A 115,343-nucleotide genomic window follows, 5' to 3' on the forward strand; every position below is an offset into this window, starting at 1 on the left:
TCAAAAGGGGAAAAAGCTAAAATGTATCGACAGTGGGAAAGCTCATAGCTGACACTAAAAACGCAAAACCTGTTTTAATAAGGTTTTGCGTTTTAAAGCGTTGATTTCCACTCCAGGCGTGCGCTTTCCGCGGGCACAGCGTAAGCCGCAACCCTCGCTAGCGCGCGGCTTGTTGCGTCTTACGTATTGTGCGTTCCCGCAGGAGTCGCCCGCCTTCCGCTCCAATCAACTGAGCAAGCATAGTGACAGAGAAATTTTATGTTACAACCTTCAAAAGGGGAAAAAGCTAAAATGTATCGACAGTGGGAAAGCTCATAGCTGACACTAAAAACGCAAAACCTGTTTTAATAAGGTTTTGCGTTTTAGAGCGTTGATTTCCGCTCCAGGCGTGCGCTTTCCGCGGGCACAGCGTAAGCCGCAACCCTCGCTGTCGCGCGGCTTGTTGCGTCTTACGTATTGTGCGTTCCCGCAGGAGTCTACGTGAATTTTTACTTAGCAAAATTCAGAATAGTGTGTGTGCCTGGCACTCCAAGTGGTGCTTAAAATTCTTTATCCATTTGTGGTGAGGTACGATAAAAACGGAAGTTCCCTGTTTCTATTCGTGTCACCGTATTTTCTTTAATACGATCGTGACATGTATCGCACATATACGTATGAATTGGGCGATTTCGTAGTTTTTTTGCTAACGGTAAATCATCATCTAACTGGTTAATAGTATCGCAAATGACACATTTTACGCGCATCGCATTCCCTCCCTATTCCGCACGAACGGCTAATACATTTTTGATAGGGTTGTCTACATTCGAGCCGTCTCCAAATAATATATGGACAGGGCCATCTTCAGCTAAAGGTTTGCCATCTTGGCTGTATTTAAAAATTAATGTCTGTGCTTCTTCGATTGAAAATGCATGTTCTTCACCGTCTTTGCATTCAATGACGATTTTTGTCGCCTCTGGTTTAAGTTCAGCATTTTTCAGGAAATGACTTAATTCGATACCGAAAGTACCTGTTTCCATCCCTTTACGATCGAATTTACGTTCTGATTTTAAAGTTGGTGGGAAAGTAGCACCTTCCATAATTTCACGTGACCAGTGAGCACCGACTTCACGCATATATTTTGTATCCGCATCTTCCTCTACTTCTCTTGCTTGGAAGTACGTATTTAAGTCTAGTTTACGATCGTCAAAAATCCAAACAGTTGGATCTAATGTAAGCTGATACGAAACTGCACCCTTGATAGGAATAATTGTTTCCATAATAGAAATCCTCCTCAAATCTTGTATATCCATGAATTAGTATAACGCTAATACAAGGAGATAATAAAGAAATATAATTTGGATTCTTTATTTTCCAACGAAGACACTTGCATTTTTATCGACTAAAAGATAAACTTTATTAAGATAGAATCGAAGAAATATCAGATAATGGGGGCGTCCTCATGGATACGAAATCACAAACTTCCTTTCAAGAGAAGGCTTTGGAGCTTTTAGTAGCTGATGCAGATAAAATTGCTCGCCTCATTCGAGTACAAATGGATCATTTAACGATGCCACAATGCCCTTTATATGAAGAAGTATTAGATACACAAATGTTCGGCCTTTCACGTGAAATTGACTTTGCTGTGAAGCTTGGACTTATTGAACGCGATAAAGGCAAAGCAATTCTCGATTCACTCGAGAAAGAACTTTCTGTACTACATGACGCGTATACAGACAAATAAAAAGAAAAAACTCAAACGCTGCTGCGATTTGAGTTTTTTTACTAGAACGAGGTTTTCCAATGAAACAATACTTAAAACGATATGCTCAAAATTTTGATTATCCACTATTTTTTACTGTCTTGTTGTTAAGTTTATTTGGATTAGTGATGATATATAGTTCAAGTATGATGGTAGCAATTGTCCAAAAAGAACAAGCGCCTGATTATTTTTATCAAAAACAATTAATTAACTTAGCTGTCGCGTCTTTAGGATTTTTGGTAGCAGCATTTTTCCCTTATAAGCATTATGCAAATAAGAATATTATGTTGTTACTGACGATTGTATTAATTGTTCTCTTTACATGGGTAAAAGTAGCAGGTAATGGCGCAGAGGAAGTAGGCTCTCAAAGTTGGATTCATGTCCCAGGATTCGGGAATTTCCAGCCTTCTGAATATGCGAAACTATTTATAATTTTATATTTTGCAGCAGCATTTTATCGAAAATCTCAAAAATATACGTTTGAAAAGCTACAGCCAACAGAAATTTTTTATCCGATTTTCCTTTGGATTCTTGTTGTTGCGGGTGTTGCATTTGAAACAGATTTAGGTGCTGTCATTATTTTATGTGGAATTGCAGTATCTGTTGTAGCAGCAAGTGGTATTCCTTTTAAAACGTTTTGGAAGTTTTTTGGCGTATTAGGTGCATTTGGTGCAGCCATTCTTGGTATGCTTTGGCTCTTTAAGGGCGAATTATTAAAAGGAAATCGTAAAGGACGTATCGAGTCATATTTCAATCCGTTCGATTTTGAAAACGGGGTAGGTCACCAAGTTGTCAATAGTTATTATGCAATTGGTGGTGGTGGTCTAGAAGGTCGAGGACTCGGACAATCTATTCAAAAATTAGGATATTTACCTGAACCTCAAACCGACTTTATTATGGCAATAGTGATGGAGGAACTTGGTGTATGGGGCGTGCTAATCGTCTTAGGCGGTTTAGGATTTATTGTATATAAAGGTTTTTCAATTGCATTGCGAACAAAAGATCCGCTAGCACGAATGATAGCGGCAGGTATTGCGAGCTGGATAGCTTGGCAATCGTTTATTAATCTTGGGGGTGTAACCGGGTTAATCCCGTTAACCGGTGTCACGCTGCCTTTCATTAGTTATGGCGGGACATCTATAATTTTGCTATCTTTAGCTATGGGGATATTGGTCAATGTTTCCATGTTCGAAAGGGTAGAAAGAAAAAAATCACAAACATAACATAAGGGGGATACCTATGGAATCAATCAACAAAATCCTTGTAGCCAATCGGGGAGAAATTGCAATTCGAATTTTCCGTGCGTGTACGGAGCTCAACATTAACACTGTCGCTATCTATTCACGAGAAGATAGTGGGGCATTCCATCGCTTTAAAGCAGATGAAGCTTATTTAGTAGGGGCAGGTAAGAAGCCCATCGATGCGTATTTAGATATTGAGGGCATCATTGCAATTGCTAAGGATGCAGGCGTTGATGCGATTCATCCAGGGTATGGTTTTTTATCAGAAAACGTGGATTTTGCACGTCGTTGTGAGGAAGAGGGCATTTTATTCATTGGCCCAACTTCGCAGCATTTAGATATGTTTGGTGATAAAGTAAAAGCACGTGAACAAGCTATTAAAGCAAATATTCCTGTCATTCCAGGTACAGACGGTCCAGTTGCTTCTGTAGAAGAAGTACAAGCTTTTGGTGAGCAATATGGATATCCGCTTATGATTAAGGCTTCCTTAGGTGGCGGTGGGCGCGGAATGCGTGTCGTACAAACAAAGGAAGATGTGGCGTCCGCTTATGAACGTGCCAAGTCAGAGGCAAAGGCAGCGTTTGGTTCGGATGAAGTATATGTAGAAAAGTGCATTCTCCAACCAAAGCATATTGAAGTACAAATTATAGGCGATAAAATGGGCAATATTGTGCATTTATATGAGCGTGATTGCTCAATCCAACGCCGTCACCAAAAGGTGGTAGAAATCGCGCCATCAAATTCGATTTCAGAAAATTTAAGAAATAAGATTTGTGATGCTGCGGTTCAGCTAATGGAAAATGTCTCGTACATAAATGCAGGGACAGTCGAGTTTTTAGTTGCAGGCGATGATTTCTATTTCATCGAGGTTAACCCTCGCATTCAAGTAGAACATACAATTACGGAAATGATTACAGGTATCGATATTGTACATGCACAAATTAAAGTAGCAGCAGGCTACGGCTTGCATAGCGAGGAAATTCATATTCCACAACAAGCGGATATTCCGATGATTGGTTATGCAATCCAATCGCGTGTTACAACAGAAGACCCAGCGAATGACTTTATGCCAGATACAGGAAAGCTAATGGTATATCGTTCGAGCGGTGGTTTCGGTGTTCGTTTAGATGCTGGTAATGGCTTCCAAGGGGCCGTTGTCACACCGTACTATGATTCGTTGCTCGTAAAAATTTCAACTTCAGGAATGACGTTTAAGGAAGCTGCAGCGAAAATGGATCGGAACTTAAAAGAATTCCGTATTCGTGGGGTAAAAACAAATATTCCATTTTTAAATAATGTAGTAACACATAAAAATTTTATCGAAGGCACGTTTGATACAAGCTTTATCGATACAACGCCTGAATTATTTAACTTCCCAGTACGCCAAGACCGCGGAACAAAACTACTTAGCTATATTGGTAATGTGACGTTAAATGGTTTCCCTGGTGTAGAAAATAAGGCCAAGCCAATCTTTGCTCAGCCTATTAAACCGCTAGTAGATTTAAAAGGACAGCCACTATCTGGAACAAAACAAATTTTAGATGAGCAAGGTGCAGATGGGCTGAAAAAATGGATTTTAGCACAGCAAGATGTGCTATTAACGGATACAACATTCCGTGACGCACATCAATCTTTACTAGCAACACGCGTACGATCTCAAGATATGTACCAAATTGCAGATGAAACTGCACGTATGATGCATAACTTCTTCTCACTTGAAATGTGGGGAGGCGCAACGTTTGACGTAGCGTATCGTTTCTTAAAAGAAGATCCATGGGAGCGTTTAGCGAAACTGCGAGCGCAAATACCTAATGTATTGTTCCAAATGTTAGTGCGCGGGGCGAATGCTGTAGGTTATACAAACTATCCAGATAATTTAATTCGAGAGTTTATTGCTGAGTCGGCTGCATCAGGCATTGATGTATTCCGTATTTTCGATAGCTTAAACTGGATTAAAGGTATGGAAGTGGCAATTGATGCGGCAAGAGATGCAGGCAAGATTGCAGAAGCTGCAATTTGCTACACAGGAGATATTTTAGATGATGGGCGTGCGAAATACTCCGTACAGTATTACAAAGATATGGCGAAGTCTCTAGAGGCGTCAGGAGCCCATATTTTAGCGATTAAGGATATGGCTGGGTTATTGAAGCCAGAAGCCGCATATCGCCTAATTTCAGAGTTAAAAGAAGCGACAAGCCTACCTATTCATTTGCACACGCATGATACGAGTGGCAACGGAATTTATTTATATGCAAAAGCGATTGAAGCAGGGGTCGATATTTTAGATACAGCACTCGGTGCAATGGCTGGTTTAACATCACAGCCAAGTGCGAACTCATTGTATTATGCAATGAAGGGTAGCCAACGTGAAATTCGTGCCGATATTGAATCGCTTGAAAAGCTTTCTTATTACTGGGAGGATGTTCGTAAATACTATAAAGATTTCGAGAGCGGTATGATTAGTCCGCATTCTGAAATTTATGTCCATGAAATGCCAGGTGGACAATACAGTAACCTACAGCAGCAAGCTAAGGCTGTTGGGCTTGGCGATCGATGGGATGAAGTAAAACGGATGTACTCACGTGTAAACTTATTATTTGGAGACATCGTAAAAGTAACGCCATCATCGAAGGTAGTTGGAGATATGGCATTATTCATGGTGCAAAATGAGTTGAATGAAGAAACAGTTATATCAAGAGGGCAAACAATTGATTTCCCAGATTCAGTAATTGAATTATTCCAAGGATATATAGGGCAACCACATGGCGGCTTCCCAGAGGAGCTTCAAAAAGTAGTATTGAAAGAGCGCGAACCAATTACTGTTCGTCCAGGTGAACTGTTAGAGCCAGTGAACTTTGAACAGCTAGAGGAAGTATTGGCGGACAAATTAAATCGTCCTGTTACGAAGAAGGACCTACTTGCCTATGCTTTGTACCCGAAAGTATTTGAAGAGTATGCTAAAACTGTAGCGTCATTTGGTAATATTTCAGTTTTAGACACACCTACGTTCTTGTACGGTTTAAAGCTAGGGGAAGAAATTGAAGTAGAGATTGAAAAAGGTAAAACATTAATTATTAAACTAGTATCGATCGGTGAGCCACAGCATGATGGTACACGTGTTATGTACTTTGAGTTAAATGGTCAATCACGAGAACTTGTCATTCAAGATATGACAGTAGAAGTGGATGGCAGCATAGCACTAAAGGCTGACCCAAGTAATCCAAATCAAATTGGGGCGACAATGCCAGGTACTGTTTTAAAGGTCGTAGTATCTAAGGGTAGTCCTGTTAAACGTGGTGACCACTTGTTAATTACCGAAGCCATGAAAATGGAGACAACTGTACAAGCGCCAAAAGACGGTGTTGTAAAAGAGGTATATGCAAGTGCGGGCGATGCTATTTCAACAGGTGACTTATTAATTGAAATTGAATAATTAATATAGAAGAAGGTTAGTGGTGTGCTCCTATAGCACACAACTAACCTTTTTTTTATGTAAAAGAATAGTAGGAAGTGCTCAAGAAGAAATATAATCTAAATCACTATAAAAATCGTTTTAATAGTAAAAACGTTTTTACTATTATATATGAAGAAATCCACTTTTTTTAGCTTAAGGTATAAGCAGATTCATGTTTGTTGATGCTGTTGTTGTATTATTTATAGTTTCTTGTGAAAGGATTTATAGTGGGACTGGACTAAGAACCATTTATATGAAGTGTCAAAAAAGTAATATAAATTAGCTGTTTCTTAACAAAGTTCATGCATGTGAAAATTCTTTCTTTTAGATGAGTATGAAGTGGGTAAATAAAAAAAAGATTCGACAGTGCCGAATCCTTTTCCAAACGTTACTTATTTTTTTCATTATAATTGCTACGTGCTACAAGCATAATCATGTAACAAAGGAGACCAAATAATAGAGAAATGAACAATGAATGCAATAATGCTACAGTTAAATTCAATCTAGTAAGGACTACTGACATACCAGCTAAAACTTGTAAGATAACGATGATGAAAGCAATAATCCAGCCGTAATAAATAACACGTTGTTGTTTGTATTCTTTTATTACGTGCCAAGTTATGTATGTAATCCAAATGAAAATAATGATAGCTGCAAGTCGATGTCCCATTTGTACCCATTCGTACATATTGTTTGGTGAGGCAAACGGTGTTTCATTGTAGCAAAATGGCCAGTCTGGGCATACTAAACTAGAATCAGTATGTCGAACGAGTGCCCCTGTATAAACAACTAAATAAGAATAAATTGTGACAGCAATTGTATGCCAACGTAGTTTTTTCCCAATAAATACGTTATCTGCATCAAACTTTCGATCAACTTCAAATACAATCATAGAAAGAATAAGAACGGCAGCAAAAGAAATAAGTGAGATTCCAAAGTGAAGTGCTAGAATGAAGTCTCCTTGTCCCCATAGTACTTGAGCTGCTCCAATTAGTGCCTGTGCGATTAAGAAGAACATCGATAAAAAGCCTAAAAATTTTACTTCACGAATATGCCCAAGTTTCCGCCATGTCCAAATGGTTAAGACAAGAATTGAAATTGATACGACTCCTGTGACAACGCGATGCGAGAATTCGATTAATACTTCTGTTGTAATTTCTTTTGGGATAAGAGATCCATTACAATCTGGCCAGTTTCTACCGCAGCCTAAGCCACTATCTGTTTTAGTAACGAGTGCCCCGCCTAGTAAAATAAGGAGCATTCCCACTGTAGCGGCAACAGCAAACCACTTCATATACCTGTTGTGTTGCATAAAATGAGTCACCTACTTTATCTATCAATATTACATGAAAGTAATGTTTCTGCTACTAGATGATATCTAAAATACGTTTAAAAAACAACTTGTAAGGAGTAGGGAGTTTTAGATGTTGATTCCATTTCACAAATTGTTCATAATTTCGTGCTTTAACCTTCACAATTCAATTTGGAAAATGATTTACTATAGATATGTTGTTTTTAATTATATTTCTAGACAAAGCTAATTTTTACAACTTCATCTAAATTTCACTAAACGTCTAGAAATCAATCGCAAATTTCGCTATAGTTATTGTTAGCGGAATATGCTTACAAAAATGAAAGGAGAGGTAACATGTCAAACGGTCGTACGTTTTCAGCTACTAGAAATACTAAACCAGGAACTTCATCCGTTGTAAAAGATTTCTTAGCACTAATAAAAATTGGAATCGTCAACTCGAATCTTGTCACAACGTTTACAGGGATGTGGCTAGCATTTCAATTTACTGGTAGACATTTCTTGCAAGAGCTTGATGTTATAGTTTGTATCATGCTTGGTGCTGCATTAATTATTGGCGGTTCTGGTGCAATGAATAATTTCATTGATCGAGATATTGACCCTATTATGAAACGCACAAAATCAAGACCGACAGTAACAGGTAGATTTAAGCTGAACTTTGTATTGACTATTGCCCTCTCATTTTTAATTGTAGGTGAAATTTTGTTATTTACGGCATCATTTGCGGCCGGCATGTGGGGACTAGTTGGAATATTCGCTTATGTTGTTCTATATTCAATATGGTCAAAGAGAAAGCATGTTAGTAACACGATCGTTGGAAGTATTTCAGGGGCGATTCCACCAGTAATTGGTTTTGCAGCAGTGGAACCTACTCTGGGCCCAGGAGCACTTGCCCTATTTCTTATCATGTTTGTATGGCAACCACCGCATTTTTATGCGCTTGCTATGAAACGTACTGAAGAATATCGTGCAGCTAATATACCAATGCTACCAGTTGTAAAAGGTTTTAAACGAACGAAGTACTCAATGTTTTTCTGGATTCTTTTATTATTACCGTTACCGTTCCTTTTACCTGAGCTTGGAACTGGATTCTTAGTGCTTGCGACTACTTTGAACGTAGGCTGGTTATTACTAGCTTTAAAGGGCTTTACCACAAAAGACGATATGAAGTGGGCAAATAAAATGTTTATTTATTCATTGAATCATATGACCATACTATTTGTGGCTATCATAATATTTGCGGTATTCAGCTAATTTGGAATTCTTTCTTTCACAAGAATTCATATAGATAGAACCAATGTCCTAGGTACACATGAAAATACAACAAAGAAAGAGGGGTTTAATTAAGCTATGATGAAAGGGCTTAAAAAGTGGCGTCTTTTTTCACTTCTAGCAGTGATGATGGTTTTCCTTTCGGGTTGTGGTGAAGAATATATTTCTGCACTAAAACCATCTGGTCAAGTAGGTAAAGAACAATTTAACCTATTAATGTTGGCTACTGGAATTATGACGTTAGTTGTAGTAATAGTATCTGTAATCTATTTACTTGCATTCTTAAAATTCCGCCGTTCAAAAGTAGGCGAAAATGTTATTCCTAAGCAAGTAGAAGGTAGTCACACACTTGAAGTAATTTGGACAGTTATTCCAATTATTTTATTATTAATTTTAGCTGTACCGGTTGTTACTGCTACTTATAAATTTGCAGATGTTGCTGCAATGGATGAAGTAGATGCAGAAGGTAACAAAACGGCCCTAACAGTAAATGTAACGGCAAAATTATACTGGTGGGAGTTCGAATATCCTAACCAAGGGATTGTAACAGCGCAAGAATTAGTAGTACCAACAGGTCAAAAAGTTTACTTTAACTTAAAAGCTGCTGATGTTAAGCACTCATTCTGGATTCCCGCGATTGGCGGTAAAATGGATACGAACGTAGAAAACTTAAACAAATTCTATTTAGTATTCGATAAAGAATCAGCAGATCTTAAAGATGGCGTATTCTATGGTAAATGTGCTGAGCTATGTGGCCCTTCACACGCACTAATGGACTTTAAAGTAAAAACAGTTAGCCCAGAAGCATTTGATGCTTGGGTAGCTAGCATGAAAGCAACTGAAGGACAAACTGCTTCAAAAGATTCAACAGATCTTGGTGAAGCAACATTTGCTAACAGCTGTTTAGCTTGTCACGCTGTATCAGGCGTAGGCGGTACAGGTGGAGTAGGTCCTAACTTAACTACATTTGGTGACCGTAACCGTGTTGCAGGTTTCTTAGAGCATACTGAAGAAAACGTACAAGCATGGATTAAAAACCCAGGTGAATATAAACCAGGTAACTTAATGATGAATCCAGATGGTACTGCACCTATCTATGGCGATTTATCTGAAGAAGAAATTCAAGCTCTTGCAACTTACATCATGGGCTTATCAGTAGAGAAATAATTTTTCGTTTATGTAACAAACTTTGAGGGAGGTAAAAGTTGTGAGCTCATATACACAGAAAAAGGGCTTTGGAGCAGCTGTCTGGGATTACATTACAACTGTTGACCATAAAAAGTTAGCAATAATGTATTTATTAGCCGGTACATTGTTCTTCGCTATCGCTGGTTTTGAAGCGTTATTAATGCGTATTCAGTTAATGAAACCAAATAACGATTTCGTTTCAGCTGGTTTTTTCAATGAATTATTAACGATGCACGGAACGACAATGTTATTCCTTGCCGCGACACCATTACTATTCGCATTTATGAACATGCTTGTACCATTACAAATTGGTGCACGTGACGTTGCATTCCCATTCCTTAACTCTTTAGGGTTCTGGTTGTTCTTCCTAGGTGCAGTATTCCTTCACCTATCATTCTTTATGGGTGGCGCACCTGATGCGGGCTGGACATCTTATGCATCATTATCTTTATATTCTCCAGGACATGGTATTGACTTCTATGTACTTGGTTTACAAATTTCAGGGGCGGGTACGTTAATTTCAGGTCTTAACTTTATCGTAACGATTATTACAATGCGTGCTCCTGGTATGACATTTATGCGTATGCCATTATTCACTTGGACGGCTCTAGTATCAAGTGCGTTAATCTTATTCGCATTCCCTCCATTAACAATTGGTTTATTAATGATGTTATTTGACCGTATGTTCGGTGGTAACTTCTTTGACCATACAATGGGTGGTAACACAGTAATTTGGGAACACTTATTCTGGATCTTCGGACACCCAGAAGTTTACATTTTAGTATTACCTGCTTTCGGTTTATTCTCGGAAATTATTCCAGCATTCTCTCGTAAGCGTCTGTTCGGATACTCTTCAATGGTATTCGCAACAATTTTAATTGGTTTCCTAGGCTTCATGGTTTGGGCTCACCACATGTTCACAACTGGTCTTGGGCCAACTGCAAACGCAATTTTCGCTGTTGCAACAATGGCAATTGCCGTTCCAACAGGTATGAAAGTATTCAACTGGATCTTAACGATTTGGGGTGGATCTATTAAAGTTACGACACCAATGCTATATGCACTTGGTTTCATCCCGTCATTCGTTGCGGGTGGTGTTACTGGGGTAATGCAAGCATCTGCTCCACTTGACTACCAATTACACGATTCTTACTTTATCGTTGCTCACTTCCACTACGTAATCGTTGGTGGTATCGTAACTGCTTTATTCGGTTCAGCGCACTTCTACTGGCCAATTTTCTTCAACCGTATGTTAAACGAAGCGCTTGGTAAATTGACTTTCTGGGTATTCTTTATCGGATTCCATTTAACATTCTTCGTACAACACTTCTTAGGTTTAATGGGTATGCCACGTCGCGTATTCACTTACATGGAAGGTCAAGGTTGGGATCAGTTCAACTATATTTCTACAATCGGTGCATTGATGATGGGTGTTGGGGTTATCTTAATGGTAATTAACTGCTTAATGTCTATCAAAGGTAAACCGGCAGGTCGCGATCCATGGGGCGATGGACGTACTTTAGAATGGTCAATTCCACAACCAATTCCATTCTATAACTTCCGTCAAACACCACTTGTTCGTGGTCTTGATCCATGGTGGATTGAAAAGCAAGAAGGTAATAAAGATGTTACATTTGCTGAGCCATTAGGTGATATTCATATGCCAAACAACTCTGCAATTCCATTTGTAATTTCTTTAGGTATGTTTATCGCAGCATTCGGTGCGCTTTATAATCCAGATGCAGATAAACCATGGTCAATTTACATTTTAATTATTGGTCTTGTTATTACATTTGGTGCGATGATTTTCCGTTCTGTTAAGGACGATCATGGCTTCCACTTACACAAAGAAGACATTCTTGAAATTGAAGAACAACTTTACGGTAAAGGAGGAAATAAATAATGGATATCAATACTAAATTTACTCCTCATACTTGGCCAGATCATCCTGAACAAGCAACGATGGAAGGAAAAAATAAAGTCGTTGGTTTCTGGATTTTCCTTGCCTGTGAAGTTGTACTTTTCGCAAGTTTATTTGCGACTTACTTAGCACTTAAGAACAAAGGGCCAGCTGGCATGGAGTTCACAACACAAGGTTTATTTGAATTACCATTAGCATTTGCAATGACGATGTTACTATTAACGTCTTCACTGACATCAGTTTATGCAATCTACCATATGCGTAACTTTAATTACAAAGGTATGCAAACTTGGTTAGCAATTACGTTACTTTTAGGTCTTGGCTTCCTTGCCCTAGAAATTTATGAGTTCCAACACTATGTGCACCTTGGTTTCACATTTAACCAATCTGCATTCGCAACTTCGTTCTATACGCTAGTAGGTACACACGGTTTCCACGTAACTTTAGGTTTAGTATGGATTACGACTTTACTTGTTCGTAACGCTAAACGTGGTCTTAACTTGTACAATGCGCCTAAATTCTTTGTGGCTGCATTATACTGGCACTTTATCGACGTTGTTTGGGTATTTATCTTTACAGTAGTATACTTGATGGGAGTGATCGGATAATGTCATCACACGATACACCTGTAGTTGCTAAGTCTCAAGCTCAATTCGAGTATGATCGTCATCATAATGCCGTTCATATGCGTAAACAAGTAATCAACTTTGCGATCATGATTTTCTTAACGTTTGTCGCGTTCGCTGTCGTTGCTGCTGGTTTTTCTAAATACTTAATAGCTCCATTTGTATTATTGCTTGCAGGCGTTCAAGTTGTTCTTCAACTTTATGCTTTCATGCACTTAGAAGACAAAAAAACACACTTCGGTGGTGTTATTGGATTCTTTATGTGGATGGGGATATTAATCGCATTTACATTCTTCTTAGCATTTTTAACAATTATTTGGTGGTAATCACCAAAAAAGCATGTTCTCTGCTCTTCGCAGAGACGTGCTTTTTTTCTTTTGCTAATAGAATGTAGTGCTGGTAAATTGTTCACCGTTCGTTCATTGCAGTATAGCTGTAAGCGTTTTATAATAGGAGTACTGAGTTTTCATTATGTCTCTGTTTAATTGTGCCCGTTTTTATTGTGCTAACGCTAAAAAAACACGACATTCGCTAGAGGCTTAACTTTATTTTGTAGAAGTTTGTATCCAAGATAAGTAAAACATTTTGGTATGCATCACTCGCTTAAGGCGTTAGGAATGTATGCTGGAAAAAGTTAAAGGAGCGCTTATTGTATGCCACTTAGTATATTTGGTTTCCAAGCTTTATGGAGCCCGTATTTAATAGGGGTTCTCGTTTTTATAACAGCAATTTACTTTTTAGTGACAACGAAATGGCGTAAAGATTTTAAAGTAAGTGAGCCATTGAAAAAAAGTGAAGCAATTTATTTTGTATTGGCAATGATTACGATTTATATTATTAAAGGTTCTCCGATTGATTTAATGGCCCATATTATGTTTACAATGCATATGGTCCAAATGGCGATTCTTTTATTGCTTGTGCCAATATTCTTAATTAAAGGTATTCCATGGTGGGTGTGGAAAGTTGCTATTGAAGCGCCTGTTGTCAAACCTTTATTTAAAGTGTTAACATTACCAGTGGTTGCGATATTTGTTTTTATAGGTTTATTTTCTATCTACCATTTACCATCAGTATTAGATTACATTAAATTAAACGAAACATTACATGGTACTTATACATTTGTATTATTTGTTTCTTCTGTTTTAATGTACTGGCCTCTAATTCAAAAAATACCAGATAGTGATGAAATGAAACCTTTGCATAAATTAGCGTATATTATTGCCAATGCTGTTTTAATTACACCTGCATGTGCATTAATTATTTTTGCGCCTAACGCTATGTATGAAACATATACGAGTGGTGAAGCTTGGCTCAAAGCAATGGAGCTATGTGTACCAGCCTCAACTTTATCGGGCTTGTCTTTATCTGGACCAGAGTTATTTACAGATATGAAGCCTGCTGCGGATCAGCAACTTGGTGGTGTTCTTATGAAAATCTTACAAGAGCTTATTTTTGGTGTTTTAATCGGCGCTATTTTTACAAAATGGTATCGTTCTGAGCAAAAGGACCCTGATAAAATTACTGCCGATGCATTAAAGGCACACCAACAGAAATGGGAAAGAGAACATCAACATCAGCTGTAATAATTGAAATTTATTTTGTATAAGGGGTTTTGTGAATGGAATTGCAAATTTTGCCTACTATTAGTACATCATTTATTGTAATAAGTGCTGTACTTGTAGCAATTGGTTGGGGCTTAATTATAAAGGGAAAAGTAGAAGCACATAAAAAGGTTATGTTAGCTGCTGGTGTTGCTGCACTTTGCTTCTTTATCATCTACGCTTCACGTACGGTCTTTATTGGTAATACAGCTTTTGGTGGCGGTGAGGATTTAAAACCTTACTATACATTCTTTTTAATTTTCCACATTACATTAGCAACGGCTGGAGCTGTGTTTGGACTAGTTAGTATTATTTCAGGTTTAAAAACAAACATTAAGCTTCATAAGCGAATTGGGCCAATTACAAGTATTATTTGGTTCTTTGTAGCCGTAACAGGTGTTATGGTGTACATGTTACTGTATATATTATTTGAGCCAGGCGAAACAACGTCTGTTATTAAAGCGATTTTAGGATTTTAACATAAAAATCTCCCTCCTTACTCTTGAGAAGGTGGGAGATTTTTTGTAGAAGGCTGATTAAATAAAGAAAGAGCAACGACAACGAGTAGAGGGCCGATTAAAATACCGAGAAAACCAAATATTTTAAAGCCGATAAACATTGCGATAAAAGTGGAGAGCGAAGAAAGACCAATTTTATCACCAATAATTTTTGGCTCAATCATTCGACGTATTAAAAATAGGATGACTGTCAGTACAACTAAGGCAATAGCAAAGACGTAATCACCAGTAAATGCTTTGTAAATTGCCCAAGGTAACAGTAAAATAAATGAGTCTAAAAAGGGAATAATATCTAAGACGACAATTAAAAGTGCTAATATAAAGGGAAATGGTGTTTTTAATAAAAAAAACGATATTAAGGCGACCGCAAATATACAAATTCCAACAAGTAATTGAGCTTTTATAAAGCCGAATAAGGCCACTTTAACACGCTCTCCGATAAAAAGGATTTTTTGATGGTAATGAAAAGGGATTGGTGCCAATAGTCTTTGGTTGATGGATGGTAAATCTAAAAGTAGCATATATAGCACTATCCAATACACGAAAATATCAAATAATAGAGATGGTATATAGGAGAGTAACGACGACCAATCATTAATATTTGTTAAGGAAAGTGCAAATTTTTCAATGGAAGATAGCCCTCGTCCAATCATTACTTGAATTTGTGCCACAAGATCTAAAGGTAAATGGTACGTATAATTGGCTAGCTTGGATTGGATTTGAATCCATAGTGCTGACAATTGGTTAAGATAATCTGGAATATGAATAATAAATGATGAAAATTGTTTCCAGCTTATATAGCCAATGAGAATACATAATAGTAATGTTATACAAAAAAAGAAAACTAAAAAAATTGAGACGATGATTTTACGCTTTTTTCGAAATCGTTCGCTCATTCGAATAATGAAAGGCTCTAATAATAGTGCGGTTACATAGGCAAGAAGTATAGGAAAAGATAAGGATAAAAACCAAAGTAAAATTAATCCTATAGCGATAACGATTATAGGATGGCGAAAAAAGGGTCTTTTAAAAAATTCTATCAAGTATCTCACCTACATCATTTGAAAGATATAGTTAGTATGAGAAGAAAAAATTTTTTTACTCAAAATAAAAAAGACTGGACCACCAGTCTTTTCTTAATAATCATACATATACATTTTTATGACAGCTTGCATTTTAGCAGCAAGTAAACATGAACTTAATTAATGTAGCATCAATGCCATCGTTTTAGGTCATGAATATGCAAAGACATTGGCTTAAGCGTTAACAGTTTCCAACGCTTTTTTGTTAGAAGGAGACTCAACTACGAATGCTTCTAAGTCTAATCTTACTTTTTTTAAGATTTCATCACATTTTTTTACAAGATGAGCTGGGAACACTTCATCGTCACCATACTCAACACCATGTGGATAGTAGTATTTACCAAGAGCTGGTTTCATTAATGTAAGGACAGCATCGTGTGCACCAACATCACCTGATTGCGCATATGCGAATACGCGTAGGTAGTAACGGCCTTCACGAGTATCGAAACGACGGTCGAAAGTCATGCGTTCGTAATCCCAAGCACCGTCACATTCTAATCCATTATTTTTCATAATGTTTTCAATTAGTTCTTGGTCAGCTGTTAAATTTTCAAGGTTAGTATTCTCAAAATACATCTAATAATCCTCCTTTAGCTTTTCGTACAAAGTATACGCTCATTTTTATAATAGAGCATATTTGACATTGTTGCAATGACAACATTGTGTCAAGACGTTTACAATTGATATAATAACTTACAATAATGGGGAAGAAAGGGGTCGAGTATGAAAGCTTTATTTCGCATTTTAATTGCCTGTGCAACGATTGCGTTTATCGGCTTTATGTTCTTTAGTACGCCCAAGGAAAATGAGCCACTAGAAGGACCAAATGCCAGCTCAAATATTATTCCGAAAACAGAACTGGAGCAGCCAGAAGTTGGAGCGATGACACGTCCGCAAAGTGGTATGTCGACATTAATTGGCCAAGGAATACAAGTTGTCTTAGAACAATATGGTGAACCAGCAAGGAAAGAGCCTTCATCGTTTGGTTACGAATGGTGGGTTTATAAAACAAGTGTATCAACATTTTTTATGTTAGGTGTACAAAATGATGTTGTGACACAAGTATACATAGCGGGTGATAAGCTAGATGCTACACCTTTTAAAATAGGTCAGAAGCGGGACGATATTTACCGAATGACCATTATTGATTATGAAGTAGCTGCCAATGTCGGGGAGAATATTTTCATTTTCTCTATGAGTGAGGAAGATATGCAGACTAGACTACTTATAAAATTTGATGGGCTGTTTGCACAGCTTTATATTGATAGCGAAACGAGTGCACTACAAGGTGTTCGCTTCACTGATAGCGAGACGCTCGTACTCCATCAACCTTATGAAATGATTTACCAAGGGGAGCTTGTTAGTCCTACACCGCCTTCCTCCTTTTTACAGCAGGACATCAATGAAGCAAGTACGGCACAGCTTGATGATTTAATTAATGTCACGCGTGTTCATCATGATTTAGCGCCGTTGGCATTTGATGAAAAATTAGAGGAAGTAGCTAAATTGCACAGTGAAGATATGAAGGTGCAAAATTTTTCTGGTCATGAGTCCCCAACAAATGGAGATTTAAAGAAACGTTTAGACACACATGAAATTGCTTATAGTAATGCGAATGAAAACCTTGCCACAGCATACTTTGATGCGATTGAAGCAATGCATGGCTGGCTAAATTCACCTGAACATCGCAAAGTGATTTTAAACGATAAATATACTGCTGTAGGATCAGGTGTCTTTTTAAATTACTATACACAAATTTTTGTGGAGCCATCGAAGGAAAAAGATGATAATGAAGAATCCGTAGAGGAAACTGAGAGTGACAGTCACTCAAACAATTCTGAATTTTTACGGCGCTACCAGTAGGGTTAACTAAGTAAAAATTTATGCGGGGACAGCTCAAAACGTAAGAGGCAACAAACTGTACGACAGCGAGGTTAGCCGCTTACTGAAAAGCGAATTGGATTTTTTCGATATAGTGCCCATGTTAAGTGACAGGCACTCAAACAATATTATTTATAGAAGATTGTCTTGATTAATTCAAGACAATCTTTTTTTGTGCTTAAAATCGGCAAAAGCGAACGACTAATATTTTTTGTACTGGTTAATGGATTGCAATATTCCACCTTTAAAATAGCCCGTTTAACTGGCATGAGGAGGCATCTACATTTTTCGTCACACCGTTACAAAAGCCGTCATATGATAGAGAACTGAAAGGAGGATGAGACATTGCAATTAGCTGAGCTATTGAAAGATTGGCCATGTAGTGTAACTGGTGGATCCATTCGTACAATAATTACTGGTGTAGAGGATTATGCACAAGCGGTGAAACCTGGAGATATTTTTATTGTGCGAAAAGGAAAAAAAACATCGGGCAGTCGTTTTGTAAAAGAAGCACTGGCAAGAGGAGCTGCGGCCGTCGTATCCGAGGAAAGTATTGCAATACCATTCAGCGATCAAAACATTCCTTTCGTTTGGGTACCGAATACCGCTTTGTTTTTATCGTATGCAAGCGCAAAGCTAGCTGCTTTTCCAGCTGAAGCTTTGTCGGTAATTGCCATAACAGGAACGAATGGAAAAACAACAGTAAGTCATTTTGTAAGCCAATTACTAAAGGCTTTACATAAAAATGTAGCAGTTATTGGAACAGTAGGCTTCTTCGTTAATGGGCAAAAACAACAAACAGAATATGAGCAATTAACAACATTACAAGCAAAAGAGCTCCATCCTATTTTAAAACAATGTGTTCGTCAAGGTGTTACACATGTTGTTTTAGAAGCTTCCTCAATGGGATTGCAACAACATAGACTTGATCATTGCGACATTGATTGTGGAGTATTTCTAAATTTATCAGAGGATCATATAGAAGACCATGGGGGGCTAGAAGCGTATAAACGTGCTAAAAAGAGGTTAGCCGATTTATCTAAAAAAATTGTGTTAAACGGAGACGATAATTTTTGCCGATCCGTTGGTATTTACGACAAGAAAAAATCTTGCTCATTTGGCTTTGACAATCACAATGATTTACATATCCAAATTGTGAGTGAAACCATTGGAAAAACTGTACTATGTTTGCAAACGTCAACGAGTGAGCACATCATTGCTATACCTTTTGTTGGTAAGTATCATGTGCAAAATGCAGTAGCTGCATTCATGGCGGTATGGCGTTTAGGCTTCTCTATGGATGAAGTAGCTGAACATATGTGGGAACTAAGATTACCAGAAGGTAGACTAGAGCGCATAGATAACCCTCTTGGGATTGAAGTGTATGTAGATTACGCACATACGGCTGAGGCATTGCAGGCAGTATTACAAACCTTTGATAGTAAGAAGACCATCTACCTTGTGTTTAGTTGTGGTGGCAATAGAGATAAGGCAAAACGTTTTGCAATGGGTGCTGTAGCAAGCAAGTATGCAGATGTTATTTTTTTAACAACTGATAATCCACGAGATGAGGACCCTATATTAATTAATGAAAGTATTATTGCTGGTTTTTCAGAACAGCAATATTATGAAATTTTTTTAGACCGTAAAGTTGCGATCCATCAAGCATTGGCTAAAGCGCAAAAAGGAGATATTGTGCTTGTTGCCGGAAAAGGGCATGAACAAACACAGCAAATAAAAAATCAAAAATTCCCTTTTTCCGATCAACAATGTATTAAAGATTATTTCTCTGTTATGACTGACGGCGCTGAATAACGAAGAACGAAGCGGTGGCAATTGCCAGTTTACGACCAGTTTCATCCTCAATGTCACATTCCATTACAAGCGTTTGACGTCCTTTATGAACAAAACGACCTCGTGCAATTAACTCTTTATTGGTCGTAGTGGCGATATAGGACACGTTAATATTTGTTGTCACAACATTATAGCCTGCTGGAACAGAACGCGATGCGAGTCCGCCCATTGCGGCATCAGCTATTGTCGCAATGATCCCTCCATGCGGAACTTTAATGGTATTGTGAATCACGGGCGTAATCGGTATCCGAACTTCACTACTGTCTGGCTCGAAGTTGCCTACCATATGTAAAGCAGCATTGATATAACGGCGGTGTATACCTTGTTGTTTATCGTGAATACCATTTAGCAAGTGTAATAATACTTCCTCATCCTCCGCTGTACTATTTTGTAAAATAGTAGCGAGTAATTCTTCAATTTGTCCTTTAGATGATGTTACCAATTTTAAAACTCCTTCATTTAGAAATATCAATAATGTAAAATTACCATAAAATCTGTTATGATGGGTATTAGATTGGGGGAATTAAAATGATGATAACCTCTGAATGGGCAATCATTTTAGATGAGGCCGATGCGCTTTGCGAAATGATTCTTTCCTCCGAACCTGCGAATACGCTTAGGTTAGCGTATAATGCCGTTTATAGCGATAGTGAGCTGGTTGAAGCTATTTATGCATTTGGTCGCATGAAGGAGCAATACGAAGATGTACAACGTTTCGGAAAATATCATCCGGATTATCATACAATTATGAAATCGATTCGTCAGCAAAAGCGCTCACTCGATTTAAATGAAAAGATTTCAGCATTAAAGTTAGCTGAAAATGATTTTCAAGATTTACTAGATGAAATAAGCTTGCTTATTGGGAAAACTGTTTCTGAAGCAGTAAAAGTACCAGTAAGTAATCCGTTTTTCGCATCCAATTCTTCTTGTGGAAGCGGTTGTGGGTCAGGTGGCTCATGCTCCTGTTCTGCATAATAGAAATCGTGTCAAAATGACACTGCTTCATGGAAAGACACAATACCTCTCAAGGTGTTGTGTCTTTTGTTGTGTAAATTCATAACCTTAAAGTAGGGAAGGAGCAAAATATTTTATATGTAGATGCTACTAGTTGAAGCCGTGCCTGCGGAAAGGGAGTGCCTGGAACGGAAATCAACGCGTCTTATTTCTATGTACTCGGTAGAAGCATATCAAATGGACACTGCTTCTATTTTTTTTACAATAAAAATTATATAGTAAGTATGTAAGAAAAGTTGGGAAAAGGGGGCAATGAAATGAATACATATCGAATTGCTGTTATTCCAGGGGACGGTATTGGAAAAGAAGTAGTACCAGCAGCGATAGAAGTTTTAGACAAGGTTGCACAATTAGATGGAAGTTTTCAATTTGAATGGACAACATTTCCTTGGGGCTGTGATTATTATTTAGAAACAGGGAAAATGATGCCTGATAATGGGATTGAACTATTAAAGAGCTATGACCAAATCTTTTTAGGTGCGGTCGGAATGCCAGATTTAGTACCAGATCATATTTCCTTATGGGGATTACTAATTAAAATTCGCCGTGAAATGAAGCAATCTATTAATGTACGTCCAGCAAAGCTACTACAAGGTTTACCATCGCCATTACGTAACCCAAATGGCTTTGACTTTGTTGTTGTACGTGAAAACTCAGAAGGAGAATATTCGGAGAGTGGTGGTCGTATTCATAGCGGCCAGGATGAAATTGCTATACAAAACGCCATCTTTACGAGAAAAGGTACTGAACGTGCGATGCGTTACGCCTTCAATATGGCTAAAACACGTCGTCAGCATGTTACAAGTGCAACAAAATCCAATGGTTTAACTTACAGTATGCCATTTTGGGATGAGGTTTTTGAAGAAGTCGGTAAAGATTATGAAGCGATTGGACAAGCGACGAATCATATTGATGCGCTAGCAGCTTTCCTAGTGATGAAACCAGAAAATTTTGATGTAATCGTTGCTTCTAATTTATTTGGCGATATTTTAACAGATTTAGGTGGAGCTATAATGGGAAGTATCGGTATTGCTCCTGCAGCTAATTTAAATATTGAACGCGAATATCCTTCTATGTTTGAACCAGTGCATGGCTCCGCGCCAGATATAGCGGGTAAGGGAATTGCTAATCCGCTTGGTCAAATATGGACAGGTAAAATGATGCTTGATTTTTTAGGTTATCAAGAGCTCGGTACTAAGGTGCTAAATGCAATGGAGGCGACATTGGCGCAAGGCATAAAAACTGGAGATTTAGGGGGAACTGCTACAATGAGGGAGGTAACGGATGCAATTTTAGCTCAATTATCTCAATGATATTATTAAAAGATAAAGGTAAGAGCATATACGATAGTTGCTCTTACCTTTATGTCTTCAATCATGTGCTTGTAGTAATTCAACTGCAATATCAGGTCGATCGGTAATAATCCCTTTTGCACCGTTATTAATTAATTTACTCATCGTTACTGAATCGTTAATTGTCCAATAATGGACAGGGATGTTTAAGTTATTTAAAAACTGAATAAACTTTGGTGAATCGAGCGAAACAACACCTGATTTTGGAGGAATTTGAAATACGTCTACTTTTGGATGATATAAATGTCCGAATTGGCTTGAGAATGAAGCAAATGCTTTGCGTACATCTGATTCACCTGCGCCAAGCGCAACTTGATTTTGCGCATATAAATTAAAACGGTCAATTTGTTCACCATAAAAGCTAGTCACAACGACATGATCCTCTGCATGAAGTTCTTCTATTAATCGCCATAGTTTTGAAGGCATTAAACTACCTTCATACGTATCTGGTGCATCTTTAATATCAATATTGATTAACATATTTGGATAGCTTTCTAGTAGTTCACGTAGTGTAACAACGTCAACTTTTTTATCCTTATAAGGTAACTCACCTGCTAAATCTTCAAATTGATAGCCATGATTCAATGCGTTTATTTCTGCTAATGTCATTTCTGATACGGATCCATAACCATCAGTCGTACGGTCTACGGTAGCATCATGGAAGACAATAATTTCTTCGTCTTTAGTTAAGCGAATGTCTATTTCAAAGCCATCTACACCTAATTGTGCAGATTTTTCAAAAGCAAGCATTGTATGCTCAGGTTCTAAATGTGCTCCGCCGCGATGTGCGAGAATGATCGGGCGATCAAATTGTAATGCTTGTTTCCCTTCACGCTGTTGAGGTTTGGAAATAGCTTTACTACCTGCCCAAGCAGCTGCACTGGCTGCTGCTATTGCAATAGCTATCTTCGTTTTCTTACCCATATTCGTCCTCCTTAACAATCAAATTAATATAAAAGGTGCTGGCGAATTCACTTGCAATGTTCAAGCTAAAGCACTTTTATCTAGCATGAGAGAAAGTAAATCTGTCGATAAACGCGCTATGCTTTTCCATTATAACGGAAAAATGAGCGTTCTGTCAGCTAAACTCTGTTGCTATCATTTTCCGGTCTATGGTATGCTTTTATGTAAGAAATGAGGGGAAACTATATGAACGAACGACAAGGGCTAATCGTTTACGTCCATCAATTAAAACATGCGAAATCACTTCGAAAATATGGTCATGTTCATTACATTTCTCGGAAGCAAAAGTATGTAGTATTATATTGCAATCGAGAGGACATTGAAATGATGACAATAAAATTACAACGCCTTCCATTTGTGAAAGACGTTGTAGAATCTTATCGTCCCTTCGTTAAAACTGAGTTCGAAAATGCAAAGCCAGATAAAGCGAAGGAATACGACTATAAAGCGGGGCTATAACGTCAGTTTAATGCAGGAATATAGTGATGAAGTCTCATTATTCCAATTAAGTATTGATAAAATAGTTTTGGCTCCGAAAATATAGATGAGTGCTTTATTTCTACAACAACCGCTTTTCGACCTAGTTGTTCAATACTTTCTTCGAACATCATTTGACGCTTGGAAGGCTTTTCTTCATTGAATGGAATGCCTTCGCGACAAATATAGATCGGCATGAATTTACTGTCTCCGACTGGTTTTAAAGCGATAGCTAAAGAAGCTACCTTTTTATCTTCTTTTGTAGATGTTAGTATAAAGGCTTGGTGAAAGCGACCTTGATTCGTTTTAATGATTTCAAGTAGTTCATAAACATCGCCATAGCCTTCTCCTAATTCTATAAATTGTTGTGGCATTTAATATTGCACATCCTTTCCAATACACATAGTATCATGCTGCGGGAGGTCAAGCACATGAAATTTGCAGTCAGTTTTTTTTCAATTTTAGTATTAGTTGTATCGGGTGTGTTGTTTTTCCAATATCAGGCGTATTCTTCGGATTTAGAGACAGGAAATGGTACATTCCATTATTCGCAGGAAATTGAGATTGTCTATCGTGAAAATAGTCTAGATATTCGTCATCATTTTAAAAACTTACCAAATCAAAAGGTAAAAATAAAATGGCCTGAAGATGCGACAAACCCAACATGTTTTATCGATAACGAAAATAGTTGTAATCGTTTATCTGAGGAAGTCTCCTATTTTGAAAAAGGAGAAACAAAATCACAATCTGTTTCATACATAATCCCAATTGAGGGTGGCCTAAAAGATAAAATGTTGCTTCAAAATATCTTTGCCACGTTAACGAATGGAGAAGTATCATATTCAGTCATTCATATTTCAACAGATAGTAAAACTGTCGGACAATGGATAACAGGTCTACCTTTAGTTGGTCAGCAACAATTATCACTTGTTAACTACACAATGTTTAGCGGCAATGGTACAGCGAGTGATTTATATTGGCAGGCTGGTGAGCTAACAGCGCAAGAGCAAACACCTGTGTTAACAATTTATGCACAGCAAGCAATTTCAAAGGATTTCCTAAAGTCACTTGAAAATTTAAAGTTTTTAAATGATGAGCATATTGCGATTATACAAGAGAAAAATCCTGTTGCGCAGCATGACGAACGTTTATTATTTTTACCAACGCTCACAGCACAAGCAGTTGAGCAAGAAGTAATCCTTTCGCAAATTCATTCACAATATAATTTTGAAAATTCACCAGCATGGTTGGCTGAAGTTGTGGCATCCTATTTAGTGAAGGATACGATTGGTTCAGAGAAGACAAAGGAAATGGTGCAGACATTAAAAGACTACATGACGGCAAGCCAGCAGTTAGCATGGCAGGAAGCGATGGATAACCTAGGACAAGCATCCATTTCTCCAGAAACAATGGATAAGCTACTTTCAACTGTATTGAATGGAAAAACTTCTTATTTCCAATTAAATGCAGCACAAGAAAATGGTACGTATCCATTATTAATGGAAGATGAGCGTAGTATTTATGTAGATGGCATTCATAAAAAAGATGTGCATGTTATTTTATATGAAGGTCAAGTATTATACAGTGCAGACACATTACTACCTTACCTAGGATATACAGCAGGCGAAGGGAAAAACGGTTATTATGTAAATAGTGACAATCGAACATTCCGCTTCCCGAAAGAATCTGGATTCTACGTGTTCAATCAACGTAGATATTCCACAATATCTGATCCAATTATAAAAATTGTTGATCATTATTATGTAGAAGAAGCTTGGCTACAACGACTATTTTTAGTAGAACTACAAAAAAGTGATGGTCGCATTCAAGTTTTAACACAAGCACAAGAATAATTTTTTGCAGCGGAGGAGTTCTTTCGCTGCAAAAATGCTTTCTATTTGTAACAGAAAGTACGGTGAAATACATCTATGAGAGTAGTAGCAGGAGAACGTAAAGGAATGCCGTTAAAGGCAGTTGCAGGGAGTACAACAAGACCTACAACAGACAAAGTAAAAGAATCCATATTTAATATAATCGGTCCGTTTTTTGATGGTGGAACAGCACTGGATTTATTTGCAGGGAGCGGCGGGTTAGGAATAGAGTCGCTCAGCAGAGGTGCAGAACATGCTATCTTTATTGAAAAGGACGCTAAAGCATATCAGGTATTGCAGGAAAATATTAAGAAGTGTCGGTATGAAAACTGTTCTGAGCTTTTTCGTATTGATGCAAAGCGCGCTGTGAAAGCGCTCTTAAAGCGTGATATTTCGTTTAATCTTGTATTTTTAGATCCGCCTTACCACCATAAAGAATACTATGATTTAGTACAGGTGCTTGTCGATCATGATAAAGTACAACCTAATGGTATTATTTTATGTGAACATGCAAAAGAAGTAGAATTACCAGCTAGTTTTGGTGCTTTTCTATTACAGAGACAAGAATCATATGGCGGAACGATTATTTCGGTCTATCGTTGTGCTGGGGAAGAGGGAGAGTAAGTTGGAGAAAATTGCTGTTGTTCCTGGAAGTTTTGATCCTGTTACATTTGGTCACCTAGATATAATTAAGCGTGCAGCTGATGTTTTTGATATTGTCTATGTTGCAGTTTTAAACAATTCATCAAAGAACCCGTTATTTTCTGTAGAGGAACGTATGGCGTTAATGGCAGAAGTGACAAAGGAATTGCCGAATGTACGAATTGAGAGTTCTTCAGGTCTGCTTATTGATTATGCGAAAGAAAAGAATGCAAAAGCGATTGTCCGCGGCCTTCGAGCGGTTTCAGATTTTGAATACGAAATGCAAATTACTTCGATGAACCGCTTTCTTGATGAAACGATTGAAACATTTTTTATCATGACAAAAAATCAATATTCGTTCTTAAGCTCTAGCATTGTGAAAGAAGTAGCGAAGTATGGTGGCAATGTGCATGAACTTGTTCCAGCTTGCGTGGAACAAGCTTTAAAAGAAAAATACGGTTTTGCTAAATAACAAATAGAGGACTATAGACAACTCGAAAAATTCCGAGTGCTGTCTGTAGTCCTTTTTTATTTGTGTGAGTGCCTGGCACTTTCTACGGGCATGAGACAAGCCGTAGCCTTCCTTGTCGCGTCTTACGTTTCGTGCTTTTTGCAGGAGTCAAACGGTCTTGGCAGACAAAATTGTGTGAGTGTCAGGCACTTTTTATTTTAAGAAAAAAAGAGCATAAATAGTAGGCACAATGATTATGCTAAGAAGGCGAAATTTGATATATGGTCTGACTGAAAGCTTGGCTGATTTTGCAATTACGAAAATTTGTAAATGGATACTAATGCTTTGCATTGTCAGCATAATGACAACCAGCAATGATAAGTACTGGAAATCGCCGAATTCTGTGACAGTCATTTTTAATCCGTTTGTTACTTCTAGTATAGCGGCAATAGCATGTTCGACTGATTGTGGAAGATTGGGCAACATTTTATCTAAGCTTTGTTGTAAAATCGTTTGAATCGTAGTGAAAAAAATAATGGTCGTTCCAACTAACAAAATGGTTGGTGCTGTTTCTTTTATGCTTTCTGAAAATGGGGATGAATACAAGGTGGTATTGTGTATAGAAATAGTAGGTGGATCGGTTTTACGAAATAAAAAATAACCGACTACTAAGCAACAAATATTAAAACTATGTAGTAAACATAAAAACAGCCAACCAAACGTATTACTGTGTAATAAATCAAGGCTAACAAAGCCTAATACAAAAAGAGGGCTAGGTGCATGACAAACGGCGAGTAAAAAATTTGCCTCTTTAGGGTGCAATTGTCCACTGTTTTTTAGATACACAATGGTTGTAGCTCCTGTTGGATAACCACCGAGAGCGCTTATTAAGTATGCTTGTACGTATAAAGAAACTCGTTTTGTTTTTGCGCGCATGGGAGCGGTTAAACGAAGTAGCCATTGCGTTAAAATAAGATAAGGTAGTAAATACGGAAATAACGCCTCCATAAATAGATTCAATCCTAAATCTGTACCAGTATGAGCAGTTTGTGGGAATAACAAGAGTAATAGGATAAGAAGTATGCAGAGCGCTATTTGAATTGTCGCAAACATGTGATCATCTCGTTTCAACTTTTTGTCATTCACATAGGCAAATGCTAAAATTAATATATGTGAAAAAGGCAAAAACATGAACTACTGGTTTTTGCATGCGTCTTGGGAGGTGTCCATTCAATGAAGAAAAAAATTGGTTTTTATGCAGTGTTTTTAGTCGCGCTTTGTTTTTTAATGCTATACCGACTAGACGCGTATATTATGAAGCCTGGAAGTGCATACGATGTAAGTAAATTTGTGAGTGTTGCTAATAATCATACGGATGAAGCGGGCTCAATGAGTTTAATGACAGTTGCTATGCAGCAAGCCACACCGTTTTCGTATCTATGGGCGAAAACGCAAAAATATGAAAAAATAATGGATATTCAACAAGTAAGAAATCCATTAGAGGATGACGAGGAATATAATATCCGACAGTTAAAGTTAATGTCTGACTCTCAATTTAATGCAAAATATGTGGCCTTTCAAAGAGCTGGGTTAGAGACGAAAATACACTTCAATGGTGTATTTGTATTAAATGTCTTAGATGGTGGCGCCTCAGATGGTTTATTAAAAGCTGGTGATGAAATAACAAAAGTGGACGGTACAGAAATTTCGAATCAACAAATGCTTGTTGATTTGTTGTCAACAAAACAAATAGGTGACAAAGTGACCATTCAATTATTACGAAATCAAAAAGAACAAGAAGAAACGATTACTTTGAAGGAAATTCCTCAAACAGAGCAAAAAAAAGCTGGGTTAGGAATTACCTATGCAGAAAGTAAGTCGATTGAAACGAATCCAAGTGTCACAATGCATACAGAAGATATTGGTGGTCCTTCAGCAGGTCTTATGTTTACACTGGAAATTTTAAATCAATTATTGGATGAGGATTTAACAAAAGGCTATGCAGTAGCTGGAACTGGTGAAATGCTTATTGATGGAACAGTTGGGCGAATTGGTGGTATTGATTACAAAATCATTGCAGCCGATCGAGATGGCATGGAAATCTTTTTTGCACCTGATGATGAAATCTCAACTGAAATGAAAGCGAAGTATCCAGAATTAGAATCAAATTATGCAACGGCAGTGAAAACAGCTAAAGAGATCGGTACAAAAATGAAAATTGTACCTGTGAAAACGGTCGATGATGCAATTGCGTATTTAAAACAATTAAAGGCTAAATAAATGCCTATTTGCGTTTGTTTAAAGAGAAAAAGTGTTAGATTGATGGCCATCAATCTAACACTTTTTGCTATGCTGAATGTTCATTAAGGTAGTTGTTTGCTCTATAACACAATCAGCTGCGAACACGTTGCATCTTATTAATTTGCTAAAATCGAATGGGGGGCGTTTGGAAATCCTTCGGTAATGGGGATTTCTGGGACCCTTGCTCTATGCTAAAGTTATATACTTCAGCAGCGTGTATATCTACAGCGAGCATAGTATCATTTGTAGAAGCAACGCGACTTATTAACGGTAGTGTAAAGTCTTTTTTATGCATACCTAAATACGCTTGTCCTTGCGCACTCATGCCGAGTAATCGAATTGTAGAAGGGGATTGGAAGCTCTTCAGTTGCTCCTTCGTAAAACCAGTGTAAATATGTGTCAGCATGCGTTGCAGACGTGTCCAAGTATAGCGTTTAGATTTTATTTTCTCCATAAAGCTACTAAATGAGCTACTCGTCTTCGCTGCTTTTAGTAGTGCGTGCTCTATGCCCTCTGTTACTTCCGCATAGCGCGTTAGCTCACTTGCTGTATGCCGAATAAGGGTAAACTGTAAAAACGGCCAAAACGCCTCCCAACTAGCAAAATTTTTATGTTGCTCATACCAATCTTGCAAATAATGAAAGGAAGCTTGCGGGAGTACATCACGAACGCTTTGTAATGTGCCTGTCGTCGCAAGTGCTTTACGAATACCGGTGGCACTTGCAATTGATGCGCCCTCCTGCATAGCGTCGTGATATCCTGCTGCTATACGTGGAATCGTTAAAGGCTTAATAGCACTCCCTAGTGTCATAGCCGCTTCTATATAATGGAATCCTAGTATATTGTTTGGTTGTGCTAAGTCAATGTATGTAGCAGGAAACTTTTGTGAAAGCTGTTCATAGGCATAATGTAAGCTTTTAGGATAGCTAACACCTGTTTTAACGCTTTCTTTAATAAGTGCGTCATATTCGGTGCGGTGCTTCGTAATTAAATGGTACGTATTCATAAAGGGTTGTATTGAGCCATCTTCGCTACCGAAGGCAAAAGCATCACAGCGAATTGCCGATAATAATGCAATCGCCCCCTTTGCGAAATCCGTAGCGGGTGCGGTACTATAGACATACGGTAGCTCAATTACAATATCAACTCCGCTAGCGAGGGCCATTTTTGTACGTGTCCATTTATCTACCATGGCAGGTTCACCGCGCTGCAAAAATGTACCGCTCATAACAGCAATTGCTATATCTGCTTGCGCTACTTTTTTTGCCTGTTCTAAGTGATAAGCATGTCCATTGTGAAAAGGATTATATTCAACAACAATACCAACTGCTTTCATTACGTAAAACCCCCTTTATTTCTATTTGGTGCTTCTTGTTTCTGACCAATCACGTTGCTACAAATAGTTTTATAGTGCCTTTAGCTATTCTTTGCACATTGCTATTGAAATTTTTGTATAGGTTGTGTATTGTGGCTAAGTAGCATAATTATGATGTACTTAATTATAGGTGGGTTTTCGAGTGGTGACAAGAAATTATCTTGACATCTATTTTTACACATTATATAATCAACAGTGTTGTCTCGAGGTGATTAAACGAATGAAATGGTCAATTCATCAATTATCTAAATACCGTCAAGACGGAATGCCGATCGATACCTATGTCCAATTGGATGAGGTGATGGAGCGAAACCAGGATATTCGAGCAATTTCGCCCGTTCATGTAAAAGGGCTATGTACATTCGGTGCATCGCAAATGACTTGTCAGCTTACTGTGACAGCAACGTTAACACTCCCGTGTGCTCGCACTTGGGAAGATGTTGAGTTTCCTATCAACGTTGAGACAGTTGAAATGTTCAGCTGGATTGACGAAGAAAAAAGAGGGGAAGATGACGGTGATATTCACTATATAGATGGTGATGTTATCGACATGAAGCCAGTTATTGAGGAGTTAGTTCTTCTTGAGGTCCCAATGCAAGTATTCAAAGAGAATACCGAAGGACAAGTGCATGGTGGTAAAAACTGGTCTTACGCAACTGATGAAGACGTGGAACTTCACAAAAAAACTGACGAACCAAAAGTGGATCCAAGACTAGCTGATTTAGCTAAGTATTTTGATCAAACAGACGAATAGACGATCTGTAAGGAGGTGCCATCAATGGCTGTACCATTTAGAAGAACTTCTAAAACTGCAAAAAGAAAGCGTCGTACGCATTTCAAACTATCTGTACCTGGTATGGTAGCTTGCCCAAACTGTGGTGAAGCAAAATTATCACACCGTGTTTGCAAAGCTTGCGGACAATACAAAGGTAAAGAAGTAGTAAGCAAATAATACAGTGTTTGCTCACTTAAAAGGCTAGTAGAGAGACCATGGCTCTTTACTAGCCTTTTTGTTTATGTGAAGTGACAGAATTTTTAATAAATATTATAAAGTTATATAGTACTATAATAATTGTGTGATACAATTTATTTAACTTGTAGTCAGTGGGGGCTTAGGGGTTTTTATTTGGCTCCGATTACACTAAACATAATTGAAGGGGACTAAGGGGGAACAGTAGTGGCTTATATAATTGACAATCAAGATGGGATTATGACATTTACTATAAATCGTGAGGAAAAGCGTAACGCTGTGAACGATGAGGTAATGAATGGTCTTCGGGAAGTAATTACATATATACAAAATCATGACGATGTGCGTTTTTTAGTCGTGACAGGAGCGGGGGAAAAATCTTTTTGTTCAGGTGGCGATTTATCGGAGTTTCATTCCCTTGAAACGGAAGATGAAGCGTTTGGTATGTTAAGTAAGATGGGTGAGATTTTATATGATCTTGCTACATTACCAGTACCGACGATTGCGTTAATCAATGGAACAGCTGTAGGTGGAGGTTGTGAGATAGCGACTGCTTGTGATTTTCGCTTAGTGGCGAGTCATGCTAAATGTGGCTTTATTCAAGGAACATTAGCAATTACAAGTGGCTGGGGTGGCGGTACATACTTATTTGAACGAGGTTTACGTCATGATCGCGCAATGAAGATGCTAGTGGATGCAAAGCCATATCCAGCTGATTTACTATATGACATTGGTTGGGCGATGCGCGTATTTGAGGGATCGAAGCAACTTGCATTAAATGATTTTATTGAACATATGCGTAAAATTCATCCTTCTGTGCACAAGGCATATAAAGAAATTGAACTTCGTAAATGGCGTGAACGTAATATGTATGAGCGTGTAATGGAGGAAGTTCGCACATGTGCAAAATTGTGGGAGAGCGAAGCACATCATGAGGCAGTTAATAATTTTCTAACTAAAAAGAACAATAAATAGCGTATAGTGGCAGTGATTACATTCAAACATAATCACTGTCTTTTTTCGTCCTGTGATTCTATTTTGCCTGATAACGCATATAGTAGTAAAAAATGTGAGGGTGATAGATTATGGAACTGAAAAAAAGAAAAGATCAATGGACGAAGGAAGACGATGAAAGATTAGCAGAAATCGTCTTGCATAATGTGCAAAATGGGAAAACGCAGTTAGAGGCATTTGAAATGGCTGCGGATGAACTCGGACGTACAAAACAAGCGTGTGGTTTTCGTTGGAACAAGACGTTACGCGGGCAATATAGTCAATCGCTTTTAGCTGTTCGCAATCAACCTCAACAATCTATGCGAAGTCATTTAAAATTAGCGTTAACGAGTTTTGATGAATTGACAGAAGCTTATCAAAGTCTTGAGATTAAACATCGGGAATTACAAAATGAACATGAAAAGCTAGTGAAGTGGTTACAGCAAGGCTATTCTTTAATGAAAGATTAACGGGTCGAAGGGAAAATGATTGTAAGTAGATCGTTACGTTCCTTTTCAAAGAAAGAGTAAGGTCTTTTAAGAAAATGATGCAAAAGAAGTCATAGGATGTAAACGCTAACGTCGACTCAACATTTTACCTACTTGGTCGAAAATATCCATTCTTGTATCATAAACACCAGCTAATCTTGTATAATAGAAACACCTGAAAAGGAGGTGTCTCAGATGAATTTCTGAGGCACCTCCTTCTATGGCGTAAAGAAAATGGTGTTTATGGTATTGTAGTACGAGACAAGTAAATACTGGAGAAGTTGTTTAGTACTTCAGTTTAGGCTGTTTAAAGGTTTTTTTATTACTGTTTAGATAGCCTCTTTACATAAAGTGGAGGTGGCGAACGTTGTGAATGTAGTAGTTATTGGAGCTGGTGCAGTCGGTCAGCTAATGGCTAGTTTCTTAGCAGAGGCTTGTTTCGATGTGACGTTAGTTGTAAGAAGACAAGAACAAGCCGATGAGCTTAATTTGAAGCATATAACGAGAGTCCATATAGATGGTACAAAGACAATCCATCAAATTGCTTCTAGCGTTGAGTTAGAGATGCTCCCTCGACCAGATTTAATAGTAGTAGCTGTAAAATATGGTCATTTACAAAATATCTATAAACAATTATTAGGTTTCCCTCAGGAAGTGCCAGTGTTGTTTGTACAAAATGGTCTAGCACATTTTGATGAGGCATTGCGCTTATCACAAAATACAATTGCTTTTTGCTCAGTTTCTTTCGGTGCGCAAACTATTGATTTGACAACTGTTCAACATAGAGGTGTGGGTTTGTGCAAAATAGGAGTAGCGCGTGGAAGTAGTGTTGTATTTGAAAAGTTACTACACTTGAAAAATCCGTTATTTCCAATAGTGTTGGTTGAAAACGCCGAACAAATGCTTTTTGAGAAAGCAGTTTTCAATTGTATGATTAACCCGATAACAGCTGTTTTGCAAATGAAGAATGGGGAGTTAGTTACGAATAAGCACGCATACTTGTTAATGCATACCATATATCAAGAGCTAACAGAGGCTTTTAAAGGCATTGAAAGTACTATTCCGTTTTCAGCAGTAATCGCTTTGTGTGAAAAAACAGCGGCGAATACCTCATCTATGCTAGCTGATCGTATACAAGGGAGAAAAAGTGAGGTAGAAACAATTGTTGGGGCGGTTTTACAAAAAGCTGCTGCGAATGGTTACCCATTACCTACATTGCGAACTTTATATCACCAAGTTCTAGCGCTTGAAGAGAGCGGTGGGCAATCTTGAAAGATTTTTTACATATAGTCATCAGCGTTATTATTTTTTGTCCAATTCTTTTATTTGGCATTGTCTATGTTATTAGTCGAAAGGTTAATATTCGTGGTACCCATGCCTTTGGAGCCGCATCTGATGTAACAACGTTCTGCTTGTTTTTTTCAGTACCGTTGGCAATTGGAGTGCTGTGGGGAGTGAATGTTGGGGCTATTTTAATAATGCTAGCAATAATACTGGCAATTGTTTTTACATATATAGACTGGCGTACAAAAAGAGAAATTGAGGTGAAACCGCTACTTCGGAAAATTTGGCGTTTTTTATTTTTAGTACTTAGTGCAGCATATATTTTGATTTGTATAGTCGGCATGATTCAATCTGTTGTAGAATATTTACACTCTGTATAAGCATTTTCTTTTCATGTTGGAGACAGAAGCGTTAAAATAATAGCATTAAAATGTTTACAAGGAATACGATGATTTAGTGAGTAGAGGAGTTTGTGTTAAATGAAACTGGAGTCAATCCAAGTACCCGTGAAAAATCGTGTGCTAGCAGATTATTGGTCGCCAAATACTGCCATTCATGAGTTTTTTGAATATGAGTATAATGATAAATCGTTTGAAAAGCGGGCGAAATATTTGGAGCAACGAGCGTGTGACCAAAAAGAATTAACAGCAATAATTCGTCAGTTTATGGAGCCGCTTGGCTTATCAGAAAAAGCGAATGAGCATTTGCAACAACTAGAGCAAGGAGCTGTTGCGGTTGTCGGTGGGCAACAAGCGGGTGTATTAACTGGCCCTCTTTACTCGGTTCATAAGGCAATTTCGGTTATATCATTAGCAAAAGAACAAAGTGAAAAGCTTAAACGACCAGTTGTGCCTATTTTTTGGATAGCTGGAGAAGATCATGACTTAGAGGAAATTAACCATACATTTACAATGCATGATATGGATATTAAAAAACGTGCGTATGGTGAACGTTCTCGAAGAAAAACAATGGCATCGACAACAAGCATAAACAAAGAAGCGATGGTTCAACTAATTAATACGATCATTAAGGATTTTGGAGAAACAGCGCACACTGAAAAAATGTTCAATCAACTATTGGAGGCATTGAACAATAGTGAAACATTCACAGATTTCTTTGCACGACTAATGAACGAGTTGTTTAAAGAAGAAGGGCTGCTAATGATTGATGCGGCAGATGTGAACTTCCGTCATTACGAACGTAATAATTTTGTGCAGCTTATCAACCATAGTGAGGAAATTGCAAAACTAGTAACGGAAAAGGAAGCGGTATTGGAAAGTGCTGGTTACGGGAAGCCGATTTTAGCAACTGATGATGCAGCGAACCTGTTCTATGTCAAAGATGGAGAACGCTTTTTACTAGAAAGACGACACGATCAATTTATCAATTTAGCCGCAAATATTAAACTTTCACATGAAGAGTTATTAACAATTGCGGAAAATCACCCTGAGCAATTAAGTAATAATGTTGTAACGCGTCCATTAATGCAAGAAATGACGTTACCTGTTTTGGCGTTTGTTGGTGGACCAGGTGAGCTGGCATATTGGGCAACATTAAAGGATGCCTTTTCTATGTTAGGTTTACAAATGCCAATTTTTGCACCACGTCTCAATATTACGATTGTTACACGACATGTAGAACAACTATTGGGTGAATATCATTTAACAGTGACGGATGTATTGGATGGCAAGGCGATGGCGTTGAAGGAGCAATTTATTGCTGAAGTTCAAGATGATGAGGCAAAGCGTCAAATACTAGAGATGCAACAACTAGTTTTAGAAAAATACGCTACTCTTGAGCAATATTTCGCACAACAACATATGTCGCTAGATAAAATACTTGAAAAAAATAAAGAAAATCATGTGAGGCAGTTTGAGTATTTGCAACAAAAGGTAGAACAAACGGTGCTGAGCAAACATGAGACGACTATCCGTAAATTTATGACATTACAAAATGAGCTATATCCAAATGATGGGTTCCAAGAACGTTCTTATAATCCTTATCAATATATCAATGAGTTTGGACCTACGTTAATTGATGAAATGCTCAAGAAAACATATAGCGTTGGAAATCACCACTATTTACTTTATTTATAAGAATAAAAAATGTATCTTTAGAACTATTAAAGGTATGTTGGAATTATAGATTTGAAGAAATTTGTCGGTTTAACAGGAAAATAGAGATCTATCCTACTAAGGGTAGTTCTTTTTTTATGCCCTTTAGCACAAAATAAAATTTCGCTTAAAGGTCTAAACACACATAAAAGGTGAAAATGTCAAGTTTTTTTTAAAAAAAGTGGAGGAAAGTGGGGCGATGTGGTACATTATTTAATAAAGTGGGGTGACTAGCATGTTCATGGGAGAATATCAACACTCTGTTGACGCAAAAGGACGATTAATCGTACCCGCAAAATTTCGTGAAGCCTTAGGTGAAACCTTTGTTGTGACACGCGGACTTGATAATTGTTTATTTGGCTATCCTATGGATGAATGGCGAAAACTCGAAGAAAAATTAAAAGGTTTACCAATGACAAAGAAAGATACTCGTGCTTTTGCAAGGTTCTTCTTTTCAGGTGCGACGGAAGTAGAAATAGACAAGCAAGGTCGTATTAATATTCCTTCGACGTTAGTACAACACGCACATCTAGTAAAAGAATGTGTTGTGCTAGGTGTTTCGAATCGAATTGAAATATGGGCAAAAGATGCGTGGGAAACTTATTTCACAGAGTCTGAACAATCTTTTAATGAAATTGCAGAAAATATGATTGGCTTTGATTTTTAACTTTGTATTAAACGTGAAAACGTCAGTTGAAAAAGTAAAGGCCTGAGGGGAGCGATTGGTATGTTCGATCATACAACCGTGTTATTAAAAGAAACTGTTGACGGATTGAACATCGATCCTGATGGTGTATATGTGGACTGTACGCTTGGTGGAGCAGGACACAGTGAATATTTAGTACAACAATTATCAGATAAAGGCCGTCTAATTTGTTTTGATCAAGACACAACGGCCATTGAAAATGCGAAAGTTCGTTTAGCTCCTTATATAGAGCGTGTAACATTTGTGCATTCGAATTTCCGCTATTTAAAAGAAGAGCTATTAGCACTTGGTATCCAAGAGGTAGATGGCATTTTATATGATTTAGGTGTTTCTTCTCCACAATTAGATACACCAGAACGTGGTTTTAGCTATCATCATGATGCTCCACTTGATATGCGTATGGACCAGACGGCAGCGCTTACAGCTTATCATGTCGTTAATGAATGGGCATACGAAGATTTAGTTCGTATTTTCTTCCGTTATGGGGAAGAAAAATTTTCTAAGCAAGTAGCTCGTAAAATCGAAGAGGCTCGTAAAACGGCACCGATTGAAACAACGGGACAACTTGTAGAACTAATTAAAGAGGGTATACCAGCAGCGGCTCGCCGTAAAGGGGGACATCCTGCAAAGCGCATCTTCCAAGCAATTCGTATTGCTGTAAATGATGAGCTAGGTGCGGCAGAGGATTCATTAGTCGATGCGATTGATATGATTAACGTAGGTGGACGCATTAGTGTTATTACATTCCATTCATTGGAAGACCGCCTATGCAAAACAATTTTTAAGGAAGCGTCATCCTTACCTGAATTACCACCAAATTTACCGGTAATTCCAGATGACATGAAGCCGACTTTAAAGCTTGTATCTAGAAAGCCGATTCTACCTTCTGAGGAAGAATTAGCAGTAAACAATCGAGCACGTTCAGCAAAGCTTAGAGTGGTGGAGAAAATTAACGACAAAGGGCGTGAGTAAATGGCAGCAGTTCGTGTAAGGCAGCACCAACAGCAACATGTGCAACAACCGTTAACACCACCTAGTCCACAACCCACTATCATACGTCGTAAAAAAACGAACCAGAAGTTTGAAAAGATGATGCTATTAGCACTAGTAAGCATTATTGTTGTATTGTCAGTACTAGTGTTGAACAACCAAGCAGCAATTCAAACGACAAGCATGGACATTCAAAAGATCGAAGCAGAGGCAGATGAGATTGCAAAACAGAATGTTGACTTGACAGTTCGTGTAAGTGAACTTTCTACATACGAAAATATATGGAAAAAAGCAAAAGAACTCGGTTTAACTCAAAATGAGAAAAATGTAAAGGTAGTGCCGGGAGAATGAAAAAAAAGCGATTTCGATTCCAATGGGGAGCCTTTCTATTACTAGTTTTTTATGGAGGGCTCTTTTTTCTATTATTTACGAGAATGATTACGTTGCAGGCGACAGGTGAAGTAGAAGGACAAGCGCTCGCTGCAAAGGCAGCAGCTAAATATAACAAGGAAAGTGCAATAACAGCAAACCGAGGGAAAATATTAGATAGAAATGGACAAGTCATTGCAGAAGATACACTCAGTTATCGATTGATAGCTGTAGTCAGCGATAAGGCTACTACAGATGAGAAGAATCCACATCATGTTGTAGATCCTGAAAAAACGGCGGAAGTTTTAGAAGAATATATACCGATGGAAAAAGAGGATATTTATAAGCGGCTAACAAAGCTGCGTAGTGATGGAACACTGCCATATCAGGTGGAGTTTGGCGTTGCGGGCAGGGGCATTAACCATGAAGTAATGACCAAAATTAAGGACTTAAAATTACCTGGAATTTTGTTTGTTAGCGATTTAAAACGCTATTATCCAAACGGTATTTTTGCTTCGCATCTAATAGGCTTTGCTTTGAAAGAGGATAATGAGGATGGAACTGTCACGACGAAAGGGAAAATGGGTTTAGAGCTTACGTATGACAAGGAATTAACGGGTGTCAACGGCAAGGTTAAATATCAAACAGACGCTTTTAGTTATTTATTGCCGAATAGTGAAAAAATGGTTACGCCTGCTAAAGACGGCAATAATATCTTTTTGACGATTGATAAAACTATTCAAAGTTTCGTAGAGGATGCGATGTCGCAAGTAGAGCAGGAGTATAATCCAGAATCTATGATAGTTGTAGTAGCTGAGCCGAAAACTGGAAAAATTTTAGCAATGTCGCAGCGTCCGACTTTCAACCCCGATACACGAGATAGTTCGAATATGAAATGGCTCAATGCCGTAACAGAAGAAACGATGGAACCAGGGTCAACGATGAAGACGTTCACACTTGCTTCTGCTATCGATACTGACAAATGGGCGCCATATGATGATTATATGTCAGGGCAATACACTGTGCATGACAGAACCATTCGAGATCATAATCAAGTAGGTTGGGGTAAAATTTCGTATTTAGAAGGTTTCCAACGTTCATCAAATACAGCGATGGCCAATTTATTGAAAAGTATTGGTGATGAGGTATTTGTCGACTACCTAGATAAATTTGGTTTTGGTAAGAAAACAGGGATTGATTTACCGAATGAAGCAACGGGTACGATTTTATCGAAGTATCCAATTCAACGAGTGACAACGACATATGGTCAAGGTTCTACCGTGACACCGATACAGCTTATACAAGCGATGACTGCGATTGCCAATGACGGTAAGATGATGCAGCCATATGTTATTGATAGGATAGTAGATTCAGCAACGGATGAAACGATTCAACAGCATGAGCCTGTTGAAAAGGGACAGCCTATTTCGGCGGATACAGCGAAACAAGTACGCGAAATACTTGCTTCAACATTAACGGCAGAATACGGGACAGCGAAGGATTTTGTACTCGATGAATATCAAGTAGCAGGAAAAACAGGTACTGCCCAAATTCCAAAGGCTAATGGTACCTATTCATGGGGCGCTAATGAGTTCTTGTACTCATTTTTAGGAATGGCGCCCTACGATGATCCACAACTAATTATGTATGTTTCAGTTGAAAAGCCAAAGCTTAAAGGGGAACTGGGCTCGGTACCTGTGTCAAAAATATTTAAGCCTGTTATGCTCAATAGTTTAAAACATTTAAATATTAGTCCAGACGATGTACAGCATGTAGATCATGTAAATATTAATGATTATACTGGTCAAAATGCAGAAGCTATTCAGGTAGAGCTAGCAAATGATGGATTGAATCCTGTTATTGTCGGAACTGGTGGAAAAATTATAGAGCAATATCCAAAAGGTGGACAAAAGCTTGTAAAAGGAAGTTTTGTATTTTTAAAAACTGAAGGTGATATCGCGCTACCAAACTTTACTGATTGGTCGTTGCGTAATCTATTAGTTTTCAAATCAATGTCAGGTCTTCAGATTGAAGTTGTTGGAGAGGGCTTTGCAGTCAGTCAAAGTGTATCTGCAGGTACGGTGATTTCAGATAGTTCACCTATTGTAGTGAAATTGAAAACACCTGCTGAAAGCTTTGTACAAGACGTAGAAGCGCCATCTGAAGGAGAAGTTGAACAAGTAGATGATGAATAGTCACTGAATAGAAGTCCACTTTATTTCATACGTTGTAAAAAACAAGGTGTGATGTCGAATGAAGTGGATTTCTATCCATTCCAAAAAGCGTTTACGTATTTTATATGTTTTGTTTATGTGTGTAGCGGTTGCAATTGTTATTCGGTTATTTGTTTTGCAAGTGTTTGACCAAAAAGAGTTAACGCAAAAAGCAGAAGAGAACTGGGATCGTGAAATTCCATTTGCAAATGAACGCGGGCATATTACGGACCGAGATGGTAACAGTATTGTGACGAACAAGCTAGCACCTACACTGTATTTTATGCCGTCACAAAGCAAAGATATTGCAGGAGCGGCAGCGAAAATTGCACAAGTACTTGAAGTAGATGAACAAAAACTGTTGGAAAAGATGCAGAAAAAGGCGTACTTAGTAAAGCTAGCGCCTGAAGGGAAAAATATTTCCTATGAAAAGGCTGTTGAGTTGCAAGGGATGCAAATTGAAGGACTATATAGTGGTGTAGATTACTCAAGGGAATATCCGTATGGTACGCTACTCTCTCGCTTTTTAGGTTTTACAGGGTATGATGCGCAAGGGCTAGCGGGGATAGAATATGAATACGACAAGCTACTACAAGCAAATTCTTCTGCCATACGGCTTTTCACAGATGCGAAAGGAAATAACTTACCAAATGTCGCAAGTGCATGGAAAGCTGGAGAAGATGGCGCAACGATAGAGCTAACAATTGATGTAGATGTTCAGCAAGTTGTTGAACGTGAGCTATCACAAGCAATGGAACGCTATGAAGCTGACCAAGCAATGGCGATTGCTATGAATCCAAATACTGGGGAAATACTAGCTTTAGCCTCATATCCAACTTTTCATCCTGCAGAATATCAGTTAGTCGAGCCTGTTATTTATAACCGAAATTTACCTGTTTGGATGACATATGAGCCAGGTTCAACTTTCAAAATTATTACGCTCAGTGCCGCTCTAGAAGAGAATTTGGTCGATTTAGAAAACGATACATTTTACGATCAAGGTTATACAATGGTTGCAGGTGCGAGATTGCGCTGCTGGAAGCGTGAAGGTCATGGGCATGAAACATTTTTAGAAGTCGTACAAAATTCTTGTAACCCAGGCTTTATTGAATTAGGTCAACGCTTAGGTGGGGAAAAATTATTACAGTATATTAAAGACTTTGGTTTTGGAGAAAAAACTGGTTCCAACATCGCTGGTGAAGCTTCAGGGATATTGTTTTCTAAAGACGCATTTGGCCCTGTGGAGCAAGCGACAACCTCATTCGGTCAAGGTGTAGCAGTTACACCAATCCAACAAGTGCAAGCAGTAGCTGCAGCCGTCAATGGGGGCAAGCTCTATACGCCATATGTTGTGAAAAAAATCTTTAACCCAGATACTGGGGAAACTATTAATGAAACAGAACCAGTTATTAAAAGGCAAGTAATTCGTGAGGAAACATCTGCAAAAGTACGTGAGGCATTAGAGTCGGTTGTTGCGAAAGGGTCAGGTCGACAAGCATATCGAGATGGTCTGCGTATTGGAGGCAAAACAGGTACAGCTCAAAAAGTTGAAAATGGGCGGTATAAAGATGGTGAATATATCGTATCATTTATAGGATTTGCGCCTGCAGACAATCCACAAATTGTCGTGTATGTAGCAGTGGATAATCCGAAAAAGACAACACAATTTGGTGGTGTTGTAGCAGCTCCAATCGTCGGCCAAATTATTGAAGATGCAGCACCATTTGTTGGCATTGAAAAATCGAAGGAACAGCTTGAAAAAGATTATCGTTGGGGTGACCCACTTACTGTGAAAGTACCGAGTTTCATAGGGCAAACGAAGGATGATATTGCCAAGCAACATTATCCATTCCGCATTGAATGGCATGGAGAAGGGACTAAAATTGGTAGTCAATTACCTGAAGTGGATAGTGTTATCAAGCAAGATGGCACCATTCATTTATATTTAGTGAACTAACGTAACTTTACCTTTAAAAAAAGGGAAAGAACCACTATTATTATGAAGGGTAGTAATAAATATATGAGGGTTTGTACTTTTTTCGTGAAGAAGAAAGTGAAACAAGATTTAAAGGAGATTTTTCAATGAAACTCGCAACAACACTTACCATTTTAGCTATTGCTTTTATAGTAACAGTTATCTTGGCACCAATTAGTATTCCGCTTCTTCGTCGATTGAAGTTTGGGCAAAGTATTCGTGAAGAAGGACCAAAATCACATATGAAAAAAGCTGGTACACCGACTATGGGCGGCATTATCTTTTTAATCGCCATCATTCTCACAACGGTGGCGATTGGAAGCTTTTTAGATTTATTAACAACGCAAACGGTGGTCCTTCTACTTGTACTTGCAGGTTTCGGATTAATTGGCTTTTTAGATGATGGTTTGAAGGTCATTTTTAAACGTAACTTAGGTTTAACATCGATTCAAAAGTTAGTAGGGCAAATCGTTATTGCGATACTTGCATACTTCCTATTGCACTTCAGTTCTTTTGATACAACGTTAGCCATTCCTTTTACAGATTTTACAATTGATTTAGGTGTGTTTTATGTAGCCTTTTTAATTTTCTGGTTAGTTGGGTTTTCTAATGCTGTCAACCTAACAGATGGTTTGGACGGTCTTGTGGCAGGGACGGCATCGATTGCTTTTGCGGCATTTGGTGTTATTGCACTATTCCAAAGTCAAGCAGATATCGCGTTATTTACATTTGCAGTAACAGGTGCATTATTAGGATTTTTACTTTTCAATGCAAACCCTGCAAAAGTATTTATGGGAGATACTGGCTCACTTGCACTAGGTGGTGCGCTAGCCATGGTATCGGTATTAGTTAAAGAAGAGTTTTTACTACTATTAGTTGGCTTAGTGTTTGTCATCGAAACACTTTCTGTTATTTTACAGGTGGGTAGCTTTAAAATTCGTAAAAAACGGATATTTAAAATGAGTCCTATCCACCATCATTTTGAATTATCAGGTTGGTCAGAATGGAAGGTTGTACTAGTATTTTGGTCAACTGCTTTAGCAGTAGCATTGATTGCAGTCTTATCGGAGGCGTTCTTATGAGAGAATATACAGATTTACAACATAAAAAAGTCCTTGTTTTAGGCCTAGCTAAAAGTGGTGTCGCAGCAGCGGAGATTTTACATGAGCTTGGCGCCTTTGTAACAGTCAATGATTCAAAGCCGTTTGATGAAAGCCCTGATGCGCAAGGTCTACTGCAAAAAGGCATTACGGTTATTTGTGGTCGTCATCCAGAGGATTTACTTGATGAAGGATTTGAGCTAGTTGTTAAAAACCCTGGTATCCCTTATAGCAATAAAATTGTAGCGGATGCAATTAGTCGCGAAATACCCGTTTGGACAGAAATAGAGCTTGCTTATTTAATTAGTGAAGCACCATTTATAGGTATTACAGGATCTAATGGTAAAACGACAACAACAACATTAATTTTTGAGATGTTAGAAAATGGTGTGAAAAAACCATTGATCGCAGGGAATATCGGCACAGTAGCGTGCGGTGTAGCAAGAGAGGCACAAGAAGATAACGTTATCGTTACGGAGCTTTCATCGTTCCAGCTGATGGGTACTAAAACTTTTAAGCCAAAAATTTCTATTTTAACAAATCTTTATGATGCCCATCTTGATTATCATGGGACATTTGATAACTATGCTGAAGCAAAGTTTGGTGTAACACGAAACCAGGATGAAAATGATTATTTCATTTACAATGCGGATCAGCCAATTGTTGTAGGTTATGCTGCAAAATCCAATGCAAAAAAAGTGCCTTTTTCTTCTAATGGACGCACTGAACAAGGGATTAGCGCTGATGATACGACAATCTATTGGCAAGGTGAGCCATTTATGGATCGAGCGAATATTGCGCTGCCTGGTAAACACAATCTAGAAAATATTCTCGCAGCTGTAGCAGCTTGTATATTAATAGGCTGTGACAAAGCAAAAATGGAAGAGGTTTTAGCTAAGTTTGGCGGTGTTCGTCACCGTACACAGTTTGTCCGTGAGTGGAATGGTCGAAAAATTTACAATGACTCAAAAGCAACAAATTGCTTAGCAACAAAAAGTGCTTTAGACGCATTCCAAGCGCCTGTAATTTTACTTGCGGGTGGTTTAGACCGCGGACATTCTTTTGAAGAACTACGACCTTGTATGGGGCATGTAAAAGGCGTTGTGGCGTTCGGTGAAACGGGCTTACGTTTTGTGGAATTCGCTAAGTCTTGTGGAGTTGCGCAAACGGTTATTGCTCAAAATGTAGAAGATGCTGTTCATTATGCTGCGCCGATGTCTGCAGAGGGAGACATTATTCTACTATCACCAGCTTGTGCAAGTTGGGATCAATATGACAGCTTTGAAATACGCGGCGATGTTTTTATTGATGCTGTAATGAAGCTGTAATGAGCCTGTAACTATTTTAGAATATACTTGATGTGGAAGGATGGCATTACTGAGAGGGAAAGAAAGCTATTTATTGCTCGTCACAACATTGATGCTATCAATAATCGGCATTATTTTCGTCTATTCTGCAGGTACCTATTGGAGTGCCGTTCATTATAGTGGAAAAATGCCGTTTTATATGAAACAAAGTATGTATTTTGTGGTAGGCATCGTAGTGTTTTTTATTACCATTCGATTAAACATATTAAAAGAGCAATCCTTTTGGAAAATGGCGTATATTTTTTCGTTAGTGTTACTAGTCCTTGTACTGATACCAGGCATTGGACTTGAGCGAAATGGGTCTCAAAGCTGGATTGGTTTAGGCCCTTTAACGATACAGCCTGCTGAACTAACGAAAATTACAGTGCTAGTGTACATCAGTCATATATTGGCGCAGCACAAAACTGGTACGCCAATCGTTAATTGGCGACATGCTGTAATCGTGGTATTACCCGTTATATTAATAATGCTTCAGCCTGATTTTGGCTCTGTATTTATACTTGTAGTATCAGTTTTTTTATTGTTATTTGTGGCAGGGTATCCATTAAAGCTTTATGCGATGATAATGGTAGCTGGAGTTGCTGGATTAGTTGGGTTGATTGCAACAGCCCCATATCGACTTAAACGTATTGAAGCGTTTCTCGATCCTTGGGCAGACCCATTAGTAAGTGGATTCCAAGCTGTACAATCTTTAATGGCAATTGGCCCTGCAGGGATTTTTGGACATGGCTTTGGTCAAAGTAGACAAAAATTTCTTTATTTACCTGAGCCGCAAAATGATTTTATTTACGCGATTATTTTAGAAGAAATTGGTTTGGTAGGTGGGCTCGTTATTTTGGCACTATTTGTACTGACAATATACGCTGGTTATAAATTTGCGGTACAGGCTAAAACACGAACATCCTATTATGCCATTATTGGACTTGTGACAATGTTAACTGTACAGGCGTTTTTAAATATAGCTGTAGTTATCGGATTGGTTCCTGTAACCGGTGTCACATTACCTTTTATTAGCTATGGTGGAACATCTTTAGTAACAATGTGGTTAATAATAGGTATTATTTATCAATTAGCGAAATAAATATAAAGGAGGAGTACTTTTTATGGAGAAAGTAATTGATATAGAAGATCGCATTCCTACGCTAAAGAAGCGACGAAAAAAGCGTACAAATCGTAAATTCATTGTCCTAATATTACTTTTCTTTTTAGTGCTAGCTGTACTCCTTTATTTTCAATCTCCTTACAGTGATATTAAAAGCATTACGGTCAATGGTGCCCAACTAGCTGACGAACAGTATTATTTAGAGGCTAGTACACTTGCACCAGGAAAGTCGATGTGGGGTTTTACAGTAAAAGATGTAGAGCAGACATTGCTTAAGGACGAATGGGTACAAGAGGCACATGTCAAGCGCAAATGGCTGAGAGGCGTAACGATTGATATTAAGGAATGGAAAAAAGTTGCGTATCTAGCTGGTGACGGTACTTACTACCCATTGTTGGAGAACGGGAAGAAGTTTGAACAAGCTGGCGACAATATCCCAATTGATGCACCTGTATTTATGGGCATTACAGGAGAAAAAACCATTAACAAGCTTGTAGAACAATTAGCACGGTTAAAACCAGAGGTATTAGCTTTAATCTCACAAGTCAATACGAATAGTAATGAGGCTAATCCTAATGCGGTCAAGCTTTATATGAATGATGGCTATGAAGTTCGTGCAGTTATTCCAACATTAGCTGATAAGCTAAATTATTATCCTTCAATTGTTGCGCAAATAGCAAATTTAGAAAAGGGTGTTATCGACATCGAGGTTGGCTCATATTACCGTCCATTTAATGATGAGTACAATAAAGTCAGCATTGATATGGAGGACAACCCTGATGCAAAAGAGGACAACCCTGATGAAAATGCGGCCAACCAGGAAGTGAATGAAGATGAACAACAAGAAACAGAATAGCAAAGGGAACTTCTTTACGAGGAAACAATTTGAGCTCCTCATCGTTTGTATAACTACTGGGTTTATCATCGGCTATTCTTACAACCAAGCAAAAGACAATCGACAAACTAGCTCCATTAAATCGGAGCTATTTGAGCAAGAAGATACGTATCGTGAGGAGTTGATTGAACAGCAAGAGCGCAATAAAGAACTCACAGAAGAGGCGAACAAATTACAAGAAAAGATTCGGAATTACGAAAAAGATTTCGCCTCGAATGAAAAGGAATCGAAGCAATTAGTTCAAGAAGCAGAAGACCTACGTTTACTATTAGGTGATTTAAGTTCAGAAGGAAAGGGTATACGTATAACGCTTCAAGATGGTGATTACGACCCTAAATCTGTAAATCCTAATGATTATATCGTCCATGAAAGCCATGTGTTTAAATTATTGAATGAATTAAAAATTTCTGGAGCACAGGCGATTGCCATTAACGGGCAACGGGTCATGGCCAATTCTTATATAAGATGTAATGGACCTGTTATTACAATTGACGGCAAGCAACATCCTGCCCCCTTTGTAATTGAGGCTATAGGGGATTCAACAACACTCCGTGCTTCACTGAACTTAAGTGGTGGCGTAGTAGATCAACTGTTAAATGACAATATTGTCGTGTCATTAGAAGAAAATCAAAAGTTAACAATGCCAAATGTAAAAGTAGAAAGTTAACGACTTTTATTCCATGAATAACATGGGATGAAAATTAGGTAAGGCCTCCCACGGATGTCCTAGATAAAAATTGTTCATATTACAATTCAACATCTAAATTTAACGATATCAAGGAGTCATTGTTTGCGATACGTCTAGGAGGGGCTATTTTGAAAAAAAATATGTACACCCGAATAACGATCGTGCTATTTATTATCGGTTTGATGATAGCGGTACAATACAATACCATTCAAAAACCAGCTGAGCGAGATACACGAGATATTTGGGCCATACGAGAGGAATTAGCAGAAGAAAAGCAAAGGCATTCCACATTATTAGCAGATATTCGCTCACTTAATGAGGTAATGGGTCGCTATGAGCAATCTGAAAAAGCTAATTTACAAGTTGTTTTAAATGACACAGTCAATCAATTAAAACAGCAGGCAGGCTTAACGGATATTACAGGTCCAGGGGTAGTACTCCGAGTGGAGCCAGCACCGGAATTAGTTGCAATGGGGTATGAAATGAAAGAGATTTCTCCAGATTTACTTACCCAATTACTGAATGAATTATTTAAATATGATGCTGCTAGTGTTGCCATTGATGGGAATCGCATTGTTCATACATCAGCCATCAGAGACATCAATGGGAAAACAACGGTGAATAGTGTGGCACTTTCATCACCACCTTTCGAAATCTATGTTGGGACAAGCACATTTAAGGCAGCACAAAAAATGTATAATTCTATTCAAGCTTCATCATTTATCGATTCATTTTATTTAGATAATTTTAAATTAGTGATAGAGGAGCCTACTGCACAGTTAACTATACCGGCATTCGATCAACCATTGACGAATGATTATTTAACAGAGGTCAAAAAAGGAGATTAATATATGTGGCTACCATTTTTAGGTTTGGTATTTGGACTAGCACTTGGCTTGTTAACAAATATCCAAATTCCCTCTATCTATGAAAATTATTTGTCAATAGCAGTGCTGGCTGCATTAGATACGTTATTTGGAGGCATTCGAGCTCAATTACAACAAGTATATGACGATAAAGTATTTGTATCAGGTTTCTTTTTTAATATAGTTCTTGCGGCAGGATTGGCGTTCATAGGGGTGAATTTAGGGGTGGACTTGTATTTAGCTGCCATTTTCGCCTTTGGAGTACGTTTATTCCAAAACATAGCAATAATTAGGCGTATTTTACTAACTCGGTTAGATGAGAAACGTCACAATAAGAAAAAAACTTCCATAGAATGAGAGAAAAATTGACCAAAATACTCGATTTGCTTAGACATTAGGCAAGATTTACAATAGAATGAAATTAAGAGCATTTTCAAGGAGGTGCAGCGAATTTGAATCATCAAGAATTATATATATCACTCGATATAGGATCTTCTTCTATCAAAGTATTAATAGGTGAAATGAGCGACGGACAATTACATGTAATTGGGGTCGGAAATGTAAAATCGAATGGGGTTCGAAAAGGTGCAATTGTTGATATTGATGCAACAGTTCAATCTATTCGAAAAGCAGTAGAACAAGCAGAACGAATGACAGGTTATCAAATCGATGAAGTCGTTTTAGGCGTTCCAGCTAATCAGACGATGTTACAACTAGTTAAAGGTGTTGTCGCTGTAAATAGTGAAAATAGAGAAATTACAGATGATGATTTAGACAGAGTGGTAGAATCTGCACAAGTCATGTCAATACCTCCTGAACGTGAATTAGTCAACATCATTCCAAGACAGTTTATTGTAGATAATTTAGACGAAATTAAAGACCCACGAGGTATGATTGGTATTCGTCTCGAAATGGATGCGACAATGATTACGACCTCTAAAACGTTGTTACACAATGTACTTCGTTGCGTAGAGAAAGCGGGATTAAGCATTAGAGAGATTTATTTACAACCACTTGCGGCTGGTTATTTTGCATTAACGGAAGATGAAAAAAACCAAGGTACAGCCTTTATTGAATTAGGTGGCGGCTCAACAACTATTGCGGTATTTGAAGAGGGGCTACTGACACATACTGGGGTCATTCCAGTAGGTGGGGATCATATTACAAAAGACATTTCAATTGTTTTAAAAACACCGACAGATCAAGCGGAGCAAATTAAACACCAATTTGGACATGCCTTTTACGATGATGCTTCAGACGAGGAACTTTTTGAAGTGCCAGTTGTAGGTACAGATTCAAGGGATCAGTACAGCCAACGCTTTATATCAGAAATTATTGGTGCTAGATTAGAAGAGTTATTTGAACTAGTAATTGATGAGTTAGCACGTCTAGGCGTTCGAGATTTGCCAGGTGGTGTTGTTTTAACAGGTGGTGTGGCAAAGCTAGATGGTATAGCTCAATTAGCACGCCAAATACTGCAAACGCGTGTTAGAATATATACTCCAGATTATATTGGCGTTAGAGAGCCTTCATTTACGACGGCAGTTGGACTGATTCGTTACGCCTATCTAGAAGATGATTTTTATGGAAAAGGTACGAATACGCAGCCTATTGAGTATGCGGTTGTCGGTGCTCAAGCACCAGCATCTAAAAAGCAAGAATATGCTACACCTTCAGAATCAAAAGGAAGCGTAATCGGTAGAGCAAAAAAATTATTTGATAAATTTTTTGATTAACTTGAATGCGTAATGAATGATACAGAGTCGAGTTACCGTGGGAGGAAAAAAGAATGTTAGAATTTGATACAAGTGTTGATCAACTTGCAGTTATAAAAGTCATTGGTGTGGGTGGTGGCGGTAACAACGCTGTTAACCGAATGATAGAGCATGGTGTACAAGGTGTTGATTTTATCGCAGTGAACACAGATTCACAGGCTTTAAATTTATCGAAAGCAGAAATTAAGCTGCAAATCGGTACAAAACTTACGCGTGGTTTAGGAGCTGGAGCTAATCCAGAAGTAGGGAAAAAAGCGGCTGAAGAAAGTCGTGAACAATTAGAAGAAGTATTACGCGGTGCGGATATGGTATTCGTAACAGCTGGAATGGGTGGAGGCACAGGAACTGGTGCTGCACCAGTTATAGCACAAATTGCACGTGATTTAGGCTCACTAACAGTTGGTGTTGTCACACGTCCATTCACTTTTGAAGGACGCAAACGACAAACTCAAGCCATCGGTGGTATTGGCGGTATGAAAGAAGCTGTCGATACATTAATCGTCATTCCAAACGACAAGCTATTACAAATTGTCGACAAATCGACTCCGATGCTTGAAGCTTTCCGTGAAGCGGATAACGTTTTACGTCAAGGTGTACAAGGTATTTCTGATTTAATCGCAACACCAGGTCTAATTAACCTAGACTTTGCCGACGTAAAAACAATTATGTCTAACAAAGGTTCTGCCTTAATGGGGATTGGTATTGCAACAGGTGAAAATCGTGCTGCAGAAGCTGCTAAAAAAGCTATTTCAAGCCCATTACTTGAATCATCAATTGATGGCGCTAAAGGTGTTCTAATGAACATTACAGGTGGCTCTAACCTTAGCTTATTTGAAGTACAAGAAGCTGCAGATATCGTTGCATCGGCTTCAGATGAAGAAGTTAACATGATTTTCGGTTCGGTTATTAACGAGAATTTAAAAGACGAAATTATCGTAACCGTGATTGCAACTGGCTTCACAGAAGAAGCGTTACAACAACATCGAGGAAATGCTCGACCAAGTATTAACAACATTAATAATAATCGACAAGCTGCGCCTCAACAACAAGCACCTATTCGTGAGCAGCGTCAAGAGATACATGTACAGCAAGAACAACCACAGCGTCAAAATCATCAAAATTATGCACAAGATGATATGCTAGAAGTACCTGCATTTTTACGTAACCGTAAAAATCGTGGATAAACAAAACTCGTATTTTACAAATGTAAAATACGAGTTTTTTTAAGTGCCTGACACGCAAACAATTCTGAATTGTTTGCGTGTCAGGCACTTTTTGTGTAAGGAAACGATGTTTTTTGTCAAAACATTTTAAGGAAATCATGCGATTGTTTGACAATATTTGTGGCGCTGGCGTGCTAACTTTGTAAGTAGGAGGCGGCTGTTATGTATGGAGAATGGCTGGTGCTCATTAATACGCTTTATAATTTAGCAATATTGACGTTTACAGCAAAAGTTACAGGCGTACATGTAAAGAGTACGAGATTATTAATGAGTTCAATTATTAGTAGTTTTATAGCTGTAATCGGTGGTCACATGCTACTTACGATTGTACTAAGTTTCATTGTACTAATTGGTCTAGCTTTTCGCTTTAAACTTCGAAGTTTTCAAAAGCAAGGTCCTATTGTACTGACTGCAACGATTGTTATTGGCGGACTGTTAACAGCATTACAACCGTATTTAAAGAATCTTTCTGTCATTCACTTTATTGTACTTTGCTTGTTGCTAGCATTTGGTAATCTTCTTATATTTTATAAGCAATGGGGATTTGTAAAGCTGGAGCGTGTAAGTGGACAGTTTGTATTTCAAACGACCTTAAAGGTTTTTGATAAAGTTATCCCATTATCGGCATTCGTAGATACAGGGAATCAATGTATCGAGCCGTTGTCGGGAAAACCTGTTCATTTTGTTTCGTATTCGGCACTACGACCTTATTTACCAACAGCAATTCAAGATGCATTATTACAATGGCAGGAAACAGATCCTTACGATGTATCGATGTTTTCAGTAGATTATCAGCGACTAATTCGATTTATTCATGTCAATACAGTGCAACAACAAACCGTTGTCTTAGGCTTTCGCTTTGATGAATTACACATTAAAGGAGAGTCATCACAAGTAAAAACAAATGAATATATCGTTTTAACAAAAAAAGCTAAAAATTTTCCGCATAGCACAGCAGCAATTTTACATTTTTCAGCGCTTTCAAATAACTCATAGAGGGGGAGAACTATTGCTTCTTAGGCTACTTGCTAGCTTGAAAAAATTATGGGGTAAGTTTCGGAGTCGTGAAACGTACTATATAGGGGGAAATGATTCATTGCCAGTGCCACTAAGTCGAGAAGAAGAAGTCACAGTCATTGCATCCTTTATGAACGGAGATTTACGAGCTAGAGATACACTTATTGAACGTAACTTACGTCTTGTTGTTTATATTGCTAGACGTTTTGATAATACGGGTACGCCGATTGAAGATTTAATTAGTATTGGTTCGATTGGCTTAATAAAGGCGATTGAAACGTTCAATACCGATAAAAATATTAAACTTGCAACGTATGCATCACGTTGTATTGAAAACGAAATTTTGATGCATTTACGTAAAACAAGTCGCATGAAGGGTGAAGTTTCACTAGATGAACCACTAAATTCTGATGCAGATGGAAATGAGTTATTATTGTCTGATATTTTAGGGACAGAGGAACATATTATTTTAGACAATGTTGAAAAGAAAATTGAACGTCAGCATATGTTCCATGCCATTAATTTATTAGGTGCACGTGAACGATATATTATGGAATGTCGTTTCGGATTAAACGGGAAAATCGAAATGACGCAAAAAGAAGTAGCAGATCATTTAGGCATTTCGCAATCATATATTTCAAGGTTAGAAAAGAAAATTATACAAGATTTACGAGAAAATTTGAATCAGCCAATATCTTAGAGAGGGAAATTTATCCTACCTAAAATTGGACGCATTTTTTCTGCATATTCTCGATTCTGTCGGACAAACTGATGTAACGGTTTAGTCAGAGAATAACATCCGGAGGAATCGAATATGCGAACAAAAGTAGATCTTTGCGGCTTAGATACATCGACTTTGCCAATTTTAAAGCACGAAGAAATGAAGGAACTCTTCATTCGATTACAAGCAGGAGAAACCGAGATTCGGGAAGAGCTTGTAATGTGCAATTTAAGGTTAGTGCTAAGTATTGTCGGACGATTTGCCTACAGGGGTGAACAGGCAGATGATTTATTTCAGGTAGGCTGTATTGGCCTCATGAAAGCTATTGATCATTTCGATTTGAAGCATAATGTACGATTTTCAACATATGCTGTACCAATGATCATTGGTGAAATTCGTCGCCATCTGCGTGATCATCATGCACTACGTGTTTCTCGTTCTCTTAGAGATATTGCGTATAAGGCGATGCAGGCAAAGGAACAATGGATAACCGACAATTTGCGAGAACCAACGATTGAAGAAATCGCAGAAATGATTGACATGAAAAAGGAAGATGTATTATTTGCTTTAGATGCCATTCAAGACCCAGTTTCATTACAAGAGCCCATTTATGCAGACGGTGGAGACGCTGTTTATATGATGGACCAATTACGTGATGATGATGTATCGGAAGATCAATGGGTTGCCTACGTGTCAGTAAAGGATAGCTTGCAAAAATTGGATGTACGTCAGCAAATGATAGTAGCTAAGCGTTTTTATTATGGTGAGACACAAACTGAAATTGCAAAAGAATTAGGGATTTCTCAAGCGCAAATTTCACGTCTAGAAAAAAATGCCATTGAAACAATGCAGAAAGATTATAAGTAAGTAGACAATGCGCACCCGAATCTTCGGTGCGCATTTTATCTTCATTGCGTTCGTCTAAACATGAAGATTGTAGTCATACATTTTTATATGCAATACTGCAACTAATCAAAAAGCATTGTAATTGTTTTAGCTCAACATAAACACAATGGTAATTGATTTAGTAGGAGGGATACAAATGCGTTTCTCAATGTTACAGCAAAAAGAAGTGATAGAAGCAGGGAATGGACGTTTTTTAGGCTTTGTTGTAGATGCAGAAGTATCAAAAGAAACGGGCTATGTAACGGCGTTTATGATTGCAGAGCCTCGAAAATATCTAGGGTTCTTCAGAGGCGAAGAATCGATTAGAAAAGTGTATATGAAGGATGTTCTTGTAGTCGGCAAAGATGTCATTCTAGTAAAGGCATTATCGTAGAAACATGGCATTTGTGCTGCTCGCTCCTATTTTCCGAACAGTAAGTCTGTAGCCCCTCGTTTAGTGTGAGCAGCGAAAATGTATAAGCATTTATAGGTCAGGCTATTCATTGATAAATAAAGAGTTGCTTGTTACAATAAAGGAAACTAAGTTGTAAAGTTGGGAAAAAAGTGACGAAAATCTTAACAAATTTAGACAAAATTAATAATCAAATACAAGCAGCACAACAGCGTTCAAATCGTGAGGCAACTAATGTTCAAATTATTGCTGTTACGAAAGAGGTTTCCGTTGAGAGAACACAAGAAGCAATTGATGCAGGGCTTATACATTTAGGTGAAAATCGTCCTGAAGGCTTAAAACAAAAAATTGAAGCCATTCAAGCTAATGTTCATTGGCATTATATTGGATCATTACAAACGCGAAAAGTAAAACAAGTTATTAATGAAATTGATTACTTACATTCATTGGATCGTCTAAGCTTAGCAGAAGAAATTGAAAAAAGAGCAACAAAACAGGTAAAATGTTTTGTACAAGTTAATGTGTCAGGTGAAGAATCGAAACATGGTTTAACACCAGAGGACGCAGTAACTTTTATTGAATCTTTACAAAACTTCTCGAAAATTCAAGTTGTAGGTTTAATGACTATGGCACCAAATACAGAGGACGAATTAATTATTCGCTCTGTTTTTAAACAATTAAAACAATGTCAACAGCAAATAGCCGAACGAGGATTCGCACACGCACCTTGTACCGAGTTATCAATGGGCATGTCTAATGACTTTGAAATAGCGGTAGAGGAAGGAGCTACATTCGTTCGAGTCGGAACGGCTCTTGTTGGAAATGAAAGAGGGGAACAGGATGAGCATGAAAAATAAAATTAAAAACTTCTTTTATCTTGAAGAAGAACTAGAAGAAGAAATCACGCAAGCTCCTATTCAACAGCAACAACCCGTGCAACAACAACCGATTCATGCAGCTAAACCATCTAAAAAGGTTATCAAAGAACGTAAGGCACAGATTCATGAAATTGTACCGCAAAGTACAACAGCCAATAATAATATTGTTAGTTTACAAGCAGCTATGAATACAAAAGGTGCAAAGGTTGTATTGGTAGAACCGAGAGTTTATGCAGAGGCTCAGGATATTGCTGAAAACTTAAAAAACAAACGAGCAACAATTGTTAATCTGCAACGTATCGAACGAGAACAAGGTATTCGAATTATTGATTTTTTAAGCGGAACCGTCTATGCGCTAGGTGGAGACATTCAGCGTATAGGGAAAGATATATTTTTATGCACACCAGATAATGTAGAAGTATCTGGAGAAATTTCAAATTTTATTTTAGACGATAATTAATAGCGAGGATTGTAGTTTATATGACTTTTTATATAATTTTGCATTATGTGGATTTAGCGTTTACTGTGTACTCATTTATGCTAGTAGCATATGTTTTAATGTCTTGGGTACCAGCCGCCCAAAGTTCAGCGATTGGCCGTTTTCTTGAAAGACTATGCGAGCCATATTTAGGGCTTTTCAGAAAGATCATTCCTCCTATTGGTATGGTTGATATTTCTCCGATCGTGGCAATTTTTATGTTGAATTTTATTAAAAACGGGCTTTTTATTGTGATTCAAAAAATATTCTTTATGTTTTAGTTAAAATCCTCACAATTAGTGGGGATTTTTTGTGTAAAAAGGGAATACTAGACTTAACTAAACTAATAGTTTCAAATGGATGAGGTAGATGGGGTGAACAATAAATGGAGCATTTAATACAACATTTTAGGAAGGACGAGCAGCCTTTTATTGAGCAAGTAGTAAGCTGGCAACGTGAGGTGGAAGATCGCTATGCTCCGAAACTTACAGATTTTTTAGATCCAAGGCAGCGCTTTATCGTAAAGTCTGTTATTACGCAAAACAATATGCTTCAAACGACTAGTGATGGCTTGTTTCATGAAGCAGAACGTCAACGTATGCTAATTTTTCCGACATATTTCGAACCGCAAACGGAAGATTATCAGTTAACAGTATTTACTATTCACTATCCTGCAAGATTTGTACAACTGCGCCATCCAGATGTTCTAGGTGCTCTATTATCATTAGGATTAGATAGAGCTAAATTCGGAGATATTCGAGTGAATGAGCAACAAGTACAGTTTGTTGTCGCTGAAGAAGTAGCAGACTATGTACGCCTTCATTTAACAGGGATAGGCAAAATAAAAGTACACTTAGAATCAATTAAAGAGTCACAAGCGCTTATTGACAATGAAGACGATTGGCAGGAAGAATCCCATACCGTTTCTTCTATGCGTCTAGATGTCATTATCGCAACAGTATTAAAAGTGTCTCGTCAAAAAGCACAAGCACTTATTACTGGAAAAAAAGTGCGTGTAAACTGGACTGAACGAGATAGTGTTGCTTTTGAATGTCAAGAAGGTGATATTTTATCAGTACGAGGTAGTGGTCGCGTAAAAATAATAATGACAGAAGGCCGAACAAAGAAAGATAAAATTCGTTTACAAATCGGTCGTTTGACCCAAAAAGCCTAAAAAACATGTAATTTCTATTTATTTTTACTGCTAAGTTGTTAGAACAATTGTATAATAGAACTTACGAATGTACTTGTAAAGGAGAGAAGGATCGTATGCCATTATCACCTATTGATATACATAATAAGGAGTTTACAAAATCTTTCAGGGGATATGCTGAAGATGAAGTAAATGAATTTTTAGATCAAATCATTAAAGATTATGAAAAATTACTACGTGAAAAAAAAGATGTCGATAAGCAATTAGAAATGGCTTTAGAGCAAGCGAGACATTTTAATTCTTTAGAGGAAACATTACAAAAATCAATTGTTGTCGCACAAGAGGCAGCAGATGAAGTACGAAGAAATTCACAAAAAGAAGCAAAGCTAATTGTAAAAGAAGCTGAAAAAAATGCCGACCGTATTATTAATGAGGCGTTAACGAAAGCACGTAAAGTAACAATAGAAATAGATGAGCTGAAAAAGCAGTCCAAAGTTTTCCGCAATCGTTTTAAAATGCTTGTCGAAGCACAATTGGATTTACTGAATGCAGACGACTGGGATCATTTATTGCAATATGATATTGATCTAACAGAAATTCAGTCTTCAGTTGAGGATGCACAAGAATCAGAAGAAATTTAAATGGTCCATTGACGAAAAAGTGAAGTAGTCATCAAATGAATATGACTTGACGCCATACATGGATTTCCATATACTATTGTCATAGTAATTAAAAAGAACAGATATGCATATAGGCAGAGACGAAGACAGTATTTGTTAGGTGTAGTAAAGCGATTTGGGGATAGTGGGAGCCCAAACAAGCAATTAACAAAGAAAATCACTTCTGAGCTAAATAACTGAACGTTAAGTAAGTTATTTCGGAGCGCACAACGTTAACGTGCTTTCAAGCGGTAGTACAATTATGTACTACAACTAGGGTGGTACCGCGAGTTCAAGCTTCTCGTCCCTTTTAGGGATTGAGAGGCTTTTTTGTTGTTATTGGATTGTTTTGCGTGTCACTAGGAAAGTATAGCAAAAAGGCGCAGTTTAAAATACTGGCACAAGATGTGTCATATTTACTTTTGCTTGGTGCTCACAACAATTTGTCCAATGTAATGAAATGCTTAGCAATTGTTCTCTGTTTGCAAAAAATAAAGGAGGAATTAACAAATGGTTGAATATAAAGAAACCTTACTAATGCCAAAAACGGATTTCCCAATGCGTGGAAATTTACCAGCAAATGAACCAAAAATGCAAGAAAAATGGAATGAGATGGACATCAATAAATTACAAATGGAGCGTACAGCAGGTCGTCCTGAGTATGTTCTACATGATGGCCCTCCATATGCAAATGGTGATATCCATATTGGTCATGCTTTAAACAAAGTACTGAAAGATATGATTACACGCCATCGTTCAATGACAGGTTTCCATGTTAACTATATTCCTGGCTGGGATACACATGGTTTACCAATCGAGCAAGCGTTAACAAACAAAGGTGTAAAACGTAAAGAAATGTCCATTGCTGAATTCCGTGAGCTTTGCGAAAAGTATGCATATGAACAAATCGACAATCAACGTGAGCAATTCCGTCGATTAGGAATTCGCGGTGATTGGGAAAACCCATATATTACGTTAAAACCAGAATTTGAAGCTCGTCAAATTGAAGTGTTCGGTAAAATGGCTGAAAAAGGCTATATTTATAAAGGCCTAAAACCAGTGTACTGGTCACCATCTTCAGAATCTGCATTAGCAGAGGCTGAAATTGAATATAAAGATGTAAAATCAGCTTCTATTTATGTAAGCTTTGCGATTAAAGATGCAAAAGGTGTTGTACCAGCTGATGCGAAATTTATTATTTGGACTACTACGCCTTGGACATTACCAGCAAACTTAGGGATTTCTCTAAATCCAGAATTCATCTATGTTGTTGTAGCAGTAGCGGATAAAAAGTTCATTATTGCAAAAGAATTGCTTGAAACAGTGGCAAAAGAGCTTGAATGGGAATCTTACGAAGTGATCCAAGAAGTAAAAGGGGAAGCTTTAGATCGCATCGTAGCACAACATCCATTCTATGATCGAGAATCGCTTGTCATGGTCGGTGAGCACGTTACGGCTGAAGCGGGTACTGGTTGTGTTCATACAGCTACTGGACATGGTGAAGATGACTATCAAATTGGTAAGTTATACGGTTTACCAATTCTTAGCCCAGTGGATAATAGCGGTTGTTATACTGACGAAGCACCAGGCTTTGAAGGTGTCTTCTACAATGATGCAAATAAAATGGTTACAGCCAAATTAGAAGAAGTTGGCGCATTAGAAAAATTAAACTTCTTTACGCACTCTTACCCACATGACTGGCGTACGAAAAAACCAGTTATTTATCGTGCAACACCACAATGGTTTGCGTCAATCGATGCATTCCGTGATGAATTATTAGCAGCGGTTAAATCAACATCATTTACACCTGCTTGGGGCGAAACGCGTCTTTATAATATGATTCGTGACCGTGGAGACTGGGTTATTTCTCGTCAACGTGCATGGGGTGTACCAATTCCGATTTTCTATGCTGAAAATGGTGAGCCAATTATTACACCAGAAACAATTGCGCGTATTTCTTCACTATTCCGTGAGCATGGATCAAATATTTGGTTCCAAATGACGGCAAAAGAATTATTACCAGAAGGCTTTACACATCCAGGAAGTCCAAATGGTGAATTCACAAAAGAAAACGATATTATGGATGTATGGTTTGACTCTGGATCATCTCACCAAGGTGTACTAGTAGAACGTGGTATGAAATATCCAGCGGATCTTTACTTAGAAGGCTCTGACCAACACCGTGGCTGGTTTAACTCATCATTAATTACTTCTGTCGCAATTAATGGCTATGCACCATATAAAGGATTATTAACGCATGGTTTCGTTTTAGACGGCGATGGTCGCAAAATGAGTAAATCATTAGGAAATGTAATTATTCCTCAAAAGGTAATGGATCAATACGGTGCAGATATTTTACGCCTATGGGTAGCTTCAGTAGATTATACTGCTGATGTTCGTATATCAATGGATATGTTAAAGCAAGTATCTGAAGTGTATCGTAAAATCCGTAATACATTCCGTTTCTTACACGGCAATGTGGCTGATTTTAATCCACTAAAAGACCGTGTAGCATATGCTGATTTACGTGAAATGGATCAATATATTTACATGCGTCTACAAGATGTATTAAAAACAGTGCGTAGCGCTTATGATCGTTATGATTTTGCTGCTGTCTACCATGCAGTTAATAACTTTGTTGCTGTAGAGCTATCTTCATTCTACTTGGACATCGCAAAAGATGTAGTTTATATTGAAGGTCATGACAATCACGATCGTCGTGCAATGCAAACAGTTATTTACGATACATTAATGACATTAGTAAAAATTATGACACCAATTATTCCACATACAACGGATGAAGTTTGGTCTTATTTACATGCACAAGGTGTTGTGGAAGAGGTATCAGTTCAATTAACGGACTTCCCTTCAGTAGATGAGCAAGCAAACTTCGATGAGTTATGTGAAAAATGGGAAACAATTATTGATGTACGTGATGATATTCTAAAAGCATTAGAAGAAGCACGTAATGCAAAAACAATTGGTAAGTCTCTTGAAGCGAAAGTAACAGTTTATGCAAAACCAGAAGTTTTAGCATTATTAAATGATGCAAACATTGATTTTGCACAGCTTTCAATCGTTTCTAATTTTGGGGTAGCACCAATCGAATCAGCTCCTGCTGAAGCACTAGCTTTAGAACATGTATCAATTGTTGTGGAAAAAGCAACAGGTGAGAAATGTGAGCGTTGCTGGTCAATTTCGGCAACAGTTGGAGCGAATGATGCACATCCAACAGTATGTGCTCGCTGTGCAGAAGTTGTTGAGAAGTATTACGTATAAAAATAATGAAATAAAAAAGAGCAGTCGAGATGAAATCGACTGCTCTTTTTTTATGTTTGACTAGCTTTGAACATACCGATTTCTTCATACGATAGTGGAAAAAAGTATCATTGAATGGGAGGTAAGCGAGGAAGTCTGCACGAAGCTGTTTAGCAACCAAACATTCAGTATCATCTTTACTTAAACAATATTTCGATTGTATTGCGGTAGTCGGTTGGAGAAATCCCCACATATTTTTTAAAAGTAAGACTGTAATAATTGGGTGTATTAAAACCAGAACTTGCTGAAATTTTTTCAATGGTGTAGTCAAACTTGCGTAAGGAAGGGAGTGTTTTAATAATGCGAGTATACGCTACATAATCAACAAAATTGCGACCAGTTTCTTTTTTAAATAAGCGACTAAAGTGAGTAGGGCTAAAATTAATTGATTTGGCGACATCACGAACGATTAGCTGCTCATCGTAATGCTCCTCAATATACTGAATAGCCTTTTGTAGCTGTTCATGTTTTGTTAAATCTTCATAAAAGCGTATGTGAATATTATCTACAGGTGGTTTTCTACGTGCTTTTCTAGCCTGACTGTAAGATTCTTTAACTTGCATAGCGTGCGTAAAAACACCACCGATGCCTATAAAAAGGTGGATATTATAATCTCTTTTCAAAAGTTCGATAACAGTCATTAAAGTAGTGACACCATCTGTCCAATGCTTAAATGATGTATACGTCTGCGGTATCCGCATGAGCACTAATAAATATCGCTCAAAATTTAAAAAGGACAGCGGTGCTTTGTCCGAAAAATGCTGACGAAAAATATTGGTAATTACACTACTTGCGTCATGTAATATTGGTCGATTTTGTTGAGCATCTACATAGCCTTGGATTAAAAATACGATATTTGGAATACAGTCAGAAGATAAAAACGATGAAGCTTGTACAATTTCCTGTTCACTGTTTATTTCTCCCCGTATTAGCCGTCTCAAAAAAGCTTCGCGAAATGGTGATGTATGATTGTGAGGGATTTGTTGTGACAGCTCAAGCATCGTAACGGTACTTGCTTGCTGATCTTTATAGGATGCATAAAGCTTTTTTACAATTCGTAAAAATTTTTGTTTTTGCAAAGGTTTAATAAGAAGTGCTAGTAAATTTAATTCAATGGCAATACCTGCTGAATAGGTTAAGTGTACTGCAACAATAGGGACAATAATACTATTAGGATAATTTTTCTTTAAACGTTTGACCTTTACCCAATCAAATAAATGGTTAATTTCATAGACGAAAATTGCCACCTCATGTGTGCTTGGTTGTGTACATTCGATAAATGTATACGGGAGGAATTCTTCTAGCCATCCTATCATTTGCTGTTTCTCAATTGAATTCTCAACGTACCATACGACGTTTAAAATGCTAAACAGCCCCTTTCTAAAATCCAAAAATAAAAAGAAGTTTAATAAAAGTATTTTAACTTAAAATAGCAATATTTTGTACTAATACAGCAAAATATTGTACCTATATTATTAGAAAAATAGAATAGAATAGTTGTAGTGAATAATAATTTGAAATTTCAGATAATTATTCACGTAGACTAAAGGGGGTTAGTAATATGGCGGGGAGTCATGAATATGAGTATGTGGAAGCGGGAACTGTGGATGTTAGAGATTTGCCACCGTTAGATCCGACAACACATAAAATTATGAAGGATGAGTTTACTACAGGCTTTAGCTTAACGGTATTTTACTTTATTTTAATTTTTAGTATCCCAGTAATGAATTGGTTCGCTCCTGAATTTGCCTTTAAGAAAGTATGGGGAGGCATGACTGTAACATGGTTTGTCACAACAATTGTCATGATGGTGATGGCCTTTGTTATTGCTTATGTGCATACGGCTTTATATGAAAAACGTTTGAAAAAATATGAAATGTCAAATAAGTAGTTCATTAAAGGGGGCAGTTGAATGATCGAGACGCTATTAGAACCGAAGATGTTGTTGACCATTGCACTAATGGGAACGATTGTGTACATTACGTATTTAACGAAAAAAAATACAACGGCATCTGATTTCTTCGTTGGGGGACGGAGTTTTGGATGGTTTACGAATGGGTCAGCCATTGGTGGAGACTATTTAAGTGCAGCAACATTTTTAGGAATTGCTGGTTTAACATTTCAGTTAGGCTATGATGGTGCATATTATGCATTTTGCTTCTCCATCGGTTTAACTTTACTAGCTATTTTTGTTGCGGGCCCACTAAGACGCTTTGGTGCATTTACAGTGGCAGACTTTTTAGCCTATCGCTTTCATAGTAGACGAGCACGCTTAGCCGCAGTTATTGTTGTTTTAGCGATTTCAGGATTTTATGCGGCTCCACAGCTATTAGGGGCAGCACAAATATTAAGTATGTTTTTTGGTACATCGTATGAATTCGGCATTATCTTTACATGTGTAGTGATGATTTTCTATGTAGGAATAGGCGGAATGAAAGGGACGACAATCAACCAAGCATTAGAGCTTTGGATTCGTCTAGGTGCGTTCATTGTAATGCTTATTGCAGCAATGTATGGGGGCTTGCATTACGATAAAATTTTAGCAGCTATTAATTCTTTTAACGGTCCTATTACAGGTACATCACCTTATGCATTGGATGGTAGTGATGTAAACTTTGATGGTGCGGCATGGACGGGGACAGGCTTTTATTTCCCAACGTTTTGGCAAACAATCAGTATGACAATCGGTTTAGCGCTAGGTACTATTGGATTACCGCATATTTTATTGCGTTTTTATACAAATCCAAGTGCTAAGGCTGCCCGTAAATCTGCTTTAATGGCCATCGGAATTGCCAGTACGTTTTTCTTATTAGCAGTATTTTTAGGCGTTGTTGGTCGTGCTATTTTCATCTCAGGTAGTGCGAGTGAAGAAGTAATGAGAGATTTAGTACTTGGTGGCAATAACATGGTTATTCCAACAACTGCGCTTGCTTTAGGAGGCGACTGGCTTCTCGGCCTCGTTATTGCTGGGGCATTTGCTGCAATCTTTTCTAATTTATCAGGGCTATTTATTACAAGCTCAGGTGCATTAGCACATGATTTATATGCTAGCTTTATGAAAAAAGATATTACGCAAAAACAGCGAGTAGTTGCTGGAAAAGTAGCTATTGTTATTTTAGGTATTCTTTATGGCGGTCTAGGTTTACTTGTTAAAGATGCTTCTATCGGTCATTTAGTCGCTTTAGCATTTACAGTTGCTGCGAGTACATTTACACCGATTTTCATCTTAGGAATTTGGTGGCGAGGGATGACTGAAAAAGGGGCTATTGCTGGGTTGGTGATTGGCCTTGTTGTCTCCATGTGGATGATTTTTTTACCAGGAACACTTCCAAGTTTCTTACAATTTAAAATTCCAGGTATTATAACAGTTCCAGTAGGTTTCCTGTCTGTCATTATTGTGTCATTGTTAGATCGGAAAGTACCTGCAGATGTAAATGATTTTATGAAACGCGTACACTCGAAAGAATCTGAAACCGCATAGGTACTGATACAACTTTCACCATTTGGTAATAAATTGTAAAAAGCTTAGACGGTAGACCAACTCAAAGAAGATGGAGTTGGTCTACTGTCTTTTTTATTTTGAGTCAATCAATTAATGCCTCTTTTAAAGTAATGGGTCCGCAATCTTCTATTGGACTATGTAAAGTTGGATATTTTTCACGAGGTAAGCCCAACACGGATACTTTTGGGCCACAGCCTTGTGTTTCCGTCATATTTTCATGTTATATTAGTTATTGCTATATAAGCTCTTATGGTAGAATAGGTAAGATGTTGAGTGATCGGAGGAATAGCTGTGTATAAATATTATGGATTGGCCGCTTTTGTGATTATTTTAGATCAATGGACAAAATGGCTAATTGTGAAAAATATGGAGTTTGGTGAACGCATTTCCGTATGGGATCCATGGTTTGGCATTTTATCGCATCGCAATAGAGGTGCAGCTTGGGGAATGCTAGAAGGGCAAATGTGGTTATTTTCCATTGTGACAATAGGCGTGATTTGTGCCATCATTTACTTTTATCATAAAGAAGCAAAGGGCAAGCCTCTTTTCCAAGTGGGTTTAATGCTGTTATTGGGCGGCGCCGTTGGTAACTTTATTGATCGTTTATTTAGAGGAGAAGTAGTAGATTTTGTCGACGTATTAATCCCTATTATGAATTACGATTTCCCAATTTTTAATATTGCGGATGCAGCATTAACAATTGCCGTTGTCGTATTAATGATTGGTTTAATCGCCGAAGATAAAAAAGAAAAGAAACAGGTGAAACAATGACGCAAGTATCATACACAATCGAAGAACAACAGCAAGGAGAGCGCATTGACAAAGCGATTTCAAGTATACAAACAGAATGGTCTCGTACACAAATTAGCAATTGGATTACAGAAGGAATTGTTAAAGTAAATGGTGAGACAGTAAAAGCGAAATATAAGGTAAAAGCAGGCGATGTAGTAGAAATCATCGTGCCAGAGGCGGAACCTTTAGATGTAATTGCTGAAAACCTAGCACTTGATATTGTTTATGAAGATGCGGATGTGCTCGTTGTCAACAAACCAAAGGGCATGGTTGTCCATCCTGCGCCTGGTCATATGACAGGTACACTTGTGAATGGTTTAATGTATCAATGTAAAGATTTATCGGGCATTAATGGTGTAATGCGCCCAGGTATTGTACATCGTATTGATAAAGATACATCAGGTTTACTGATGGTAGCGAAAAACGATGTGGCACATGAATCGTTAGTCGATCAACTTGTGAACAAAACGGTAACGCGTAAATATACAGCTCTTGTTCATGGACATATTGCACATGATAAAGGGACGATTGACGCACCGATTGGCCGCGATCAAAAGGATCGTCAAAAGCAAGCAGTTGTTGATAAAGGAAAACATGCGGTAACACACTTCCAAGTTATTGAACGTTTCGGTGATTACACACTTGTAGAATGCCGCCTTGAAACAGGACGTACACACCAAATTCGCGTGCATATGAATTATATTGGTTTCCCTCTTGTCGGTGATCCAAAATATGGACCAAGAAAGACAATTGATTTTGGTGGACAAGTATTACATGCAGGGATTTTAGGATTTAATCATCCTACAACAGATGAATATATGGAGTTTGAAGCACCACTTCCTGTCGATTATGTACAATTATTAGAGGAATTACGAAATAAGGATTGACGAATATTTAAAGAAGGTCTATACTAACGAAAGTGAATGAACGACTTTAACTTAATATTCACCTTTAATGGCAGTCCAGAGAGGCTGAGAAGGTACATGTGAACGTGTTGCAAAAATTTGTGCTGCAAATTTTTTCGACATGCTATTTAAACACGTACTCAACCCTCTCAGGCTATTCGCCTCGAGAGGTTTTTTTATGCCGTTGACAATGATGCTTAACGACTTAGGGAGCATCGCGTAACAATCCGAATGTGCTACAAAGCTTTCATCAGGAATTCTTTTTGATAAAAGTTGCGCATTATGGACAACACTGAAAATAGATTCTAGAGAGGAGGACAAAACATGTCAAAAAATGAGCTATTAGATGGGCCATCGATGACAAGAGCATTAACACGTATTGCACACGAAATAATTGAACGTAATAAAGGCATTGATGAATGTATATTAGTCGGTATAAAAACGCGCGGTGCCTTTCTAGCGAGACGCTTAGCGGAGCGTATCGAAAAAATAGAAGGTAAAGCGATTCGAACTGGTGAGCTAGACATTACACTTTACCGAGATGATTTATCGACAAAGCATGAAAATGAGCAAGCACATGTCGAGCAAGTAGATATCAATTATGTTGTTGCCAACCAAAAAATAATTTTAATTGATGATGTACTATATACTGGCCGCACAGTTCGAGCTGCATTAGATGCCATAATGGACTTAGGACGACCAGCCCAAATTCAACTGGCAGTATTGATTGATCGAGGCCACCGAGAGTTGCCAATTCGAGCGGACTATGTTGGAAAAAATGTGCCGACATCTGGCACAGAGCGGATCGTTGTTAATTTAACTGAAGTCGATGGTGAAGATTGCGTCATTATTTATAAAGAAGACTAACTATAAAGTGAGGAAACGTTATGTCAAAGGCAGTGTTAGATGTAAATGATAAACCGACTCCAGTCCAATTGGTGACATTAAGTTTTCAACACATGTTTGCCATGTTCGGGTCAACGATTTTAGTACCACAGCTAGTAGGACTTAGCCCAGCAATCGCCCTTCTAACAAGCGGGATTGCCACATTGTTCTTCTTATTAATTACGAAGTTTCAAGTACCAGCATATTTAGGCTCATCGTTTGCCTTTATCGCACCGATTTTACTTGCTGCAGGCGGTTTAGATGACAATGGCTTAAGTGTCAATCCAGGTAACGCTATGATAGGGGCGATGGCCGTCGGTGTTACCTACGGCATTGTGTCACTCATCATTTGGAAGAGCGGTTATAAATGGATTATGAAAATTCTTCCTCCAATCGTAGTTGGTCCGGTTATTATGGTGATTGGCCTTGGCTTATCAGGAACAGCAGTAGGCATGGCGATGAATGTTGATGGAGAGTATAACTTACTGCATTTCTCAGCAGCACTTGTCACATTATTTACGGCAATCATTTTTACAATCTTCTTTAAGGGGATTTTAAGTACGATGCCAATTTTAATCGGTCTAATCGTAGGCTATGTATATTCAATCTGTATTGGTATCGTCAACTTCGAGCCGATTAAAGAAGCGAAGATGTTTGCAGTACCACATTTCATCATTCCAGGTATAGATTATGACTTTACGATTACATCTACGATTTTACTAGCGATGGTACCGATTGTCATTGTGACAATTTCAGAGCATATCGGTCACCAGCTTGTACTAGGAAAAGTAGTGAATCGAGATTATATTAAAGAACCAGGCTTACATCGTTCATTACTAGGTGATGGCTTTGGGACATTAGTGAGTGCGTTTATTGGTGGTCCACCAAAAACAACGTACGGCGAAAACATCGGTGTTCTTGCAATCACACGTGTTTACAGTGTGTACGTAATAGCAGGAGCGGCAGTGGTAGCGATTGTCCTGTCATTCTTCGGGAAAGCAATGGCAGTAATCGCAACAATTCCAACAGCTGTTCTTGGCGGAGTTTCCATTCTGCTGTTCGGTATTATCGCTTCAAGCGGTTTACGTATGCTAGTAGATAACCATGTTGATTTTGGGAACAGCCGCAATCTAGTGATTGCCTCTGTTATTCTAGTAATAGGTATCGGCGGTGCGAAATTTATCGTCACAGAATCTCTAAGTCTAGAAGGTATGGCGTTAGCAGCCATTATCGGAGTTGTGCTAAACGCGGTTTTACCTGGCAAAAAAGAAGCCGATATACCAGTACCTTACAATGAAAATAATAATTCATAGTAGTACCTTTTAATGAATTGTCCAGAGAGGCAAAAAAAGGGAAGTTGTGGACAAGCAATCAGTAAGCATACAGCTTACTATAGTTTGTCACGCCTCCTTATGCCTCGCTGATGACATCAGCGGGGCTTTTACATTATTTAGACACTTAAATAATGAAGAACGTCATACATAGACGTTCATGACACACAATCTAATGGAGGTACATGATGAAGAACTTATTATCAATGGAACATTTAACAACTGAAGAAATTAACAGCATTTTACATCGTGCGCAGGCTTTTGAAAATGGCGAAACATCATCGTTATCTCGTGCTTACAACGTTGCAAACTTATTTTTTGAACCAAGTACCCGAACAAAAACGAGCTTTGAGATGGCAGAGCGGAAAGTCGGCTGTACTGTAATCCCGTTTGACGCAGGCTTTTCAAGTGTGACAAAGGGTGAAACGATGTACGACACAGTCAAAACATTAGAAATGATTGGCATGGATGCGGTCGTTATCCGAGCGAAAGAGGATGAGTATTATAACGAGCTACTAGAAGGCATTCATGTTGCAGTTATAAACGCAGGCGATGGCGCTGGTCAACATCCATCACAATCATTACTTGATCTGTATACGATAAAAAAAGAGTTTGGTTCTTTTGAAGGGTTAAATATCACAATCGCGGGAGATATATCGCATAGTCGTGTCGCGAAATCAAATGCTTCGGCGCTACAACGACTAGGAGCAAATGTGCACTTCCTGTGCCCAGAAGAATGGGCAGGGGATTTCAACGCACATCATTCTTGGGATGATTTAATCGAAATAAGTGATGTCATTATGTTACTTCGTGTACAACATGAACGCCATAAAGTAAATAAAAGCTTCTCAAAAGAAAGCTATCATGAAGAGTACGGATTGACAGTGGAACGTGAGAAGAAAATGAAAGAAAAGGCAATTATTATGCATCCTGCACCAGTTAACCGTGATGTAGAAATTGCATCAGAGCTAGTTGAATGCGAACGTTCTCGCATTTTTGAACAAGTACGTAACGGTGTATATACACGCATGGCAATTATCGAAACAATTTTACAAGGGAGAGAATAACATGACAAAAGTACTTCAAAATGTGCAAATGTTAAATGAACAAGGTGAACTGCATACAGTGAATATCGCCATGGTCGATGGCAAAATTACTGCCATTGGACAAGAGGTCAATGTAGCTGGTGCGGAAATTATCGAAGGAAACGGTTTAGTTGTTGCTCCAGGCTTTGTAGATGTACACACACATTTGCGCGAGCCAGGTTTTGAACATAAAGAAACAATTGCCACAGGCTCTGCATCAGCAGCTAAAGGTGGTTTTACAACGATTTGTGCAATGCCGAATACAAAACCAGTGCCTGACACTGTAGAAAACATGCAACTAATTAACGGTCTTATAAAAGAAAGTGCAGTGATTCGTGTATTGCCATATGGCTCATTAACACAAGACATTTCTGGTGAAGTTCGTACGGATATCGCGGAATTAAAAGCACATGGTGCTGTCGCTTTCTCAGACGATGGAGTAGGAATCCAATTAGCTTCAACGATGTACGAACAAATGCAAGATGCAGCAAAGCACGACATGGTTGTTGTAGCACACTGTGAAGATAATTCATTAATTTATGATGGCGTCATGCATGAGGGCAAGCGCAACAAGGAGCTAGGGCTACCAGGTATTCCGTCCATTTGTGAATCTGTTCAAATCGCACGAGATGTTCTTCTTGCCGAAGCTGCAGGTGCACGCTACCATGTGTGTCACGTATCAACAAAAGAATCTGTGCGCTCAGTGCGAGACGCAAAAGCAGCAGGCATTCGCGTCACTGCAGAAGTTTGTCCACACCACTTATTACTTGAAGAGATGGATATTCCATCAGATGATGCGAACTGGAAAATGAACCCACCATTACGCGGTGCGGACGATAAAGATTCTCTACATGCAGCACTCCTTGATGGCACAATCGACTGCATCGCAACAGATCATGCACCACATACAATAGAAGAAAAATGTTGCGGTATGGTGGTCGCACCATTCGGCATCGTCGGTTTTGAAACAGCCTTCCCATTGTTATATACACAATTTGTTGAAACAGGGAAATGGACTTTAAAGCAATTAATTGATTGGATGACTGTGAAAGCTGCCCAAATTTTTGACTTACCATACGGAACGTTAGAAGTAGGTGCATCAGCAGACATGGTTTTAATTGATGTAAAGAAAGAACAAACAATTGATGCAGAAGGTTTTGTATCAAAAGGTCGCAATACACCATTCAATGGTTGGGTTGCGAAAGGTTGGCCAGTAGTAACTATTTTTGAAGGTAATATCGTATACCAGGAGGCAGAGTAATGAAAAAACGTTTACTTATTTTAGAAGATGGCACAGTATTTACAGGCACAGCGTTCGGTAGCGAGCGAGCTTCACAAGGTGAGGTCGTATTCACAACAGGGATGACAGGTTATCAAGAAACAATTTCAGATCCTTCATTCTACGGACAAATCGTAACGTTAACATACCCACTTATCGGTAACTACGGTATTAACCGTGATGATTTCGAATCAATTACACCTGCAATTCGTGGATTTGTAGTTCGCGAACTAGCAAAAACACCGTCAAACTTCAGATGTGATTTAACAGTTGATGAATATTTAACAACAAAAGACATCCCAGGGATTGAAGGTATTGATACACGTAAATTAACACGCATTATTCGTAGCAAAGGATCTGTTAAAGCGATACTAACAGCGGCTGACGAAGAAGTGAATGTAGAAGAAATCGTCGCAAAATTACAAGCGACACCAGCCATTACACATCATGTGCGCGAAGTATCGCCAAAGGCTGCATACCCATCTCCAGGTCGTGGCAAACGAGTAGTATTAATTGACTACGGTATGAAGCATGGTATTCTTCGTGAATTAAATAAACGTGATTGCGATGTACTCGTTGTTCCTTACAACACACCAGCAGCAGAAATTTTAGCATGGCATCCAGATGGCATTATGCTGTCAAACGGTCCAGGGAATCCTGAAGACGTTGCAGAAGGTATCGAAACTGTACGCAATTTAATCGGAAAAGTGCCAATGTTCGGTATTTGCTTAGGGCACCAAATATTCTCATTAGCAAGTGGCGCAAAGGCATTTAAATTACCATTCGGTCACCGTGGTGGTAACCATCCAGTAAAAGATTTACGCACAGGTCGTACAGATTTAACATCTCAAAACCATGGCTATGCAATCGATATTGAGTCTTTAAAAGATACAGATTTAGAATTAACACATATCGCATTAAATGATGGTACTTGTGAAGGCGTACGTCATAAGAAATATCCGATTTTCACGGTACAATATCACCCAGAAGCATCACCAGGACCAGAAGATTCAAACCACTTATTTGATGAATTCATTGAAATGATGGAAGTAGAAGCAGGGAAGGGGAAACAACATGCCTAAACGTACAGATATAGAAACTATTTTAGTAATCGGGTCAGGCCCAATCGTCATCGGACAAGCAGCAGAATTTGACTATGCAGGCACACAAGCTTGTCTTTCATTAAAAGAAGAAGGCTACCGCGTTATTTTAATAAACTCAAACCCTGCAACAATTATGACAGATACTGAAATTGCAGATAAAGTATACATTGAACCAATCACACTAGAATTTGTATCACGCATTTTACGTAAAGAACGTCCAGATGCAATCCTACCAACACTAGGTGGTCAAACAGGTTTAAATATGGCAATCGAGTTAGACAACTCAGGAATTTTAAATGAGCTAAATATCGAAATTCTTGGTACAAAACTTGATGCTATCCATAAAGCAGAAGACCGTGACTTATTCCGTAACTTAATGTACGACCTTGGTGCACCAGTACCTGAGTCAGACATTATCCATAACTTAGATGAAGCGAAAAACTTTGTCGCAAAAATCGGTTATCCAGTAATCGTGCGCCCTGCATTCACACTTGGAGGTACAGGTGGCGGTATTTGTTATAACGATCAAGACTTAGAAGAAATCGTTACATCAGGTTTGAAATATTCGCCAGTGACACAATGCTTACTTGAAAAATCAATTGCGGGCTTTAAAGAGATTGAATATGAAGTAATGCGTGATGCAGCTGACAATGCAATTGTTGTTTGTAACATGGAAAATGTCGATCCAGTCGGTATTCATACAGGTGATTCAATCGTAGTAGCACCAACACAAACACTTTCTGACCGCGAAAACCAAATGTTACGTAATATCTCACTAAAAATTATTCGCGCACTAAAAATTGAAGGTGGCTGTAACGTACAGTTAGCCCTTGATCCATATAGCTTCGACTACTATGTAATTGAAGTAAACCCACGTGTATCTCGTTCATCTGCATTAGCATCAAAAGCAACGGGTTACCCAATTGCGAAGCTAGCGGCAAAAATTGCAGTAGGCTTAACGTTAGATGAAATTAAAAATCCAGTTACTGGTTCAACTTACGCTTGCTTCGAGCCAGCATTAGACTACATCGTCGCGAAAATTCCTCGCTGGCCATTCGATAAATTCGAATCAGCAAAACGTAACCTAGGCACACAAATGAAGGCTACTGGGGAAGTAATGGCGCTTGGTCGTACGTTCGAGGAAGCAATGCTAAAAGCTGTACGTTCACTTGAAACAGGTCAAGTTCATCTAGAGCTAAAACATGCTGAAGATAACTCTGATTCTTGGATTGAAAAACGCATCCGTAAAGCGGGCGATGAGCGTTTATTCTTCATCGGAGAAGCATTGCGCCGCGGAGTAACAATCCAGCAAATTCATGAATGGTCTGCAATCGACTTATTTTTCTTAAATAAATTCAAAAACATCGTAGATATGGAGCAAACACTTGCTGACCATAAAAACGATAAAGAAGTATTACGTACAGCAAAACGTTTAGGCTTTGCAGATAAAAAAGTTGCGGAATTATGGGATACAACGCAAGAAGCAATCTATGCATACCGTAAAGAAAATGGCATTGTCCCTGTCTATAAAATGGTGGATACATGTGCAGCAGAGTTCGAATCAGAAACACCATATTTCTATGGCACTTATGAGGAAGAAAATGAATCTATCAAGTCTGATAAACCATCTGTCATCGTATTAGGGTCAGGTCCAATCCGTATCGGTCAAGGAGTAGAGTTCGATTACGCTACAGTGCACTCAGTTTGGGCTATCCAAGAAGCAGGCTATGAAGCAATCATTATTAACTCAAATCCAGAAACAGTATCAACTGACTTCTCAATTTCAGATAAGTTATACTTTGAGCCATTAACGATCGAGGACGTAATGCACATTATCGATTTAGAACAACCAATTGGCGTAGTTGTGCAATTCGGTGGTCAAACAGCTATTAACCTAGCTGATAAATTGGCTGCAAATGGTGTGAAAATTTTAGGTACATCGCTAGAAGACATCGATCGTGCTGAAAACCGCAATAAATTCGAACAAGCATTACATGCATTAGACATTCCACAGCCTCCAGGTGAAACGGCTGTATCTACAGAAGAAGCACTTGCGATTGGTGAACGCTTAGGCTTCCCAGTGCTTGTACGCCCTTCGTATGTACTAGGTGGACGTGCAATGGAAATTGTTTATAACGAAGAAGAATTACAACATTATATGGAGAACGCTGTTGAGGCTTCACCTGATCACCCAGTTTTAGTAGACCGATACTTAACAGGTCAAGAAATTGAAGTAGATGCGATTTGTGACGGTGAAAATGTATTAATCCCAGGTATTATGGAACATATCGAACGTGCAGGGGTACACTCTGGTGACTCGATTTCTGTATACCCACCACAAAAATTAACACAAACGCAAAAAGATACGTTAGTCGACTATACTACGCGTCTAGCAAAAGGTCTTGGCATCATCGGCTTAATGAACATCCAGTATGTAATCTCACATGGTGAAGTATATGTGATTGAGGTAAACCCTCGCTCATCTCGTACAGTACCGTTCTTAAGTAAAATTACGAACATTCCAATGGCAAACATTGCAACGAAAGCGATTCTTGGTAAATCAATCGTAGAACAAGGCTATCCAACAGGCTTAGCAGCAGAGCAAAAAGGTGTGTTTGTGAAAGTACCAGTATTCTCATTCGCAAAATTACGCCGCGTGGACATTACATTAGGGCCTGAAATGAAATCAACAGGGGAAGTAATGGGGAAAGATGCCACTTTAGAAAAAGCACTTTACAAAGGCTTAGTTGCAGCTGGCATGGAAATTCGCACAGAAGGCACAGTATTATTCACTGTATCTGATAAGGATAAAGAAGAAGCAATTGCTCTTGCTAAACGCTTCTCAACAGTTGGCTACCGCATCGTTGCGACAGAAGGTACAGCACAAGCATTTGAAGCAGCGGGCGTTCGTACAGATGTTGTAGGTAAAATCGGTGCAAAAGGCCAAACGTTATTAGACTTAATTCAAAACGGTGAAGCACAGTTAGTAGTCAACACATTAACAAAAGGCAAACAACCAGCTCGTGATGGATTCCGAATTCGTCGTGAATCTGTAGAAAATGGCGTACCTTGCTTAACTTCATTAGATACAGCAGAAGCAATGCTGCGTGTCATTGAATCCATGACATTTACAGCAGAACAAATGCCAAAAGCGGAGGTAGTACATTAATATGATTCGTCAAGAGAAAATGACGGTCGTCTCTCAAAAGCAAATTGCGACAAACATTTTCGAATTGACACTTCGTGGTGAACTGGTTCAGGATATGACTCCTGGCCAGTTTGTCCATGTAAAGGTGTCAGATTCATTGGAGCCGCTTTTACGTCGACCAATCAGTATAGCAAACATAGATAAAGACAACAGTAAATTTACAATGATTTACCGTGCGGAAGGTCGAGGAACGCAAGTATTAGCAACAAATCGTGAAGGGCAGTTAGTAAATGTCCTTGGCCCAATTGGTAATGGCTTCCCAGTCGACGCTGTAAAGGCAGGTGGGACTGCATTGTTAGTTGGTGGCGGCATCGGTGTACCACCTTTACATGAACTTTCCAAACAGCTTCGTGCGCGTGGTGTGAAAACAATCCATGTATTAGGCTTCCAATCAGAAGATGTTTGCTTCTATGAGGAGCAGTTTAATGCACTTGGTGAAACGCATTACGTAACAGTAGATGGATCGAAAGGAACGAAGGGCTTTGTAACAAACGTGTTAGAAACGCGTGCACCCGAGTTTGATGTGTTCTATTCTTGTGGCCCTCTACCAATGCTAAAAGCGTTAGAAGGCTTCTACCCAGAAAAAGAAGGGTACTTATCTTTTGAAGAGCGCATGGGTTGTGGCATTGGGGCTTGCTTCGCATGTGTATGCAAGACAACAGATCAAATTGAAAAAGACTATGTCAAAGTATGCTCTGACGGTCCAGTATTCCCGAAAGGTACGGTGGCATTATGAGTCGTTTAAATATCCAAATACCTGGCTTAAATTTAAAAAATCCAATTATGCCAGCTTCAGGCTGCTTCGGCTTTGGTCGTGAATATGCACAGCTATACGATTTATCGAAGCTTGGCGCTATTATGATTAAAGCAACAACAGTGGAAACAAGACCTGGCAATCCAACACCACGTGTAGCGGAAACAGCAGCAGGGATGCTAAATGCCATTGGCTTACAAAATCCTGGTATTGAAAAAGTAATGAATGAAGAATTAAAGTTTTTAGAAGGCTATGATGTGCCAATCATCGCCAATGTAGCTGGAACTGAAACAGCAGATTATGTGGAAGTTGCACGTCGCATCTCTGCAGCACCGAATGTAAAAGCGCTAGAACTGAATATTTCTTGCCCGAATGTAAAATGTGGGGGTATTCAATTCGGTACAGACCCAGCAACAGCACGAGAGCTCGTTGCGGCAGTCAAAGCTGTTTCAGAAGTACCTGTTTACGTAAAATTATCACCAAACGTAACGAATATCGTAGAAATCGCTCAAGCAGTGGAAGCAGGTGGAGCGGATGGTATTACGATGATTAACACTTTAATCGGCATGCGTTTACATGAGCGTACAGGTAAACCAGTTATTGCAAATGGTACAGGAGGCTTATCTGGCCCAGCAGTAAAACCAGTTGCCATTCGTATGGTATATGAGGTATATAAAGCCGTTAATATTCCGATTATTGGAATGGGCGGAGTGAGCGAAGCGCAAGATGTTATTGACTTTATGTCAGCAGGTGCATCAGCAGTCGCAGTTGGGACAGCCAATTTTGTAGACCATTTCGTTTGCCCGAACATCATTGAGGAGTTACCAGCAAAGCTTGACGCATTAGGCGTAGAGCATATTACGGACATAATCGGAAGGAGCCATCGTTAATGAATACAAAACCAATACTAGCACTTGATTTCCCAGGTGAGGCGGAAGTTTTCAAGTTTTTAGCACATTTTCAAGAGCCTCTTTTCGTAAAAATTGGTATGGAGCTTTATATGCAGGAAGGTCCTGATATTGTACGTAAAGTGAAGGATTTAGGTCACGATATTTTCCTAGATTTAAAGCTACATGATATTCCAAATACTGTTGGCTCAGCGATGAAAGGTTTAGCAAAATTAGGGGTAGATTTAGTCAATGTACATGCAGCAGGCGGTCGCCCAATGATGGAAGCAGCACTCGAAGGCCTAGAAGCGGGTACACCAGCGGGTCGAGCGCGTGCAGCGTTAATTGCTGTGACTCAATTAACATCTACTACTGAAGCGCAAATGCAAACAGAGCAAAAAATTGCATTAACATTACAAGAATCTGTATTACATTATGCTAGCTTAACAAAACAAGCAGGCTTAAATGGTGTTGTCTGCTCGGTTCATGAAGCACAGGCAATCGCCGAAGTGTGCGGTGAGGACTTCTTACGTGTCACACCAGGTATTCGTTTAGCTGGTGGTGACGCACACGATCAAAAACGTATCGCTACGCCAGATGGCGCAAAACGTGATGGATCCTCGTTAATCGTAGTTGGGCGTGCCGTTACAGGTGCCCAAGATCCAGTGGCAGCATATAAAATCGTAAGTGAATTATGGGAGGCAACAAAATGACATTACAAAACGAAATCGCACACGCTATGCTAAAGGTAGGCGCAGTAGAATTAAATCCAACAGATCTTTTCACATGGGCATCGGGCATTCAATCACCGATATACTGTGATACTCGCTTAACTATTTCAGATCCAGTGATCCGTAAGCAATTGGCAAACGGCTTAGCAAAAATCATTAAAGAAAATTTTGAGGCTACAGAAATCGTAGCGGGTACTGCTACAGCAGGTATTCCACATGCTGCGTGGGTAAGTGACATTTTAGACTTACCTATGGTGTACGTCCGTTCAAAGGCAAAAGAGCATGGCCGTGGCAATCAAATTGAAGGAAAATACGCAGCGGGCCAAAAAGTCGTTGTAGTAGAAGATATTGTGTCAACAGGTGGTTCCTCTATTACAGCAGTAGAAGCTTTACGTGCAGCAGGTTGTGAAGTACTAGGTGTCGTATGTGTCTACACATATAATTTACCACGTGCTGAGCAAGCATTTGAAGAAGCTGGCATCCAATATGTATCTTTAACAAACTTTGATTATTTAATTGAAGCAGCGAACGAATCAGGTGCTATTAAAGAGGAAGATATTCCATTTTTAAAAGATTGGCATGCAAAACTGAAAGCTGGCGAACTATAAGGTTAAATAGAATAATAAGAAGAACTTTTAAAAAACGATCACGGTTAGATTAGCCGATGATCGTTTTTTTTATGAAGATGTACGTTTTGAAAAATTAATAAAAAAATAGTTTTTTACTGTAGCAAAAAGTGCTTTTTGTTGTTAATACTTTAAACCGAAAAACTATATAAAGATAATAATTGAATATTTCAAATAAACAGAATTATAGATTTGTTCCTAAAATATTCAAGTTTACCAAATAAAAGAATGATTTGAGGAGAGAGAGCATGAAATAGAGCATAGATTATTATTATATCTAAATAATAAATAAATGATGGATAATAGAAAAAATAAGAAGGCAAGCAAATATATGTTTATAAAGAATAGAAAAAATATATAATTTTTTGTAATAGTTGTATGGTTTATTATGTATATAACATTATGAGTGTTGTAAAAAAACTCTTGATTAAATGCATTATTTCTATATAAAATAGCAATATGAATAATTTTCAGATAATTCCATAAGTATATAGTTAGATGCTTTTTTGTTTCTTCTGTAAAAAATTTATTAATATGTTTTTTAATTGAATAAGATAAAAACTATTAAAAATTTGAGTAGAAATAATATTGAAATAAGTTTAATCAATTTTTGAATCTTTTTTCTGAATATTGAATCAGAAAAGTTTGTCATCGTAAGTTATTACTACATATTTCTATTTAGAAAAAATACAAAAAGGTGTGATGAGTGAAATGAATTTAATGCTTGAAGTGAAAAACCTTAAAACTGGTTTTGATATAGACGGAGATATATATCACGCGGTTGATAACGTTTCGTTTACCGTTAAGCCAGGCCAAATTGTAGGTATTGTAGGGGAATCTGGTTGTGGGAAAAGTGTGATGTCACTATCAATCATGCAATTACTTCCTCAAGGGATTGGCAAAGTTACTGGAGGAGAAATAAAGTTTCAAGGCAAAAATATTGAAGGCTACAAAAGTGATGAGATGAATAAAATACGAGGCAAAGATATTAGTATGATCTTCCAAGAGCCTATGACATCTTTAAACCCTGTATTTACAATTGGCAATCAGATTGAGGAGATTTTATTAAACCATCTACCAATCTCGAAAACAGAAGCAAGAAAGCAATCAATTGAATTATTAAAAAGTGTAGGCATACCAAGACCAGATAAAATTGTCGATGAATATCCACATCAACTATCAGGTGGGATGCGACAAAGGGTCATGATTGCCATTGCCATCGCTTGTCATCCAAAGCTTTTAATTGCTGATGAACCTACTACTGCGTTAGATGTAACTGTACAAGCCCAAATACTTGAACTGCTAAGAAAAATTCAAGCGGAAAATGATATGTCTATTATTTTGATTACGCATGATTTAGGTGTAGTGGCAGAAATGTGTGATGAAGTCATCATTATGTATGCTGGAAAAATTGTAGAGCGTACGAGTGTGGACAATCTTTTTTATAAGCCGAAGCATCCTTATACAAAGCTATTAATGGCATCCATTCCACGTATTGATATTGAGGTTAGTGAGCTAACAACAATTCAAGGTATTGTGCCATCGTTAAAAAATATGCCGACAGTCGGCTGTCGATTTGCCGATAGATGCCCGTCAGTGAAACCAGAGTGTAGTACGGTAACGCCTCAGCTTGTCCATATTGGCGAGGGTCATGAGGTTTCGTGCTTACTATATGAAGGTTCTATCCTAGAGAAGGTGTGAGGTAACAACATGACTGATACGACAATCAAACAACCTAAAGAAACTTTGCTTGAAGTGAACAACTTAAAAACCTATTACCCGATTAAAGGTGGATTTCTCAAAAAAACAGTCGGACACGTGAAAGCTGTAGATAATATTTCGTTTTCTATTAAAAATGGTGAAACATTAGGGTTAGTTGGTGAGTCTGGCTGCGGAAAATCAACAACTGGCCGAACGATTATTAGATTGTTAGATTCAACAGAAGGACAAATCGTGTTTAATGGTCAGGATATTACGACATTACAAGGCAAATCATTAAGAGAAATAAGAAAAGATATCCAAATGGTTTTCCAAGATCCGTATGCTTCATTAAATCCAATGCAAATGGTTGGCAGTATCGTAGCTGAGCCTATTATGAATTTCCACAACAAATCGTTGGATTCTTTAAAAGAGGAAGTCATCGAATTATTAAGAAAAGTAGGGTTGCCGAAGGACGCGTATTATAAATATGCACATGAATTTTCTGGTGGTCAACGTCAACGAATTGGTATTGCAAGAGCATTAGCACTTAAGCCAAAGCTAATAATTGCCGATGAACCAGTTTCTGCCTTAGACGTTTCCGTACAATCTCAAGTATTGAATCTACTAAAAGAGTTGCAGGATGAGTTTGATTTAACGTTTTTATTTATTGCCCATGACTTAAGCGTTGTTAAACATATGAGTGACCGCATAGGCGTGATGTATTTAGGCAATATTGTTGAAATTGCGAACAAGGAAAGCATTTATGATGAACCGTTGCATCCATATACTCAAGCGCTCATTTCAGCAATACCCGTGCCAGATCCTCGGAAAAAAAGCAATCGCATTGTTTTACAGGGCGATGTACCGAGCCCAGCTAATCCTCCGCAAGGATGCCCATTCCATCCAAGATGCCCAAAGGCCATGATGGAATGTTCCTTAACAAAACCTGTATTAAAGGAGGTGAAGCCAGATCACAAAGTTGCTTGCCATTTATATTAAGCTGGCAAGAAAAAAAAGGATAAAATGCTTTTCAAAATAAAAAATTATCGGGGGGAAAAAAATGAAAAAGACTAAAACATTATGGTCACTTTTACTTATGCTCGTCATGGCATTGTTCCTAGCAGCATGTAATAATGATTCATCGAAAACGGACGACAAAGATACAGGAAAGGATACGGAAACACCAGTTACAACAACGACTGATGCTAAAGAAGGTGGCGTTGTAACATTCGGTACAGACCAAGCGCCAGAGGGCGTATTTGACCCTGCATTCGCGGGAAGTATTGTGGATGCATATATTCAAAACTTCATGATGGATGGCGTTTATGATGTAAATGATGAGTTAGAATATATACCAAACCTTGCAAAGTGGGATATTAGTGAAGATAAATTAACGTATACATTCAACTTTGAAAAGGGCGTAAAATGGCACAATGGTGATGAATTAACAGGGGAAGACTGGGTATTTGCATTAGAAACGTTAGCAGACCCTGATTATGATGGTCCTCGTTTTAATTATGTTGAAGGTGTAAAAGGGGCAGAAGATAAAAAAGCAGGAAAAGCTGATACAATTTCAGGAATTGAAGTTGTTGATCCTTATACAATTAAAGTGACATTTAAAGAAGTAAAAATTAATAATCTAGAGAGTATTTGGCAATATCCAATGCCAAAGAAACATTATGAAGGCATTGCAGTTAAAGATTTAAGTGAATCAAAACAAGTGCGTGAAACACCTGTAGGAAACGGGCCGTTTAAAGTGAAAAAAGTTGTGGACGGCGAGTATTCTGAATTAGAGCGTTTTGATGATTACTGGAAAGGGAAACCAGCGCTTGATGGTATTATTGTAAAAGTTATTGACCCATCATTAGCTGCGGGTGCGTTCCAAAACGGAGAAATCGACATCATGGATATTAGACCACAATCTGTGAAAGAGCTTTCAGCATTAAGCAATGTACGTATCGAAGAAACGACTGGTGTAAGCTATTCTTATATCGGGCTTCGTTTTGGTCATCGTGATCAAGCTACTCTTAAAAATGTAGCAGATTTTGATAAATTCAATTCAAAAGAATTACGTCAGGCACTATTATATGCTCTTAACCGTCCAGCAATGATCGATGCTTTCTTAGAAGGAAAAGCTGAAGTTGCGAATACAGTTATTCCAGTTACTTTCTGGACTGCTGCAGATGCTTCAGATTTAAATGCATATGACTTTAACGTAGATAAAGCAAAAGAACTGTTAAAAACAGCAGGCTATGTGGATAAAGATGGCGATGGATTTGTTGAAGATCCTCAAGGCCAACCATTTAAAATTTCATTTGGACACTATGCAGGTCCAGCAGCATTTGAAGGTCGTTCACAAGCAATCATCCAATCTTGGAATGATATTGGTGTAAAAACGGAATTAGCAACAGGTAGCTTAGTAGAGTTTAACTTGTACAATGAAATGAAAGATAATGATGATGCAGCATTAGAGGCATTCTTCGGTTCTTGGAGCATGGGTTCTGATCCAGATCCATCTGGTTTATGGGCAAATGATGCAGAATGGAACTACGGTCGTTATGTAGATGAGCAAAACGACAAATTATTAAAAGAAGCGTTAAGCGAAGCGGCATTTGATAAAGACTACCGTAAAAAAGTTTATGTTGATTGGCAAAAATACTTCAACGAAGAATTACCAGCACTTCCATTATGGGAAAACCTAGATTTATATGGTATTAACAACCGACTACAAGGTGTTCATATTAACGCTGTTGGTTTCCAAACAGACGTTTATAAATGGCATATTGTCGAGTAAATTTAATGCCTAAAAAAGGCTGAGAAACCTACTACTATTGGGCTCTTTTAAGGAGCCTGATAGTAGTAAATTTTAATTGATAAGGGGACGTCACATGCTTCAATACACACTTCGAAGATTACTCGGCATGATTCCATTGTTACTCCTTATTTCGTTAGTTGTGTTCTTCTTAGCAAAAATGATGCCAGGAGATCCATTTGCGGGAGAAATTGATCCTTCAAATACAAACCCACAATACATCGAGGAAATGAGAGAGAAGTTAGGCTATAATGATCCAATTATCGTGCAATATGGAAGATGGATGTCTAATTTTGTACAAGGGGATTTTGGCAAATCAACAGTTTATAAAAAACCTGCAGTAGATGTTATTGCACAACGAATTCCGAATACATTATTTTTAGCAGTAACCTCTTTAATTTTTACGTATATATTTGCTTTTTTCATGGGCATGTATGCAGGGAGAAAACCTTATACACTTGGTGATAATTTAATAGCTTCATACAATTATTTGGCTTTAGCGATTCCCTCGTTTGTCGCTGGTATTGTAGCCATTTATGTGTTCTCTTTCCAACTAGGGTGGTTCCCATTCAACGGCTCAGTTGGCGTAGGGCTTCAAGAAGGAACGTTTGCTTATTATTTAAGTAGGGTCCATCACGTATTATTACCAGCACTTGTTTTAGGATTAATGGGAACGGCATCCTATACGCAATTTTTACGAAACGATATTATCGAAAACAGTAGAAAAGATTTCGTACGTACAGCGAGAGCAAAAGGAACAAAGGAATCAAAAATTTACAACAAGCATATTTTAAGAAATTCGATTATTCCGATTATTACTTTTCTTGGTTTTGACATCGCGACATTAATAAGCGGTGCAGTAATAACAGAAACCATCTTTACTTATCCCGGAATAGGCGCACTATTTTTAGATTCCGTTGGTAGAAGAGATTATGCGGTCATGATGTCGATAACTATGTTACTTTCGTTCTTAACACTTTTTGGGAATTTAGTAGCCGATTTATTGTATGGTATAGTAGATCCGCGAATTAGACTAGATTAGGGAGGGGAAAAATGTGGAGATTATAACAAAACAAGAAGCGTCTGCATCAAAAACACCGAATAAAAGCCCCTCTCCATGGGTGATAGCGAGAAGAAAGTTCGTTAAAAATAAATTAGCTATGATAAGCCTTATTTTTTTACTAATCGTTATTATTCTATCGTTTTTAGCACCATATATTACGACAAAAGATATCGTGCGTGTAGACTTTATGAAAATTAGCCAACCACCTTCAAGTGAGAATTGGCTTGGAACCGATACAAATGGCCGTGATGTATTTACACGAATGCTCTATGCAGGTAAATCTTCTTTAACGGTTGGTATAGGTTGTATGTTTTTCATTGTTTTAATTGGGACAACTATCGGGTCTATTTCAGGTTATTTTGGGGGCAAAATCGATCAAATTTTAATGCGTTTCACGGACTTTGTATTAATGTTCCCATTACTAGTTTTTGTTATCGTGCTAAATACGATTTTAGTTGGTAAAGTATCAGGCTTATGGACGTTAATCATTGTCATTTCCGTATTAAGCTGGGGTAGTGTTGCCCGCGTTGTACGAAGTCGAATTCTTGCAGAAAAAGAAAATGAGTACATTTTAGCTGCACAGTCAATCGGCTGTAAATCATCGAAAATCATTATGAAACATTTATTACCGAACGTTGCGTCTACAATCATTGTACAAGCTACATTATTAATGGCGGTAACAATTGTAATAGAGTCGGCGTTAAGCTTCTTAAACTTCGGTGTGCCAGCAGATACACCAAGTTGGGGAAATATGCTAGCCGAGGCTAGAAACTCAGACGTGCTAAGAGATAAAATTTGGATCTGGATTCCACCAGCAACAGCCATTACATTAGTCATTTTATCGATTAACTTTATCGGAGAAGGACTAAAAGATGCAATGAATCCAAAATCAAGAAGATAATGTTGGTAAATAAATGGCACCTATCAAAGTCAATTTAACTTTGATAGGTGCCATTTGCTGTTGGTGTGGAGTGATGGTGATTCTGCTAGCGGAGCGAGGGCTGATTTTATGGGGTGAGTGCTGATTCCGCGGAGCGAGGGTTGATACCGCGAAGCGAGGGGCTGATTCCGCGGAGCAAGAGGTTGATTCCGCGAATCGAGGGTGTAATTCCGCGGAGTGAGGGATTAATTCCGCGGAGCAAGAGCTTGATTCCGCGAAGCGAGGGAGTGATTCCGCGGAGCGAGGAGCTGATTCCGCGGAGCGAGGGTGTGATTCAGCGAAGCGAGGGTGTGATTCCGCGGAGCGAGAGTGTGATACCGCGGAGCGAGGGAGTGATTCCGCGGAGCGAGGGAGTAATTCCGCGAAGCGAGGGAGTGATTCCGCGGAACGAGGGTGTAATTCCGCGAAGCGAGAGTGTAATTCCGCGGAGCGAGGGTTGATACCGTGGAGCGAGGAGCTGATTCCGCGGAGCAAGAGGTTGATACCGCGAAGCGAGGGTTGATTCCGCGGAGCGAGGGGCTGATTCCGCGGAGCGAGGGGCTGATTCCGCGGAGCGAGGGGCTGATTCCGCGGAGCAAGAGGTTGATTCCGCGAAGCGAGGGTGTAATTCCGCGGAGCGAGGATGTGATTCCGCGGAGCGAGGGAGTGATTCCGCGAAGCGAGGTGTAATTCCGCGGAGCGAGGGAGTGATTCCGCGGAACGAGGGAGTAATTTCGCGAAGCGAGGGAGTGATAACCGCGAAGCAAGAGGTTGATTCCGCGAAGCGAGGGAGAAATTCCGCGAAGCGAGGACCGCAAGCGAGGGTGTAATTCCGCTGAGCGAGGGAGTAATTCCGCGAAGCGAGGGAGTAATTCCGCGGAGCGAGGATGTGATTCCGCGGAGCGAGAGTGTAATTCCGCGAAGCAAGGGTGTAATTCCGCGAAGCGAGGGTTGATACCGCGGAGCGAGAGAGTAATTCCGCGGAGCGAGAGTGTGATTCCGCGGAGCGAGAGTGTGATTCCGCGAAGCGAGGGAGTAATTCCGCGGAGCGAGGATGTGATTCCGCGGAGCAAGGGTTGATACCGCGAAGCGAGAGAGTGATACCGCGGAGTGAGGGTTGATACCGCGGAGCGAGAGAGTAATTCCGCGAAGCGAGGGTTGATACCACGGAGCGAGAGTGTAATTCCGCGGAGCGAGAGTGTGATTCCCCGAAACGATGCAGTAATCCTTGTGAAAAAAGAAATAAAACTGTTCTGCCAAGCCATGTAGAAAGAAATATCAAAATTGTACATGGAAGCAGAATTTGAAGCGTAGAAACTAACTATTTTTATGTAAAAGGTTGCTAATAAAAAAACTAATTAATGTGTGGAAAATAAAAAAATAAATATAAATTAATGGTAGAAACAAAATTTTTTTAAAGTAATAAGAGGTTATGAAAATAAAGCATTTAGCAGTGCAGAAATACTTAAATAAAAACATATAAATAAAATTTATTTACGAGCAAATTTTATTATTAATTATTGAAAAAAGTTGAATGTGAAGTTAATAACCTCTTTTTTATTTTATTTTAAAATAATTATTGGGCATTAACTCACTTATTTTATTTGTATAACAAATTATAAAAATTAGTAGATGAAACATTAAGTTAAACTAGATAAAAAGTAGGTAGAAACACCATTTTTTATGATAATAATTTGAAAAAAACGCTTGATTTTGCATATAAATACTAGCTAAAATAGCGTTATAATCAATTATCAGATAATTCTATCTATAATGTAAGTGTTAATGGGGAGGTGTTCATTCAACGGAATTATAATTTTAAAATAAAGATAAATACATTTAGCAGAAAACTGAATGTTGGAGGGAGATTGTTTGTGTACAAATAACTTATTAACAATTAACAATTTAACAACGAGTTTTCGTATTAAAGACACATACCACGCAGCAGTAGAAGATGTCTCGCTCTCACTAAGAAAAAATGAGATTTTAGCGATAGTAGGAGAGTCGGGCTGTGGGAAGAGTACGTTAGCCACAACTATTGTTGGCTTACATAATGATGGGAATACAAAAGTGACTGGGGAAATACTTTACAATCAACAAAATTTAACAAAGTTAAGTGAAGTACAATACAACCAATTAAGAGGCAATGATATTGGCTTTATATTTCAAGATCCTCTTTCGGCTTTAAATCCATTAATGCGCATTCATGAACAAATTGCGGAAGGTCTTATTTATCACACGACACTAAATAAAAAGCAACGTGAAGCACGTGTTTTAGAATTGCTTGAGCAAGTAGGGATTGCTCATCCTAAACGGGTTGCTAGACAATTCCCGCATCAATTATCAGGTGGTATGCGCCAACGTGTCATGATTGCGATAGCGCTATCCAGTAAACCAGCCATTATTATTGCTGATGAACCGACTACAGCTTTAGATGTAACGATTCAAGCACAGATTCTAGACCTTTTAAAAACGCTGCAAGATGAGACACAAGCGGGCATTATTTTAATTACACATGACTTGGGCGTTGTTGCAGAAATTGCAGACCGTGTAGCTGTTATGTATGCAGGACAAGTTATTGAAGAGGCGCCCGTCCAAGTATTGTTTAATGATGCCAAACATCCATATACCCGTTCCTTATTAAATTCCATTCCGCAAACACATGAGGAAAACGAACGACTGGAGGTAATACACGGCATGGTGCCTTCGCTCATGAATTTGCCACGTGAAGGCTGTCGTTTCTCAGCCCGCATACCGTGGATTGATGAATCAGCACATGAAAGTGCCCCTCAATTACATGAAATTGCACCTGGGCATTTTGTTCGCTGCACTTGCTGGAAACACTTTCGTTTTAAAGGGGAACTAGGGGGTGGAACAGTATGACATTTATGCTCATTAAAGATTTAAACGTCCATTATTCAATACGAGGTGGCTTTTTTAATACCGTCATTGATAAAGTGTATGCGGTTGACGGTGTGACGATGGCATTTGAAAAAGGAAAAACATATGGTTTAGTCGGTGAATCAGGTTCTGGTAAATCAACTACAGGTAAAGCAATCATTGGTCTCGAAAAGGTAACGTCTGGCCAAATCATTTATGAAGGGCACGATGTTACCAATAAACGACGTAAACGCAATTCGGCATATAACAGAGATATTCAAATGATTTTCCAAGACGCTCACTCAAGTATGAATCCAAGAAAGCGTGTACTAGATATTCTGGCAGAGCCGATGCGTAATTTTTTGAAGCTTAGTGATCAGGAGGAACGCAAGCGCATTAAAGCGTTACTTGCCATTGTCGGTATGTCAGAGGACGTTCTGTTAAAGTATCCCCATGAATTTTCTGGAGGGCAAAAGCAACGCCTTGGAATCGCACGGGCAGTTGCTTGTAATCCGAAATTGATTATTGCTGATGAGCCTGTATCCTCACTTGATTTATCAGTTCAGGCACAAGTGCTAAATTTTATGAAAGATATTCAGCAAGAATATGGGCTAAGTTACTTGTTTATTTCTCATGACCTTGGGGTTGTAAAACATATGTGTGATTACATTGCAATCATGTACAAAGGGCGCTTTGTTGAAACGGGTACCCGTCAGGATATTTACATAAATCCACAGCATATTTATACAAATCGCCTATTGTCAGCTATTCCACATATTGAGCCTGAAACGAGGATGGCACGCAAGGAAGTTCGGCAAAAAGTCGAAGAGAAATATCGCACAGATCATCATCATTATTATGATGAAAATGGTAAAGTATACCCTTTAAAATCCATTTCAGAGACTCATAAAGTAGCGATTTCTGACATTGAGCAGGAGGGATTTTAAAATGTGGAAAACTGTTGTGAGACGCACTATTGTAATGATTCCCCAAATGTTTATATTAAGTTTAATTATATTTATATTGGCAAAACAAATGCCTGGCGATCCTTTTACAGGATTAATTACACCAGAGACAGATCCTTCGAGGATTGAGGAACTCCGCATACAAGCGGGCTTCTATGATCCTTGGTATGTTCAATATTATCACTGGATTACGAATGCCTTTCAAGGTGATTTTGGACAAAGCTATACATATAAAATTGCGGTGTCCACTCTTATTGGTGAGCGTGCACTTAATACATTTTGGCTTTCATTACTTAGTGTCATACTAGTCTACTTGCTCGCCATACCATTGGGAATGCTTGCAGGACGTAAACAAGATACATTTTTAGATAAATCGATTATCCTATACAGTTTTATAAGCTTCGCAATTCCCACTTTTGTATTATCTCTCGTTTTCTTGTTCGTTTTTGGTTATCGCTTAATGTGGTTCCCAACGAGTGGAACCGTTGATGTTGGACTTGAATCAGGAACGATGGCTTATTTTTGGAATAAAATATATCACTTGCTATTGCCTGCTATGACGGCAGCTATTTTAGGTACTACAGGGATTATCCAATATTTACGCTCGGAAATTATTGATGCTAAAACACAAGATTATGTAAAAACAGCTCGAAGTAAAGGCATTCCAATCCGTAGAATATATGCGCGACATATTTTCCGTAATTCAGTTCTTCCTATTGCAGCGTTTTTAGGGTTTACAATAACAGGTTTATTAGGTGGCTCGATTTTCATAGAAACTATTTATGGCTACCCAGGTATGGGGGAATTGTTTATTAGTTCAATAACGAGTCGCGACTATAGTGTCATTACTGCACTCATCATGCTCTATGGTTTCTTAGCATTATTAGGTAGTCTGCTGTCGGACATTATTATGAGCATTGTGGATCCTCGTATCCGTATAGACTAACGACTAACATAATGTGTAAGAAGAGGTGAATATGAATGACGCAACAAACTTACGAGACGAATATGATGGAAAACTCTCCGCCGACAGGTATACAAGTTGTTTTACGAGAGTTTAAAAAAGATAAAGTAGCGATGTTTTCCTTTTTTGGTGTCACGATTATTATGTTAACAATTTTTATTGCAGCATGGATGCTCAATCAAGAAGAAGTATTGAAAATTAATTTGCTAGAACGCTATACCGAACCAGGTGTTAATGGTTACATTCTTGGAGCAGATGAAGCAGGACGTGATGTGCTAGGTCAGTTAATTATTGGGGCAAAAAATTCGCTTTTAATTGCTATATGGGTAACGGTGATAGCCAATATTATAGGCATAGCTATGGGAATTATTATGGGCTATTACAGCGGTATTGTGGATAATGTGATGATGCGAATAATTGATTTTATTATTACATTACCGACACTTATGATTTTTATTGTCCTTGTTTCTATCATTCCAGAATATGGCGTTCTTGAGCTCGTTATTATTATTAGTGCATTTCAATGGATAGGAATTGCACGGTTAATTCGAAGTAAAGCTTTATCAGAAGGGCGACGGGATTATATTAGTGCATCTAAAACAATGGGGACGAGTGATATAGCCATTATGTTTAAGGGGCTATTACCAAATTTAAGTTCGATCTTAATAGTAGAGTTTACATTAAGTCTTGCGGGTAATATTGGCATTGAAACAGGGCTATCATTTTTAGGATTTGGGCTACCACCTTCGACGCCAAGTTTAGGAACTTTAGTAAGCTATGCAAGAAATCCGCTCGTCTTAGCGGACAAATGGTGGGTTTGGCTACCAGCATCTTTATTAATTTTAGTTTTAATGCTCGGTATTAATTATATCGGACAAGCATTCCGTCGTGCCGCTGACGCAAAACAAAGATTGGGATAACAGAGGAGGCAATAACAATGAGGAAAAAGTGGTTGATGAATGTTATTACGTTGGCAATCATATTGCTATTAGCTACCGCCTGCAATCGCAATGATAAAGAGCAGTCAAATGAAGCTGAGGGCAGCAACGATAAGCCAGCACAAACAGAAGATAACAAAGTAGATACAAGTACTCTTCCATTTGAAGTCACAAACGAAGGGGATACTATTCAAGGAGGCACATTACAAGTAGGACTTGTAGCAGATTCGCCATTCAAAGGTGTTTTCTCCTGGGAGCTTTATGCAGATGTTTATGACGCAGAAATTATGGGCTACGCAACAAATAGTTTATTTGTCGTAGATGAAGACTTTTTAATAACTGATAAAGGCATCGCCAAGTTGGATGTTGATGCAAACAATAATAAAGTAATGATTACGATTCAAGGGGATGTGAAGTGGTCGGATGGCATGCCACTAACTACGGATGATTTAATCTATCCGTATGAAATAATCGGACATCCCGATTATGAAGGTGTGCGCTATGATGATGACTTTAAAAATATTGTAGGGGCAGAAGAATACCATGAAGGGAAAGCAGACAAGATTTCAGGCATAAAAAAGATTGATGACAAAACGATAGAAATTTCGTTAAAGAAAGTATCACCTGCTATTTATTCAGGTGGTGATGGTTTATGGGGCTATGCAGCACCGAAGCATCAGCTCGAATCGATTGCTGTAAAAGATTTAATTTCCTCTGATGTAGTGCGTAAAAATCCAATTACTCTTGGGCCATTTAAATTTGACAATATAGTCAATGGTGAGTCAGTACAGTTTGTAGCAAACGAACACTACTATAAGGGCAAACCAAAAATTGATAAAGTCGTTGTGCAAGTTGTACCCTCAACATCAGTAGGGGAGGCATTAAAAACAGGGAAATTTGATTTAACGTCAGAATTCAGAGCCAATCAATATGATAGTATAAAAAATTTATCAAATATTTCGATTTTAGGGCGATCTGAATTATCTTATAGCTATCTAGGCTTTAAGTTAGGAAAATATGACAAAGAAAAAGGCGAAAATATTTATGATGAAAAGGCAAAAATGAATGATGTTGACTTACGTAAAGCGATTGCCTATGCAATGGATATTGAAACTGTAACAGATAAATTTTATCAAGGGCTACGTGTGCGTGCCAATTCTCTAATCCCGCCAGCTTTTAAGTCCTACTACGATGAAACGCTAGAGGGCTATCATTATAATCCGCAAAAAGCGAAAGAAATACTCGATACAGCAGGCTATAAAGATACAGATGGTGACGGTATTCGTGAAGATAAAGATGGCAATAAGTTTACCATTCGTTTAGCGGCGATAGCGGGTTCTGATACGGATGAAGCGATTGTTGAGTACTATCGTCAAAACTGGAAAGATGTTGGTTTAGATGTGCAATTAACAACAGGGCGTCTACTTGAATTCAATAACTTCTACGATAAAGTAGAAGCAGATGATCCTGAAATTGATATGTATATGGGGGCTTGGGGAACTGGAACAAACCCATCACCAGCAGGATTATATAGTAAAGGCGCAGCATTTAACTTTAGTCGCTATGTCTCAGAAGAGCTGACAAAATTATTAAATAATATTGACTCAGAGGAAGCACTAGATGCAGATTATCGTGCCCAAGCTTTCCGTGCATGGCAAGAATATATGCATGAAAAGGCAGCGATAATACCAATGTATTTCCGTACTGAAATTATTCCTGTCAATAAACGCATCAAAAACTATGCTATTCAATACGGAAATGTTACAGAGCTACAAAACGTTGAATTTATTGCAGATACAGCTATTAAATAGAGCCATGTTGATGATGAAACTATTGAAAGTGAAGTGAGATTCAGTGGAAGAAATGAGGAGGAAATATCGATGAGAAAAGAGTGGACAATACTATCCGTAATGATAGCATTCGTGTTGCTATTGGCTGCCTGCAACTCTACCGATAAAGAGCAGACCAACAGTTCTAAAGACAGCGATGATAAGCCAGCTCAAACAGAAGATACTAAAATAGATACAAGTTTACTGCCTACTGAAGTAACAAATGAGGGAGATGCTATTCAAGGAGGTACATTACACGTAGGGCTTGTTTCAGATTCACCATTCAAAGGAATTTTCCTTGCTGAGCTATCTGCGGATGCCACAGACGGGTCCATTACAGGTTATGCTTCAAATGGTCTATTTGAGGTCGATGGAGACTTTTTGCTTACGGATGAAGGAATAGCTAAATTGGAAGTGGATACTGAAAATAAAAAGGCAACAATCACCATTCAAAGCGATGTGAAATGGTCGGATGGCATGCCATTAACGGCAGAGGATTTAATTTATCCATATGAAATAATTGGTCATCCTGACTATGAAGGTGTGCGCTATGATGACAACTTCAAAAATATTATAGGCGCAGAAGAATACCATGATGGCAAAGCTACTACAATTTCTGGTATTAAAAAGATTGATGATAAAACGATAGAAATTTCGTTAAAGAAAGTGTCACCAGCTATTTATTCTGGTGGTGATGGTTTATGGGGCTATGCAGCACCGAAGCATCAGCTCGAATCGATTGCTGTAAAAGATTTAATTTCTTCTGATGCTGTAAGAAAAAATCCGATTACACTCGGTCCGTTTAAATATGACAAAATCGTTAATGGCGAATCTGTGCAGTTGGTGGCTAATGCAAATTACTATAAAGGTAAACCAAAAGTTGATAAGGTAGTTATTCAAGTTGTTTCAACTTCTACTATTGGTGAGGCATTGAAAGCAGGACAATTTGACATCGCTTCATTCCCCGCTACTCAATATGATACTATAAAAAATTTATCGAATATTTCGATTTTGGGACGACCTGACTTATCATACAGCTATCTAGGCTTTAAGTTAGGGAAATATGACAAAGAAAAAGGCGAAAATATTTATGATGAAAAGGCAAAAATGAATGATGTCCAGTTGCGGCAAGCAATTGCCTATGCGATGGATATTGAAACGGTATCAGATAGATTTTATCAAGGGTTACGTGTGCGTGCGAATTCCTTAATCCCACCCGCTTTTAAAACTTACTATGATGGAACGCTTGAGGGGTATCAATATGATCCTGACAAAGCGAAAGAATTACTGGATGAAGCAGGCTTTAAAGATGTAGATGGTGATGGTCTTCGTGAAGATAAAGATGGCAATAAGTTTACCATTCGTTTAGCAGCGATAGCCGGCTCTGATACGGCTGAAGCAATTGTTGAGTATTATCGTCAAAATTGGAAAGATGTTGGCTTAGATGTACAACTAACGACAGGTCGTTTAATCGAAGCTAATAGCTTCTACGATAAAGTAGAAGCAGATGATCCTGAAATTGATATGTATCTTGCAGGTTGGGGGACAGGAACGAACCCATCACCAGCAGGATTATACAGTAAAGGAGCAGCATTTAATTTTAGTCGCTACGTATCGGATGATTTAACGAAGCTGTTAAATGATATTGATTCACAAGAGGCGTTAGATCCAACATATCGTGCACGGGCTTTCCGTAAATGGCAAGAATATATGGCAGACAAGGCAATGGTTGTCCCAACGTTATTCAGCACATCAACGATTGCAGTCAATAAACGTATAAAAAGCTATAATATCGATCGTGAAACAGGTACGGAGATTCAAGATCTTGAACTAATAGCTGATGCGCCGATAAAATAAGTGTATAATGGTAAAAATAGTATTTATTACAATTTAAGTAATGGAATCAACAAAAAAAGATCCATCCATTGCATATTTTCAATGGATGGATCATATATTATTTATTGGCAACCCAAGTTTTCACAAGGTCAGCAGTGCCATATACATAATGTTGTTCGCCAACTTCATGATATGTTGCGCTTTCATCAACTTCTGTATGCTTGTAAGGAATACGTTGACGGCGTTTTTCTGACATTGGGTCTGGAAGCGGAATTGCTGATAATAATGATTTTGTATAAGGATGAACAGGATGATTGTAAATATCATCAGCTTTACCAATTTCCATAATCTTACCACGGTACATAACAGCGATACGATCACTGATGTATTTAACCATTGAAAGGTCATGGGCAATGAAAAGGTATGTTAAGCCACGTTCTTTTTGTAGTTGTTTTAATAAGTTAACAACTTGTGCTTGAATCGATACGTCAAGTGCAGAGATTGGTTCATCGGCAATGATGAACTTAGGATCTAAGCTAAGCGCACGAGCGATACCAATACGTTGACGTTGACCACCTGAGAATTCATGTGCGTAACGATTTGCGTGTTCTTTGTTTAAACCTACAGCTTCAAGCAATTGCGTGATTTTTTCGCGACGTTCTTTCTTATCCGTATATAAACCATGAATATCGAAAGCTTCTGCAATGATTTCTCCAGCTGTCATACGAGGGTTTAATGATGCGTATGGATCTTGGAAAATCATTTGCATTTGACGATTAAATTTCTTTAAATCGCTCTTCGATTTTTTACCATGGACATTTTCACCGTCGAAAATAATTTCCCCATCTGTAATATCATATAGGCGAATGATAGAGCGACCAGTCGTCGATTTACCACAGCCTGATTCTCCAACAAGTCCAAGTGTTTCACCTTCATAAACATCAAAGCTAATACCATCAACAGCTTTAATAGGGTTATTTGATGAACCGAAATATTGCTTTACGTTTTTAATTTCAAGAATTTTTTTTGCACCTGTTTTAGTCATTGAATTCTGCCTCCTTCGATACAAAGCCCTCAATACGTTTAGCAACCGCATCTGGAAGTGGAATTTTTGGCGCATCAGGATGTAACAACCAAGTTTTTGCAAAGTGAGTATCGCTTACTTGGAACATTGGCGGCTCTTGCTCATAGTCAATCGCCATTGCAAATTCGTTACGAGCAGCAAAAGCATCTCCCTTTGGAGGGTTAGTAAGATCTGGAGGTGAACCAGGAATCGTACGTAATAGCTCGTCCTCATTACTATCTAAATCAGGCATAGAACCAAGTAATCCCCATGTATAAGGATGTTTTGGATTATAGAAAATATCATTTACTGTACCATACTCGACGATTTGACCAGCATACATAACGGCTACGCGGTCTGCCACGTTAGCTACAACGCCTAAGTCATGCGTAATGAAAATGATAGAAGTTTTAGAACTTTTTTGAATTTCTTTCATTAATTCTAAAATTTGCGCTTGGATTGTTACGTCCAATGCTGTTGTAGGCTCATCGGCAATTAACAGCTTAGGATCAGCAGCAAGTGCGATAGCGATTACAACACGTTGACGCATCCCGCCTGAAAACTCATGTGGATATTGATTGTAACGTTTCTCAGGGAATGGAATACCTACTTGCGTTAAAAGTTCGATTGCGCGATTTTTAGCATCAGTCTTCGAGACTTTCTTATGTTGCAAAATTACTTCAGTTATTTGACGTCCGACCTTCATAGTTGGATTCAAACTTGTCATTGGATCCTGGAAGATCATAGCAATTTCATTTCCGCGTACTTTTGACATTTCTTTATCAGTAAGTGGAATTAAATCACGACCGTTAAATAAAATTTGTCCTGACTCATAAATACCAGGTGGCTGTGGAATTAATTTCATTAAGGCATTACTCGTAACACTCTTACCAGAGCCAGATTCACCAACGATTGCTAGTGTTTCACCTTCTTTTAAATCAAAGTTTACACCACGCACAGCATGGACAAGTCCTGCATATGTTTTAAAGTTAATTTTTAAATCTTTTACTTCTAAAATTGTTTTACTCATTTCGGCCACCTCCTTATTTACGTAGTTTTGGATCTAGTGCATCACGTAAGCCGTCACCAACAGCGTTAAACGCAAAGATTGTTAGCGAGATAAATACTGCTGGGAAAATTAAACGCCAAGGAGCATTTGTAATAGCTTTATTCCCTTCAGATGCCATTGTACCCCATGAAGCATGCGGAGCAGGAACACCAAGTCCTAAATAACTTAAGAATGACTCAGTGAAAATAGCAGACGGAATTGTTAGAGTCATTGTTACTAAAATAGCACCAAGTGCATTTGGAATTAAATGTTTTAAGATTAAATGCATTGTGCTCGCACCTAAAGTACGTGCAGCTAGTACATATTCTTGATTTTTAATGGATAATACTTCACCACGAACGATACGAGCCATGCTAATCCAGCCTGTAATCGAAAGAGCGATAATCATAGGGAATAAACCTGGTTGTAAAACTACTAATAAAACGATTACAACTAAAAGGTAAGGCACAGCTGTTAATACGTCGGCAATACGCATCATAATATTATCAACACGTCCACCAGCTAATCCTGAAATACTTCCCCAAAGAACACCAATCACTAAGTCAATAATAGCCGCTGTAATCCCGATGAATAGGGAAATACGAGCACCTGCCCAAATACGTACGAAAATATCACGACCTAAATCATCTGTCCCAAACCAAAATTCAGCAGATGGGGGACTGTTGTAGACACCAAGTTGATCGCTATATTTATATTGTGAAAGCATTGGAACAGTAATCGCCATGATAATAACGATAATCAGTGTAATTAAACCGAATATTGCCATTTTATTATGTGAAAAGCGAATAAATACTTCCTTCCAGAAGGAAACGGATTTATCAGCTAATTTATCTGTTGCTTCATGATTTCCACCGACAATTTTAAACATATCTTTGTTAATCGGTTGCTGAGTCATTACTTTTTCGCTCCCTTCAACTTAATTCGCGGATCAACAATGCTATATAGAATATCGACAATTAATACCGCAAATAAAAGGATGATTGAATAGAACACTGTCGTTCCCATGATAACTGTGTAGTCACGGTTTGTAATACTTTGTACAAAGTGTTTACCTAGACCAGGAATTGCAAATATATTTTCAACGATGAAACTACCTGTTACAACACCAGCTGTTAATGGTCCAAGGTAAGTAAGAACTGGCAGTAAGGAATTTCGTAAAGTATGACGGAAAACGATTGTCCATTTGCCAATTCCTTTAGCACGTGCCATTTTCACATAATCACTGCTATTTTGCTCAAGCATACTTGAACGTGTTAATTTTGCGATAAAGCCCATGTGCGAGAACGCGATAGCAAGGGCAGGTAAGATACTATAGCTGAAGCCTTTCCATCCACTTACAGGGAACCAGCCTAATTTAAATGCTAAGAAATACTGCATTAAGCCTGCTAAAATAAATGATGGTACAGAAATACCGAGCACCGCAAAGGTCGTTGCCAAATAATCCGGCCATTTATTATGATAAAGCGCTGAAACTACGCCTATTAATACACCGAATCCAATCGCCAGTAGCATAGCTTCAATCCCAAGTGTTAACGAAACTGGGAAGCTCTCATTAATCATATCATTTGTAGAACGCGCTTTATACTTCATAGACTCACCGAAATTAAATGAGGCCGTATCGATTAAATAATCTTTATATTGAATATACCAAGGGTTATTTAATCCATACGTTTCGTTTAACTTTTCCTCAATTTGAGGAGGGAAATTACGCTCACTTGCAAAAGGACTACCTGGAGCAAGACGCATTAAGAAAAACGTAGCCGTTACGATGACGAAAAGCGCGAGAAGTATATACATCAGCCTTTTCAAAATATATTTAATCACATAAAACTCCTCCTTCTATTTGTCAATTTTCTGACAAATAAATGCCTTCGTATTTTAAAAAGAGCTGACTCGCGCCGAAGTGGCCACGAGGCAGCTCTTCGTTGTAGAGCTTAAAAGATAAAAGATTCAGTAGTGGAAATTATTCCACATCAACATATTTAAGTTTAATGTTACCTAAAATATCTGGAACCATGTTTTTAACTTTTTTATCAACTACTGAAAGGTTTGTGTAGTAGTAGATTGGCGCAACTGGGAATTCTGAAACTGCGATAGATTCAGCTTGTTTTAATAAATCTAAACGTTTAGCAGAGTCACCTTCAGCAATAGATTGTTTTAACAATTCTTTGTATTTAGGATTTTCCCAGCCTGTATCGTTGTTACCATTTGCTGCTGTATCATACATTTCAAGGAATGAATAAGCATCGTTGTAGTCAGCAATCCAACCCATACGTCCTACTTGGTAGTCAAGAACGTTAAGTTTTTCTAAATACACTTGCCATTCAGAGTTTTCAAGTCCTACAGTAATACCAAGGTTTTTGCTCCATCCTTCTTGGATATATTGAGCAATAGAGGCATGTCCTTCACTTGTGTTGAATGAAACGTTAATTTTAAGATCTTTAGGATCTTTAATACCTAGTTCTTCCATACCAGCTTTAAGTGCTGCTTTAGCACCTTCGATATCGTTATCTTTGAAGTAACCGCGGTCTTCTTCAAAACCATTAATCGCAGCTGGAACCATACCTAAAGCAGGTTTTTGTTCACCTTTAGTAATGTTGTCAATTAAGCCTTGACGATCGATTGCTAAAGTTAACGCTTTACGGATGTTAGCGTTTCCAGTAATTTTGTCTGTTGTATTGAATTTGTACCAGTATACACCAGCGTAGTCAGCGATTTGTAAAGAACCGTCTGCTTTAAAGCCATCAATTTCATCAAGTGAAACTGTTTGATAAGGAGAACCTAAATAATCGATTTCTCCTGATTTGAACATTGTTGAAGCTGTTGCTTCATTTTCAACCATACCGATGTTTACAGTATCTAGAGCTACACTAGAAGCATCCCAATACTCAGGGTTTTTCTTTAATACAACTGAATCATTGTGTTTCCAAGTATCTAATGTGAATGGTCCGTTTGTTACGAAGTCTTCACCAGCATCAGTGTACCAGTTTTCATTGCCTTCAACTACTTTTTGATTTAAAGGAGCATATGTTTTAAATGCAACTAACTCTAAGAAGTAAGCAGTTGGTTGTTGTAAAGTTACAACTAAAGTTTTGTCATCTTCAGCTTTAACACCAACATCATCAGCAGAACCTTCGCCTAAGTTATAAGCTTCAGCGCCTTTAATTGGGTAAAGTAAAGATGCATACTCTGATAAGTTATCAGGATTTAAAGCCCATTTCCAAGCATATTCGAAGTCGCCAGCAACTACTGGATCTCCGTTTGTCCATTTTGCATCACGTAATTTGAAAGTGTAAGTTAATAAATCTTCACTCTCTGTATAGCTTTCTGCCATACCAGGAGCTGGTTTTCCATCAAGGTCTAAAACCATTAAACCTTCAAATACATTTTGAAGAATTGCTCCAGAAGTTGTATCTGTTGCAAGTTGTGGATGTAAAGATGGCGGCTCAGAAGCTACAACTACATTCAACTCTTTTGAAGAAGCTGTTTCTGAAGAACCAGAATCTTTTTTATCGTCTTTTGCTTTGTCAGACGAATCTCCACCGAAGCCACATGCAGCAAGTACTAGTGAAAATACTGCAAGGACTGTTAGTAATAAAAACTTTTTGTTCTTATTCATGTGAATCCCCCTTATACAATTTTTAAGCCTTTTGTGAAGCTCCTATTTAATATACCAAAAAAGTCATTGTGCACAAAATAAAAAAGATTCAAATTTATATAGTATTATCTGACATTTACAAGAATAATAATTTTCTTCGGTCTATCACTTTAGTGCACAAAAGTGTTTAAATAATGAGAATTTGATTTAAAACAGCTAAAAATATCAAAAATAAAACAAAATCGAAAAAATGATTTACTATACGGAAAATTCCTATTTTTTTGATAATATTACGGCTAAATAAAAAATGATTCAAAAGTCACGGTTGTTATACATTAAGAAATTTACATAGTTTTGTAGAAAATCATCGTAAAACTAAGTGAATATGATTTTTTATAAGGGAATTTCTTGTAATTTCTAATCTAAAAATATGAATAATACTATCTATAAATGATATATAAAAATTTTGTTTTGTATTTATCTAGTATTTAGCTTTAAGAGAGAAAAAAAGGGAAAAGGAGAGAAATATGTATGAAATAGCATGCAATTTAATAGATAAAATAGCACCATTTGAGTGCAAAATAGTAGTCTAATATTTTTTTGAAATAATACAACGACGCTTTAGAAAGATGCTGCAGACATGAAAAGGAGTGATTTTTGAACTTTTAGAAATCAATATTAAGTTTATCTTTCTATTTTTCAGCAAAAATCTACAAAGCCATATGTAATTTGTATAAAAATGATGCTTTACTAAATTTTTATTTGATGTTCGTCTACACAACTGAATGATTGATAAATATATAGATATAAAAACACCCCAAGCAAACTTCATGCTTGGAGTGTTTCTTTAAAGTTTAGAGCTTAAACTGATGAATCTGATCTTGTAAATCGAGAGCCTTTTCACTTAAATCTGTTGCAACTAAGTTTACTTGTTGGATTGTCGCTGCTTGTTCTATCATCGCATCAGCGATAATTTGTGTATTGTCAGCACTTGCAGAAGCACCGTAAGCAATTTCAGCAACCGATGCAGCAACTTGTTCAGCGCTAGCGGATATTTCTTCAGAAGTTGCAGAAATATCTTCAATTTGATCTGACATTGTATTAATGGCTTGTACGATGGATTCAAAGGCTAGCCCTGCATTTCCTATCATTTTAACACCATCTGTTACAGAATGAAGGCCATCAAATACTGCCTTTTCGACATTTTTAGTATCTTGCTGGATGTCTTGTGTTAAAGCGACAATTTGATTGGCAGATTGTTTTGATTCTTCCGCTAGCTTGCGGACCTCATCAGCTACTACAGCGAAGCCTTTACCGTGTTCACCAGCACGGGCTGCTTCGATTGCAGCATTAAGTGCAAGTAAATTTGTTTGATCGGTAATTGTTGTTATGACTTCTGTAATATTGCTTATTTCTACTGATTGTTTACTCAGTTTTTGAACGAGCGTGTTAATTAGTTGTGTTGAATCATTGATAACATTCATTTGTTGTTGAGCTTCTTCTATAATGTTGTTACCACTGTTGGCTGTTTCCGATGTAGCAATAGCATTTTGGTGAAGTTGTTGTGTTGCTTCAGCAATACGTTGTACACCTGTAGCAGTTTCATCCATAGCAGCAGCACTTTCCTTTGCAGCGATTGTTGCAGCTGCGGCTGAAGTAGCGGTTTCATTAATACGAGAAGTTACCTCTTCGGTTGTAGCTGAAACTTCTTCGGTAGAGGCTGTTAACTCCTCAGCTGCACCTGTTAAATGTTCTGAGTTTTCTTGTATATGTGTCATTAAATTACGGACGTTGCTTTTCATCGTGTTAAAAGATATTGCCAGTTGGCCAATTTCATCTTTCGATTGATTCGTGATATCTTGGTGATATAATTCACCATTTGCAATATTATTAGCTGCGGCTACAACGGATTTTAAAGGACGAGTAATTTTGCGTTGTACATAGAACATAAGGAAGATACCGAGTGTTACACCGATAATAATTGCAATAACAGAAATAATTTGAGAATTTTTTACTGCCTGTTTCGATTCCTTCGTAATAATTTCTAATTGATTCTTTTGATAGTCTACAATTTTATCAGAGACATCTGATAGTCCTCTGTTCGCTTGTTGGGCTTCACCATTTACTTTTTTTAAAGCTTCTTCTATATTACCTTCTTCGTGTAAAGCCAAAACAGCATCAGCTGCTTTGTTAAAATCATTGTTATATGTATTAAGCTCTTTAGCGTACTCAATCATATCAGGTGAATCTGCTTTTTCTGTAATTTCGTCAACATGCTCATCAAGCATTAATGCATATTTTTCAAAACTCTCCTTATTATATGGAGTATCTTCTATAAATATTGCACGAATAAAAAGACCTTGCATTGCCAATTCAATTTTAATATTATCTGATAGTTCAACTAAGGAGACACGATTTTCTAATGCTTCTTCTACTTTATTTTCAATTTTAGTAAATTGGATAAATAAAATAAGCAAAGACAGGAATAAGGTAAAGATTATCGAGAAAAAACCGAAGCTTAACTTTTTGCCTACAGACATAGTGAATACGCCCTTTCCGAATTGATAAAAATTTTTATAGTTAAATTAAGACATCGTGGAGGCTAGAAGTCAATAACAGAAGGTAGAAACAGTGCAGAATGTTCATTATGGCAATCTTAAAATACCAATATAGGGAACATAGTCTGTGAAAATCACAAATGTCAGTGATTTTTATCTATTTATAGTACACATTACGGAGGAGGATTTTAGAAAAAGAAAAATACGATGCAAAATGCATCGTATTCCTATCTTTAAGACTGTTTTTTTAACTGTAAAATGACAGCTTCATCTGGATCGATAAACACTGTTTTTTGTTCGAAATAGATAACAAATCCAGGTTTAGCACCATTTGGTTTTTTGACTTGGCGTATTTCTGTATAGTCTACTGGAACTGAGGAAGAGTCGCGGGCTTTAGAGAAATACGCGGCAAGTGTTGCGGCTTCTCTCAGTGTCGTTTCATCTGGCTCAGTAGCGTGAATGACTACATGCGAACCTGGTATGTCCTTTGTATGTAGCCACGTATCTGTCCGCTTCGCAATTTTAAATGTTAGCATATCATTTTGTTTATTGTTTTTTCCTACTGAAATCGCTGTCCCTGTAGATGATATATACCGTTCTGGCTCAGGCTTTAGTTGTTTTTTCTTTTTCTTAGCGTGACGTAATTTTAAATAGCCTTGTTCGGCTAATTCCTCACGAATTTCTTCTATATCACCTGGGGATGCCTGTTGAACCTGTTGCGCTAGCATTTCGAAATACGTTATTTCTTCTTTTGTTTTTTCAAGCTGCTCTTGTACCATGATAAGGGCATTTTTAGCTTTTGTATATTTTGTGTAATAACTTTGTGCATTTTCAATAGGGGATTTACGTTCGCTTACAGGAATCGTAATTTCTTCAGCGGAATCACTATAATAGTTTGTTACAGTTACTTCCTTCACACCTTTTTCGAAAGCGTAAATATTGGCCATAAGCAGTTCCCCAAACAATTGGAATTGATCTAGTTTGGATGCACGTTCATAGTCTTTTGTCAGTTTTTTTATTTTTAATGACAATTTATCAATTTCATTTTGTAGCCAGCGTTCTAAATCTCCTGCCTGTTGCTTCACTCGATCTCGCTCCGCGCGCGCGAAAAATACGCGATCAAGCAGCTCATGTAAATTCGGATAAACGGTTTTTTCTCCTTGTAAATGGGTTAAAGCGATAGGGGAGAAATAGGTTTTGTTATTAGCAAATACATACATCGGTTCTGTGCCACCATTACGAAAGGCTGCCATAAAGTCTCTGAAACATATAACTTTATTAGCTGTAGATGCTAAACGGAATAATAACTCCTCGGCATGTAATGGGGAAAAGCCAACAAATTGTGAAACTACTTCCTTTGCTGTTTTCGGCTCATTGAAAAATACAGTTAGCTGCTCATCTGTTACTGTTAGTGGTTGCCATTTATTTTGTGCAGGTGGTGCGATATAAGGCTGCCCTGGTAATATAGTGCGGAAACTATTCATCGATGGTGATAAATGTTTTAAACTATCGATAATTTTATTTTGTTCCTTATCTATTAATAGCAGGTTACTATGTCGACCCATAATCTCTGCGTGTAATTCTCGTACAATTGGATCGCCAATTTCATTTTTGCTTTGAATTTCTACTATAATAATGCGATCTAAATCATGCTGTTTAATAGAAGAAATAAAACCACCTTCTATATGTTTACGTAATAACATACAAAACATAGGAGGTTCTGCGGGATTTTCTATTGTTTGCTCAGTAAGATGTACACGTGCGTAGGAAGGGTGGATAGAAAACAATAATTTGTGGTTGCCACCATTTGCACGAATTTGTAAAACAACTTCTTGAGCGTTAGGTTGATGTATTTTAGTAATACGACCTGTTACTAATTGTTGCAGGTCTGTTGTCATTGAATAAGTAAATAAGCCATCGAATGCCATTTTAGTTCCTCTTTCCAACGATATATTCCATCATTGTGTATTCGTATATAAATAGTAATCTTTGCACATGCATTGGCAGTATGTAGATAGGCTGGAATTCTTCCTATTTTAAGGTGTGTTCAAATAGCCATCTTACGCATGAATGCATTTTTTGTATGTTTATCATAGCATTTTTTAGGTGAATATTAAAATATAGCTTCAGATGTGGTAGAATTAATTTTTGCACTAGCGAATTTTTTGTGGAGAGACGTCATAAATGACGGAGCTTATGTTATAATAATCCCAGTATGCAAAGAAAGGTGTGACGAACCTTGGTGCGTAGTATGACTGGTTTTGGCAGAGGTGTCACAACAACAAGAGACTTTCAGTTAACCGTAGAAATACGCTCGGTCAACCATCGTTTTTTAGAAATTCATGCAAAGTTTCCAAAAGAATGGCTAGAAGCAGAAATTTTTGCTAAGAAATTGATTTCACAAGCTTTATCACGTGGAAAAATTGATGTGATGGTATATGTGAAGGATTTAGAAAACGTCGAGCAATCTATTGAAATTAATTGGTCATTAATTGAAGCGTATCGTAAGGCAAAAGAGCAATTAGCAAGTAAAGTACCACTAGAAGAAAAATGGACAATGCAGGAGCTTCTAGCGCTAGAGCAAGCGTTAGTACAGAAAAAACCGCAATTAATGCCAGAGGATTTATTGGGGGCAGTTGAACATGCGGTAGCAGAAGCTACTCGACAGTTGATCCAAATGCGTGAGCGTGAAGGGCAAGAATTGCAAGATGTTGTTGTACAATATAAGGAACAGTTAATGGAACAAGTGAATCAAATTCGCTCTTATTCCTCACTTGCTGTTGAAAAATATCGTACACGATTATTAGAACGAATTGCTGAAATAGCAGATGGAGCGCTCTTAGAAGATCGTTTGCTCGCGGAAGTAGCAATATTTGCAGAACGAGTGGACATAACAGAAGAGTTAGATCGATTAGATAGTCATTTTAACCAGCTGGAAGAAACACTATTAGAAACAGTTTCAATCGGACGTAAATTAGACTTTTTAATGCAGGAGATACATCGCGAAATTAATACAATAGGTTCAAAAAATCAATCGACAGAAGCAGCCGTTGCAGTAGTTCAGGCAAAAACAATTTTAGAAAAGATGCGAGAGCAAGTTCAAAATATCGAATAACATGCTTGCATCTGTTATAAATTAAGGGAGATATAGAGAATAAATGATAAAAGAACGTGGATTATTAATTGTTCTGTCTGGCCCATCTGGTGTAGGAAAAGGGACAGTGCGAAAAGAATTATTTTCTCAACCGAATACGAATTATGAGTATTCCATCTCAATGACAACACGAAATCCTCGCGAAGGTGAAGTAGATGGTGTAGACTATTTTTTTAAGTCGCGTGAAGAGTTTGAAACGTTAATTGAACAAGGTGGCTTATTAGAACATGCTGAATTTGTAGGAAATTACTACGGCACTCCGATAACGTATGTAAATGAAACACTTGATGCTGGTCGTGATGTATTTTTGGAGATTGAAGTACAAGGAGCAGCACAAATTCGTAAAAAAGCACCGGATGCCTTATTTATTTTCTTAGCCCCTCCGAGTTTAACGGAATTAAAAGATCGTTTAGTTGGTCGTGGGACGGAAACAGCAGATGTTATTGCAAAGCGCATCGCAACTGCAAGTGAAGAGCTTGAAATGATGAGCTTATATGATTATGTAGTTGAAAATGATGAAGTGACAAATGCCTGTGATCGTATAAATGCGATTATTAAAGCCGAGCATTGTCGTAGAGAACGTGTTGAAAAAAGATATTTGTCAATGTTGAGAGGAGAATAAACCAATGTTATACCCATCAGTAGATGCCTTAAAAAAAGAGATCGATTCTAAATATTCTTTAGTAAGTTTAGCTTCAAAACGTGCTCGTCAAATGCAAGAAATCGAAGGTACTGAGCGCTTGCACAAATATGTTTCCTATAAATATGTAGGAAAAGCGCTTGAAGAGGTAGCAGCAGGCGTACTTACGAAAGTATCACAAGATGAGTCAGCTGTGTACGAAGACGAAATCTAACATTGATGGTATAAAGCTTTTGCCAAGTTAATGTTAAAATCTGCAGTGATTTTTTGATTATACAAGAATGCCGAGAGCTCCCGAGGAATTGTCCTTTGGGAGCTTATCGTTTGAAAGGACGACATTGTAGATGAACAAAAATATTTTACTTTGTGTATCAGGTGGTATTGCTGTTTATAAAGCTGTAGCACTAGTGAGTAAACTTTCTCAGGCAGGTGCCAACGTAAAGGTCATTATGACAGCATCGGCGCGACAGTTTGTCAATCCGTTAAGCTTTCAAGTCATGTCAAAAAATGATGTCTATTTCGATACGTTTGATGAAAAGGATTCAAAGGTAATTGCCCATATAGATTTAGCAGATTGGGCAGATTTAATTATAGTTGCACCAGCAACTGCTAATGTCATTGGTAAACTTGCAAACGGAATTGCTGATGATATGGTGACAACGACTTTACTTGCCGCAACCGCACCTGTTTGGATTGCGCCAGCGATGAATGTTCATATGTATGATCATCCAGCCGTAAAGCGAAATTTGGCACAGCTAGCAGCTGATGGCTATCAGTTTATTGAACCGTCTGAAGGCTTTTTGGCGTGTGGCTATGTTGGCAAAGGTCGTTTAGAGGAACCAGAAAAGATTACAGCTCTTGTGCAAGATTATTTTTCAATCAAGGTTAAACCACTTGCAGGCAAAACGGTGCTTGTTCCATCTGGTGCATGGTATGTCCCTATGGACGATCAACAACATGTCATTAGTACAAATGCAAATGGTAGAATCGGACAAGCGTTAGTGAACGAGGCACAAACACTTGGAGCACACGCGATTCTATTAGGTGGAGAAGCATCAAATGCTAATGAACTGATAGCGCAAGTGGAACAATTAAAAAAACTATATCCACAGGCATTTTTACTTCACGCGGCTAATATACCAACTATAGAAAGTGCCCCTATCATGTCTGTCGATGGTACGACTGCAGTTACATTTGGACAAAAAGTGGTTGGGGAACCTATAGTACAAGTTATATCAAACGAATGGATTGATTTTAGTCATGTAGCGAACGTAAATGGTGAAGAATTGGATGTCTCAGACGCCGCACAATTTGCGAAAGAGTTATGGCAGCTTGTATTACAAGGTGAGACGCAATGAGTTTATATGCTGAGATTATAGTGGATGTTTCGACATACCATGTTGATCGCACATTTGACTATGCTGTTCCAGAAGAGTGGCTAGCTGTAATAGAAAAAGGTTGTCGTGTGAAAGTACCTTTTGGACCGAGAAATGTACTAGGATATGTTGTAGGTTTAAAAAACGATACAGATGTTCCTGAAAACAAAATAAAGCCAATCGCACAAATTTTAGATATTGAGCCTGTTTTCACTGAAGAAATGCTGTTGATGGCAAAGTGGTTAAAAAACGAAACAATTTGTTATGAAATTGATGCTTTACAAGTAATGCTACCTTCTGCACTTCGGGCAAAGTATGAAAAAATAGTGACATTACAAGAAGAGCAAGCTTCGTTGCCATTAGAAGTTCAGAAGATTTTTGGGAAAAGGCACAAGGCAAACTTTAAAGAATTTGAACGTGCGGGCTTATTGCCGTTATTAAAACAACTGATTGCAGATAAAATCGTAAAGATAGAAAATGTTGTAAAGCAACAAGGCAATGTGAAAGAAGTGCGCATGGTCAAAATTGCGGAAGACGAACAAGCTCTTAGTAAAGCACTGTTAGAAGCATCGAGAGCTGCAAAGCAACGGTCTTTAATTGAATGGATGACTTCACATCTTGGAGAAATATTCACGCCCCAGCAAATTTATGAGGCAACAGCAGTATCTGCTGCTGTCTTACAAGCGGTCATTGATAAAGGAGCTGCGTGCTTTATACAAGAAGAAGTGTATCGAGATCCTTTTACAAATGAAGTTGCGCGTACACAATCACTACAATTAACAGAAGAGCAGGCTGTTGCATTAAATGCAATTTCACACGCTCTTGAAACACATTCCGCTGAAACCTTTTTATTGCAAGGTGTAACAGGCAGTGGTAAAACGGAAGTTTACTTACAGGCGATTCAAAAAGTTCTAAATGAAGGTAAAGAAGCGATCATGCTAGTACCTGAAATTTCTTTAACACCGCAAATGACAGAACGCTTCCGTAGCCGCTTCGGTGAGATGGTTGCGGTCATGCATAGTGGGTTATCTGTAGGTGAGAAGTATGATGAATGGCGAAAAATTCAACAGGGTAAAGTAAGAGTAGTAGTTGGTGCTCGCTCAGCTATTTTTGCACCTTTTACAAATTTAGGGCTTATCATTTTAGATGAGGAGCATGAATCTACCTACAAGCAGGAGGACTCTCCACGCTATCATGCGAGAGATGTAGCAATTTGGCGTAGCCAATATTATCAATGTCCTGTCATTTTAGGTAGTGCGACACCTGCCCTTGAGTCATATGCCCGTGCAAAAAAAGGTGTCTACACACTTCTTACATTAAAACAACGTGCACTACACCAGGCGATGCCGACTGTCTATGTAGCAGATATGCGAGAAGAACTTCAAAAAGGAAACCGCTCTATGTTTTCTGAACTGCTTATTGAAGGGATTCGTACTCGACTTGAACGACGAGAACAGATGGTGTTATTTTTAAATCGAAGAGGGTATTCGTCATTTGTGCTATGTCGTGATTGTGGTACTGTCGTACAATGTCCGAACTGTGATATTTCACTAACCTACCACCGCACTACTGAAAAATTGAAGTGTCATTACTGTGGGTATGAAGAACATGTGCCACAAATTTGTCCGCAATGTCAAAGTGATCATATACGGTATTTTGGAACAGGGACGCAAAAAGTGGAAGAAGAAATTTTTAAGTTATTTCCAGAGGCTAGAGTGCTAAGAATGGATGTGGACACTACAAAGCACAAGGGGGCACATGAAGAGATTTTGCAAGCATTTGGTGAGGGGCAAGCCGACATTTTACTCGGTACGCAAATGATTGCAAAGGGACTTGATTTTCCTAACATTACACTTGTTGGTGTGCTTAGTGCTGATACATCTCTGCATCTACCAGATTACCGTGCGGCGGAACGGACGTTTCAGCTACTCACACAGGTAAGCGGTAGAGCAGGACGCCATGATAAACCAGGTGAGGTCGTTATTCAAACGTATACGCCAGAGCATTATGCAATTGAATTAGCTAAAGTACAAGATTACGAGCCATTTTATGAACGTGAAATGTTTTTACGCCGTCGTTCAGGTTACCCACCTTACTATTTCGTTGCGCTTATACAAGTATCGCATGAAGATGTAATGATGGCAGCCGAGTATGCTGGGCGAGCTGGGGATTGGCTTAGAGGAAATTTATCAAATCAAGTGTCTATTATAGGACCAACAGTAGCAAGTATTAGCCGTCTCCAAAATAGATATCGCTATCAATGTTTGATAAAATATAAAATTGAACCAAATCTGATACCTGTATTGCAACGATTGCTTGCAATGTATCGAGCAGAATGGATAAAACAGGGCATATTAATGACGGTTGATTTAGACCCGTCTACTATATAGGAATGCGATGAGATATGCTTGCATGCAAGTTCAGTTTATTAGTTATTGGCCTGACATAACAACAAAGGCGTAGACGTCTTAAATATTAGAAATGAGGAACGAGAAATGGCGATTAAAAAAGTGATTGAACATCCAGCAGAAGTGTTATCAACACCATGTGCGGAAGTTACAGAAATAAATGAAGATATTATTACATTACTAGATGATTTATATGACACGATGGTGGAATATGATGGAGTAGGTATTGCAGCACCACAAATAAATGTAGGCCTGCGTGTGGCGATTGTCGAGCTTGGTGAGGAACGAGATATTTTAGAAATGATTAATCCTACTGTTATTAAAACGGACGGAGCAGAAGTTGATATCGAAGGGTGTTTAAGTTTCCCAGGTCTATATGGAGAAGTTGAACGTCCTGACTATGTGAAAATTGAAGCATGTGACCGTGAAGGGCGTGTTTATGAGCTTGAGGCAGGTGGCTTTGAAGCACGAGCAATTTTACATGAAATTGATCATTTAGATGGTATATTGTTTGACTCTAAAATTAAACGTATTCTTACAGAAGAAGAGCTAGAAGAAATGTACGCAGAAGAGGAGGAATAAAATGACGTCGATTATTTTTATGGGAACACCTGATTTCTCCGCGCCAATTTTGCGTATGCTACACAATGAGGGCTATGATATTAAAGCGGTTGTGACGCAGCCAGATCGACCAGTAGGACGTAAGCGGGTACTAACACCGCCACCTGTAAAGGCAGCAGCTTTGGAATTAGGCTTACCAGTTATTCAACCTGAAAAGCTCCGTGGCTCTGAAGAATTACAGCAAATACTTGATTTACAGCCAGATATCGTTATTACAGCAGCATTTGGACAAATTTTACCGAAAGACTTGCTAGATGCCCCACCACTTGGTTGTATTAATGTCCATGCATCACTTTTACCGAAATACCGCGGAGGAGCTCCTATTCACCAAGCAATTATAGATGGTGAAAAAGAGACGGGTGTAACGATTATGTATATGGCAGAGAAATTAGATGCAGGCGATATTATATCTCAAAAGGCAATAGCTATTGAAGAAGACGACCATACAGGTGGCCTCTTTGATAAACTAAGTGTTGTAGGCTGTGATTTATTAAAAGAAACACTTCCTTCTATTATAAATAGAACAAATAACCGCACTGTACAAGATGAAACGCAAGTGACATTTGCGAGCAACATATCTCGCGAGCAAGAACGTATTGATTGGACAAAGGATGCAACGACTTTATACAATCAAGTACGAGGACTGCATCCTTGGCCAGTAGCTTATACAACTTTTGAAGATGGAAACTTTAAAATTTGGTGGGCACAAGTAGGACATGCAAAACATAATGCTGCACCTGGTACAGTCGTAGCAATTGCAAAGGATCATTTTGAAGTTGCGGCTGGAAATGGCACAGCACTTTCATTATATGACATTCAACCAGCTGGTAAAAAACGTATGACAGCAGAGGATTATTTGCGAGGTACAGGTTCAAAATTACAGATCGGGGATCAGTTTAAATGAGTAAAAAAAGCGTAGTAATTTGGGATGGTAATGTACGAGATGCCGCACTTTCTATCCTATTAGCAGTAGATAAAAACCAAGCGTATAGTAATTTACTTTTACACGAAACGATAAAACGCCATAAAATTGAAGCGAAGGATCGTGCACTTTTAACTGAAATTACGTATGGTACGCTTCAATATAAAATGACCCTCGACTACTATTTAGAGCCATTTATTCGTGGTAAACTAGATCATTGGGTGCGTTGGCTGTTGCGTTTGTCACTATATCAAATGCATTATTTAACGCGTATTCCACCTCATGCAGCAGTGAACGAGGCAGTAGAAATTGCAAAGCGCCGTGGACACCAAGGAATTGCTTCTACAGTCAATGGTATTTTACGTTCTATATTGCGTCAGGGTGTACGATCTTTAGAGGAAATAAAAAATCCTGTAGAACGTCTTGCTATTGAAACAAGTCATCCACAATGGTTGGTAGATCGTTTTGTTAATAATTATGGCGTAGAAGTAGCTACTGCAATGCTTCATGAAAATAACGTTCCACCAGTACAAACGGTTCGTGTCAATACGACAGTGGCAACGATTGAACAAGCGATTGCAAGCTTACAAGCTGAAGGCTTAACTGCACAGCAAAGTGATTTAATGCCAGAATGTCTACATGTGACAAATGGACAACCTGCTCGTACAAAGGCATTTCAAGATGGACTTATCACTATTCAGGATGAAAGTTCTATGATTCCTGCAAATGTTTTGAATCCTTCCGCAGGAATGCGCGTCTTAGATATGTGTGCGGCACCTGGTGGCAAAACAACACATTTAGCCGAAAAAATGAACAATACAGGTTCCATTTTGGCAACGGATTTGCATCCACATAAATTAGATTTAATCGACCATAATACAGAACGTCTAGGACTTGATATTGTAGAAACGGCTCCAATTGATGGACGTAAAGCGCCAGAGTTTTTACAACCAGAATCATTCGACGCGGTGTTAGTCGATGCGCCATGTAGTGGTTTAGGTGTAATGCGTCGGAAACCGGATATTAAATATACGAAGCGTGAAGAAGATTTAGAAAACCTTCAAAAAATCCAATTAGCACTACTTGATGCAGCAACTAAAGTACTGAAAAAAGAAGGCAAGCTTGTATACAGTACATGTACAGTCGATAAACAAGAAAACGAAGGCACTGTTGTTGCCTTTTTAAGAGAGCATCCAGAAATGGAAGCGATACAACTAGAATCTTTACCAACAAAATTAGCGGAAAAGCAAGCAAATGGCATGCTTCAAGTCTTTCCACAAGACTTCGGCAGTGATGGTTTCTTCGTCGCAGCCTTTCGTAAAAAAGGAGAATCCAACTAATGGTGGATCAAGAGCAATTTAATGACCGTATTAATGACTTAGTCGAGGAAGCTGAAGAAAAGCCCGTTCGACGAGCGAAAAAAGAAAAGCCGAATTTAAAAGAATCAATCTACTCACTACAACCACATCAGTTAGAAGAGTGGCTAAAAGAAAATGGTGAAAAACCATTCCGCGCAGCACAAATTTTTGACTGGTTATACAATAAACGTGTTAAAACATTTGAAGACATGTCTAACCTTTCAAAAGCATTGCGTGACAAGTTAGAGGCAAGCTTTGCATTAACAACACTATCAACGATCATTAAACAGGAATCAAAAGATGGCACGATTAAATTTTTATTCCAGCTACAAGATGGATATTCTATTGAAACAGTTTTAATGCGTCATGAATATGGCAACTCAGTATGTGTAACTACGCAGGTAGGCTGTCGAATTGGTTGTACGTTTTGTGCGTCAACTTTAGGGGGCTTAAAGCGCCATCTATTAGCAGGTGAAATTGTAGAGCAAGTTGTAAAAGTACAGCAAGCTTTAGATGAAGTAAATCAACGGGTGTCACATATCGTTATTATGGGTATTGGTGAGCCTTTCGATAACTATGATGCCATGATGAACTTCTTAAAAGTCATAAATCATGAAAAAGGTTTAAATATTGGGGCACGTCACATTACTGTCTCAACATCGGGAATTGTACCTAAAATCTATCAATTTGCAGATGAACAGCTTCAAATTAACTTTGCTGTATCATTGCACGCGCCAAACCAGGAAGCACGTCAAAAACTGATGCCTATTGCACGCGCATACAAATTGGAAGAATTAATGGAAGCAGTTCGTTACTATACGAAAAAAACGGGCCGACGTGTAAGTTTTGAGTATGGTTTAATGTCAGGTGAAAATGATTCAGTAGAAGTGGCAGAAGAACTTTCTGCACTAATAAAAGGAATTAAATGCCACGTAAACTTAATTCCTGTAAACTACGTACCAGAACGCGATTATATCCGCACATCTCGTAGTAAAATTTTTGCTTTTGAAAAAACATTAAAGAAAAATGGTATAAACGTAACAATCCGTAGAGAGCAAGGGTCTGATATCGATGCGGCATGCGGACAATTACGTGCGAAAGAGAGATCTGAAGAAACGAGGTGACCAGTGATGGAATACACAGTCGAAAGTGATATTGGTTTAAAACGAGCAATTAATGAAGATCGAGCTGCATTTTTTAAACGTCCAGATGGGCTTGCACTAGCACTTGTAGCGGATGGCATGGGTGGACATAATGCTGGCGATGTGGCGAGTGATATGGCAATGAAACAAATGGAGACCGTTTTTTTACAAGCAGAGACACATCATTTTGCAACTATGACATCAAAAAAAGAATGGTTACGACAAGCAGTTAAGCAATTGAATAAAAATATATTCGACTATTCTTTATCACACGAAGACTGTAAAGGAATGGGTACGACGTTTATTGCCGTGTTAATTGAAGGGAATTATTGCTTCATTGCGCATGTTGGTGATAGTCGTGTGTATTATTTCTTTGATGATGGCGCACAACAAATAACAAGAGATCATTCTTATGTTAATGTTCTACTTGAAAATGGTGAAATTAGCGAAGAGGAAGCAATGACACATCCGAAGAAAAATTTCATTTTAAAAGCTGTTGGAACAGAGGAAACTATTGAGCCAGACTTTTATGAAGTAGAGCTAGCGCCAGAATCGTATTTACTCATTTGCTCTGACGGTTTAAGTAATAAACTGTCAGTGTACGAAATGGCATCTATCATTACCTATCCAGATTTAATTGAAGAAAAAGGACGAAAACTTGTGGAATTAGCCAATGCAAGCGGGGGAGAAGATAATATCTCCCTCGTGTTACTCACAAGGCAAGATGAGGAGGTGTAAGTATGCTTGTAGGAAAACGAATTAGTGACCGCTATAAAATTTTAGATCTCATTGGTGGCGGAGGCATGTCCAATGTATACTTGGCGCATGATATGATATTAAATAGGGACGTAGCGATAAAAATATTACGTTATGATTTTACCAATGAGGATGAATTACATCGACGTTTTCAACGTGAGGCACTTTCAGTTACAAGCCTTACACATCCGAATATTGTAAGTATTTATGATGTAGGTGATGATGGAGATCTGCATTATATTGTGATGGAATATGTTCAAGGAAAGACGTTAAAGCAGTACATACAGGAATATGCACCAATTTCGCCTGCGAGAAGTGTGCATATTATGAAGCAATTAACGTCAGCAATTGCCAATGCCCATGAAAATCATATTATTCACCGTGACATTAAACCGCAAAATATTTTAATGGATGCGGATGGGAATGTGAAAATAACGGATTTTGGAATAGCTATGACGCTAAGTGCAACATCATTTACGCAAACTAATTCTGTGCTAGGAACTGTACATTATTTATCACCAGAGCAAGCGCGTGGTGGAACAGCAACATATAAATCAGATATTTATGCACTAGGCATTGTGTTGTATGAATTACTAACAGGAGAATTGCCGTTTTCAGGTGAATCAGCTGTTTCCATTGCACTTAAGCATTTGCAAACAGAGACACCATCTGTGCGAGCATTTGACGGTACAATTCCACAAAGTCTAGAAAATGTGGTATTAAAGGCTACTGCCAAAGATGCATCCCATCGTTATGCGACCGTAGAAGAAATGCAAGAAGACTTAGATACGGTGTTATCATCAACACGTATTAATGAACCAAAGTTTACGATTCCTATTGATAATGATGCCACAAGAGCCATTCCAATTATAAAGGAACAGCCAAAACGCAAAGATGAGGATTTAACGCA

General features: G+C 38.2%; 104 protein-coding genes and 1 other annotated feature (1 of these 105 cut by a window edge). Of the genes, 86 read left to right on the top strand and 18 right to left on the bottom strand.

The window, feature by feature from the left end:
• Window positions 1–539: 539 nt before the first annotated feature.
• Window positions 540–743, bottom strand: a complete 204-nt coding sequence (locus ACIQ1H_RS10570; RefSeq protein WP_173477893.1) for a YlaI family protein — start codon at window positions 741–743, stop codon at window positions 540–542.
• A gap of 12 nt (window positions 744–755) precedes the next feature.
• Entirely contained in the window at window positions 756–1,256 is a 501-nt protein-coding gene (locus tag ACIQ1H_RS10575; RefSeq protein WP_173477892.1) for a molybdopterin-binding protein, read from the bottom strand.
• A 182-nt stretch (window positions 1,257–1,438) separates the two neighbouring features.
• On the opposite strand from ACIQ1H_RS10575, the gene ACIQ1H_RS10580 reads away from it, so the two are divergent.
• The 3 genes from ACIQ1H_RS10580 to pyc are packed head-to-tail and all read left to right on the top strand — an operon-like array spanning window position 1,439 to window position 6,412.
• Complete coding sequence (locus tag ACIQ1H_RS10580) at window positions 1,439–1,720, top strand: Fpa/YlaN family protein (RefSeq protein ID WP_173477891.1); 282 nt, start codon at window positions 1,439–1,441, stop codon at window positions 1,718–1,720.
• Window positions 1,721–1,779: 59 nt separating this feature from the next.
• Window positions 1,780–2,961 (top strand): FtsW/RodA/SpoVE family cell cycle protein, encoded by a 1,182-nt coding sequence (locus ACIQ1H_RS10585; protein WP_173477890.1) that lies wholly within the window; start codon window positions 1,780–1,782, stop codon window positions 2,959–2,961.
• Between the two features lie 16 nt (window positions 2,962–2,977).
• The gene (gene pyc, locus ACIQ1H_RS10590) at window positions 2,978–6,412 is read left to right on the top strand and encodes a pyruvate carboxylase (protein ID WP_402888700.1); all 3,435 of its coding nucleotides are present in this window, start codon (window positions 2,978–2,980) and stop codon (window positions 6,410–6,412) included.
• A gap of 409 nt (window positions 6,413–6,821) precedes the next feature.
• Here the strand turns inward: pyc and ACIQ1H_RS10595 are convergent, their stop codons facing one another.
• Window positions 6,822–7,745: a COX15/CtaA family protein gene (locus ACIQ1H_RS10595; RefSeq protein WP_173477888.1), complete on the bottom strand. Its 924-nt coding sequence runs from the start codon at window positions 7,743–7,745 to the stop codon at window positions 6,822–6,824.
• A gap of 336 nt (window positions 7,746–8,081) precedes the next feature.
• Here ACIQ1H_RS10595 and cyoE point away from each other — a divergent pair, with 336 nt between their 5' ends.
• The 7 genes from cyoE (at window position 8,082) to ACIQ1H_RS10630 (ending at window position 14,832) form a co-directional block, all read left to right on the top strand.
• Window positions 8,082–8,999: a heme o synthase gene (gene cyoE, locus ACIQ1H_RS10600; RefSeq protein WP_402888702.1), complete on the top strand. Its 918-nt coding sequence runs from the start codon at window positions 8,082–8,084 to the stop codon at window positions 8,997–8,999.
• Window positions 9,000–9,095: 96 nt separating this feature from the next.
• Window positions 9,096–10,184: a cytochrome c oxidase subunit II gene (coxB, locus tag ACIQ1H_RS10605; RefSeq protein WP_173477886.1), complete on the top strand. Its 1,089-nt coding sequence runs from the start codon at window positions 9,096–9,098 to the stop codon at window positions 10,182–10,184.
• A 40-nt stretch (window positions 10,185–10,224) separates the two neighbouring features.
• Window positions 10,225–12,108: a cytochrome c oxidase subunit I gene (gene ctaD, locus ACIQ1H_RS10610; RefSeq protein ID WP_173477885.1), complete on the top strand. Its 1,884-nt coding sequence runs from the start codon at window positions 10,225–10,227 to the stop codon at window positions 12,106–12,108.
• Window positions 12,108–12,734, top strand: a complete 627-nt coding sequence (locus tag ACIQ1H_RS10615; RefSeq protein WP_173477884.1) for a cytochrome c oxidase subunit 3 — start codon at window positions 12,108–12,110, stop codon at window positions 12,732–12,734. The genes ctaD and ACIQ1H_RS10615 overlap by 1 nt, the downstream gene beginning before the upstream one ends.
• Window positions 12,734–13,078: a cytochrome C oxidase subunit IV family protein gene (locus ACIQ1H_RS10620; protein WP_402888705.1), complete on the top strand. Its 345-nt coding sequence runs from the start codon at window positions 12,734–12,736 to the stop codon at window positions 13,076–13,078. The genes ACIQ1H_RS10615 and ACIQ1H_RS10620 overlap by 1 nt, the downstream gene beginning before the upstream one ends.
• A gap of 327 nt (window positions 13,079–13,405) precedes the next feature.
• Entirely contained in the window at window positions 13,406–14,335 is a 930-nt protein-coding gene (gene ctaG / locus ACIQ1H_RS10625) for a cytochrome c oxidase assembly factor CtaG (protein ID WP_173477882.1), read from the top strand.
• Between the two features lie 35 nt (window positions 14,336–14,370).
• Complete coding sequence (locus ACIQ1H_RS10630; protein ID WP_340826024.1) at window positions 14,371–14,832, top strand: DUF420 domain-containing protein; 462 nt, start codon at window positions 14,371–14,373, stop codon at window positions 14,830–14,832.
• A gap of 17 nt (window positions 14,833–14,849) precedes the next feature.
• Here the strand turns inward: ACIQ1H_RS10630 and ytvI are convergent, their stop codons facing one another.
• Both ytvI and ACIQ1H_RS10640 read right to left on the bottom strand, forming a co-directional pair.
• Window positions 14,850–15,914, bottom strand: coding sequence for a sporulation integral membrane protein YtvI (ytvI, locus tag ACIQ1H_RS10635; protein ID WP_173477880.1), 1,065 nt, complete (start codon window positions 15,912–15,914; stop codon window positions 14,850–14,852).
• 213 nt (window positions 15,915–16,127) lie between these two features.
• On the bottom strand, window positions 16,128–16,529 hold the full coding sequence (locus ACIQ1H_RS10640; protein WP_173477879.1) for a YugN family protein: 402 nt from the start codon (window positions 16,527–16,529) through the stop codon (window positions 16,128–16,130).
• 147 nt (window positions 16,530–16,676) lie between these two features.
• Between ACIQ1H_RS10640 and ACIQ1H_RS10645 the strand changes: the two genes are divergently transcribed.
• Together ACIQ1H_RS10645 and ACIQ1H_RS10650 are read left to right on the top strand one after the other, a co-directional pair.
• Entirely contained in the window at window positions 16,677–17,816 is a 1,140-nt protein-coding gene (locus tag ACIQ1H_RS10645; protein WP_402888708.1) for a CAP domain-containing protein, read from the top strand.
• A gap of 363 nt (window positions 17,817–18,179) precedes the next feature.
• Window positions 18,180–19,649, top strand: a complete 1,470-nt coding sequence (locus ACIQ1H_RS10650; protein WP_402888710.1) for a UDP-N-acetylmuramoyl-L-alanyl-D-glutamate--2,6-diaminopimelate ligase — start codon at window positions 18,180–18,182, stop codon at window positions 19,647–19,649.
• Here the strand turns inward: ACIQ1H_RS10650 and ACIQ1H_RS10655 are convergent.
• Window positions 19,627–20,130, bottom strand: coding sequence for a PaaI family thioesterase (locus ACIQ1H_RS10655; protein WP_402888712.1), 504 nt, complete (start codon window positions 20,128–20,130; stop codon window positions 19,627–19,629). The two genes, ACIQ1H_RS10650 and ACIQ1H_RS10655, sit on opposite strands and share 23 nt — an antisense overlap.
• Before the next feature lie 86 nt (window positions 20,131–20,216).
• Here ACIQ1H_RS10655 and ACIQ1H_RS10660 point away from each other — a divergent pair, with 86 nt between their 5' ends.
• Both ACIQ1H_RS10660 and ACIQ1H_RS10665 read left to right on the top strand, forming a co-directional pair.
• Complete coding sequence (locus ACIQ1H_RS10660; protein WP_173477875.1) at window positions 20,217–20,663, top strand: YlbF/YmcA family competence regulator; 447 nt, start codon at window positions 20,217–20,219, stop codon at window positions 20,661–20,663.
• Between the two features lie 296 nt (window positions 20,664–20,959).
• Window positions 20,960–22,015 (top strand): tartrate dehydrogenase, encoded by a 1,056-nt coding sequence (locus tag ACIQ1H_RS10665; RefSeq protein WP_402888714.1) that lies wholly within the window; start codon window positions 20,960–20,962, stop codon window positions 22,013–22,015.
• A gap of 57 nt (window positions 22,016–22,072) precedes the next feature.
• Here the strand turns inward: ACIQ1H_RS10665 and ACIQ1H_RS10670 are convergent, their stop codons facing one another.
• Window positions 22,073–22,978: a glycerophosphodiester phosphodiesterase family protein gene (locus tag ACIQ1H_RS10670; protein WP_402888716.1), complete on the bottom strand. Its 906-nt coding sequence runs from the start codon at window positions 22,976–22,978 to the stop codon at window positions 22,073–22,075.
• Window positions 22,979–23,203: 225 nt separating this feature from the next.
• On the opposite strand from ACIQ1H_RS10670, the gene ACIQ1H_RS10675 reads away from it, so the two are divergent.
• On the top strand, window positions 23,204–23,476 hold the full coding sequence (locus ACIQ1H_RS10675) for a YlbG family protein (RefSeq protein WP_173477872.1): 273 nt from the start codon (window positions 23,204–23,206) through the stop codon (window positions 23,474–23,476).
• Window positions 23,477–23,478: 2 nt separating this feature from the next.
• On the opposite strand, the gene ACIQ1H_RS10680 is transcribed toward ACIQ1H_RS10675, so the two are convergent.
• Window positions 23,479–23,868: a DUF7147 family protein gene (locus ACIQ1H_RS10680; protein WP_173477871.1), complete on the bottom strand. Its 390-nt coding sequence runs from the start codon at window positions 23,866–23,868 to the stop codon at window positions 23,479–23,481.
• A gap of 57 nt (window positions 23,869–23,925) precedes the next feature.
• Between ACIQ1H_RS10680 and ACIQ1H_RS10685 the strand changes: the two genes are divergently transcribed.
• The 3 genes from ACIQ1H_RS10685 to coaD all read left to right on the top strand — a co-directional run bounded on the left by ACIQ1H_RS10685 (window position 23,926) and on the right by coaD (window position 26,479).
• A complete protein-coding gene (locus ACIQ1H_RS10685; RefSeq protein ID WP_402888718.1) occupies window positions 23,926–25,347 on the top strand; it encodes an RNA polymerase II in 1,422 nt (473 codons plus the stop codon).
• Between the two features lie 75 nt (window positions 25,348–25,422).
• Window positions 25,423–25,989 carry a 16S rRNA (guanine(966)-N(2))-methyltransferase RsmD gene (gene rsmD / locus ACIQ1H_RS10690; RefSeq protein ID WP_402888720.1) on the top strand — a complete coding sequence of 189 codons (567 nt, stop codon included), beginning with the start codon at window positions 25,423–25,425 and terminating at the stop codon, window positions 25,987–25,989.
• Window positions 25,937–26,479 (top strand): pantetheine-phosphate adenylyltransferase, encoded by a 543-nt coding sequence (coaD, locus tag ACIQ1H_RS10695; RefSeq protein ID WP_217270157.1) that lies wholly within the window; start codon window positions 25,937–25,939, stop codon window positions 26,477–26,479. Before rsmD ends, coaD begins: the two co-directional genes overlap by 53 nt.
• Before the next feature lie 192 nt (window positions 26,480–26,671).
• On the opposite strand, the gene ACIQ1H_RS10700 is transcribed toward coaD, so the two are convergent.
• Entirely contained in the window at window positions 26,672–27,649 is a 978-nt protein-coding gene (locus ACIQ1H_RS10700) for a hypothetical protein (RefSeq protein WP_173477867.1), read from the bottom strand.
• 42 nt (window positions 27,650–27,691) lie between these two features.
• On the opposite strand from ACIQ1H_RS10700, the gene ACIQ1H_RS10705 reads away from it, so the two are divergent.
• Window positions 27,692–28,738 (top strand): SepM family pheromone-processing serine protease, encoded by a 1,047-nt coding sequence (locus ACIQ1H_RS10705; RefSeq protein WP_402888722.1) that lies wholly within the window; start codon window positions 27,692–27,694, stop codon window positions 28,736–28,738.
• Between the two features lie 145 nt (window positions 28,739–28,883).
• Here the strand turns inward: ACIQ1H_RS10705 and ACIQ1H_RS10710 are convergent, their stop codons facing one another.
• Window positions 28,884–30,095, bottom strand: coding sequence for a nucleotidyltransferase (locus tag ACIQ1H_RS10710; protein ID WP_402888724.1), 1,212 nt, complete (start codon window positions 30,093–30,095; stop codon window positions 28,884–28,886).
• 259 nt (window positions 30,096–30,354) lie between these two features.
• Between ACIQ1H_RS10710 and ACIQ1H_RS10715 the strand changes: the two genes are divergently transcribed.
• From ACIQ1H_RS10715 to ileS, 31 genes are all read left to right on the top strand, one after another.
• Complete coding sequence (locus tag ACIQ1H_RS10715) at window positions 30,355–30,888, top strand: YceD family protein (protein WP_337981946.1); 534 nt, start codon at window positions 30,355–30,357, stop codon at window positions 30,886–30,888.
• A 24-nt stretch (window positions 30,889–30,912) separates the two neighbouring features.
• Window positions 30,913–31,086 carry a 50S ribosomal protein L32 gene (gene rpmF, locus ACIQ1H_RS10720; protein WP_010858320.1) on the top strand — a complete coding sequence of 58 codons (174 nt, stop codon included), beginning with the start codon at window positions 30,913–30,915 and terminating at the stop codon, window positions 31,084–31,086.
• A 225-nt stretch (window positions 31,087–31,311) separates the two neighbouring features.
• A complete protein-coding gene (locus tag ACIQ1H_RS10725; RefSeq protein WP_402888726.1) occupies window positions 31,312–32,079 on the top strand; it encodes an enoyl-CoA hydratase/isomerase family protein in 768 nt (255 codons plus the stop codon).
• A gap of 110 nt (window positions 32,080–32,189) precedes the next feature.
• Window positions 32,190–32,567, top strand: coding sequence for a transcriptional regulator (locus ACIQ1H_RS10730; RefSeq protein WP_173477864.1), 378 nt, complete (start codon window positions 32,190–32,192; stop codon window positions 32,565–32,567).
• Between the two features lie 387 nt (window positions 32,568–32,954).
• Entirely contained in the window at window positions 32,955–33,857 is a 903-nt protein-coding gene (locus ACIQ1H_RS10735; protein WP_402888728.1) for a ketopantoate reductase family protein, read from the top strand.
• Entirely contained in the window at window positions 33,854–34,249 is a 396-nt protein-coding gene (locus tag ACIQ1H_RS10740) for a DUF3397 domain-containing protein (RefSeq protein ID WP_139860190.1), read from the top strand. Before ACIQ1H_RS10735 ends, ACIQ1H_RS10740 begins: the two co-directional genes overlap by 4 nt.
• 99 nt (window positions 34,250–34,348) lie before the next feature.
• Window positions 34,349–35,965, top strand: coding sequence for a bacillithiol biosynthesis cysteine-adding enzyme BshC (gene bshC / locus ACIQ1H_RS10745; protein ID WP_402888731.1), 1,617 nt, complete (start codon window positions 34,349–34,351; stop codon window positions 35,963–35,965).
• A 253-nt stretch (window positions 35,966–36,218) separates the two neighbouring features.
• The gene (mraZ, locus tag ACIQ1H_RS10750; protein ID WP_139860193.1) at window positions 36,219–36,650 is read left to right on the top strand and encodes a division/cell wall cluster transcriptional repressor MraZ; all 432 of its coding nucleotides are present in this window, start codon (window positions 36,219–36,221) and stop codon (window positions 36,648–36,650) included.
• A gap of 60 nt (window positions 36,651–36,710) precedes the next feature.
• Complete coding sequence (rsmH, locus tag ACIQ1H_RS10755) at window positions 36,711–37,661, top strand: 16S rRNA (cytosine(1402)-N(4))-methyltransferase RsmH (protein WP_173477862.1); 951 nt, start codon at window positions 36,711–36,713, stop codon at window positions 37,659–37,661.
• Window positions 37,662–38,030 (top strand): cell division protein FtsL, encoded by a 369-nt coding sequence (gene ftsL / locus ACIQ1H_RS10760; protein WP_173477861.1) that lies wholly within the window; start codon window positions 37,662–37,664, stop codon window positions 38,028–38,030.
• Window positions 38,027–40,243: a penicillin-binding protein gene (locus ACIQ1H_RS10765; RefSeq protein ID WP_402888732.1), complete on the top strand. Its 2,217-nt coding sequence runs from the start codon at window positions 38,027–38,029 to the stop codon at window positions 40,241–40,243. The genes ftsL and ACIQ1H_RS10765 overlap by 4 nt, the downstream gene beginning before the upstream one ends.
• Before the next feature lie 58 nt (window positions 40,244–40,301).
• Window positions 40,302–42,218 (top strand): stage V sporulation protein D, encoded by a 1,917-nt coding sequence (locus ACIQ1H_RS10770; protein ID WP_402888734.1) that lies wholly within the window; start codon window positions 40,302–40,304, stop codon window positions 42,216–42,218.
• Between the two features lie 125 nt (window positions 42,219–42,343).
• Entirely contained in the window at window positions 42,344–43,318 is a 975-nt protein-coding gene (mraY, locus tag ACIQ1H_RS10775; protein ID WP_173477858.1) for a phospho-N-acetylmuramoyl-pentapeptide-transferase, read from the top strand.
• The gene (gene murD / locus ACIQ1H_RS10780) at window positions 43,315–44,664 is read left to right on the top strand and encodes a UDP-N-acetylmuramoyl-L-alanine--D-glutamate ligase (RefSeq protein ID WP_402888737.1); all 1,350 of its coding nucleotides are present in this window, start codon (window positions 43,315–43,317) and stop codon (window positions 44,662–44,664) included. Before mraY ends, murD begins: the two co-directional genes overlap by 4 nt.
• Window positions 44,665–44,704: 40 nt before the next feature.
• Window positions 44,705–45,784, top strand: coding sequence for a putative lipid II flippase FtsW (gene ftsW / locus ACIQ1H_RS10785; RefSeq protein ID WP_402888739.1), 1,080 nt, complete (start codon window positions 44,705–44,707; stop codon window positions 45,782–45,784).
• A gap of 22 nt (window positions 45,785–45,806) precedes the next feature.
• On the top strand, window positions 45,807–46,661 hold the full coding sequence (locus tag ACIQ1H_RS10790; protein ID WP_402888741.1) for a cell division protein FtsQ/DivIB: 855 nt from the start codon (window positions 45,807–45,809) through the stop codon (window positions 46,659–46,661).
• Complete coding sequence (locus ACIQ1H_RS10795) at window positions 46,639–47,367, top strand: DUF881 domain-containing protein (protein WP_402888743.1); 729 nt, start codon at window positions 46,639–46,641, stop codon at window positions 47,365–47,367. Before ACIQ1H_RS10790 ends, ACIQ1H_RS10795 begins: the two co-directional genes overlap by 23 nt.
• Window positions 47,368–47,516: 149 nt before the next feature.
• A complete protein-coding gene (locus tag ACIQ1H_RS10800) occupies window positions 47,517–48,236 on the top strand; it encodes a DUF881 domain-containing protein (protein ID WP_337981941.1) in 720 nt (239 codons plus the stop codon).
• A 3-nt stretch (window positions 48,237–48,239) separates the two neighbouring features.
• Window positions 48,240–48,611 carry a small basic family protein gene (locus ACIQ1H_RS10805; RefSeq protein ID WP_173477852.1) on the top strand — a complete coding sequence of 124 codons (372 nt, stop codon included), beginning with the start codon at window positions 48,240–48,242 and terminating at the stop codon, window positions 48,609–48,611.
• 95 nt (window positions 48,612–48,706) lie between these two features.
• Window positions 48,707–49,990, top strand: a complete 1,284-nt coding sequence (gene ftsA, locus ACIQ1H_RS10810) for a cell division protein FtsA (RefSeq protein ID WP_173477851.1) — start codon at window positions 48,707–48,709, stop codon at window positions 49,988–49,990.
• Between the two features lie 53 nt (window positions 49,991–50,043).
• Complete coding sequence (gene ftsZ / locus ACIQ1H_RS10815) at window positions 50,044–51,213, top strand: cell division protein FtsZ (protein WP_173477850.1); 1,170 nt, start codon at window positions 50,044–50,046, stop codon at window positions 51,211–51,213.
• 201 nt (window positions 51,214–51,414) lie between these two features.
• Window positions 51,415–52,248, top strand: coding sequence for a sigma-E processing peptidase SpoIIGA (locus ACIQ1H_RS10820; RefSeq protein ID WP_173477849.1), 834 nt, complete (start codon window positions 51,415–51,417; stop codon window positions 52,246–52,248).
• A 13-nt stretch (window positions 52,249–52,261) separates the two neighbouring features.
• Window positions 52,262–52,969, top strand: coding sequence for an RNA polymerase sporulation sigma factor SigE (gene sigE, locus ACIQ1H_RS10825; protein WP_024362133.1), 708 nt, complete (start codon window positions 52,262–52,264; stop codon window positions 52,967–52,969).
• A gap of 114 nt (window positions 52,970–53,083) precedes the next feature.
• A complete protein-coding gene (gene sigG, locus ACIQ1H_RS10830; RefSeq protein ID WP_173477848.1) occupies window positions 53,084–53,857 on the top strand; it encodes an RNA polymerase sporulation sigma factor SigG in 774 nt (257 codons plus the stop codon).
• 175 nt (window positions 53,858–54,032) lie between these two features.
• The gene (locus ACIQ1H_RS10835; protein WP_173477847.1) at window positions 54,033–54,269 is read left to right on the top strand and encodes a YlmC/YmxH family sporulation protein; all 237 of its coding nucleotides are present in this window, start codon (window positions 54,033–54,035) and stop codon (window positions 54,267–54,269) included.
• A gap of 170 nt (window positions 54,270–54,439) precedes the next feature.
• Entirely contained in the window at window positions 54,440–55,144 is a 705-nt protein-coding gene (locus ACIQ1H_RS10840) for a YggS family pyridoxal phosphate-dependent enzyme (protein WP_402888745.1), read from the top strand.
• Complete coding sequence (locus tag ACIQ1H_RS10845) at window positions 55,128–55,625, top strand: cell division protein SepF (RefSeq protein WP_173477845.1); 498 nt, start codon at window positions 55,128–55,130, stop codon at window positions 55,623–55,625. Before ACIQ1H_RS10840 ends, ACIQ1H_RS10845 begins: the two co-directional genes overlap by 17 nt.
• Window positions 55,626–55,645: 20 nt before the next feature.
• A complete protein-coding gene (locus ACIQ1H_RS10850; RefSeq protein ID WP_173477844.1) occupies window positions 55,646–55,924 on the top strand; it encodes a YggT family protein in 279 nt (92 codons plus the stop codon).
• Window positions 55,925–56,028: 104 nt separating this feature from the next.
• Window positions 56,029–56,817 (top strand): YlmH family RNA-binding protein, encoded by a 789-nt coding sequence (locus ACIQ1H_RS10855; protein WP_402888748.1) that lies wholly within the window; start codon window positions 56,029–56,031, stop codon window positions 56,815–56,817.
• Window positions 56,818–56,912: 95 nt separating this feature from the next.
• Window positions 56,913–57,437, top strand: coding sequence for a DivIVA domain-containing protein (locus ACIQ1H_RS10860; protein ID WP_173477842.1), 525 nt, complete (start codon window positions 56,913–56,915; stop codon window positions 57,435–57,437).
• Window positions 57,438–57,544: 107 nt separating this feature from the next.
• Window positions 57,545–57,767: a binding site (T-box leader), on the top strand.
• Window positions 57,768–57,965: 198 nt separating this feature from the next.
• Window positions 57,966–60,734: an isoleucine--tRNA ligase gene (gene ileS / locus ACIQ1H_RS10865; RefSeq protein ID WP_402888750.1), complete on the top strand. Its 2,769-nt coding sequence runs from the start codon at window positions 57,966–57,968 to the stop codon at window positions 60,732–60,734.
• A gap of 176 nt (window positions 60,735–60,910) precedes the next feature.
• On the opposite strand, the gene ACIQ1H_RS10870 is transcribed toward ileS, so the two are convergent.
• Window positions 60,911–62,089 (bottom strand): AraC family transcriptional regulator, encoded by a 1,179-nt coding sequence (locus ACIQ1H_RS10870; protein ID WP_402888752.1) that lies wholly within the window; start codon window positions 62,087–62,089, stop codon window positions 60,911–60,913.
• Window positions 62,090–62,334: 245 nt separating this feature from the next.
• On the opposite strand from ACIQ1H_RS10870, the gene ACIQ1H_RS10875 reads away from it, so the two are divergent.
• From ACIQ1H_RS10875 to ACIQ1H_RS10995, 25 genes are all read left to right on the top strand, one after another.
• Window positions 62,335–62,664, top strand: coding sequence for a DUF485 domain-containing protein (locus ACIQ1H_RS10875; RefSeq protein WP_402888753.1), 330 nt, complete (start codon window positions 62,335–62,337; stop codon window positions 62,662–62,664).
• Window positions 62,665–62,685: 21 nt separating this feature from the next.
• A complete protein-coding gene (locus ACIQ1H_RS10880; RefSeq protein WP_402888755.1) occupies window positions 62,686–64,254 on the top strand; it encodes a sodium/solute symporter in 1,569 nt (522 codons plus the stop codon).
• Window positions 64,255–64,566: 312 nt separating this feature from the next.
• Window positions 64,567–65,046, top strand: a complete 480-nt coding sequence (gene lspA / locus ACIQ1H_RS10885; RefSeq protein ID WP_402888757.1) for a signal peptidase II — start codon at window positions 64,567–64,569, stop codon at window positions 65,044–65,046.
• Window positions 65,043–65,954 (top strand): RluA family pseudouridine synthase, encoded by a 912-nt coding sequence (locus ACIQ1H_RS10890; protein ID WP_402888759.1) that lies wholly within the window; start codon window positions 65,043–65,045, stop codon window positions 65,952–65,954. The genes lspA and ACIQ1H_RS10890 overlap by 4 nt, the downstream gene beginning before the upstream one ends.
• 342 nt (window positions 65,955–66,296) lie before the next feature.
• The gene (pyrR, locus tag ACIQ1H_RS10895) at window positions 66,297–66,839 is read left to right on the top strand and encodes a bifunctional pyr operon transcriptional regulator/uracil phosphoribosyltransferase PyrR (RefSeq protein WP_337981937.1); all 543 of its coding nucleotides are present in this window, start codon (window positions 66,297–66,299) and stop codon (window positions 66,837–66,839) included.
• A 20-nt stretch (window positions 66,840–66,859) separates the two neighbouring features.
• Window positions 66,860–68,170, top strand: coding sequence for a solute carrier family 23 protein (locus ACIQ1H_RS10900; RefSeq protein ID WP_402888761.1), 1,311 nt, complete (start codon window positions 66,860–66,862; stop codon window positions 68,168–68,170).
• Between the two features lie 206 nt (window positions 68,171–68,376).
• Window positions 68,377–69,255, top strand: a complete 879-nt coding sequence (locus ACIQ1H_RS10905) for an aspartate carbamoyltransferase catalytic subunit (RefSeq protein WP_173477834.1) — start codon at window positions 68,377–68,379, stop codon at window positions 69,253–69,255.
• Window position 69,256: 1 nt separating this feature from the next.
• Window positions 69,257–70,534: a dihydroorotase gene (locus tag ACIQ1H_RS10910; protein WP_402888763.1), complete on the top strand. Its 1,278-nt coding sequence runs from the start codon at window positions 69,257–69,259 to the stop codon at window positions 70,532–70,534.
• On the top strand, window positions 70,534–71,634 hold the full coding sequence (carA, locus tag ACIQ1H_RS10915) for a glutamine-hydrolyzing carbamoyl-phosphate synthase small subunit (RefSeq protein ID WP_402888765.1): 1,101 nt from the start codon (window positions 70,534–70,536) through the stop codon (window positions 71,632–71,634). The genes ACIQ1H_RS10910 and carA overlap by 1 nt, the downstream gene beginning before the upstream one ends.
• A complete protein-coding gene (carB, locus tag ACIQ1H_RS10920; protein WP_402888767.1) occupies window positions 71,627–74,824 on the top strand; it encodes a carbamoyl-phosphate synthase large subunit in 3,198 nt (1,065 codons plus the stop codon). The genes carA and carB overlap by 8 nt, the downstream gene beginning before the upstream one ends.
• Window position 74,825: 1 nt before the next feature.
• Window positions 74,826–75,599: a dihydroorotate dehydrogenase electron transfer subunit gene (locus tag ACIQ1H_RS10925; protein WP_402888769.1), complete on the top strand. Its 774-nt coding sequence runs from the start codon at window positions 74,826–74,828 to the stop codon at window positions 75,597–75,599.
• Window positions 75,596–76,507: a dihydroorotate dehydrogenase gene (locus ACIQ1H_RS10930; RefSeq protein ID WP_139860211.1), complete on the top strand. Its 912-nt coding sequence runs from the start codon at window positions 75,596–75,598 to the stop codon at window positions 76,505–76,507. Before ACIQ1H_RS10925 ends, ACIQ1H_RS10930 begins: the two co-directional genes overlap by 4 nt.
• On the top strand, window positions 76,507–77,217 hold the full coding sequence (gene pyrF, locus ACIQ1H_RS10935) for an orotidine-5'-phosphate decarboxylase (RefSeq protein ID WP_402888771.1): 711 nt from the start codon (window positions 76,507–76,509) through the stop codon (window positions 77,215–77,217). Before ACIQ1H_RS10930 ends, pyrF begins: the two co-directional genes overlap by 1 nt.
• Window positions 77,214–77,843 carry an orotate phosphoribosyltransferase gene (gene pyrE, locus ACIQ1H_RS10940; protein WP_139860207.1) on the top strand — a complete coding sequence of 210 codons (630 nt, stop codon included), beginning with the start codon at window positions 77,214–77,216 and terminating at the stop codon, window positions 77,841–77,843. Before pyrF ends, pyrE begins: the two co-directional genes overlap by 4 nt.
• Before the next feature lie 720 nt (window positions 77,844–78,563).
• Entirely contained in the window at window positions 78,564–79,562 is a 999-nt protein-coding gene (locus tag ACIQ1H_RS10945; protein WP_402888773.1) for an ABC transporter ATP-binding protein, read from the top strand.
• Window positions 79,563–79,571: 9 nt separating this feature from the next.
• Window positions 79,572–80,561 carry an ABC transporter ATP-binding protein gene (locus ACIQ1H_RS10950; protein WP_402888774.1) on the top strand — a complete coding sequence of 330 codons (990 nt, stop codon included), beginning with the start codon at window positions 79,572–79,574 and terminating at the stop codon, window positions 80,559–80,561.
• Between the two features lie 61 nt (window positions 80,562–80,622).
• Window positions 80,623–82,356, top strand: a complete 1,734-nt coding sequence (gene opp4A / locus ACIQ1H_RS10955; protein WP_337981932.1) for an oligopeptide ABC transporter substrate-binding protein — start codon at window positions 80,623–80,625, stop codon at window positions 82,354–82,356.
• Window positions 82,357–82,450: 94 nt separating this feature from the next.
• Window positions 82,451–83,416, top strand: coding sequence for an oligopeptide ABC transporter permease (gene opp4B, locus ACIQ1H_RS10960; protein ID WP_173477827.1), 966 nt, complete (start codon window positions 82,451–82,453; stop codon window positions 83,414–83,416).
• Between the two features lie 13 nt (window positions 83,417–83,429).
• On the top strand, window positions 83,430–84,338 hold the full coding sequence (gene opp4C, locus ACIQ1H_RS10965; RefSeq protein ID WP_173477826.1) for an oligopeptide ABC transporter permease: 909 nt from the start codon (window positions 83,430–83,432) through the stop codon (window positions 84,336–84,338).
• A 1,890-nt stretch (window positions 84,339–86,228) separates the two neighbouring features.
• Entirely contained in the window at window positions 86,229–87,239 is a 1,011-nt protein-coding gene (locus tag ACIQ1H_RS10970; RefSeq protein ID WP_402888776.1) for an ABC transporter ATP-binding protein, read from the top strand.
• Window positions 87,236–88,183, top strand: a complete 948-nt coding sequence (locus tag ACIQ1H_RS10975) for an ATP-binding cassette domain-containing protein (RefSeq protein WP_402888778.1) — start codon at window positions 87,236–87,238, stop codon at window positions 88,181–88,183. Before ACIQ1H_RS10970 ends, ACIQ1H_RS10975 begins: the two co-directional genes overlap by 4 nt.
• Window position 88,184: 1 nt before the next feature.
• Window positions 88,185–89,147, top strand: coding sequence for an oligopeptide ABC transporter permease (gene opp4B, locus ACIQ1H_RS10980; protein ID WP_402888779.1), 963 nt, complete (start codon window positions 88,185–88,187; stop codon window positions 89,145–89,147).
• A 35-nt stretch (window positions 89,148–89,182) separates the two neighbouring features.
• A complete protein-coding gene (locus tag ACIQ1H_RS10985; RefSeq protein WP_402888781.1) occupies window positions 89,183–90,085 on the top strand; it encodes an ABC transporter permease in 903 nt (300 codons plus the stop codon).
• Between the two features lie 17 nt (window positions 90,086–90,102).
• Complete coding sequence (locus ACIQ1H_RS10990) at window positions 90,103–91,914, top strand: oligopeptide ABC transporter substrate-binding protein (protein ID WP_402888783.1); 1,812 nt, start codon at window positions 90,103–90,105, stop codon at window positions 91,912–91,914.
• Window positions 91,915–91,983: 69 nt separating this feature from the next.
• Window positions 91,984–93,789, top strand: coding sequence for an oligopeptide ABC transporter substrate-binding protein (locus tag ACIQ1H_RS10995; protein WP_402888784.1), 1,806 nt, complete (start codon window positions 91,984–91,986; stop codon window positions 93,787–93,789).
• A 97-nt stretch (window positions 93,790–93,886) separates the two neighbouring features.
• Here the strand turns inward: ACIQ1H_RS10995 and ACIQ1H_RS11000 are convergent, their stop codons facing one another.
• The 7 genes from ACIQ1H_RS11000 to ACIQ1H_RS11030 all read right to left on the bottom strand — a co-directional run bounded on the left by ACIQ1H_RS11000 (window position 93,887) and on the right by ACIQ1H_RS11030 (window position 103,984).
• Window positions 93,887–94,813, bottom strand: a complete 927-nt coding sequence (locus ACIQ1H_RS11000; protein WP_402888785.1) for an ABC transporter ATP-binding protein — start codon at window positions 94,811–94,813, stop codon at window positions 93,887–93,889.
• A complete protein-coding gene (locus tag ACIQ1H_RS11005) occupies window positions 94,806–95,861 on the bottom strand; it encodes an ABC transporter ATP-binding protein (protein WP_402888787.1) in 1,056 nt (351 codons plus the stop codon). The genes ACIQ1H_RS11000 and ACIQ1H_RS11005 overlap by 8 nt, the downstream gene beginning before the upstream one ends.
• Before the next feature lie 13 nt (window positions 95,862–95,874).
• Window positions 95,875–96,795, bottom strand: coding sequence for an ABC transporter permease (locus tag ACIQ1H_RS11010; RefSeq protein ID WP_305068707.1), 921 nt, complete (start codon window positions 96,793–96,795; stop codon window positions 95,875–95,877).
• On the bottom strand, window positions 96,795–97,724 hold the full coding sequence (locus ACIQ1H_RS11015; RefSeq protein WP_173477817.1) for an ABC transporter permease: 930 nt from the start codon (window positions 97,722–97,724) through the stop codon (window positions 96,795–96,797). Before ACIQ1H_RS11015 ends, ACIQ1H_RS11010 begins: the two co-directional genes overlap by 1 nt.
• A gap of 139 nt (window positions 97,725–97,863) precedes the next feature.
• Window positions 97,864–99,519 (bottom strand): peptide ABC transporter substrate-binding protein, encoded by a 1,656-nt coding sequence (locus ACIQ1H_RS11020; protein WP_402888790.1) that lies wholly within the window; start codon window positions 99,517–99,519, stop codon window positions 97,864–97,866.
• 833 nt (window positions 99,520–100,352) lie between these two features.
• Window positions 100,353–102,038, bottom strand: a complete 1,686-nt coding sequence (locus ACIQ1H_RS11025) for a methyl-accepting chemotaxis protein (RefSeq protein WP_402888792.1) — start codon at window positions 102,036–102,038, stop codon at window positions 100,353–100,355.
• Between the two features lie 251 nt (window positions 102,039–102,289).
• Window positions 102,290–103,984 (bottom strand): Rqc2 family fibronectin-binding protein, encoded by a 1,695-nt coding sequence (locus tag ACIQ1H_RS11030; protein WP_402888794.1) that lies wholly within the window; start codon window positions 103,982–103,984, stop codon window positions 102,290–102,292.
• A gap of 311 nt (window positions 103,985–104,295) precedes the next feature.
• On the opposite strand from ACIQ1H_RS11030, the gene ACIQ1H_RS11035 reads away from it, so the two are divergent.
• The 11 genes from ACIQ1H_RS11035 to pknB all read left to right on the top strand — a co-directional run.
• The gene (locus ACIQ1H_RS11035) at window positions 104,296–105,171 is read left to right on the top strand and encodes a YicC/YloC family endoribonuclease (RefSeq protein WP_173477813.1); all 876 of its coding nucleotides are present in this window, start codon (window positions 104,296–104,298) and stop codon (window positions 105,169–105,171) included.
• 43 nt (window positions 105,172–105,214) lie between these two features.
• Window positions 105,215–105,832 carry a guanylate kinase gene (gene gmk / locus ACIQ1H_RS11040; RefSeq protein ID WP_173477812.1) on the top strand — a complete coding sequence of 206 codons (618 nt, stop codon included), beginning with the start codon at window positions 105,215–105,217 and terminating at the stop codon, window positions 105,830–105,832.
• Between the two features lie 4 nt (window positions 105,833–105,836).
• Window positions 105,837–106,064 carry a DNA-directed RNA polymerase subunit omega gene (rpoZ, locus tag ACIQ1H_RS11045; protein WP_173477811.1) on the top strand — a complete coding sequence of 76 codons (228 nt, stop codon included), beginning with the start codon at window positions 105,837–105,839 and terminating at the stop codon, window positions 106,062–106,064.
• Between the two features lie 130 nt (window positions 106,065–106,194).
• Window positions 106,195–107,208: a bifunctional phosphopantothenoylcysteine decarboxylase/phosphopantothenate--cysteine ligase CoaBC gene (coaBC, locus tag ACIQ1H_RS11050; RefSeq protein ID WP_402888797.1), complete on the top strand. Its 1,014-nt coding sequence runs from the start codon at window positions 106,195–106,197 to the stop codon at window positions 107,206–107,208.
• Entirely contained in the window at window positions 107,205–109,616 is a 2,412-nt protein-coding gene (priA, locus tag ACIQ1H_RS11055) for a primosomal protein N' (protein WP_402888799.1), read from the top strand. Before coaBC ends, priA begins: the two co-directional genes overlap by 4 nt.
• Before the next feature lie 105 nt (window positions 109,617–109,721).
• Window positions 109,722–110,216: a peptide deformylase gene (gene def / locus ACIQ1H_RS11060; protein WP_402888801.1), complete on the top strand. Its 495-nt coding sequence runs from the start codon at window positions 109,722–109,724 to the stop codon at window positions 110,214–110,216.
• Window position 110,217: 1 nt separating this feature from the next.
• Window positions 110,218–111,159 (top strand): methionyl-tRNA formyltransferase, encoded by a 942-nt coding sequence (fmt, locus tag ACIQ1H_RS11065; protein ID WP_402888803.1) that lies wholly within the window; start codon window positions 110,218–110,220, stop codon window positions 111,157–111,159.
• The gene (rsmB, locus tag ACIQ1H_RS11070) at window positions 111,156–112,517 is read left to right on the top strand and encodes a 16S rRNA (cytosine(967)-C(5))-methyltransferase RsmB (protein WP_402888805.1); all 1,362 of its coding nucleotides are present in this window, start codon (window positions 111,156–111,158) and stop codon (window positions 112,515–112,517) included. The genes fmt and rsmB overlap by 4 nt, the downstream gene beginning before the upstream one ends.
• The gene (rlmN, locus tag ACIQ1H_RS11075; RefSeq protein WP_402888807.1) at window positions 112,517–113,659 is read left to right on the top strand and encodes a dual-specificity RNA methyltransferase RlmN; all 1,143 of its coding nucleotides are present in this window, start codon (window positions 112,517–112,519) and stop codon (window positions 113,657–113,659) included. The genes rsmB and rlmN overlap by 1 nt, the downstream gene beginning before the upstream one ends.
• Window positions 113,660–113,665: 6 nt before the next feature.
• Window positions 113,666–114,415: a Stp1/IreP family PP2C-type Ser/Thr phosphatase gene (locus ACIQ1H_RS11080; RefSeq protein ID WP_173477804.1), complete on the top strand. Its 750-nt coding sequence runs from the start codon at window positions 113,666–113,668 to the stop codon at window positions 114,413–114,415.
• Between the two features lie 2 nt (window positions 114,416–114,417).
• A protein-coding gene (gene pknB, locus ACIQ1H_RS11085; protein WP_402888809.1) for a Stk1 family PASTA domain-containing Ser/Thr kinase crosses the window boundary here: on the top strand, window positions 114,418–115,343 show its beginning. The gene runs 1,045 nt beyond the window's last position; 926 of the gene's 1,971 nt are visible here — the first part of the coding sequence; the start codon lies at window positions 114,418–114,420; its stop codon lies beyond the right edge, outside the window.

This window comes from Lysinibacillus sp. NPDC097279 (assembly GCF_044761745.1).
Classification (GTDB): Bacteria; Bacillota; Bacilli; order Bacillales_A; family Planococcaceae; genus Lysinibacillus.

Bases quoted from the DNA above. Each gene is read 5' to 3' on its own strand.
- ACIQ1H_RS10570 (WP_173477893.1), bottom strand. From the start codon at position 743: ATGCGCGTAAAATGTGTCATTTGCGATACTATTAACCAGTTAGATGAT.
- ACIQ1H_RS10575 (WP_173477892.1), bottom strand. From the start codon at position 1,256: ATGGAAACAATTATTCCTATCAAGGGTGCAGTTTCGTATCAGCTTACA.
- ACIQ1H_RS10580 (WP_173477891.1), top strand. From the start codon at position 1,439: ATGGATACGAAATCACAAACTTCCTTTCAAGAGAAGGCTTTGGAGCTT.
- ACIQ1H_RS10585 (WP_173477890.1), top strand. From the start codon at position 1,780: ATGAAACAATACTTAAAACGATATGCTCAAAATTTTGATTATCCACTA.
- pyc (WP_402888700.1), top strand. From the start codon at position 2,978: ATGGAATCAATCAACAAAATCCTTGTAGCCAATCGGGGAGAAATTGCA.
- ACIQ1H_RS10595 (WP_173477888.1), bottom strand. From the start codon at position 7,745: ATGCAACACAACAGGTATATGAAGTGGTTTGCTGTTGCCGCTACAGTG.
- cyoE (WP_402888702.1), top strand. From the start codon at position 8,082: ATGTCAAACGGTCGTACGTTTTCAGCTACTAGAAATACTAAACCAGGA.
- coxB (WP_173477886.1), top strand. From the start codon at position 9,096: ATGATGAAAGGGCTTAAAAAGTGGCGTCTTTTTTCACTTCTAGCAGTG.
- ACIQ1H_RS10615 (WP_173477884.1), top strand. From the start codon at position 12,108: ATGGATATCAATACTAAATTTACTCCTCATACTTGGCCAGATCATCCT.
- ACIQ1H_RS10620 (WP_402888705.1), top strand. From the start codon at position 12,734: ATGTCATCACACGATACACCTGTAGTTGCTAAGTCTCAAGCTCAATTC.
- ctaG (WP_173477882.1), top strand. From the start codon at position 13,406: ATGCCACTTAGTATATTTGGTTTCCAAGCTTTATGGAGCCCGTATTTA.
- ACIQ1H_RS10630 (WP_340826024.1), top strand. From the start codon at position 14,371: ATGGAATTGCAAATTTTGCCTACTATTAGTACATCATTTATTGTAATA.
- ACIQ1H_RS10640 (WP_173477879.1), bottom strand. From the start codon at position 16,529: ATGTATTTTGAGAATACTAACCTTGAAAATTTAACAGCTGACCAAGAA.
- ACIQ1H_RS10645 (WP_402888708.1), top strand. From the start codon at position 16,677: ATGAAAGCTTTATTTCGCATTTTAATTGCCTGTGCAACGATTGCGTTT.
- ACIQ1H_RS10660 (WP_173477875.1), top strand. From the start codon at position 20,217: ATGATGATAACCTCTGAATGGGCAATCATTTTAGATGAGGCCGATGCG.
- ACIQ1H_RS10665 (WP_402888714.1), top strand. From the start codon at position 20,960: ATGAATACATATCGAATTGCTGTTATTCCAGGGGACGGTATTGGAAAA.
- ACIQ1H_RS10670 (WP_402888716.1), bottom strand. From the start codon at position 22,978: ATGGGTAAGAAAACGAAGATAGCTATTGCAATAGCAGCAGCCAGTGCA.
- ACIQ1H_RS10675 (WP_173477872.1), top strand. From the start codon at position 23,204: ATGAACGAACGACAAGGGCTAATCGTTTACGTCCATCAATTAAAACAT.
- ACIQ1H_RS10680 (WP_173477871.1), bottom strand. From the start codon at position 23,868: ATGCCACAACAATTTATAGAATTAGGAGAAGGCTATGGCGATGTTTAT.
- ACIQ1H_RS10685 (WP_402888718.1), top strand. From the start codon at position 23,926: ATGAAATTTGCAGTCAGTTTTTTTTCAATTTTAGTATTAGTTGTATCG.
- rsmD (WP_402888720.1), top strand. From the start codon at position 25,423: ATGAGAGTAGTAGCAGGAGAACGTAAAGGAATGCCGTTAAAGGCAGTT.
- coaD (WP_217270157.1), top strand. From the start codon at position 25,937: ATGGCGGAACGATTATTTCGGTCTATCGTTGTGCTGGGGAAGAGGGAG.
- ACIQ1H_RS10700 (WP_173477867.1), bottom strand. From the start codon at position 27,649: ATGTTTTTGCCTTTTTCACATATATTAATTTTAGCATTTGCCTATGTG.
- ACIQ1H_RS10705 (WP_402888722.1), top strand. From the start codon at position 27,692: ATGAAGAAAAAAATTGGTTTTTATGCAGTGTTTTTAGTCGCGCTTTGT.
- ACIQ1H_RS10710 (WP_402888724.1), bottom strand. From the start codon at position 30,095: ATGAAAGCAGTTGGTATTGTTGTTGAATATAATCCTTTTCACAATGGA.
- ACIQ1H_RS10715 (WP_337981946.1), top strand. From the start codon at position 30,355: ATGAAATGGTCAATTCATCAATTATCTAAATACCGTCAAGACGGAATG.
- rpmF (WP_010858320.1), top strand. From the start codon at position 30,913: ATGGCTGTACCATTTAGAAGAACTTCTAAAACTGCAAAAAGAAAGCGT.
- ACIQ1H_RS10730 (WP_173477864.1), top strand. From the start codon at position 32,190: ATGGAACTGAAAAAAAGAAAAGATCAATGGACGAAGGAAGACGATGAA.
- bshC (WP_402888731.1), top strand. From the start codon at position 34,349: ATGAAACTGGAGTCAATCCAAGTACCCGTGAAAAATCGTGTGCTAGCA.
- mraZ (WP_139860193.1), top strand. From the start codon at position 36,219: ATGTTCATGGGAGAATATCAACACTCTGTTGACGCAAAAGGACGATTA.
- rsmH (WP_173477862.1), top strand. From the start codon at position 36,711: ATGTTCGATCATACAACCGTGTTATTAAAAGAAACTGTTGACGGATTG.
- ftsL (WP_173477861.1), top strand. From the start codon at position 37,662: ATGGCAGCAGTTCGTGTAAGGCAGCACCAACAGCAACATGTGCAACAA.
- ACIQ1H_RS10765 (WP_402888732.1), top strand. From the start codon at position 38,027: ATGAAAAAAAAGCGATTTCGATTCCAATGGGGAGCCTTTCTATTACTA.
- ACIQ1H_RS10770 (WP_402888734.1), top strand. From the start codon at position 40,302: ATGAAGTGGATTTCTATCCATTCCAAAAAGCGTTTACGTATTTTATAT.
- mraY (WP_173477858.1), top strand. From the start codon at position 42,344: ATGAAACTCGCAACAACACTTACCATTTTAGCTATTGCTTTTATAGTA.
- murD (WP_402888737.1), top strand. From the start codon at position 43,315: ATGAGAGAATATACAGATTTACAACATAAAAAAGTCCTTGTTTTAGGC.
- ftsW (WP_402888739.1), top strand. From the start codon at position 44,705: ATGGCATTACTGAGAGGGAAAGAAAGCTATTTATTGCTCGTCACAACA.
- ACIQ1H_RS10790 (WP_402888741.1), top strand. From the start codon at position 45,807: ATGGAGAAAGTAATTGATATAGAAGATCGCATTCCTACGCTAAAGAAG.
- ACIQ1H_RS10795 (WP_402888743.1), top strand. From the start codon at position 46,639: ATGAACAACAAGAAACAGAATAGCAAAGGGAACTTCTTTACGAGGAAA.
- ACIQ1H_RS10805 (WP_173477852.1), top strand. From the start codon at position 48,240: ATGTGGCTACCATTTTTAGGTTTGGTATTTGGACTAGCACTTGGCTTG.
- ftsZ (WP_173477850.1), top strand. From the start codon at position 50,044: ATGTTAGAATTTGATACAAGTGTTGATCAACTTGCAGTTATAAAAGTC.
- ACIQ1H_RS10820 (WP_173477849.1), top strand. From the start codon at position 51,415: ATGTATGGAGAATGGCTGGTGCTCATTAATACGCTTTATAATTTAGCA.
- sigG (WP_173477848.1), top strand. From the start codon at position 53,084: ATGCGAACAAAAGTAGATCTTTGCGGCTTAGATACATCGACTTTGCCA.
- ACIQ1H_RS10835 (WP_173477847.1), top strand. From the start codon at position 54,033: ATGCGTTTCTCAATGTTACAGCAAAAAGAAGTGATAGAAGCAGGGAAT.
- ACIQ1H_RS10845 (WP_173477845.1), top strand. From the start codon at position 55,128: ATGAGCATGAAAAATAAAATTAAAAACTTCTTTTATCTTGAAGAAGAA.
- ACIQ1H_RS10850 (WP_173477844.1), top strand. From the start codon at position 55,646: ATGACTTTTTATATAATTTTGCATTATGTGGATTTAGCGTTTACTGTG.
- ACIQ1H_RS10855 (WP_402888748.1), top strand. From the start codon at position 56,029: ATGGAGCATTTAATACAACATTTTAGGAAGGACGAGCAGCCTTTTATT.
- ACIQ1H_RS10860 (WP_173477842.1), top strand. From the start codon at position 56,913: ATGCCATTATCACCTATTGATATACATAATAAGGAGTTTACAAAATCT.
- ileS (WP_402888750.1), top strand. From the start codon at position 57,966: ATGGTTGAATATAAAGAAACCTTACTAATGCCAAAAACGGATTTCCCA.
- ACIQ1H_RS10870 (WP_402888752.1), bottom strand. From the start codon at position 62,089: ATGATAGGATGGCTAGAAGAATTCCTCCCGTATACATTTATCGAATGT.
- ACIQ1H_RS10875 (WP_402888753.1), top strand. From the start codon at position 62,335: ATGGCGGGGAGTCATGAATATGAGTATGTGGAAGCGGGAACTGTGGAT.
- ACIQ1H_RS10880 (WP_402888755.1), top strand. From the start codon at position 62,686: ATGATCGAGACGCTATTAGAACCGAAGATGTTGTTGACCATTGCACTA.
- ACIQ1H_RS10890 (WP_402888759.1), top strand. From the start codon at position 65,043: ATGACGCAAGTATCATACACAATCGAAGAACAACAGCAAGGAGAGCGC.
- pyrR (WP_337981937.1), top strand. From the start codon at position 66,297: ATGTCAAAAAATGAGCTATTAGATGGGCCATCGATGACAAGAGCATTA.
- ACIQ1H_RS10900 (WP_402888761.1), top strand. From the start codon at position 66,860: ATGTCAAAGGCAGTGTTAGATGTAAATGATAAACCGACTCCAGTCCAA.
- ACIQ1H_RS10905 (WP_173477834.1), top strand. From the start codon at position 68,377: ATGAAGAACTTATTATCAATGGAACATTTAACAACTGAAGAAATTAAC.
- ACIQ1H_RS10910 (WP_402888763.1), top strand. From the start codon at position 69,257: ATGACAAAAGTACTTCAAAATGTGCAAATGTTAAATGAACAAGGTGAA.
- carA (WP_402888765.1), top strand. From the start codon at position 70,534: ATGAAAAAACGTTTACTTATTTTAGAAGATGGCACAGTATTTACAGGC.
- carB (WP_402888767.1), top strand. From the start codon at position 71,627: ATGCCTAAACGTACAGATATAGAAACTATTTTAGTAATCGGGTCAGGC.
- ACIQ1H_RS10925 (WP_402888769.1), top strand. From the start codon at position 74,826: ATGATTCGTCAAGAGAAAATGACGGTCGTCTCTCAAAAGCAAATTGCG.
- ACIQ1H_RS10930 (WP_139860211.1), top strand. From the start codon at position 75,596: ATGAGTCGTTTAAATATCCAAATACCTGGCTTAAATTTAAAAAATCCA.
- pyrF (WP_402888771.1), top strand. From the start codon at position 76,507: ATGAATACAAAACCAATACTAGCACTTGATTTCCCAGGTGAGGCGGAA.
- pyrE (WP_139860207.1), top strand. From the start codon at position 77,214: ATGACATTACAAAACGAAATCGCACACGCTATGCTAAAGGTAGGCGCA.
- ACIQ1H_RS10945 (WP_402888773.1), top strand. From the start codon at position 78,564: ATGAGTGAAATGAATTTAATGCTTGAAGTGAAAAACCTTAAAACTGGT.
- ACIQ1H_RS10950 (WP_402888774.1), top strand. From the start codon at position 79,572: ATGACTGATACGACAATCAAACAACCTAAAGAAACTTTGCTTGAAGTG.
- opp4A (WP_337981932.1), top strand. From the start codon at position 80,623: ATGAAAAAGACTAAAACATTATGGTCACTTTTACTTATGCTCGTCATG.
- opp4B (WP_173477827.1), top strand. From the start codon at position 82,451: ATGCTTCAATACACACTTCGAAGATTACTCGGCATGATTCCATTGTTA.
- ACIQ1H_RS10975 (WP_402888778.1), top strand. From the start codon at position 87,236: ATGACATTTATGCTCATTAAAGATTTAAACGTCCATTATTCAATACGA.
- opp4B (WP_402888779.1), top strand. From the start codon at position 88,185: ATGTGGAAAACTGTTGTGAGACGCACTATTGTAATGATTCCCCAAATG.
- ACIQ1H_RS10985 (WP_402888781.1), top strand. From the start codon at position 89,183: ATGACGCAACAAACTTACGAGACGAATATGATGGAAAACTCTCCGCCG.
- ACIQ1H_RS10990 (WP_402888783.1), top strand. From the start codon at position 90,103: ATGAGGAAAAAGTGGTTGATGAATGTTATTACGTTGGCAATCATATTG.
- ACIQ1H_RS10995 (WP_402888784.1), top strand. From the start codon at position 91,984: ATGAGAAAAGAGTGGACAATACTATCCGTAATGATAGCATTCGTGTTG.
- ACIQ1H_RS11000 (WP_402888785.1), bottom strand. From the start codon at position 94,813: ATGACTAAAACAGGTGCAAAAAAAATTCTTGAAATTAAAAACGTAAAG.
- ACIQ1H_RS11005 (WP_402888787.1), bottom strand. From the start codon at position 95,861: ATGAGTAAAACAATTTTAGAAGTAAAAGATTTAAAAATTAACTTTAAA.
- ACIQ1H_RS11010 (WP_305068707.1), bottom strand. From the start codon at position 96,795: ATGACTCAGCAACCGATTAACAAAGATATGTTTAAAATTGTCGGTGGA.
- ACIQ1H_RS11020 (WP_402888790.1), bottom strand. From the start codon at position 99,519: ATGAATAAGAACAAAAAGTTTTTATTACTAACAGTCCTTGCAGTATTT.
- ACIQ1H_RS11025 (WP_402888792.1), bottom strand. From the start codon at position 102,038: ATGTCTGTAGGCAAAAAGTTAAGCTTCGGTTTTTTCTCGATAATCTTT.
- ACIQ1H_RS11030 (WP_402888794.1), bottom strand. From the start codon at position 103,984: ATGGCATTCGATGGCTTATTTACTTATTCAATGACAACAGACCTGCAA.
- gmk (WP_173477812.1), top strand. From the start codon at position 105,215: ATGATAAAAGAACGTGGATTATTAATTGTTCTGTCTGGCCCATCTGGT.
- rpoZ (WP_173477811.1), top strand. From the start codon at position 105,837: ATGTTATACCCATCAGTAGATGCCTTAAAAAAAGAGATCGATTCTAAA.
- coaBC (WP_402888797.1), top strand. From the start codon at position 106,195: ATGAACAAAAATATTTTACTTTGTGTATCAGGTGGTATTGCTGTTTAT.
- priA (WP_402888799.1), top strand. From the start codon at position 107,205: ATGAGTTTATATGCTGAGATTATAGTGGATGTTTCGACATACCATGTT.
- def (WP_402888801.1), top strand. From the start codon at position 109,722: ATGGCGATTAAAAAAGTGATTGAACATCCAGCAGAAGTGTTATCAACA.
- fmt (WP_402888803.1), top strand. From the start codon at position 110,218: ATGACGTCGATTATTTTTATGGGAACACCTGATTTCTCCGCGCCAATT.
- rsmB (WP_402888805.1), top strand. From the start codon at position 111,156: ATGAGTAAAAAAAGCGTAGTAATTTGGGATGGTAATGTACGAGATGCC.
- rlmN (WP_402888807.1), top strand. From the start codon at position 112,517: ATGGTGGATCAAGAGCAATTTAATGACCGTATTAATGACTTAGTCGAG.
- ACIQ1H_RS11080 (WP_173477804.1), top strand. From the start codon at position 113,666: ATGGAATACACAGTCGAAAGTGATATTGGTTTAAAACGAGCAATTAAT.